General features: G+C 71.1%; 97 protein-coding genes and 1 tRNA gene (1 of these 98 cut by a window edge). 44 read left to right on the top strand and 54 right to left on the bottom strand.

All coding sequences use genetic code 11. The features are described 5' to 3' along the window. Positions 1–118: the 5' portion of a nucleoside triphosphate pyrophosphohydrolase gene (locus IM767_RS13320; protein WP_109210869.1), read on the bottom strand. 710 nt of this gene lie to the left of the window's left edge; 118 of the gene's 828 nt are visible here — the first part of the coding sequence; the start codon lies at positions 116–118; its stop codon lies off the left edge, out of view. Next, the gene (nhaA, locus tag IM767_RS13315) at positions 73–1,233 is read right to left on the bottom strand and encodes a Na+/H+ antiporter NhaA (protein WP_109210868.1); all 1,161 of its coding nucleotides are present in this window, start codon (positions 1,231–1,233) and stop codon (positions 73–75) included. Before nhaA ends, IM767_RS13320 begins: the two co-directional genes overlap by 46 nt. A gap of 174 nt (positions 1,234–1,407) precedes the next feature. Here nhaA and IM767_RS13310 point away from each other — a divergent pair, with 174 nt between their 5' ends. Together IM767_RS13310 and IM767_RS13305 are read left to right on the top strand one after the other, a co-directional pair. Continuing rightward, a complete protein-coding gene (locus IM767_RS13310) occupies positions 1,408–4,080 on the top strand; it encodes a phosphoenolpyruvate carboxylase (RefSeq protein WP_109210867.1) in 2,673 nt (890 codons plus the stop codon). An 83-nt stretch (positions 4,081–4,163) separates the two neighbouring features. Next, positions 4,164–4,334, top strand: coding sequence for a hypothetical protein (locus IM767_RS13305; RefSeq protein WP_162564305.1), 171 nt, complete (start codon positions 4,164–4,166; stop codon positions 4,332–4,334). A gap of 77 nt (positions 4,335–4,411) precedes the next feature. Here IM767_RS13305 and IM767_RS13300 read toward each other — a convergent pair whose 3' ends face one another. Next, positions 4,412–5,011: a gamma carbonic anhydrase family protein gene (locus tag IM767_RS13300; protein ID WP_109210866.1), complete on the bottom strand. Its 600-nt coding sequence runs from the start codon at positions 5,009–5,011 to the stop codon at positions 4,412–4,414. Positions 5,012–5,146: 135 nt separating this feature from the next. Here IM767_RS13300 and gdhA point away from each other — a divergent pair, with 135 nt between their 5' ends. Continuing rightward, positions 5,147–6,505: an NADP-specific glutamate dehydrogenase gene (gene gdhA, locus IM767_RS13295; RefSeq protein ID WP_109210865.1), complete on the top strand. Its 1,359-nt coding sequence runs from the start codon at positions 5,147–5,149 to the stop codon at positions 6,503–6,505. A gap of 112 nt (positions 6,506–6,617) precedes the next feature. Here the strand turns inward: gdhA and IM767_RS13290 are convergent, their stop codons facing one another. Both IM767_RS13290 and mfd read right to left on the bottom strand, forming a co-directional pair. Further along, positions 6,618–7,370 (bottom strand): class I SAM-dependent DNA methyltransferase, encoded by a 753-nt coding sequence (locus tag IM767_RS13290; RefSeq protein WP_109210864.1) that lies wholly within the window; start codon positions 7,368–7,370, stop codon positions 6,618–6,620. A gap of 212 nt (positions 7,371–7,582) precedes the next feature. Further along, entirely contained in the window at positions 7,583–11,212 is a 3,630-nt protein-coding gene (gene mfd / locus IM767_RS13285) for a transcription-repair coupling factor (protein ID WP_194398887.1), read from the bottom strand. A 156-nt stretch (positions 11,213–11,368) separates the two neighbouring features. Between mfd and IM767_RS13280 the strand changes: the two genes are divergently transcribed. Further along, a complete protein-coding gene (locus tag IM767_RS13280) occupies positions 11,369–11,971 on the top strand; it encodes a hypothetical protein (protein ID WP_109210863.1) in 603 nt (200 codons plus the stop codon). A gap of 21 nt (positions 11,972–11,992) precedes the next feature. Here the strand turns inward: IM767_RS13280 and pth are convergent, their stop codons facing one another. Further along, positions 11,993–12,577 (bottom strand): aminoacyl-tRNA hydrolase, encoded by a 585-nt coding sequence (gene pth / locus IM767_RS13275; protein ID WP_109210862.1) that lies wholly within the window; start codon positions 12,575–12,577, stop codon positions 11,993–11,995. 102 nt (positions 12,578–12,679) lie between these two features. Beyond that, entirely contained in the window at positions 12,680–13,321 is a 642-nt protein-coding gene (locus IM767_RS13270) for a 50S ribosomal protein L25/general stress protein Ctc (RefSeq protein ID WP_109210861.1), read from the bottom strand. Between the two features lie 270 nt (positions 13,322–13,591). Between IM767_RS13270 and IM767_RS21035 the strand changes: the two genes are divergently transcribed. The 3 genes from IM767_RS21035 (at position 13,592) to gndA (ending at position 16,104) form a co-directional block, all read left to right on the top strand. Then, positions 13,592–13,714, top strand: a complete 123-nt coding sequence (locus tag IM767_RS21035) for a hypothetical protein (RefSeq protein ID WP_275403153.1) — start codon at positions 13,592–13,594, stop codon at positions 13,712–13,714. A gap of 91 nt (positions 13,715–13,805) precedes the next feature. Next, the gene (locus tag IM767_RS13265; RefSeq protein ID WP_109210860.1) at positions 13,806–14,318 is read left to right on the top strand and encodes a gluconokinase; all 513 of its coding nucleotides are present in this window, start codon (positions 13,806–13,808) and stop codon (positions 14,316–14,318) included. A 358-nt stretch (positions 14,319–14,676) separates the two neighbouring features. After that, the gene (gene gndA / locus IM767_RS13260; RefSeq protein ID WP_422613779.1) at positions 14,677–16,104 is read left to right on the top strand and encodes an NADP-dependent phosphogluconate dehydrogenase; all 1,428 of its coding nucleotides are present in this window, start codon (positions 14,677–14,679) and stop codon (positions 16,102–16,104) included. Positions 16,105–16,252: 148 nt separating this feature from the next. On the opposite strand, the gene IM767_RS13255 is transcribed toward gndA, so the two are convergent. After that, positions 16,253–17,593: an FAD-binding oxidoreductase gene (locus tag IM767_RS13255; RefSeq protein WP_109210957.1), complete on the bottom strand. Its 1,341-nt coding sequence runs from the start codon at positions 17,591–17,593 to the stop codon at positions 16,253–16,255. A gap of 121 nt (positions 17,594–17,714) precedes the next feature. On the opposite strand from IM767_RS13255, the gene IM767_RS13250 reads away from it, so the two are divergent. Continuing rightward, positions 17,715–18,704 (top strand): SDR family oxidoreductase, encoded by a 990-nt coding sequence (locus IM767_RS13250; RefSeq protein WP_109210859.1) that lies wholly within the window; start codon positions 17,715–17,717, stop codon positions 18,702–18,704. A gap of 11 nt (positions 18,705–18,715) precedes the next feature. Here the strand turns inward: IM767_RS13250 and IM767_RS13245 are convergent, their stop codons facing one another. Both IM767_RS13245 and IM767_RS13240 read right to left on the bottom strand, forming a co-directional pair. Next, positions 18,716–19,441, bottom strand: coding sequence for an ABC transporter ATP-binding protein (locus IM767_RS13245; RefSeq protein ID WP_109210956.1), 726 nt, complete (start codon positions 19,439–19,441; stop codon positions 18,716–18,718). Positions 19,442–19,506: 65 nt separating this feature from the next. Next, a complete protein-coding gene (locus tag IM767_RS13240) occupies positions 19,507–20,991 on the bottom strand; it encodes an ABC transporter permease (protein WP_109210858.1) in 1,485 nt (494 codons plus the stop codon). Between the two features lie 272 nt (positions 20,992–21,263). Here IM767_RS13240 and IM767_RS13235 point away from each other — a divergent pair, with 272 nt between their 5' ends. Beyond that, the gene (locus IM767_RS13235; protein ID WP_109210857.1) at positions 21,264–21,992 is read left to right on the top strand and encodes a response regulator transcription factor; all 729 of its coding nucleotides are present in this window, start codon (positions 21,264–21,266) and stop codon (positions 21,990–21,992) included. Next, a complete protein-coding gene (locus IM767_RS13230; protein ID WP_239453351.1) occupies positions 21,989–23,581 on the top strand; it encodes a sensor histidine kinase in 1,593 nt (530 codons plus the stop codon). The genes IM767_RS13235 and IM767_RS13230 overlap by 4 nt, the downstream gene beginning before the upstream one ends. A 174-nt stretch (positions 23,582–23,755) precedes the next feature. Here IM767_RS13230 and IM767_RS13225 read toward each other — a convergent pair whose 3' ends face one another. The 8 genes from IM767_RS13225 to IM767_RS13190 all read right to left on the bottom strand — a co-directional run bounded on the left by IM767_RS13225 (position 23,756) and on the right by IM767_RS13190 (position 32,816). Then, positions 23,756–25,318, bottom strand: coding sequence for an FAD-dependent oxidoreductase (locus IM767_RS13225; protein ID WP_109210856.1), 1,563 nt, complete (start codon positions 25,316–25,318; stop codon positions 23,756–23,758). A 4-nt stretch (positions 25,319–25,322) separates the two neighbouring features. Further along, positions 25,323–25,877, bottom strand: a complete 555-nt coding sequence (locus IM767_RS13220) for an MOSC domain-containing protein (protein WP_109210855.1) — start codon at positions 25,875–25,877, stop codon at positions 25,323–25,325. Continuing rightward, entirely contained in the window at positions 25,874–26,845 is a 972-nt protein-coding gene (locus IM767_RS13215) for an FAD:protein FMN transferase (protein WP_109210854.1), read from the bottom strand. The genes IM767_RS13220 and IM767_RS13215 overlap by 4 nt, the downstream gene beginning before the upstream one ends. A 2-nt stretch (positions 26,846–26,847) precedes the next feature. Then, positions 26,848–27,324 (bottom strand): FMN-binding protein, encoded by a 477-nt coding sequence (locus IM767_RS13210; protein ID WP_109210853.1) that lies wholly within the window; start codon positions 27,322–27,324, stop codon positions 26,848–26,850. A gap of 81 nt (positions 27,325–27,405) precedes the next feature. Further along, positions 27,406–30,204 carry a cation-translocating P-type ATPase gene (locus IM767_RS13205; RefSeq protein ID WP_109210852.1) on the bottom strand — a complete coding sequence of 933 codons (2,799 nt, stop codon included), beginning with the start codon at positions 30,202–30,204 and terminating at the stop codon, positions 27,406–27,408. 57 nt (positions 30,205–30,261) lie between these two features. Continuing rightward, positions 30,262–31,296 (bottom strand): ribose-phosphate diphosphokinase, encoded by a 1,035-nt coding sequence (locus IM767_RS13200; RefSeq protein WP_109210851.1) that lies wholly within the window; start codon positions 31,294–31,296, stop codon positions 30,262–30,264. After that, the gene (gene glmU, locus IM767_RS13195; protein ID WP_109210850.1) at positions 31,271–32,743 is read right to left on the bottom strand and encodes a bifunctional UDP-N-acetylglucosamine diphosphorylase/glucosamine-1-phosphate N-acetyltransferase GlmU; all 1,473 of its coding nucleotides are present in this window, start codon (positions 32,741–32,743) and stop codon (positions 31,271–31,273) included. Before glmU ends, IM767_RS13200 begins: the two co-directional genes overlap by 26 nt. A 1-nt stretch (position 32,744) precedes the next feature. Then, positions 32,745–32,816 (bottom strand) — tRNA-Gln (locus IM767_RS13190). 99 nt (positions 32,817–32,915) lie between these two features. Between IM767_RS13190 and IM767_RS13185 the strand changes: the two genes are divergently transcribed. Next, positions 32,916–33,419, top strand: a complete 504-nt coding sequence (locus tag IM767_RS13185) for a MarR family winged helix-turn-helix transcriptional regulator (protein ID WP_109210849.1) — start codon at positions 32,916–32,918, stop codon at positions 33,417–33,419. 123 nt (positions 33,420–33,542) lie between these two features. Here the strand turns inward: IM767_RS13185 and IM767_RS13180 are convergent, their stop codons facing one another. From IM767_RS13180 to IM767_RS13165, 4 genes are all read right to left on the bottom strand, one after another. Beyond that, positions 33,543–35,357 carry an ABC-F family ATP-binding cassette domain-containing protein gene (locus IM767_RS13180; protein ID WP_109210848.1) on the bottom strand — a complete coding sequence of 605 codons (1,815 nt, stop codon included), beginning with the start codon at positions 35,355–35,357 and terminating at the stop codon, positions 33,543–33,545. Positions 35,358–35,431: 74 nt separating this feature from the next. Continuing rightward, positions 35,432–36,790, bottom strand: coding sequence for a GNAT family N-acetyltransferase (locus tag IM767_RS13175; RefSeq protein WP_109210847.1), 1,359 nt, complete (start codon positions 36,788–36,790; stop codon positions 35,432–35,434). Between the two features lie 57 nt (positions 36,791–36,847). Next, positions 36,848–37,774 (bottom strand): 4-(cytidine 5'-diphospho)-2-C-methyl-D-erythritol kinase, encoded by a 927-nt coding sequence (locus IM767_RS13170; protein ID WP_109210846.1) that lies wholly within the window; start codon positions 37,772–37,774, stop codon positions 36,848–36,850. Beyond that, positions 37,771–38,838 (bottom strand): aldo/keto reductase, encoded by a 1,068-nt coding sequence (locus IM767_RS13165; RefSeq protein ID WP_109210845.1) that lies wholly within the window; start codon positions 38,836–38,838, stop codon positions 37,771–37,773. The genes IM767_RS13170 and IM767_RS13165 overlap by 4 nt, the downstream gene beginning before the upstream one ends. Positions 38,839–39,016: 178 nt before the next feature. Here IM767_RS13165 and IM767_RS13160 point away from each other — a divergent pair, with 178 nt between their 5' ends. After that, on the top strand, positions 39,017–40,603 hold the full coding sequence (locus tag IM767_RS13160; protein WP_109210954.1) for a stealth conserved region 3 domain-containing protein: 1,587 nt from the start codon (positions 39,017–39,019) through the stop codon (positions 40,601–40,603). On the opposite strand, the gene IM767_RS13155 is transcribed toward IM767_RS13160, so the two are convergent. Together IM767_RS13155 and rsmA are read right to left on the bottom strand one after the other, a co-directional pair. Further along, complete coding sequence (locus IM767_RS13155) at positions 40,551–41,471, bottom strand: phosphodiesterase (protein ID WP_109210844.1); 921 nt, start codon at positions 41,469–41,471, stop codon at positions 40,551–40,553. The two genes, IM767_RS13160 and IM767_RS13155, sit on opposite strands and share 53 nt — an antisense overlap. A gap of 119 nt (positions 41,472–41,590) precedes the next feature. Then, positions 41,591–42,451, bottom strand: coding sequence for a 16S rRNA (adenine(1518)-N(6)/adenine(1519)-N(6))-dimethyltransferase RsmA (rsmA, locus tag IM767_RS13150; RefSeq protein ID WP_109210843.1), 861 nt, complete (start codon positions 42,449–42,451; stop codon positions 41,591–41,593). A gap of 87 nt (positions 42,452–42,538) precedes the next feature. Between rsmA and IM767_RS13145 the strand changes: the two genes are divergently transcribed. Then, complete coding sequence (locus tag IM767_RS13145; RefSeq protein WP_109210842.1) at positions 42,539–44,002, top strand: sugar porter family MFS transporter; 1,464 nt, start codon at positions 42,539–42,541, stop codon at positions 44,000–44,002. Positions 44,003–44,069: 67 nt separating this feature from the next. After that, entirely contained in the window at positions 44,070–45,374 is a 1,305-nt protein-coding gene (locus tag IM767_RS13140; protein ID WP_109210841.1) for an MFS transporter, read from the top strand. A gap of 32 nt (positions 45,375–45,406) precedes the next feature. Here IM767_RS13140 and IM767_RS13135 read toward each other — a convergent pair whose 3' ends face one another. Next, complete coding sequence (locus IM767_RS13135; protein ID WP_109210840.1) at positions 45,407–46,630, bottom strand: oxygenase MpaB family protein; 1,224 nt, start codon at positions 46,628–46,630, stop codon at positions 45,407–45,409. Between the two features lie 156 nt (positions 46,631–46,786). Between IM767_RS13135 and IM767_RS13130 the strand changes: the two genes are divergently transcribed. After that, positions 46,787–47,425: a TetR/AcrR family transcriptional regulator gene (locus IM767_RS13130; RefSeq protein ID WP_162564304.1), complete on the top strand. Its 639-nt coding sequence runs from the start codon at positions 46,787–46,789 to the stop codon at positions 47,423–47,425. Between the two features lie 10 nt (positions 47,426–47,435). On the opposite strand, the gene IM767_RS13125 is transcribed toward IM767_RS13130, so the two are convergent. The 4 genes from IM767_RS13125 to IM767_RS13110 all read right to left on the bottom strand — a co-directional run bounded on the left by IM767_RS13125 (position 47,436) and on the right by IM767_RS13110 (position 51,688). Next, positions 47,436–47,948, bottom strand: a complete 513-nt coding sequence (locus IM767_RS13125) for an NUDIX hydrolase (RefSeq protein WP_109210838.1) — start codon at positions 47,946–47,948, stop codon at positions 47,436–47,438. 18 nt (positions 47,949–47,966) lie between these two features. Further along, complete coding sequence (locus tag IM767_RS13120; RefSeq protein ID WP_109210837.1) at positions 47,967–48,878, bottom strand: TatD family hydrolase; 912 nt, start codon at positions 48,876–48,878, stop codon at positions 47,967–47,969. Between the two features lie 119 nt (positions 48,879–48,997). Beyond that, a complete protein-coding gene (gene metG, locus IM767_RS13115) occupies positions 48,998–50,578 on the bottom strand; it encodes a methionine--tRNA ligase (RefSeq protein ID WP_109210836.1) in 1,581 nt (526 codons plus the stop codon). Positions 50,579–50,671: 93 nt separating this feature from the next. Then, the gene (locus IM767_RS13110; RefSeq protein WP_109210835.1) at positions 50,672–51,688 is read right to left on the bottom strand and encodes a LacI family DNA-binding transcriptional regulator; all 1,017 of its coding nucleotides are present in this window, start codon (positions 51,686–51,688) and stop codon (positions 50,672–50,674) included. A 204-nt stretch (positions 51,689–51,892) separates the two neighbouring features. Between IM767_RS13110 and IM767_RS13105 the strand changes: the two genes are divergently transcribed. The 5 genes from IM767_RS13105 to IM767_RS21030 all read left to right on the top strand — a co-directional run bounded on the left by IM767_RS13105 (position 51,893) and on the right by IM767_RS21030 (position 60,637). Continuing rightward, a complete protein-coding gene (locus IM767_RS13105) occupies positions 51,893–53,911 on the top strand; it encodes a beta-galactosidase (protein WP_109210834.1) in 2,019 nt (672 codons plus the stop codon). Between the two features lie 39 nt (positions 53,912–53,950). Continuing rightward, positions 53,951–55,183 carry a sugar ABC transporter substrate-binding protein gene (locus IM767_RS13100; protein WP_109210833.1) on the top strand — a complete coding sequence of 411 codons (1,233 nt, stop codon included), beginning with the start codon at positions 53,951–53,953 and terminating at the stop codon, positions 55,181–55,183. Between the two features lie 149 nt (positions 55,184–55,332). Next, positions 55,333–56,955 carry an ABC transporter permease subunit gene (locus IM767_RS13095; RefSeq protein ID WP_109210832.1) on the top strand — a complete coding sequence of 541 codons (1,623 nt, stop codon included), beginning with the start codon at positions 55,333–55,335 and terminating at the stop codon, positions 56,953–56,955. Next, a complete protein-coding gene (locus IM767_RS13090; RefSeq protein ID WP_109210831.1) occupies positions 56,955–57,866 on the top strand; it encodes a sugar ABC transporter permease in 912 nt (303 codons plus the stop codon). The genes IM767_RS13095 and IM767_RS13090 overlap by 1 nt, the downstream gene beginning before the upstream one ends. A gap of 41 nt (positions 57,867–57,907) precedes the next feature. Beyond that, positions 57,908–60,637 carry a glycosyl hydrolase 53 family protein gene (locus IM767_RS21030; protein WP_109210830.1) on the top strand — a complete coding sequence of 910 codons (2,730 nt, stop codon included), beginning with the start codon at positions 57,908–57,910 and terminating at the stop codon, positions 60,635–60,637. A gap of 49 nt (positions 60,638–60,686) precedes the next feature. Here the strand turns inward: IM767_RS21030 and rsmI are convergent, their stop codons facing one another. After that, the gene (gene rsmI, locus IM767_RS13080; protein ID WP_109210829.1) at positions 60,687–61,505 is read right to left on the bottom strand and encodes a 16S rRNA (cytidine(1402)-2'-O)-methyltransferase; all 819 of its coding nucleotides are present in this window, start codon (positions 61,503–61,505) and stop codon (positions 60,687–60,689) included. Between the two features lie 24 nt (positions 61,506–61,529). On the opposite strand from rsmI, the gene IM767_RS13075 reads away from it, so the two are divergent. Then, complete coding sequence (locus IM767_RS13075; RefSeq protein WP_109210828.1) at positions 61,530–63,128, top strand: dolichyl-phosphate-mannose--protein mannosyltransferase; 1,599 nt, start codon at positions 61,530–61,532, stop codon at positions 63,126–63,128. A gap of 4 nt (positions 63,129–63,132) precedes the next feature. Here the strand turns inward: IM767_RS13075 and IM767_RS13070 are convergent, their stop codons facing one another. Genes IM767_RS13070 through IM767_RS13040 form a run of 7 tightly spaced genes read right to left on the bottom strand, consistent with a single transcriptional unit; the run spans position 63,133 to position 69,353 of the window. Beyond that, positions 63,133–64,983 (bottom strand): thioredoxin domain-containing protein, encoded by a 1,851-nt coding sequence (locus tag IM767_RS13070; RefSeq protein ID WP_109210827.1) that lies wholly within the window; start codon positions 64,981–64,983, stop codon positions 63,133–63,135. 28 nt (positions 64,984–65,011) lie between these two features. Next, positions 65,012–65,848, bottom strand: coding sequence for an aldo/keto reductase (locus tag IM767_RS13065; protein ID WP_109210826.1), 837 nt, complete (start codon positions 65,846–65,848; stop codon positions 65,012–65,014). Positions 65,849–65,886: 38 nt separating this feature from the next. Next, the gene (locus IM767_RS13060; RefSeq protein WP_109210825.1) at positions 65,887–66,690 is read right to left on the bottom strand and encodes an ABC transporter permease; all 804 of its coding nucleotides are present in this window, start codon (positions 66,688–66,690) and stop codon (positions 65,887–65,889) included. Then, complete coding sequence (locus tag IM767_RS13055; protein ID WP_109210824.1) at positions 66,687–67,598, bottom strand: ABC transporter ATP-binding protein; 912 nt, start codon at positions 67,596–67,598, stop codon at positions 66,687–66,689. Before IM767_RS13055 ends, IM767_RS13060 begins: the two co-directional genes overlap by 4 nt. Further along, entirely contained in the window at positions 67,595–67,891 is a 297-nt protein-coding gene (locus tag IM767_RS13050) for a transcriptional regulator (protein WP_109210823.1), read from the bottom strand. The genes IM767_RS13055 and IM767_RS13050 overlap by 4 nt, the downstream gene beginning before the upstream one ends. Beyond that, a complete protein-coding gene (locus IM767_RS13045) occupies positions 67,888–68,538 on the bottom strand; it encodes a hypothetical protein (protein WP_109210822.1) in 651 nt (216 codons plus the stop codon). Before IM767_RS13045 ends, IM767_RS13050 begins: the two co-directional genes overlap by 4 nt. Beyond that, the gene (locus IM767_RS13040; protein ID WP_109210821.1) at positions 68,535–69,353 is read right to left on the bottom strand and encodes a CPBP family intramembrane glutamic endopeptidase; all 819 of its coding nucleotides are present in this window, start codon (positions 69,351–69,353) and stop codon (positions 68,535–68,537) included. Before IM767_RS13040 ends, IM767_RS13045 begins: the two co-directional genes overlap by 4 nt. Positions 69,354–69,459: 106 nt before the next feature. Here IM767_RS13040 and hrpA point away from each other — a divergent pair, with 106 nt between their 5' ends. Next, the gene (gene hrpA / locus IM767_RS13035; RefSeq protein WP_109210820.1) at positions 69,460–73,494 is read left to right on the top strand and encodes an ATP-dependent RNA helicase HrpA; all 4,035 of its coding nucleotides are present in this window, start codon (positions 69,460–69,462) and stop codon (positions 73,492–73,494) included. Between the two features lie 54 nt (positions 73,495–73,548). Further along, a complete protein-coding gene (locus IM767_RS13030) occupies positions 73,549–74,490 on the top strand; it encodes a quinone oxidoreductase family protein (RefSeq protein WP_109210819.1) in 942 nt (313 codons plus the stop codon). Positions 74,491–74,496: 6 nt separating this feature from the next. On the opposite strand, the gene IM767_RS13025 is transcribed toward IM767_RS13030, so the two are convergent. Continuing rightward, positions 74,497–75,348, bottom strand: a complete 852-nt coding sequence (locus tag IM767_RS13025) for a sulfurtransferase (protein WP_194398886.1) — start codon at positions 75,346–75,348, stop codon at positions 74,497–74,499. 115 nt (positions 75,349–75,463) lie between these two features. Here IM767_RS13025 and IM767_RS13020 point away from each other — a divergent pair, with 115 nt between their 5' ends. Genes IM767_RS13020 through IM767_RS13010 form a run of 3 tightly spaced genes read left to right on the top strand, consistent with a single transcriptional unit; the run spans position 75,464 to position 78,749 of the window. Then, a complete protein-coding gene (locus IM767_RS13020) occupies positions 75,464–76,834 on the top strand; it encodes an O-acetylhomoserine aminocarboxypropyltransferase/cysteine synthase family protein (protein WP_239453349.1) in 1,371 nt (456 codons plus the stop codon). 42 nt (positions 76,835–76,876) lie between these two features. Beyond that, positions 76,877–77,869 (top strand): Gfo/Idh/MocA family protein, encoded by a 993-nt coding sequence (locus IM767_RS13015; RefSeq protein WP_109210817.1) that lies wholly within the window; start codon positions 76,877–76,879, stop codon positions 77,867–77,869. Position 77,870: 1 nt separating this feature from the next. Next, positions 77,871–78,749 (top strand): NYN domain-containing protein, encoded by an 879-nt coding sequence (locus IM767_RS13010; protein ID WP_109210816.1) that lies wholly within the window; start codon positions 77,871–77,873, stop codon positions 78,747–78,749. A 33-nt stretch (positions 78,750–78,782) separates the two neighbouring features. Here IM767_RS13010 and IM767_RS13005 read toward each other — a convergent pair whose 3' ends face one another. Both IM767_RS13005 and IM767_RS13000 read right to left on the bottom strand, forming a co-directional pair. Beyond that, positions 78,783–79,610, bottom strand: coding sequence for an alpha/beta fold hydrolase (locus IM767_RS13005; protein ID WP_109210815.1), 828 nt, complete (start codon positions 79,608–79,610; stop codon positions 78,783–78,785). A 1-nt stretch (position 79,611) separates the two neighbouring features. Next, complete coding sequence (locus tag IM767_RS13000) at positions 79,612–80,997, bottom strand: FAD-binding oxidoreductase (RefSeq protein WP_109210814.1); 1,386 nt, start codon at positions 80,995–80,997, stop codon at positions 79,612–79,614. A 99-nt stretch (positions 80,998–81,096) separates the two neighbouring features. Here IM767_RS13000 and IM767_RS12995 point away from each other — a divergent pair, with 99 nt between their 5' ends. The 7 genes from IM767_RS12995 to IM767_RS12965 all read left to right on the top strand — a co-directional run bounded on the left by IM767_RS12995 (position 81,097) and on the right by IM767_RS12965 (position 89,146). Then, on the top strand, positions 81,097–82,299 hold the full coding sequence (locus tag IM767_RS12995) for an ROK family transcriptional regulator (protein WP_194398885.1): 1,203 nt from the start codon (positions 81,097–81,099) through the stop codon (positions 82,297–82,299). A gap of 9 nt (positions 82,300–82,308) precedes the next feature. Further along, the gene (locus tag IM767_RS12990; RefSeq protein ID WP_109210813.1) at positions 82,309–83,406 is read left to right on the top strand and encodes a sugar ABC transporter substrate-binding protein; all 1,098 of its coding nucleotides are present in this window, start codon (positions 82,309–82,311) and stop codon (positions 83,404–83,406) included. A gap of 16 nt (positions 83,407–83,422) precedes the next feature. Further along, positions 83,423–84,355, top strand: a complete 933-nt coding sequence (locus IM767_RS12985) for an ATP-binding cassette domain-containing protein (protein WP_109210812.1) — start codon at positions 83,423–83,425, stop codon at positions 84,353–84,355. Then, positions 84,352–85,599, top strand: a complete 1,248-nt coding sequence (locus IM767_RS12980) for a sugar ABC transporter permease (RefSeq protein ID WP_109210811.1) — start codon at positions 84,352–84,354, stop codon at positions 85,597–85,599. The genes IM767_RS12985 and IM767_RS12980 overlap by 4 nt, the downstream gene beginning before the upstream one ends. Positions 85,600–85,895: 296 nt before the next feature. Beyond that, on the top strand, positions 85,896–86,972 hold the full coding sequence (locus tag IM767_RS12975; protein WP_109210810.1) for a substrate-binding domain-containing protein: 1,077 nt from the start codon (positions 85,896–85,898) through the stop codon (positions 86,970–86,972). Between the two features lie 78 nt (positions 86,973–87,050). Next, positions 87,051–87,878: an ATP-binding cassette domain-containing protein gene (locus tag IM767_RS12970; protein ID WP_109210809.1), complete on the top strand. Its 828-nt coding sequence runs from the start codon at positions 87,051–87,053 to the stop codon at positions 87,876–87,878. Beyond that, positions 87,875–89,146: a sugar ABC transporter permease gene (locus IM767_RS12965; RefSeq protein ID WP_109210808.1), complete on the top strand. Its 1,272-nt coding sequence runs from the start codon at positions 87,875–87,877 to the stop codon at positions 89,144–89,146. Before IM767_RS12970 ends, IM767_RS12965 begins: the two co-directional genes overlap by 4 nt. A gap of 57 nt (positions 89,147–89,203) precedes the next feature. On the opposite strand, the gene IM767_RS12960 is transcribed toward IM767_RS12965, so the two are convergent. Genes IM767_RS12960 through IM767_RS12950 form a run of 3 tightly spaced genes read right to left on the bottom strand, consistent with a single transcriptional unit; the run spans position 89,204 to position 92,099 of the window. Continuing rightward, entirely contained in the window at positions 89,204–89,911 is a 708-nt protein-coding gene (locus IM767_RS12960; protein WP_109210807.1) for an NAD-dependent deacylase, read from the bottom strand. Further along, positions 89,908–90,528 (bottom strand): alpha/beta fold hydrolase, encoded by a 621-nt coding sequence (locus IM767_RS12955; RefSeq protein WP_109210806.1) that lies wholly within the window; start codon positions 90,526–90,528, stop codon positions 89,908–89,910. The genes IM767_RS12960 and IM767_RS12955 overlap by 4 nt, the downstream gene beginning before the upstream one ends. 38 nt (positions 90,529–90,566) lie before the next feature. Then, the gene (locus IM767_RS12950; protein ID WP_109210805.1) at positions 90,567–92,099 is read right to left on the bottom strand and encodes a CitMHS family transporter; all 1,533 of its coding nucleotides are present in this window, start codon (positions 92,097–92,099) and stop codon (positions 90,567–90,569) included. 188 nt (positions 92,100–92,287) lie between these two features. Here IM767_RS12950 and IM767_RS12945 point away from each other — a divergent pair, with 188 nt between their 5' ends. Both IM767_RS12945 and IM767_RS12940 read left to right on the top strand, forming a co-directional pair. Then, positions 92,288–93,937 (top strand): sensor histidine kinase, encoded by a 1,650-nt coding sequence (locus tag IM767_RS12945; protein ID WP_194398884.1) that lies wholly within the window; start codon positions 92,288–92,290, stop codon positions 93,935–93,937. Continuing rightward, positions 93,934–94,587, top strand: coding sequence for a response regulator (locus IM767_RS12940; RefSeq protein ID WP_109210804.1), 654 nt, complete (start codon positions 93,934–93,936; stop codon positions 94,585–94,587). The genes IM767_RS12945 and IM767_RS12940 overlap by 4 nt, the downstream gene beginning before the upstream one ends. Positions 94,588–94,602: 15 nt before the next feature. Here the strand turns inward: IM767_RS12940 and IM767_RS12935 are convergent, their stop codons facing one another. From IM767_RS12935 to IM767_RS12915, 5 genes are read right to left on the bottom strand one after another with little or no spacing between them, the layout of a single operon-like run. Further along, complete coding sequence (locus IM767_RS12935) at positions 94,603–96,135, bottom strand: ATP-dependent DNA ligase (RefSeq protein WP_109210803.1); 1,533 nt, start codon at positions 96,133–96,135, stop codon at positions 94,603–94,605. A 57-nt stretch (positions 96,136–96,192) separates the two neighbouring features. Then, complete coding sequence (locus IM767_RS12930; protein WP_109210949.1) at positions 96,193–97,185, bottom strand: epimerase; 993 nt, start codon at positions 97,183–97,185, stop codon at positions 96,193–96,195. Next, the gene (locus IM767_RS20810; protein ID WP_109210950.1) at positions 97,182–97,580 is read right to left on the bottom strand and encodes a DoxX family protein; all 399 of its coding nucleotides are present in this window, start codon (positions 97,578–97,580) and stop codon (positions 97,182–97,184) included. The genes IM767_RS12930 and IM767_RS20810 overlap by 4 nt, the downstream gene beginning before the upstream one ends. Next, a complete protein-coding gene (locus IM767_RS12920) occupies positions 97,580–98,344 on the bottom strand; it encodes an LLM class flavin-dependent oxidoreductase (RefSeq protein WP_109210802.1) in 765 nt (254 codons plus the stop codon). Before IM767_RS12920 ends, IM767_RS20810 begins: the two co-directional genes overlap by 1 nt. Then, a complete protein-coding gene (locus IM767_RS12915; RefSeq protein ID WP_109210801.1) occupies positions 98,341–99,216 on the bottom strand; it encodes an LLM class flavin-dependent oxidoreductase in 876 nt (291 codons plus the stop codon). The genes IM767_RS12920 and IM767_RS12915 overlap by 4 nt, the downstream gene beginning before the upstream one ends. A 113-nt stretch (positions 99,217–99,329) precedes the next feature. On the opposite strand from IM767_RS12915, the gene IM767_RS12910 reads away from it, so the two are divergent. Next, the gene (locus IM767_RS12910) at positions 99,330–100,049 is read left to right on the top strand and encodes a DUF72 domain-containing protein (RefSeq protein ID WP_109210800.1); all 720 of its coding nucleotides are present in this window, start codon (positions 99,330–99,332) and stop codon (positions 100,047–100,049) included. 86 nt (positions 100,050–100,135) lie between these two features. Here the strand turns inward: IM767_RS12910 and IM767_RS12905 are convergent, their stop codons facing one another. After that, entirely contained in the window at positions 100,136–102,694 is a 2,559-nt protein-coding gene (locus tag IM767_RS12905) for an ATP-dependent Clp protease ATP-binding subunit (RefSeq protein WP_109210799.1), read from the bottom strand. 189 nt (positions 102,695–102,883) lie between these two features. Between IM767_RS12905 and IM767_RS12900 the strand changes: the two genes are divergently transcribed. Beyond that, positions 102,884–103,255 carry a VOC family protein gene (locus IM767_RS12900; protein WP_109210798.1) on the top strand — a complete coding sequence of 124 codons (372 nt, stop codon included), beginning with the start codon at positions 102,884–102,886 and terminating at the stop codon, positions 103,253–103,255. Between the two features lie 162 nt (positions 103,256–103,417). Here the strand turns inward: IM767_RS12900 and IM767_RS12895 are convergent, their stop codons facing one another. Both IM767_RS12895 and IM767_RS12890 read right to left on the bottom strand, forming a co-directional pair. Next, entirely contained in the window at positions 103,418–103,882 is a 465-nt protein-coding gene (locus tag IM767_RS12895) for a DUF3817 domain-containing protein (protein WP_109210797.1), read from the bottom strand. A 63-nt stretch (positions 103,883–103,945) separates the two neighbouring features. Then, a complete protein-coding gene (locus IM767_RS12890; protein WP_194398883.1) occupies positions 103,946–104,365 on the bottom strand; it encodes a MarR family winged helix-turn-helix transcriptional regulator in 420 nt (139 codons plus the stop codon). A 91-nt stretch (positions 104,366–104,456) separates the two neighbouring features. On the opposite strand from IM767_RS12890, the gene IM767_RS12885 reads away from it, so the two are divergent. Continuing rightward, complete coding sequence (locus IM767_RS12885) at positions 104,457–105,560, top strand: class I SAM-dependent methyltransferase (RefSeq protein ID WP_109210796.1); 1,104 nt, start codon at positions 104,457–104,459, stop codon at positions 105,558–105,560. Positions 105,561–105,562: 2 nt separating this feature from the next. Here the strand turns inward: IM767_RS12885 and IM767_RS12880 are convergent, their stop codons facing one another. Then, a complete protein-coding gene (locus tag IM767_RS12880) occupies positions 105,563–106,177 on the bottom strand; it encodes a hypothetical protein (RefSeq protein ID WP_239453370.1) in 615 nt (204 codons plus the stop codon). Positions 106,178–106,742: 565 nt separating this feature from the next. Then, a complete protein-coding gene (locus tag IM767_RS12875; protein WP_109210794.1) occupies positions 106,743–107,534 on the bottom strand; it encodes a ZIP family metal transporter in 792 nt (263 codons plus the stop codon). Positions 107,535–108,883: 1,349 nt separating this feature from the next. Between IM767_RS12875 and IM767_RS12870 the strand changes: the two genes are divergently transcribed. The 6 genes from IM767_RS12870 (at position 108,884) to IM767_RS12845 (ending at position 113,458) form a co-directional block, all read left to right on the top strand. Then, the gene (locus tag IM767_RS12870; RefSeq protein WP_162564303.1) at positions 108,884–109,375 is read left to right on the top strand and encodes a nitroreductase family deazaflavin-dependent oxidoreductase; all 492 of its coding nucleotides are present in this window, start codon (positions 108,884–108,886) and stop codon (positions 109,373–109,375) included. Positions 109,376–109,462: 87 nt separating this feature from the next. Then, positions 109,463–109,879: an SRPBCC family protein gene (locus tag IM767_RS12865; protein WP_109210791.1), complete on the top strand. Its 417-nt coding sequence runs from the start codon at positions 109,463–109,465 to the stop codon at positions 109,877–109,879. 185 nt (positions 109,880–110,064) lie between these two features. Next, on the top strand, positions 110,065–110,454 hold the full coding sequence (locus tag IM767_RS12860) for a DUF6264 family protein (RefSeq protein ID WP_109210790.1): 390 nt from the start codon (positions 110,065–110,067) through the stop codon (positions 110,452–110,454). Positions 110,455–110,685: 231 nt separating this feature from the next. After that, positions 110,686–111,624 carry a DUF1214 domain-containing protein gene (locus tag IM767_RS12855; protein ID WP_109210789.1) on the top strand — a complete coding sequence of 313 codons (939 nt, stop codon included), beginning with the start codon at positions 110,686–110,688 and terminating at the stop codon, positions 111,622–111,624. A 204-nt stretch (positions 111,625–111,828) separates the two neighbouring features. After that, a complete protein-coding gene (locus IM767_RS12850; RefSeq protein ID WP_194398882.1) occupies positions 111,829–112,548 on the top strand; it encodes a DUF5995 family protein in 720 nt (239 codons plus the stop codon). Between the two features lie 235 nt (positions 112,549–112,783). Then, positions 112,784–113,458, top strand: coding sequence for a hypothetical protein (locus tag IM767_RS12845; RefSeq protein ID WP_162564436.1), 675 nt, complete (start codon positions 112,784–112,786; stop codon positions 113,456–113,458). Between the two features lie 154 nt (positions 113,459–113,612). On the opposite strand, the gene IM767_RS12840 is transcribed toward IM767_RS12845, so the two are convergent. Then, entirely contained in the window at positions 113,613–114,206 is a 594-nt protein-coding gene (locus IM767_RS12840) for a hypothetical protein (RefSeq protein ID WP_162564435.1), read from the bottom strand. Between the last annotated feature and the right edge of the window lie 389 nt (positions 114,207–114,595).

The following is a 114,595-nucleotide window of genomic DNA, read 5'->3' as shown; positions in this document are numbered from 1 at the left end:
CGCAGCGATCGCGCACGGCGCGCATGACGTCGGCCGCCTCCCGCAGCGGATCGGGCGTGCCGCCGGTCGGGGTCAGCTCGCGGCGGCTGCGGTCGTCATCCGGCGTCGATAGTGCCATGCCCGCCACGATACGAGGCCTGCGGCCAGGAGGAGCGAAATCACCGAACCCGCGAGCACGCCCAGCGTCGCCTGGTCGCGCAGCGCGGCAGCGCCCGAGAAAGCCAGCTCCGAGAGCAGGAGCGACACCGTGAAGCCGATGCCGCCGAGGGCGCCTGCCGCGACGAGGTCGCTGAAGGCGAGCGGAGCCTGCCCGCCCCGATGGGAGAGCTTCAGCGAGAGCCAGCCGAACACGGCGATGCCCACGACCTTGCCGACCGGCAGGGCGATCAGCACGCCCCAGAAGGCCGGCGACAGCTGCGCCAGCGGCACGGCGGGGATCACCACGAGCGCCGCCGAGAAGGCGAACACGGGCAGAACGATGCCGTTGACCCACGGCTCCAGCTCGTGCCGCACCCGCAGCGCCGGCCGCTGCGCGATCGCCAGGCCCAGCACGACGCCGGCGATCGTGGCGTGCACGCCCGAGTTGTACACGAGCACCCACGTGGTGATCGCCAGGAGCACCAGCAGGATCGCGACCGGCACGCGGGCGCGCGTGTCGAGCAGGCGGCTGAGGATGCCGAAGGCGACCACGGCGACCGCGGCGCCGGCGAGCGCGCCGAAGTCCACGCCGGTCGTGAACAGCACCGCGATGAAGACGATGCCCACGATGTCGTCGAGGATCGCCAGTGCGAGGAGGAACACCCGCAGCGCGGCCGGCAGCCCCTTGCCGAAGACCGCGAGGACTCCGAGCGCGAAGGCGATGTCGGTCGCCGTCGGGATCGGCCACCCCGCCGCGGCGTCCGTGCCCCACGCCACGGCGAGGTAGATCGCGATGGGCACCAGCACACCCCCGGCGGCGGCGATCGCCGGCTGCATCGCCTTGCGTGCGGAGTTCAGCTGGCCGGTCGTGAGCTCGTACTGGAGCTCGACGGCGACCACGAAGAAGAAGATCGCGAGCAGGCCGTCCTTGATCCAGTGCGAGAGGCTCAGTTCGAACACGCCGGGGATGCCGATGTACGCGTGCATGGCGTCGTCGACCGCCGGCCACAGGGGCGAATTGGCGACGATCAGCCCGAGGGCGGCGGCGATCAGCAGGACGATCGCGGGGAATCGGGCGGAGCGGAGAAGCGACATCGGGCCTCCAGGAGGTGATCGCGGGGTCGTCAAGGGCGTGCCGACCAGACTTCCCGGCGCTCCACGGGCCAGTCTAGCGAGCGGGTTTCCGGCGACCCGGCAGCCGTGAGCACCTGCGCGTCACACAACGGCGCCCGTGTCATCGGAGAAACCGCGCGCCGTTAGCCTGGACAGATGCGTGAACTCACCCACACCGAAGCGATCGACCTCGTCGGACGGTTCGAGGCGGAGCAGGCCATTCCCGAGAAGATGCGCGGCGACGTGCGCATGCTGGGGACCCTGCTCGGCCAGGTGCTGCGGGAGAGCGGTTCGCCGGGTCTCTACGAGGATGTCGAGCGACTGCGCACGGCGACCATCCAGGCCTACACCGACGAGACTCCGGAGGCGTTCGCCCGCGCGGCAGCCATCGCCGACTCGTTCACGATCGCCCGCGCCGACGAGGTCGCCCGGGCCTTCACCGCCTACTTCCACCTCGTGAACCTCGCCGAGGAGCACCAGCGCGTGCGCATCCTCCGCGAGCGCGACGGCCGCCCCGACCGCGAGCAGGCGACGGACTCGGTCGCCGCGGCGTTCGTGCGCCTGGCGGCCGAGGTCGGAGACGACACCGCTCTCAAGCGCCTGCAGAGCATGCGCTTCCACCCGGTGTTCACGGCGCACCCCACCGAGGCCCGCCGCCGTGCGGTGTCGACGAGCATCCGCCGGCTGGCGACCCTCCTCGAGGAGCACGACGCGTCGCTCCGCGGCGGCGCCGACGAGCGACGAGCCGAGCGCCGCATGCTCGAGGAGATCGACACGCTGTGGCGCACCGCTCCGCTGCGGCCCGAGAAGCCCTCGCCCACCGACGAGGTGCGCGCCGTGATGGCGGTGTTCGACGACACCCTGTACACCGCCGTCCCGCACGTGTACCGCCGCGTGGACGACGCCCTCCAGGGGCCCGCCGCCGGGGGCCGGGCCCCCGTCGTGCGCCCGTTCGTGCGCATCGGGTCGTGGGTCGGCGGCGACCGCGACGGAAACCCGTTCGTGACGGCATCCGTCACCCGCAAGGCCTCCGCCATCGCGAGCGAGCACGTCCTCCTGGGCCTCGCCCGCACCACGAGCCGCATCGGCCGCACGCTCACCCTCGACGCCACGACCACCCCGCCGAGCGAGGCGCTCCTCGCGCTGTGGCGGCGCCTCAAGGCGGCTGACGAGGACGCCGCGAAGGACATCGCCAAGCGCTCCCCCGACGAGCCGCACCGCCGCATCATGCTGCTGATCTCGCGCAAGATCGAGGCGACCCGCGCCCGCGACGCCGACCTCGCCTACCGCGACCCCGAGCACCTGCTCGCCGACCTCCGCGTCGTGCAGGACTCGCTCGTCCAGGCCGGCGCACCCCGTCAGGCGTACGGGCACCTGCAGCAGCTGCTGTGGCAGGTCGAGACCTACGGCTTCCACCTCACCGAGCTCGAGGTGCGCCAGCACTCGGCCGTGCACGCCAAGGTGCTCGCCGAGCTCGAGTCGGACGCGCCGCGCAGCGAGCTCGCCGAAGAGGTGCTCGACGTCATCCGCACGGTCGGCTTCCTCCAGGAGCGGTACGGGCCCCGCGCGGCCGGCCGCTACATCGTCTCGTTCACACAGTCCGCCGACGACCTCGCCAACGTCCACCGCCTGGCCCGGTTCGCCGTAGGCCCCGACGGCACGCCGCCCGTGCTCGACGTCATCCCGCTGTTCGAGACCTTCGCCGACCTGCAGGCCGCGCCCCGGATCCTGGCCGAGATCGTCGAACACCCCGAGTTCGCCGCCCGCCTGGAGGCGACCGGCCGGCGCCTGGAGGTCATGCTCGGGTACTCCGACTCCTCCAAGGACGTCGGTCCTGTCGCCGCCAACCTCGCTCTGTACGAGGCACAGGCGAAGATCGCGGCCTGGGCCGACGAGAACGGCATCGAGCTGACGCTGTTCCACGGCCGCGGCGGCGCCCTCGGCCGCGGCGGCGGACCCGCCAACTCCGCCATCATGGCGCAGCCGCCGCACTCGGTGGACGGCCGGTTCAAGCTCACCGAGCAAGGCGAGGTCATCTTCGCCCGCTACGGCGACCCCGCCATCGCCATGCGGCACATCGACCAGGTCGCCGCCGCGATCCTGCTCGCCTCCTCCCCCTCGAACGAGGAGCGCAACCGCGCGGCTGCCGACACCTATTCCGGGATCGCGGCGACGCTCGACGGCGCCTCCCGCGAGCGGTTCTTCTCGCTGGTGAAGGCGCCCGGCTTCGCCCCGTGGTTCGCGCGCGTCACCCCCATGGAGGAGATCGGGCTGCTCGCGCTCGGGTCGCGGCCTGCCCGCCGCGGCCTGTCGGTGGAGTCGCTCGAAGACCTCCGCGCCATCCCGTGGGTGTTCGCGTGGACGCAGGCGCGCATCAACCTCGCCGGCTGGTTCGGCCTGGGCACCGCGCTCGACGCGGTCGGCGACGAGCCGCTGCTCCAGCGCGCCTATCAGGAGTGGCCGCTGTTCCGCACGCTCATCGACAACGTGGCGATGAGCCTGGCCAAGACCGACGACCGCATCGCGCGCCACTACCTCGAACTCGGCGACCGCGACGACCTCGCCGAGCTCGTGCGCGACGAGATGCGGCTCACGCGCGACTGGGTGATCCGCATCACCGGCGGCACGGAGCTCCTCGGCAACAAACCGGTCCTCCAGCGCGCTGTCAAGATGCGCAGCCCCTACGTCGACGCGCTCTCGCTGCTGCAGCTGCGGGCGCTCCGGGCGCTGCGCGAGGCGCCCGAGGGCGCACCCGTCGACCCCGAGCTGCAGCGCCTGCTGCTGCTGTCGGTCTCGGGTGTCGCGGCCGGCTTGCAGAACACCGGCTGACGCCCGCCGCGTGGATCCCGGTCGATCGCCGCCGTCCGCGCGTCGCACCCGCGATCGCGGAGGCCGCGGCGTACCGTGGCGCCATGGCACGGATCATCGTCGCCGAAGTCTGCCCCGAATGCGGGTCGCTCGATGTGCGGGCGACCGAGCCGCGGTGGTTCCGGATCGAGTGGGATCGTCGAGACGCCCTCGACGACGGCTGGGTCGACCGCCTCGAGCTCTGCTGCCGCGACTGCGGCCTCGTCTGGGACTGACTTCTCGAAACGAACGGACGCCGCGGGCCGCGGCATCCGTCTCCCTCACCGTCGTGGGGGACCGAGACCCGCGCGGTTCAGTCGAGGCGGCGGTCGTCGGCGTGGCGGGCGAGGCTGCGACCGTAGCGCTCGGTCAGCTGCACCATCAGGTCGGGGGTCTCGCGGTCCAGACCGAAGACGTACCCGGGGAAGTCGAGCTCTCGCTGGGCGGCCCAGATCTCCTCGTGCCGGTCGGGCGACAGGATCTGCACCGGATCGCCGACGGCGACCCACCCGATCGGCACCGTGGAGTCGGCCGGCAGCGTCGTGCGCAGGTGCACCACGCCGTTGATGCGCACCTCGCTGCGCGCCCCGAGGTGCGCGCCGTTGAAGACACGCGTCCCGGTGGCGAGGAAAACCTCCTCCTCCACCACCGCGCCCGAGATGCTCGCCATGGGTCCCACCAGCACGTGATCGGCGATGTGCACCGGGTTGGTGGCGATGGCGCGGATGAGCGCGTTCTCCATCACGATCACGTTCGCGCCGAGGGTGATCGCCCCGCCCTCCGCGGTGATGACGGCCCCGTGGAGGATCTGGCAGTCCGCGCCGATCTCGACGTCACCGCTGATCACGGCGGTGGCGGCGACGACCGCGTCGGGGTGGATGCGGGGCTGCGCCCCGAGGTGCTCGAACCTCATCGTTCCTGCCTCCCGCCTTCGTGGATGCGCCCAGCGTAGCCGCCGTCACACACACGATCCGCTCGGCGAACGCTAGGTAGGGTGAAGGAGCGCCGCCCCCCGCGCACCGCTCCACGTTCTGAAAGCTCCACGGTCATGCCCTCTGCGCTCCTCACATCCACCGACTCCATCCGGCTCGTCCTCGACACCGTCGAGGCCCGCAACCCGAACGAACCGGAGTTCCTGCAGGCCGTGCACGAGGTGCTCGAGTCGATCGCGCCCGTGCTGGAGGCGCACCCCGAGTTCGTCGACGGCGGCATCCTCGATCGCCTGGTCGAGCCGGAGCGCCAGATCCTCTTCCGCGTGCCGTGGGTCGACGACGCCGGACGGCTGCAGGTCAACCGCGGCTTCCGCGTGCAGTTCTCCTCGGTGCTTGGCCCTTACAAGGGCGGTCTGCGCTTCCACCCGTCGGTGAACCTGTCGATCATCAAGTTCCTCGGCTTCGAGCAGATCTTCAAGAACGCCCTCACCGGTCAGGGCATCGGCGGCGCGAAGGGCGGCAGCGACTTCGACCCGCACGGACGCTCGGACGCCGAGATCATGCGCTTCTGCCAGTCGTTCATGAGCGAGCTGTACCGCCATCTCGGCGAGCACACCGACGTGCCCGCCGGTGACATCGGCGTCGGAGCCCGTGAGATCGGCTACCTCTTCGGTCAGTACCGCAAGATCACGAACCGCCACGAGTCGGGCATGTTCACCGGCAAGGGCGTGCAGTGGGGCGGCGCCGAGGTGCGCACCGAGGCGACCGGCTACGGCGCCGTGTTCTTCGTCGACGAGATGCTCGCGGTCCACAACGAGAGCCTGCAGGGCAAGCGCGTGGGCGTCTCCGGCTCGGGCAACGTCGCCATCTACGCCATCGACAAGGCCCGCCAGCTCGGCGCGACGGCGGTCACGGCATCCGACTCCTCCGGCTACGTCGTCGACGACGCCGGCATCGACGTCGACCTGCTCCGCCAGATCAAGGAGGTCGAGCGCGCGCGCATCTCGGAGTACGCCGCGCGCCGCCCCGGGGCGCGCTACATCGAGGGCGCTCGTCCGTGGGAGGTGCCGGTCGATGTCGCGATCCCCTCGGCGACGCAGAACGAGCTCGATGCCGACGACGCGCGTGCCCTCATCGCGAACGGCGTGCGCGCCGTGGCGGAGGGCGCCAACATGCCCTCCACGCCCCAGGCGATCGAGCTGTTCCAGTCCGCGGGCGTGCTGTTCGGCCCGGGCAAGGCTGCCAACGCCGGCGGTGTCGCGACCTCGGCGCTCGAGATGAGCCAGAACGCCGCGCGCCAGCGGTGGAGCTTCGACGACAGCGAGGCCAAGCTGCGCGCGATCATGGCCGACGTGCACGACGCGGCGTTCCGCGCCGCGGAGAAGTACGACCGCGCCGGAGACTACGTCGTCGGCGCCAACTCTGCGGGCTTCGAGCGCGTGGCCCACGCGATGCTCGCGCAAGGCGTGATCTGATCTCGACCCGCAGGCCGGCGACCATCGGCTCCGCAACTGAGCGGCCTGCGTCCGCCGCCGCTCAGTCGGTCGACGGCCGGTCCCGCGGCCGGCGGGTGGGCGGCCGGGCCTCTCAGCCCGGCAGCCGGTAGACCGAGACGTGGCTGAGCGATTCCCCCGTGAACTCCTCCCGGCGCCAGTTCGCCCACCGGCTCTCGCGTGTGAACCCGGCGAGCTGAGCCATGAGGTCCAGCTCGCTCGGCCAGATGTAGCGGTGGGGCGAGCGCCCGACCCGCGCCTCGCGCCCGTCGGCGAGGTCCGGCCCGAACCGGAAGTGGTGCGACGTGAGTCGCTGGGTGAGAGTGTCGATCGTGTCGACGAGCACATAGCCGGGCTCGCTGACCTCGACGGTGCCCGCATGCCCCGGTGCGAGCGCGCGCAGCTGCGGCACCCAGAGCTCGATGACGAAGCGCCCGCCGGGCGCGAGGTGGCGTGCGGCGTTGCGGAAGCACTCGACCTGCTCCTCCTGCGTCAGGAGGTTGGAGATCGTGTTGAACACCAGGTACGCCAGCGCGAACCCCTCCCCCGCCGAGGCCGTCGCCATGTCGCCCTGGACGACGGGGATGTCGTCCTCTCCGACCTTCTCGCGCAGGCGGGCGATCATCGCGTGCGAGAGCTCGATACCCGACACCGGCACGCCGGCTTCGCGGAGCGGGATCGCCACCCGGCCCGTGCCGATCGCGAACTCGACGGCGGCGCCTCCACCGGCGAGCTCTGCCAGTGTCGCCACGGTGGGCCCGAGCACGTCATCGGCGAACATGCCCTCGCCCGGGGTGTCGTACGACTGAGCGACGTCTTCGTCCCATACCTGCTGCTGATCGATCACGCCCCCATCGTGGCGGCCGTCAGCGGCGCGGTCAAACGGCGCGGGGCATCCGGTCGGCGAACCGACGCGGCCGGTCAGGCGTCGCCGCGGGGGCTGCGGTTAGTGCGTGCGGTCGCTGGTCCGGCGGTCGTGGCGGGTTCCGGCGGTCGCCGCGGGTTCCGGCGGTCGCGACGGGTTCAGGCGGTCGTGGCGGGTCCCGGCTCGCGACGGCTTCAGGCGGTCGCTGCTGGGGCCGCGGCATCCGTTCCGGGCTTCTTCTCGGGCCAGAGCTGCTCGATCAGCTGCGCGACCCACGCGATGAGCTCCGCGTCGCCGAGCGGCTCGCCGCCGGCCGTGGGCAGCGGCACCACCATCGCCTCTCCTCCCGCGACGAGCTTCGCCTTGGGATGCAGGCGCTGCAGGCGCACGCGCATCGAGTCGGGCAGGTTCGCCGGCGCGATGCGCAGGTTCGGCCCCATCGCGACGACATCGGCGAGGCCGGCGGCACCTGCGCGCCGCCGCAGCCGGGCGACCGCGAGCAGACCTTCGACCTCCGACGGCGGCTCGCCGTAGCGGTCGGTGAGCTCTTCGATGACGAGGTCGATCGCGTCGTCCTTCGCGGTGACGGATGCTGCGGCCGAGAGCTTCTGGTACGCCTCCAGGCGCAGCCGCTCGCTGTCGATGTACGCCTCCGGGATGCGTGCCTGCACCGGAAGCTCCAGCCGCAGCTCGGTGGGTCCTTCGGTCTCCTCGCCGCGGAAGGTCGCGACCGCTTCGCCGATCATGCGCAGGTACAGATCGAAGCCCACGCCGGCGATGTGGCCGGCCTGCTCGGCGCCCAGGAGGTTCCCCGCCCCGCGAATCTCGAGGTCTTTGAGCGCGACCTGCATGCCCGAGCCCAGATCGTTGTTGACGGCGATCGTCTCGAGCCGGTCGGCGGCGGTCTCGCTGAGCGGCTTGAGGTCGTCGTACATGAAGTACGCGTACGCCCGCTCGCGCGCACGGCCGACCCGGCCGCGCAGCTGGTGCAGCTGGCTGAGGCCGTACTTGTCGGCGCGGTCGATGATGATCGTGTTCGCGTTCGAGATGTCGAGGCCGGTCTCGATGATCGTCGTCGAGACGAGCACGTCGGCCTTGCGTTCCCAGAAGTCGTCGACGACCTGCTCGAGCTGGTGCTCGCCCATCTGCCCGTGCGCCACGGCGATGCGCGCCTCGGGCACGAGCTCGGCGAGCTCGGAGGCCACGCGCTGGATCGACTGCACGCGGTTGTGCACGTAGAAGACCTGGCCCTCGCGCAGGAGCTCGCGACGGATGGCCGCCGCGATCTGCTTGTCGTTGCGGGCGCCGACGTAGGAGAGGATCGGATGCCGGTCCTCGGGCGGCGTCTGCAGGGTCGACATCTCGCGGATGCCGGTGACCGCCATTTCGAGCGTGCGCGGGATGGGCGTCGCGCTCATCGCCAGGATGTCGACGTTGGTCTTGAGCTTCTTCAGCTGGTCCTTGTGCTCGACGCCGAACCGCTGCTCCTCGTCGATGATCATGAGCCCGAGGTCTTTGAACAGGACCTTCTCGGTGAGGATCCGGTGCGTGCCGATGACCATGTCGACGGTGCCGTCGGCGAGCCCGGCGATCGTGTCGCGTGCCTGCTTGTCGGTCTGGAAGCGCGACAGCGGCCGCACCTTCACCGGGAAGCCGGCGAAGCGCTCGGTGAACGTCTCGAGGTGCTGCTTGACGAGGAGCGTCGTCGGAACCAACATCGCGACCTGCTTGCCGTCCTGGATCGCCTTGAAGGCGGCGCGCACGGCGACCTCGGTCTTGCCGAAGCCGACGTCGCCCGAGAGGAGCCGGTCCATCGGGATCGGCTTCTCCATGTCGGCCTTGATCTCCTCGATCGTCTGCAGCTGGTCGGGCGTCTCGGCGAACGGGAACGCCTCCTCCAGCTCGCGCTGCCACGGGGTGTCGGGGCCGAACGCGTGCCCCTTCGCCGCCATGCGCGCCGAGTAGAGCTTCACGAGCTCGACCGCGATGTCGCGCACCGCGCGACGCGCCTTGCTCTTGGCCTGCGACCAGTCGCTCCCGCCCATCTTCGACAGGCTCGGCGCCTCGCCGCCGACGTAGCGCGACAGCAGGTCGAGCTGGTCGGTGGGCACGAACAGCTTGTCGCCCGGGTAGCCGCGCTTGGACGGCGCGTACTCCAGCACGAGGTACTCCCGCACGCTCTTGACCGCGTTGCGACCCCCGCTGGACACCTCGCGCTGCGTGAGCTCGACGAACTTGCCGATGCCGTGCGTGGCGTGCACGACGTAGTCGCCCGCGTTCAGCTTGAGCGGGTCGACCACGGCCTTGCGCCGCGACGCGAGCTTCTTGACGACGCGGTTGTCGCCGCCGATCGTGCGGCCGTAGAACTCCGACTCGGTGATGACCGCGAGCTTGGCCGCGGGCACCTCGAAGCCACGCTCGAGCACGCTCAGCACGACGTGGGCGACGGCCGGCTCGGGTGCGTGCATCACCTCGTCGACCTTGCGTGCCGCGATTCCGCGCTCGGCGAGGACGTCGCGCGCCCGCTCGACCAGTCCGGCGCCGGATGCCGCGACGACGACCCGCCATCCGTCGGCGAGCAGCGCACCGATGTGCTCGGTCGCGCCGTCCACATTGCCCTGGAACGACGGCACCGCCGTGCCCGGAACCCGGATGGCGGCCGCGGCCTCGAGCGCGACGTCGATGTCGTCGTCGATGAGGCCTTCGGCGGCGGCATCCGCCTGTCCCGAGTCGAAGGCGCTGAGCGTCCACCACACGCCGTCGCGATCGCGGGCGGCCTCGCGGAGGTCGGGCAGGGTCAGGAAGTCGCCCGCGCCGAGGTCGATCGGCGTGGTCGCTCCGGCGGTGGCGGCGCTCCAGGCGGCCTCGAGGAACTCGCGGTTCGTCTCGCCGAGCGTGATGGCGCGGGTCACCGCGCGCTCGGGATCGACGAGTGCGACGGCCGACCCTTCGGGCAGATAGTCCACGAGCGTCACCAGCCGGTCGACGACGGCGGGCATGAGCGACTCCATGCCCTCGACCGGGATGCCCTCGGACATCTTCTCGAGCATGCCCGCGAGGCCGGGGAACTCGTCCTTGAGTTGCCGGGCGCGGCCGCGCACGGCGTCGGTGAGGAGCAGCTCACGGCTGGGCAGCAGCGTGACCTCGCGCACCTCGCCGGGCAGCGAGCGCTGGTCGGCGACCGAGAACGCCCGCATCTCGTCGACCTCGTCGCCGAAGAACTCCACGCGGTACGGATGGGGGGCTGTCGGCGGGAAGACGTCGAGGATGCCGCCGCGCACCGCGAACTCGCCGCGCCGCGAGACCATGTCGACGCGGTGGTACGCGAGTTCGACGAGTCGGGCCGACACGTCGCCCAGGTCGTGCCCGCGTCCGCCGACGACGAGTTCGATGGGCGGCACGTCCGTGAGCCCCGCGGCGAGCGGCTGGATCGCCCCTCGCACCGAGGCGGTGATGACCAGCGGCGTCGCGGCGTCCCACTTCGCGATGCGCGCGAGGACGTCCAGGCGCGCTCCGACGGTCTCGGCGCTGGGGCTCAGGCGCTCGTGGGGCAGCGTCTCCCACGCCGGGAAGTGCAGCACCTCGGCGCCCGGCAGCAGGGCCCCGAGGGCGGGGCCCAGCGACTCGGCGCGGCGCCCCGTGGGCGCGACGAGCAGCACCGCCGGCGGCTTGCCGGCAGCTCGGCGCCTTTCGAGCAGGGCCGCGAGCAGCGGTGCGTCGAGCCCTTCCACGAGCGAGAAGTCGGCATCGACGGATGCCGCCGCCACCGCGTCCCGAAACGGTTCAGCCTGTTCGAGGGCGCGCACGATCCCGGGAACTGTCACCGGACGAGTCTAGTTCCCGGCGACGACATCGGATTCGGGCGAGGATCGCCAAGGGGCGGAATGCCGCACGTCGCCCGGCCGGCCCGTCCGCGATCCGGGCTCCCGGGTGGGCCGCCACGGGGTCGGACCGCGGCGGCCGGCTCCTAGGATGAGCGTGTGAGCCAGCCCGACGCGCCCCCGCACCAGCCCGCCTCGCCGGGATGGTCCGCCCCACCCGCGGGCGCGTACGCGCCCCCGTCCGGCTACGCGCCGCCCGCCGGGTACGTCCCGCCCGCGGGCTACCCGGCACCGGGTGCCGGCGCACCGGTGCCCGGCTCCGGCGCGCAGGGCGCGGCATCCGTGTCCTCGTACGGCACTCCCGCGCCGGCTCGGCGTAGCGGCGCGCTCGGACTCGTCGCGCTGGGACTGGCGCTCTTCGCGACCATAGGCGCGAGCGTCGTCGGGGGCATCGCGGCCTTCCGCATCGGCGTCGGTGCCGGTCGCGAGATCACGACGCGCGCGTTCGACGCGGACTTCGACTGGTCGGTCCTGGCGCCTGTGCGCGACTGGGTGCTGACGGGCGAGGTCGCCTTCTGGGCCGGCACCGTGATCGGCCTGTGGGCCCTGGTGCAGGGAATGGTCGCGATGATCACCGGGCGCGGACGCGGCGCGGGTATCGCCGCCGTCGTCATCGCCGCCCTCGGCCCGATCGTCTTCGGCGTCGTGATGCAGGGCGTCCTCACCGCCGGACTCACCGCGGGCAGCGGCATCGGCGGCTGACTCGCGCCGCACCCGGGCCCGTCAGACGCGCGGGGCGTGGTGCTTCTGCTGAGCCGCGAGCAGCCCGTCGGCGACCAGCTGCTCGACCGCATCGGCGGCGTCTCCGACGAGGATCGGCAGATTCTTGCGCTCGGTCGCACCGAACGGGTCGAGCACCCAGTCCGCGGCGTCCTGGCGGCCCGCGGGGCGTCCGATCCCCACCCGCACGCGCGGGAAGTCCGCCGTGTCGAGCGCCTTGGCGACATCGCGCACGCCGTTGTGGCCACCGTGTCCGCCGCCGACCTTGAGCTTGATGGTGTCGAACGGGATGTCGAGCTCGTCGTGCACGACCACGACGTGGTCGGGCTCGATGCCGTAGAACTTCGCCAGGCCGGCCACGGGCCCGCCGGAGACGTTCATGAAGGTGTTGGGCTTGGCGAGCACGAGCTTCGCGCCGCCCGGACGCAGCCAGGTCTCGACCACGCGGGCGTTCGCCTTGTGAGCCTTGAAGGTCTCGGAGCGCCGGCCCGCCAGCTCGTCGACCACGAGCTGCCCCACATTGTGCCGGGTCAGCTCATAGCGGGGTCCGGGGTTGCCGAGGCCCACGACCAGCCAGGTCTCTGCCATGTGATCCATCCTGCCCGAACCCGCATCGCACAGCGCGGGCTCTCGTGAGACGAAGCGAGGGGGTGCGGCGACCGCACCCCCTCGCTCCGGAAATCGAGTCGATTACTCGGCGGCCTCCGCGGCCTCCTCGGACGCCTCCGACTGCTCGGCGGCGACCTCGGCGTCGGCCTCGGCGATCTCCTCCTCGGCCGCGATCGCCGCAGCCGGGATCGCGATGGCGACGACGAGCAGCTCGGGCTCGGCGACCAGCGTCGCGCCCTTCGGCAGCTTCAGGTGGGCTGCGGTGACGTGGGTGCCCTCTTCGAGACCCTCGACGTCGACCTCGATGTGCTCGGGGATGTGGGTGGCCTCGACCTCGAGCGCAACCGACGTGGCGTCGAGGTTGACGATCGTGCCGGCGGCGGGCTCGCCCAGGACGACGACGGGGACGTCGACCTGGATCTTCTCGCCCTTCTTCACGACGAGGAGGTCGATGTGCTCGATGATCTGGTGCACCGGGTCCTTCTGGACGTCCTTGACGAGCGTCAGCTGCTCCTTGCCGTCGAGGTCGAGCTCGAGCACCGCGTTGGCGCGGCGGACGAGCAGCGAGACCTGGTGGCCCGGAAGGGCGACGTGGACGGGGTCGGTGCCGTGGCCGTAGATGACGGCGGGGATCTTGCCGGCGGCGCGGAGGCGGCGGGCGAAGCCCTTGCCGAAGCTCTCGCGGAACTCGGCGCGGACCTTGGTGTCGGGTTCGGTCGACATGAGGTTCTCCTTGCGGGCTGTGGGCCCGTTGTAGATCGGCCTGCGAAGCGGCTGGCCGGGGGCATGGGGCGGCGGTGTGCCTGAATTCGACTCGAACGCACGCGCGTGAGGAAAGCCCGCTGGGCCGGCATCACCGCGTCGATCACGGATGCCGCAGCCCGCCGCGATCGACGGGCGCGAGGCATCCCTCGCCGAAGTTCGACACGAGTCTACCAGCGCCCCCGCTACGATGAGGAACGCACTGCTTCGCGCTTCTCACGGAGGACCCCCATGGACTACGGCTTCTGGAGCCACGCTCTTCTCTGGCTCATCGGCGCCATGGCCGCAGTAGGCGCCCTGGGCACGGTGCTCGCGTTCTGGAGCCTCGGCCGCCAGGGCTACCGTAAGGACTGAGCGTTCCGGCCCACCGCCGCCGTACCGCTCCCGACGCCGCGGTGTCGCGTCGGCACCGGCTCGGCCTGCCCTTCTGTCGCGGAGTTCGCACATGACCAGCAACGCACCGATCCTCGTCCTCATGGGGCCGTCGGGCACCGGCAAGTCGACGGTGGGAGCCATGCTGTCGGGCCGGCTCGGCTGGCGGTTCCAGGAGGGCGACGACCTCCACCCCGCCGCCAACGTCGAGAAGATGCGGCGTGGCCACGCGCTGACCGACGACGACCGCATCCCCTGGCTGGGACTGATCGCGGACTGGATCGACGAGCGACGCGACGCCGGAGAGCCGGGGATCGTGACCTGCTCTGCGCTCAAGCGCTCGTACCGCGACATCCTGCGGCGCGACAACGTCACATTCGTGAACTTCACCGGCGACCCGGCTGTCGTGTTCGAGCGGATGATGCGGCGCCAGGGTCACTTCATGCCGCCCGCACTGCTGGATTCGCAGTTCGCGACGCTGGAGGCGCCCGGGCCCGACGAGCGGGCGATCGACGTCGACCTCGCAATGGCCTCCGACCAGCAGGCCGACTTCATCGCGTCGGAGCTCGACCTCGAGCGTTCATGACATCGGGCCGGAGGCCCGTGTGCGGCCCGGGCTAGGCTCGTTGCATCAGCCGCGAGCCGGCACCCGAAGTCCTGAGCTCACATCCGGCCGCAGCGCGGCGTGAGCACCCGGCCATGCCGTGTAACACGGACGCGCCAGACTCTAGGCTGAAAGCGACGATTCAACCTCAGGAGCACGTGTGTCCTCGAACGACCCCACAGTGACCGACAGCCCGGCCCAGACCAACATCTCGACGGATCAGGACCAGGCGCCTGACGAGGCGACGACGGCGCACGAGGCCGCACCGGCGCCGGAGGACGTCGAGCGCCCGACCCCCGAGCCCGAGGGGCCGGAGTCGGCCGCCGCCGCGACGGCGAACATCGGCGTCGTGGGCCTCGCGGTGATGGGCTCGAACCTCGCCCGCAACCTGGCCTCGCGCGAAGGCAACACCGTCGCGGTGTTCAATCGCAGCCGGTCCAAGACCGACGAGCTCACCGAGGCGCACCCCGAGGCCGAGTTCGTGCCGGCGTTCTCGTACGAGGAGTTCGCGGCGTCGCTCAGCAAGCCCCGCACTGCCGTCATCATGGTGAAGGCCGGCCGCCCCACCGACGCCGTCATCGACTCGCTCATCGAGGTGTTCGAGCCGGGCGACATCATCGTCGACGGCGGCAATGCCCTCTTCACCGACACCATCCGCCGCGAGAAGGCGGTCCGCGAGACGGGCATCAACTTCGTCGGCGCCGGCATCTCCGGCGGCGAGGAAGGCGCCCTGAACGGCCCGTCGATCATGCCTGGTGGCTCGGACGAGTCGTGGGTGACCCTCGGCCCGATCCTCAAGTCGATCGCCGCCGTCGCCGAGGGCGAGCCGTGCGTCACGCACGTCGGCCACGACGGCGCCGGCCACTTCGTGAAGATGGTGCACAACGGCATCGAGTACGCCGACATGCAGCTCATCGCCGAGGCCTACGACCTGATCCGCCGTGGCACCGGCAAGTCTCCCGCCGAGATCGCCGAGGTGTTCGCCGAGTGGAACCGCGGCGAGCTGGAGTCCTACCTCATCGAGATCACCGCCGAGGTGCTGCGCCAGGTCGACGCCGAGACCGGCAAGCCACTGGTGGACGTCATCCTCGACCAGGCCGGCGCCAAGGGCACCGGGGCCTGGACCGTGCAGACCGCGCTGTCGCTCGGTGTGCCGGTGTCGGGCATCGCCGAGGCCACCTTCGCCCGCTCGCTGTCGTCCCACCCGGAGCAGCGCGAAGTCTCACGCGATCTCCCCGGCCCTTCGGAGGGGCTGCAGGTCGACGACGCCGAAGCGTTCATCGAGGACGTGCGCCTCGCGCTGTACGCGTCGAAGATCGTCGCGTACTCGCAGGGCTTCGACGAGATCCGCGCCGGCGCAGCCGAGTACGACTGGACCATCGACCTCGGCGCCGTGTCGAAGATCTGGCGCGCCGGCTGCATCATCCGCGCCCAGTTCCTCAACCGCATCGCCGACGCCTACGACGCCCAGCCCGAACTCCCCGTGCTGCTGACCGCGCCGTACTTCGTCGAGGCGCTCGGCCGCGCCCAGGGCGCGTGGCGACGCATCGTGTCGGCCGCTGCCGGCGCCGGCATCCCCGCCCCGGCGTTCTCGTCGTCGCTGTCGTACTACGACGGCCTGCGGGCCGAGCGCCTGCCCGCCGCCCTCATCCAGGGACAGCGGGACTTCTTCGGCGCCCACACCTACAAGCGCATCGACAGGGAAGGCACCTTCCACACGCTGTGGTCGGGCGACCGCACCGAGATCGAGGCCGAAGACACCCACTGACGCCTCGCGCGCACACGCCGAAGGCGGGTCCCCTCGTGGGGACCCGCCTTCGGCGTCTGCGATGGATCCGGCCGACGCGGTCGGCCGGCGGGGTCGGGCCGGCGGGCTCAGCCCCGCGCGGTCGGCCGCCGCGGGCAGGACTGTAGGGTCAGCCCGCCTGGCCGTTCGGAGCCGGCTTGACGTTGTGGTTGCGGCAGAACACGTTCCCCGGATCCCACTCGCGCTTGACCGCGGCAAGACGCTCCATCGTCGCCGGCGGGTACATCCGCTCGGCGAACTCCGCGTCGGCCGAGACGGAGAAGTTGCCGTAGACCCCGCAGCCCTTGGCCTCGATCGCCTCCCATGCCGCCAGCGCAGCTGCCCGCGCCGCGTCGTCGAGAAGGCCCGGCACGTCGAAGGCCCCGGCCATCGCGAACCAGGTCGCGGCGCGGCCGGGGAAGGCGGAATCGTCCTGCGCGACGTCGCCGTACGCCCCGCCGAGGGACCGCAGGAACGCGACCGACGCCGGGTTCTGCTCGCGGAACGTCACGATCCGTTCGATCGCGTCGTCGTCGAGCACGGTCAGCAGGGCATTGCCGCCGACGAAGCCCGGCATCGGCTGCTCGGGGTCGAACTCGGGCGCCTCGAGCAGCACGTCGGGATACTCCTGTACACCGAACTCGCGCTCTGCCACCCCTGGGGCGCCCGCCAGCGGGGCCAAGGCCCGACGTGCCGCGTCTTCGTCGGTGCCGATCCACACCGCGGTGATCGAGGCGCCGGCGGGGGCGCTGGGATCCATCGCCGGAACGTCCATGTAGGTGAGGGTGAGGTCGCGCGGGGCGCTCGCCATGAGGTCTCGCAACGCGCGGAGGATCGGGCGCGCGTCGCCCTCGATCCCGTACACCGCATGCACCACGCCGCCGAGGTGATGCGCCTCGAAGTCGAAGCGAGTGACCACCCCGAAGTTGCCGCCGCCGCCGCGCAGCGCCCACAGCAGCTCCGGGTGCGAGGCATCCGTCGCCTCCACGACCTCGCCGCGCACAGTGACGAGCTGGGCGCCGACGAGCTGGTCGGCGGCGAGCCCCCACGCGCGGACCATCCAGCCGATGCCGCCGCCGAGCGTGAGGCCGCCGACGCCCACCGACGCCGTGTCGCCGGAGCTGATGCCGAGGCCGCGTTCGGCGAGCGCGTGCGCGACGGCGCCCCACTGCGCTCCTCCGCCGATGCGCACCCTCGTGCCTTGGATCTGGATGTCGTCGAGGGCGGAGATGTCGAGTGTGAGGCCGCCCGGCACGCCGCCCCAGGCGCTGTGACCGCCCCCGCGGATCATGACGTCGAGGTGCTCGGCCGAGGCGTAGCGGAGGGCCCCGCGCACGTCGTCGACGGTGGCGGCGCGGATGACGGCGGCGGGCGTGCCGATGCCGGAGTGGAAGCGGCGGGCGGATTCCCACTCGGGGTCGCCCGGACGGATGACGGTGCCGACGGCACCGCTGCTGAGGTCGTTGCTCATGACCGACACGCTAGGGCGCTCCGCCGACATTGGCGAGAGGGCCCCGCCGCCATCGGCGGGAGGGGCCGCCACCGGCTCGGCGCGAGCCGTGACCGCCTGTGCGCGGCGTAGGCTCGCGAAGGTGACGAGCATCCTCTACATCGGCGGCACCGGAACCATCAGCGCGGCGTGCGTGCGCCGCTCCGTCTCACTGGGGCATCGGGTCGCGGTCCTCAACCGGGGCAGCGGGCGGCGGCCGCTGCCGCCGGAGGTCGAGCTCATCGAGGCCGACATCCGCGATGCGCGGGCGGTGCGGGCGGCTCTGGGCGACCGCCGCTTCGACGTCGTCGCCGAGTTCCTGGCGTTCACACCCGAGCACATCGCGACCGACCTCGACCTGTTCGAAGGCCGCACCGGCCAGTACGTCTTCATCAGCTCGGCATCCGCGTACGAGAAGCCGCCGCGCCGGCTCCCCGTCACCGAGTCGACGCCGCTGCGCAACCCGTTCTGGCAGTACTCCCGCGACAAGATCGCGTGCGAGGACGTCCTGGTCGGCGCCCACCGCGAGCGCGGACTGCCCGTGACGATCATCCGGCCGTCGCACACGTACGACGAGCGGATGCTGCCCACCCTGGGCCACTGGACCGACATCGCCCGCATGCGCGCGGGCAAGCCCGTGATCGTCCACGGCGACGGCACGAGCCTGTGGACGATCACGCACGCCGACGACTTCGCCGTCGCGTTCACCGGGCTGCTCGGCAATCCCGCCGCCATCGGAGAGGCCTTCACTATCACGGGCACCCACGCGCCCACCTGGAACCAGATCTACGGCTGGCTCGCGGATGCCGCCGGCGTCGCGTCGCCCGACCTCGTGCACGTCGCCTCCGACACCATCGCCGCGTTCGAGCCCGAGCTCGGGCCGACGCTCATCGGCGACAAGGCGCATTCGATGGTCTTCGACGTCTCGAAGGTGACACAGCTGGTGCCGGAGTTCCGCACGACCGTGACGTTCGACGAGGGCGCGCGGCGCATCCTCGCATATCACGACGCCGACCCCGCCGCGCAGGAGATCGACGAGGGCCGCGATGCGCTCTTCGATCGCATCGCGGCCCATGCCCGCTCGGCGGGCTGACGGCCGGACCGTCAGCGCGTGACGTCGCGCACGGTGCCCTTGTCCAGGCGCAGGCGACGCCGCGCGCGGCGCGCGACGGCCGAGTCGTGGGTCACGACGATGAGCGTGAGGCCGTCATCATTGAGCGTCTGCAGCACCGCGAGGATCTCGTCGCGCATGCTCTCGTCGAGGTTGCCCGTCGGCTCGTCGGCGAGGAGCACCCGTGGCCGTTTGACGATCGCCCGCGCGATCGCGACGCGCTGCTGCTGACCGCCCGACAGCTCGCCCGGCCGATGATCGGCGCGCTCGGCGAGACCCACGTGGGCGAGGGCCTCGGCGACCCGCGCGACCCGCTCGTCCTTCGACAGTCCGAGCGGCTCGAGCGCCATGTCGACGTTCTCGCGGGCGGTGAGGGTCGGGATGAGGTTGAAGCCCTGGAAGACGAAGCCGATCTCGTGCGCGCGGATGCGGCCGAGTTCGCGCCCCGTCGCGGTCGCGATGTCGATCTCGCCCAGGTGCACGGATCCGCTGCTGGGCCGATCGAGGGCGCCGAGGAGCTGCAGGAGCGTCGACTTGCCACCGCCGGTCGGCCCCTGGATCGTGACGAAGTCGCCGGCGTCGATGGTGAGGTCCACGCCTGCGAGCGCCTTCACGACCCGGCCCTTCTGGGTGTAGGTGCGAGTGACGCCTTCGAGTCGGTACTGCGCCCGGGGCGCGGCATCCGGATCCGTCGCCGGCTCGCTGTCGATCATGGTCATGCCGTGCTCTCCCGTCGGTGAGGTGGGTCGGGGTGCGGTGGGGATGAAGTCGGACACGGGATGCCTCAGCCGACCGATCGGAGGGCCTCGGCCGGGCTGAGCCGTGCCGCGCGCCAGCCGCCGAAGGCACCCGCGACGAGACCGCCGAGCACTGCGATGCCGACCGCCGCGAGGACGACCCACAGCGTGACCGGCGCGGTGAGGACGATGTCGCTGCCCGCGGACTGCATCATGGCGTCGCCGAAGGCGCCTCCACCGCCGCCCGTCGGGCCTCCCTGACCGCCGCCGGGTCCGAAACTCTCCGCCGACGGCGCCGTCGAGATCGTCGGCGAGATGAGGTTGATCAGGGCGATGCCGGCGAACCCGATGATGAGGCCTGCCGCTCCGCCGATCGCGCTCTGCGCGACGGACTCGCCGGCCACCTGGCCGACCACCCGCCCGTCGGACCAGCCGATGGCCTTCAGCGTGCCGAACTCGCGGGTGCGGCGGGAGACTCCCGAGATCGTGAACAGCACCGCGAGCACGAGTGCGACGGCGAGCACGATGAGCGAGAGCCAGGTGCCCAGGTTGGTGATCAGGGCCGAAGCGCTCGACAGCGATCCCGAGACCGTCGAGGCGAGGTCGGCCTGCGAGCTCACCGTGGCGTCCGGGAGCTCCTCCTGCAGCGCCGCCTGCACCGAGGCGATGGCGTCGGACGAGTCCGCCTGCACGTAGACGGTCGAGATGACCTCGCCGGCACCCGAGAGCTCCTGCGCGACGTCCAGCGGGACGTAGACGTTCGACGCGGTGTCGGCCTCGTCGGACGTCGAGGCGACGATGCCGACGACCTCGAACACCTGGCCGCCCACGTCGATCGTGTCGCCGACGCCGAGGTCGGCGCTCGTCGCGTAGGTCGCGTCGAGCGCCGCGACGTACTCGCCTTCGTCCGACGCCTGGAGCCCGCGTCCGTCCGAGACGGCGACCGCCGAGAGCGGACCGACGGCGTCCGCCGACGGGTCGATGCCCAGCACCGTGAACGAGTCGACGCCGAACGAGCCGCCGCCGAAGCCGCCGCCCCCGCCGACGTCGCCCTGCGCGGGCGGCTCGCCCGGCGTCGCCGTGCCGGACTCGCCGGTGTCGCCCTGCCGCTGCGGGAGTTCACCCGAGAAGGTCATGTTGGTGAGGCTGAGAGCGGCGGACGCCGCGCCCACGCCCTCGACGCCGGTCACGGTGTCGAGCGTGGCGGCGTCGAGGGTCGAGCGCATCGGCTCGGTCACGAGCCGCGACTGGCTGAGCTCGGTGGTGCCGTCGGCGGCGGTCGACCCGCCGTCCTCCCCGAAGTCGAAGCGCGCGGGGCCCCCTTCGCCCGGCTCGGCCTGTGCGCCGGTCACCGTGAGGTCGGTGCCGACACCGTACACCGACTCCAGCGCCTGCGCCTGGGCCGCGCTCACGCCCGCGGCGAGCGCGTTGACGATCATCACGAGCGCGATCGCGATCGCGAGGCCGGCGGCCACGATGATCGTCTGCTTCTTGCGGCCGGCCAGCTCCCGCCGCAGATAGGTCATGTACATGGGTCTCCTCCTGGCGGGCGCTGCGCCGGCCGTCGCTCAGACGCTAAGAAGCGCTCTCATGCGAAGCGCCGGAACGAGCTATGGAGACCGTATGAAACGGGATGCCGCGAGCCCCGGCATCCGTCCCCGTTCCTTCGAATCGCGCACACTGCCGTTCGTCAGCGGTCAGGACCGCGAAGTGAGCGATTCGGAATGGGCCGGAGCGCCGATTTCACAGCCCGCACATAGCGGGCTCCATAGGAAGCACATAGCAAGGCGTCCACAATGGACCCATGACGAACCCCGCACCCGCCCTGCTGCGTCCCGACGGCTCGAACCTCCGCGTTCTCGTGGTCGACGACGAGCAGATGCTCACCGACCTGCTGTCGATGGCGCTGCGCATGGAGGGCTGGGAGGTGCGCACCGCGGGGTCGGGCTTCGAGGCGCTGCAGTCGGCGCGCGAGTTCGAGCCCGACGCCATGGTGCTGGATGTGATGATGCCCGATCTCGACGGCATGGCGGTGCTGCAGCGGCTGCGCCAAGCCGGCGACGACGTGCCGGTGCTGTTCCTCACCGCGAAGGACGCCGTCAGCGACCGCGTCGCCGGGCTCACCGCGGGCGGCGACGACTACGTCACCAAGCCCTTCAGCCTCGAAGAGGTCGTCGCGCGGCTGCGCGGGCTCATGCGCCGGGCCGGCACCGCGCACGCCGCGGGCGCCGAGCCGATCCTCCGCGTCGGCGACCTCACCCTCAACGAGGACAGCCACGAGGTCGAGCGCTCCGGCACCGAGATCGACCTCACCGCGACGGAGTTCGAGCTGCTGCGCTACCTCATGCGCAACCAGCGCCGCGTCGTGTCGAAGGCGCAGATCCTCGACCGCGTGTGGAACTACGACTTCGGCGGCCGGTCGAGCGTCGTCGAGCTGTACATCTCGTACCTCCGCAAGAAGATCGACGCCGGCCACGAGCCCCTGATCCACACGGTGCGCGGCGTCGGCTACATGATCAAGGCTCCGCAATGACGGTAGAGAAGATGACGGATGCCGCGACCCGCGCGACCGCGCCGGGCGAGACGTCCGACGCCGCCGGGCCCGCGGACGCCACGAACGACGAGGAGCTCCCCCGGCGCGCGCCGTGGACGCTGCAGCGCAAGCTCATCGTCACCGTGGTCGGGATCACGTCGTTCATCATGGTGCTGGTCGCGGTCGCGACGAGCGCCATCCTCGGACAGGTCCTCGAAACCCAGCTCGACAACGAGGTGAAGGCCGCGCGCCAGAGCGTCGAGTTCTTGCGTGGTCCGATCGCCACAGGTCTCTCCGCCGAGCAGATCCTCCAGCAACAGCAGCCGGCGCGACCCGGGTACTTTCTCGCGGTCGAGTCCACCCCGGGCCGGCCGACGGCCGCGGTCGTCGACTCGGACGGCGACATCGTGGCTCTCACCGACGCGCAGATCAGCGGGATCGTCGCGAGCGTCGAAGAGCAGCGGGGTCAGCTCGTGGTGACGATCGACGACCTCGGCACCTACCGGATCGAACCGGTCGCACTCGGAAACGCGTACGCGATCGTCGGTCTGTCGCGAGCGGGGATCAGCGACACGCTCACCCGCATGCTGACGACCATCGGCCTGCTCACCGCGGGTGGTCTGATCCTGCTGGCCGTCGCGACCGCGTGGACGATCCGCCGCGGGCTCGCACCGCTGCGTGCCGTGGCCGACACCGCGGCCCGCGTGTCTGCCCAGCAGCTCGCCCAGGGCGAGGTCTCGATCGCCGAGCGCGTCCCGGTGCGCGAGTCGGACCCGCGCACCGAGGTCGGCCGTGTGGGCGCCGCGCTCAACACACTGCTGGACCACGTGGACGAGTCGCTCAGCGCCCGCCAGCGCAACGAGGAGCGCATGCGCGCCTTCGTCGCCGACGCCAGCCACGAGCTGCGCACCCCGCTCGCGTCGATCCGCGGGTACTCCGAGCTCTCGCTCAAGGCGCTCGGGCGCGCGCCCCGTGAGGCACGCGGACCGGAGGCCATGACACTGGAGACGACCGAGGCATCGCTCGAGCGCATCCAGGCGCAGTCGCTGCGCATGACCTCGCTCGTCGAGGATCTGCTGCTGCTCGCAAGGCTCGACGAGGGGCAGGAGCTCGTCTACGGCACCGTCGACCTGACGCGCCTGGCGATCGACGCGGTCGGCGACGTCACACCCACCGGCCCCGACCACGAGTGGGTGCTCGAGGTCGGCGACGAGCCGGTGCTCATCGCCGGCGATGCCGGGCGCCTGCACCAGGTGGCGGCGAACCTCCTCGCCAACGCGCGCACGCACACCCCGGCCGGCACGACGGTCACGGTCAGCGTCACCCGCAACGGCCGCGACGCGGTGCTGCGCGTGCACGACGACGGCCCCGGCATAGATCCGGCGATCACGGACGAGCTCTTCGAGCGCTTCTCGCGCGGCGACCGCTCGCGCGCGCGTCAGACCGGCGGCACCGGCCTCGGCCTCTCGATCGCCCGAGCCATCGTCGATGCCCACGGCGGCAGCATCCGTGTCACGAGCGCACCGGGAGACACCACCTTCGAGGTGCGCCTCCCCGCCCGTCCGGCCGACCCGGTCACCCCCGCCTGACCACCCGTCACCTTCTCCGCGAGAGTACTGCTGGTCGACGAGGGGGCGGGAACCAACCCGGATCTCGGCGACCAGCTGTACTCTCGCGGGCTTCATCGGGCTTCATCGGGCCACGGGCCGCGGGCCGTGGGCGGACGGAGCGCACGTGCCGCGGGCGCGGCGGAGCACACGGGCTCAGTAGCCGCTGAAGGCGTCGGTGGTGATCGAGCGGGCGCGCTCCAGCGCCGGCGCGAGCTCGGCGATGAGGCCGGCAGGCCCCGAGATGTACGCGTGGCGCGAGCCGATGTCGGGCACGACGCGCAGGAGGCCGTCCGCATCCAGGCGCACGCCCCGCGCCCACTGCCAGTGCTCCGGCAGATGGGCAGGGCGGTCGCGCGTGAAGACGACGACGTGGGCGCCGGACGCCTCGATCTCGTCGCGGAACGCCAGCTCCGAGGCATCCGACGCCACGTAGACCAGCACGATGTCGCGATCCAGCCCCGCCGCCCGGACGTGCCGCAGCTGCGACACGAACGGCGTCACGCCGATGCCGGCGGCAACCATCAGGATCGGAGCGGCGTCGCGCTTGGGCAGCAGGAAGTCGCCCCACACGCCCGTGATGGCCAGGTCGTCGCCGGGCGCGACCTGCGCCAGCGCCTTCTTGTACGAGCTCAGCGGCTTCGTGCTCTTGCCGTCCTTGAACGCCACCTTGAGCAGCGGCAGATCCTCGGGGGCGGAGGCGATGCTGAACTCGCGCCGCGTCCCGCGGGCGTCGGGGTGCCGGTGCGGCACCTCGAGCTCCAGGTACTGACCCGGCAGGAATGCGAGGCGGTCGTGCACGCGGAAGGTCAGCTCCTCGACCGTCGGCGTGGGTTCGGCGCGCGACACGAGCGTCAGCCGCACCGCCGTGCGCACGGCGAACGCGAAAGCGATGAGGTTGCCCACCAGTAGCGCGCGCTCCTGACCGAGGGTGATGTCGCCGATCGGCAGCGGCCAGCCCGCCAGCACGCCGACGACGGCCGCGACGGTGAGCTGCTGCCAGCGGCGCGGGGGCAGCGTGAGCGGCTCCGACAGCATGAAGGCGCCGAGGAACAGGAACGGCGAGGACCACAGGATGGGCCACAGCATGTCGAGGACCTCGACCTCGAGCCCGGCCGCCTGATACTGCGCCGCCGTGCGGAAGACGGCGACGCCGACGGCGATGACGAGGAACACCGCCACCACCCGCAGCTTCTCGGTGCGCACGAGCACCGCGAGGCCGAGCACGATGACCGGCGCGGCGAGCGCCGGCGTGCCCACCCACCACGCCGACGACCCGAGTCCCGGCCACACCAGGCTGAGCAGCGTGACGACCGTCGCACCGACGGCGGCGGGGTTGAAGATGTGGCGGCCGCGCCAGGCGAGCACGTACTTCGACAGCGATGCGACGGCCGCAGCGAGTGCGATCCCCGCGAGGCCGACGAGGTCGAGGGTCGGTCGCAGGACGAAGAGCAGGATGTGCGCGGTGATGAGCGAGGATTCCAGGCGCCAGGGCAGGTGCATCACCCGCTGGGCCGCGGCATCCACCCCCACGCAGACGGCGGCCAGCACCAGGAGGGTGACGACCAGCTCCAGCGGACCCGGGCCGACGAGGCCGAAGAACGACAGCAGCAGCGCGACGACGGCTAGCGCGGCGAGCGCCAGGTAGACGAGGCGGTACATCGACATGCGGCCGAGCACCGCGAAGACGCGGTTCCATACAGCGGTGAGGGTGCCCATCGGATCACACCGGCTGCAGGGGCTCGGGAGTGCCCGCAGGCAGAATGACGCGGATGCCGTCACCCGGGCGGACGACGCCGCCGCGCAGGACGACCGACATGACGCCCGCCAGGCGCACGGTGTCGCCCGCCTCGTCGACGTAGACCAGCTCCTTCATGAGTCCTTCCGAGATGCCGTTGATCTGCGCGCAGGGATTGCGCAGGCCCGTGATCTCGACCACGGCCTCGTCCCCGACCTCGAGTCGGGCTCCTCGCGGCAGGGCGAGCAGATCGATGCCGGAGGTCGTGATGTTCTCGCCGAGGGCGCCGGGGGCCACCTCGTGGCCGCGGGCGGCGACGTCGTCGAAGAGCTCGGCATGGATCAGGTGCACCTGGCGCAGGTTCGGCGTCGTGGGGTCGCGCCGGATGCGGGAGAGGTGCTGGACGGTGGCGCCGGCGTGCGCATCGCCCTCGACGCCGAGGCCGGCGATCAGGGTGATGCTCTCGCGCGTCGGCTTGCTGAAGCGATGCGCGTCGTCACGGGCGACCGCGACGACGTGTCCGGGGAGGGGCTCGGTCACCGTTCCAGGCTATTCGGTCGAGGACCCGCCACGGTCCGCGGGCCGCCGGTCGGTCGCGAAGCCGGTGCGGTGCGGGCGCCGGCATCGGTTCGCACGAACAGATCGGCGTGACATCCCGGCGACCACTCGACGCGGCCGTCCGTGGTCATGCGCACCCACTCGACTCCCCACTGGTGGGCGAGGCGCGGCCCGCCGTCGAAGAACAGCGCCGTGGCGATCGCGTCGGCCATCATCGCCTCCGGCGCGACGGCCCAGGTCGCCGCGATCGTGCGCACCGGCTGCCCGGTGCGGGCGTCGAGCACGTGATGCAGCGTCTCCCCCGTCGCCGACGGCCATGCGCGCCGGTTGACGGCGGAGGCGCAGAGCGCGGCATCCGTCACCTCCCACACCCCGATGGCGCGGCGGGCGTCGTACGGATGCTCCAGCCCGATGCGCTGCGGACGCCCTCGGACCGCGAGGTCGCCGCTCGCGTCGACCGTCACGTCGCCGTCCACGGAGCTGCCGACGATCTCGAGCACGAGGTCGACGAGCCGGCCCTTCCCGAGCGCACCGACGTCGACGGTGGCGAGCTCGCGCAGGGCGAGGCGACCGTCGCGCCAGCTCAGGCGCTCGATCCAGTCGCCGGGGGCCGGAACGGGCCGGCCGCTGCGCAACGAGTAGTCCACGCCGTAGCCGAGCGCGTCGAGCGAGTCGCCCACGAGCGGGTTGACCGCTCCCCCGGTCGCTGCCGAGAGTGCGGCGAGAGCGTCGAGCATGGCGACGGCGTCCACGGGCGCGGCGATCGAGCCGCCCCCGCGCGCGAGCGCGCTCACCGCGGAGTCGGTCCGGAACCGCGACCAGTCCCGGTCGAACGCATCGATCCGGGCCGTCACCGTGGCGCGGACCGGCGCGGGCAGGGGTCGCTCGGTGACGACCTCCCAGCCCGTGCCGATCGCGTCGAAGCGCCACGACGCCGCGGCGGCGGTCATATCTAGCCCGCGGCCTCGGTCTTGATCGACTCGATCGCCTCGTTGAAGCCGTTGCTGGTGAGCGACGAGCCGGCGACGCGGCTGACCTGGATGTCGTCGATGTCCTCACCGACGACGACGTCGGCGATGCCGCCGATGAACTGGCCCTGGTACTGCTCCGACTCGCGCTTCTGCGGGTCTCCGGTCACCTCGACATCGGTGATCACGTCGTCGGCGAGGGTCACCGTGACGGTGATCTTCTCGACCGACTCGGGCGTCGCGTACGACCCCTCGGCGGTGTAGGTGCCGTCGGCGTACGAGCCCGACCCGGAGCCCGCCGAGCCCGAGTCGGTGGACTCGGAGGTCTCCGCGTCGGTGGTCGTCGGCTCTTCGGCCTCGGATGCGGTGGGCGCACATCCGGCGAGGAGCGCGATGCCGGCGGCGGCGGAGAGCGCCGCGCCGGCGCGGACAGGGCGGGAAGCGAGTGCGGTGCGGATCATGACGGTCCTCCTGGCTCGGGTCTGGCTCGTGTGAATGGTGCGCGACGCGGTCTGCGTCGCTCACGATCCTGTCAACCGGTCCTATGAGCCGCCTTTGAGCGAGCCCGCCGCGAGCGATGAGGAGGACCGCGCCCGCAGCACCGCCTTCAGCGCCTCGACCGCCAGGAAGATGCCGATCGACGCGCCGATCGGGACGATCCAGTCTGCGGGGGCCAGCGGTCGTGAGTCGAAGAGCACGTTCATGAAGGGAACGTAGGTGTAGACGAGCTGCAGCACGACGAGCGCGAGCGCCGACAACCACACGGCCCGGTTGCCGCGCAGCACGTCGAGGGTGAGGCTCGAGCGGGTGAGGAAGCGGCAGTTGAGCAGATAAGCGAGCTGTCCGAGCGCGAGCATGAGGACGGCCTCGGTGCGGGCGACCTCGATGTCGACACCGGTCGCCACCACACCGTAGAAGACGCCCATGGTGGCGCCGCCGATGAGGAGCGATACGACGAGGATGAATCCGAGCTCGCCGCGGTTGATGATCGGGCCGCCCGTAGCCCGCGGCGGCCGTCGCATGATGCCCCGCTCCGCCGGCTCGTAGGCGAGTGCGAGCGAGAGGGTGACGGCCGTGATCATGTTGACCCACAGCACCTGCACGCTCGTCACCGGCAGCGCCAGTCCGAACACCACCGCGACCAGGATGACGAGCGACTGCGCGCCGTTCGTAGGCAGGAGGAAGACCACGGATTTGCGGAGGTTGTCGTAGATGCGCCGCCCTTCGGCGATCGCGCTGCGGATCGTCGCGAAATTGTCGTCCGCGAGGACGAACTCGGCGGCCTCCTTGGTGGCCTCGGTGCCCTTGATGCCCATCGCGATGCCGACGTCGGCGCGCGTCAGCGCGGGTGCGTCGTTCACCCCGTCCCCGGTCATCGCGACGACCTCGCCGTGGGACTGCAGCGCCCGCACGATGCGGATCTTGTGCTCGGGGCTGGTGCGCGCATATACGTCGACGTCGCGCACCACCTCGCGCAGCTGCTCCTGGCTGAGAGCCTCGAGCTCGGCGCCCGTCAGCACGTCCGCGTCGGCGCCCGCCAGGCCCATCTCGTTCGCGATCGCGAGCGCTGTACCGGCGTGATCGCCCGTGATCATCTTCACGCGGATGCCGGCGGCGTGGCAGTCGGCGATCGCCTCGACGGCCTCAGGCCGGGGCGGGTCGACGATGCCCCATAGGCCCAGGAACTCGAGGTCGACCAGGTCGTCGAGGGCGAACTCGTCGGTCGTGGCCCGCACGGGCTTGCGGGCCGCGGCCAGCACTCGCAGCCCTTGACCGCTGAGGCGCGCGATCGCCTGCTCCCAGCGCGCCAGATCGAGGGGCTCGGCGCCGTCCGCCCCGCGCTGGGTGAGCGAGCGCTCCAGCAGCCGGTCGGGAGCGCCCTTCACCAGGATGGCGCGTGAGACCTCCCCCGAAGCGCCGCCCGATCGCGCACCCTCGTTGAGGGTCGCCATCAGCTTGTTGGCCGAGTCGAAGGGGATCACCGCGACGCGGCGTCCGCCGGCACTCCCGACGCCGCCCTTCATCGCCACGACCTTCAGCGCGCCCTCGGTCGGCTCGCCCACGAGGGTCCACGCGCCGTCGTCGCCGCGCACGATGTGCGCGTCGTTGCACAAGGTGGCGATCGCGAGGATGGCTGCCAGGTCGCCACGGTCGGCCGACGGTGAGTCGGCCGCGGTGGTCTCCGCCGTCGCGGCTTCGCCGACGCGGACGATCTCGCCCTCGGGGACGTAGCCGAGGCCGGTGACGTCGTACTCCGCCAGCGGGGTGACGATGTGGCGCACCGTCATCTCGTTGCGGGTCAGCGTGCCGGTCTTGTCGGAGCACACCGTGGTGACCGAGCCCAGTGCCTCCACGGCGGGGAGCTTGCGGGTGATGGCGTTGTGACGTGCCATCTGCTGCACGCCGATCGCGAGCGTGATCGTCACGAGCGCGGGAAGGCCCTCCGGGATCGCCGCCACCGCGAACCCGACGGCCGCCGAGATGATCTCGTCGAACGGCATCCCGTGCAGGAAGCGCCCGATCATCAGCATGACCGCCGCCATGCCCAGGATGACCACGGTGAGCACACGTCCGAAGCTGTCGAGCTGCCTGGTGAGCGGCGTCGCCAGCGCGTCGGCTTCGTCGGCCAGGCTCTGGATGCGTCCGAGCTCGGTGTCGGTGGCGGTCGCGGTCACGACGCCGCGTCCCTGTCCGGCGCTCACGATCGTGCCCGAGAAGGCCATCGATCCGCGGTCGCCGACACCCGCCTCCGCTGCGACGGGATCGGTCGTCTTCGACGACGGCACGGACTCCCCCGTGAGCGCCGCCTCGTCGATGCGCAGCTGGAACGACTGCAGCAGCCGCAGGTCGGCGGGGACCTTGTCTCCGGGCATGAGCCGCACGACGTCGCCGGGCACCAGATCGGCTGCCGTGACGGTGACCCAGCCGCCGTCGCGGCGCACGCTGGCGTCCGCCGAGATCATCCCCCGGATTCCGGCCAGGGCCTTCTCGGCCCGCCCCTCCTGGATGTAGCCGATCACCGCGTTGATGATCGCGACGACCATGATGACCCAGAAGTCCAGCCAGTCGCCCATGAGCGCCTTGATCACGGCGGCGCCGAGCAGGATGTAGATCAGCGTGTCGTTGAAGTGCGAGAGGAAGCGCAGCACCGCGGGCTTGCGCGCGGGCTCCGGCAGCCGGTTCGGACCGGCGATCTCCAGTCGCGCCGCCGCGTCATCGGCGCGCAGTCCGCCCGCGTCGGCCTCGAGGTGAGCCAGCACGTCGTCGACCGGCAGTGCCCAGGGGCGGGCGACGGTCAGCCGCGCCTCCGTCAGCGGTGCGGGGCTCAGCGGCTGCGTCATGGATGTCTCGTCCTTCCGTCGCCGCCGCGGAGCCGGTGTCTCGACCCGGTGCCGGCGTCAGGCGGCGCCGTCGAACATGCTGGTGACGGAGCCGTCCTCGAACACTTCGTGGATCGCACGCGCGAGCAACGGTGCGATAGGCAGAATCGTAAGGGTCGAGAAGCGCTTCTCGGCAGGGATCGGCACCGTGTCGGTCACCACCACCTCGTCGATCGCCGGACTCTGCAGGCGGGTGGCGGCCGGGTCGCTGAAGATCGCGTGCGTGGCGGCGACGATGACCTTGACGGCGCCGTTGGCCTTGAGCGCCTCGGCCGCCTTGACGATCGTGCCGCCGGTGTCGATCATGTCGTCGACGAGGAGGCACACGCGTCCGTCGACGGCGCCGACGATTTCGTTGACGGTGACCTGGTTGGCGACGTTGGGGTCGCGGCGCTTGTGGATGATCGCCAGCGGCGCCCCGAGGCTGTCGGACCACTGGTCGGCGACGCGCACGCGGCCCGTGTCGGGCGAGACGACCGTCAGTCGCTCGCGGTCGGCGTCGCTGAGGGTGTTCTCGAAGTACTCCAGCAGCACCGGCTTCGCGAACAGGTGGTCGACGGGCCCGTCGAAGAAGCCCTGGATCTGCGCGGCGTGCAGGTCGACGCTCATGACGCGGTCGGCGCCCGCCGTCTTGAACAGATCAGCGACCAGGCGCGCGCTGATCGGCTCGCGGCCGCGTCCTTTCTTGTCCTGACGCGAGTACGGGAAGTACGGCGCGACCACCGTGATGCGCTTGGCCGACGCGCGCTTGGCGGCGTCGAGCATGATGAGGGTCTCCATCATCCACTCGTTGACCGGCGGCCCGAAGCTCTGGATGAGGAACAGGTCGCAGCCGCGGATCGAGACCTCGAAGCGCGTGAGGATCTCGCCCGACGCGAACGTGCGGTACTCGGTGGGGACGAGTTCCGTGCTCAGCTGCGCGGCGACCTCGGCCGCGAGCTCGGGGTGGGAGCTTCCCCGTGCGACCACGAGGCGCTTCTTCGTCTTCGCGACGAGTCCCGGGGCGATGTCGTTCGCCCGGTCGAGCTCAACGGTCTTCTTCTTGCGCGCCATCGTCCGCCTTCTGTGCGCTGCGGGCCTTGGCTGCGACATCCGCCGCCCCGGTTCCCGGCCTGTTCTTCTCGACCCAACCCTCGACGTTGCGCTGAGGGGCGACGCTGAGAGCGAGGGCACCGGCGGGCACATCCTTGCGGATGACCGCCCCTGCCCCGGTCTTCGCGCCGTCTCCGATCCTAACGGGCGCCACGAAGACGTTGTGCGAGCCGGAGTGCACCTCGTCGCCGATCTCGGTGCGGTGCTTGGCGATGTCGTCGTAGTTCGCGGTGATCGCGCCCGCTCCGAGATTGACATGCCTGCCGATCGTCGTGTCGCCGATGTACGACAGGTGCGGCACCTTGCTGCCCTCGCCGATGGTGGAGTTCTTCGTCTCGACGAAGGTGCCGATCTTGCCGTTGTCGCCGAGGTACGTGCCGGGGCGGATGTAGGCGAAGGGGCCGACGGTTGCGCGGGCGCCGATGACGGCGAGGGTCGCATCGGTGCGGGTGACGGTGGCGTCCTCCCCCACCTCGCAGTCCACGAGGCTGGTGTCGGGGCCGACGATCGCGCCCGAGGCGATCACGGTGGCGCGCAGGATGTGCGTGTTCGGCAGCACCGTCACGTCGGGGGCGAGCTTCGCGTCGACGTCGATCCACGTGGTGGCGGGGTCGAGGATCGTGGCGCCCTCCAGCTGCCAGCGCCGGACGGTCCGCGCGTTGAGCACGCGGGCGGCCTCCGCCAGCTGGACGCGGTCGTTGACGCCGAGGGCGGCCGCGGCATCCGGAGCCGACTGGGCGGCGACGGCGAACCCGTCGCCGCGCAGCAGCGCGACCACGTCGGTGAGGTACTTCTCGCCCTGCGCGTTGGCGGTGCCCACGAGTGCCAGCTCGGTGCGCAGCGCCGTCGCCTGGAACACGTAGACGCCGGCGTTGATCTCGGTGACGGATGCCTCGTCCGCCGTGGCATCCTTCTGCTCGACGATGCGCGACACGGTGCCGTCCGCGTCGCGGATCACGCGGCCGTACCCGGTGGCGTCGTCGACCGAGGCGCTCAGGAGCGTCGCCGCGACGGCGCCGTGGCGGTGGGTGGCCACGAGGGTGGCGAGCGTATCGGCCTCCAGGAGCGGCACGTCGGCGCTCAGCACCAGCACGTCCCCGGCGAAGTCCTCGAGCGCATCGAGGGCGACCTCGACGGCGCGTCCGGTGCCGGGGATGTCGTCCTGGTCGACGACGACCGCTGCGGGGACCGCGCTGCTCACCGCGTCGGCGACGAGGTCGCGCTCGTGCCGCACGACCACCACCAGGCGGTCCGGCTCGAGGGCGAGGGCGGTGTCGAGCACGTGCCCGACGAGGGGGCGGCCGCCGATGCGGTGCAGCACCTTGGGCAGCGTCGACTTCATGCGGGTGCCCTGGCCGGCAGCGAGGACGATGACGGCCAGTGCGTTGTCGCGGGGGGTGTCGGTCATGCTCCGCCGCCAGGACTCGAACCTAGACCTCACAGCTCCAAAGGCTGTCGTGCTGCCATTACACCACGGCGGACCGCGACGATTCCGGGTGCCGGGCGCCGCCCGACAAGTCTGCCAGACCGCGCACCTGTCGCTGAGCTCGTCGAAGCGGCTGGCTCGGGATAATGGGGGCATGACGGCGCAGAGCGACGAGGTGGACCGCATCGTCGAGGCGTGGACCACGCAGCGCCCCGACCTCGACTTCTCTCCCCTCGGCGTGCTGTCGCGGGTCGACCGCCTCTCGCGGCACCTCGACCGCGCGCGGCGCGACGCGTTCAAGCGCAGCGAGCTGGAGCCGTGGGAGTGGGACGTGCTGTCGGCGCTGCGGCGCGCGGGCGAGCCGTTCCAGCTGAGCCCCAAGCAGCTGCTGCTGCAGACGCTCGTCTCGAGCGGCACGATGACCAACCGCATCGACCGCCTGGTGGGGCGTCGCCTGGTGCGCCGCGAAGCGGATCCCGACGACGGCCGCAGCGTGCTGGTCACCCTCACCGATGAAGGACGGATCCGCGTGGATGCCGCCATCACGCGACTCGTCGACGCCGAAGCGCTCCTCCTCGACAGCCTCTCGCGCGCCGACCGCGAGCGACTGGCCGCCCTGCTGCGCAAGCTCAGTCTGGGGTTCGACTCGGCCGACTGAGCGCGGACCGGCGCGACCGCGAGGTGGCGGGCACGGCAGTGCGCACTCCGGAGGACCTGCCAGCACGCCGCTGACTCGTCGAGGATGCCGTGGACACCGCCGAAGCTCGAGGAGTTCGGGCTATCAGCCGATCTGCTCGGTGACCTCGAACCAGCGCTCCTCGACGCCGTCGCGCTCCTTCTCGAGCTCGCCGATGCGCGCCATCTCGGCGCCGAGGCCGACGTAGTCCGACTGGTCGTGGTCGGCCAGCGCGGTGCGCGCGGCGGCGATCTGCCCCTCGAGCTTCTCGAGGCGGCGCTCGAGCGCGGCGACCTCCTTCTGCGCGGCGCGCAGCTCCTGCCCCGACAGCGCCGACGCCGGGGACGGGACGGATGCCGCGGCCGCGGCATCCGTCGCCTTCGAGGTTGCGGCAGGCGCCGACTTCTCGCGCTCGCGCAGACGCAGGTACTCGTCGACGCCGCCCGGAAGATGACGCAGGTGGCCGCCGAGGATCGCGTACTGCTGGTCGGTGACGCGCTCGATGAAGTACCGGTCGTGCGAGACGACCAGGAGCGTGCCGGGCCACGAGTCCAGGAGATCCTCGATGGCGGCGAGCATGTCGGTGTCGAGGTCGTTGGTCGGCTCGTCGAGGATCAGCACGTTCGGCTGCTCGAGGAGGATCAGCAGGAGCTGCAGCCGGCGCTTCTGGCCGCCCGAGAGATCCTTGACCGGCGTGGAGAGCTGCGCGCTCTGGAACCCCATGCTCTCCAGCAGCTGGCCGGGGGTGAGCTCCTGCGCCTTGGATCCGCTGCCGAAGGTGTACGTCGTGCGCAGCCGCGAGATGACGACGCGCACGGGGTCGTCGAGGTGCTCCTCGAGCTCGTCGAGCCGCTGCGTGAGGGTGGCGACCTTCACGGTCTTGCCGCGCTTGACACGCCCCGCGGTCGGCTCGACATCACCGGCCACCAGACCGAGCAGGGTCGACTTGCCCGCGCCGTTGACGCCGAGGATCCCGGTGCGCTCGCCGGGGGCGATGCGCCACTCGACGGGATGCAGCACCTCGCGCCCGTCGTAGGAGACCGCGGCGTCGAGGAGGTCGACGACGTCCTTGCCCAGGCGCGACACCGCGAGCGAGCGCAGCTCGGTGGCGTCGCGGATCTCGGGCACGTCGGCGATGAGCACGTTGGCGGCGTCGATGCGGAACTTCGGCTTCGACGTGCGCGCGGGCGCGCCGCGACGCAGCCACGCGAGCTCTTTGCGAGCGAGGTTCTGGCGGCGCTGCTCGATGACGGCAGCCTGCCGGTCGCGCTCCACGCGCTGGAGGATGTAGGCCGCGTAGCCGCCCTCGAAGGGCTCGACGATGCGGTCGTGCACCTCCCACGTCGTGTTGCACACCTCGTCGAGGAACCACCGGTCGTGGGTCACGACGAGGAGGCCTCCCTGATTCGCCGGCCAGCGTCGCTTGATGTGCTCGGCGAGCCAGGCGATGGCCTCCACATCGAGGTGGTTGGTCGGCTCGTCGAGGAAGATCACGTCGTGATCGCCGACGAGGAGCGCCGCGAGCGACACCCGCCGGCGCTGGCCGCCCGAGAGTCCGGCGATGGGTCCGTCCCATGAGAGGTCGCCGAGCAGTCCCGCGATGACGTCGCGCGTGCGGGCATCGCCGGCCCATTCGTGGTCCGGGCGATCGCCGACGACGGCCTCGCGCACCGTGAGCGCGTCGTCGAGGGTGTCGGCCTGGTCGAGCACGCCGACGCGCACTCCCCCGCGCACGGTCACCCGGCCGCCGTCCGGTTCGAGCCGGCCGGCGAGCATCGCCAGCAGGCTCGACTTGCCGTCGCCGTTGCGTCCGACCACGCCGATGCGGTCGCCCTCGTCGATGCCCAGCGACACGCGGTCGAAGACCACTTTCGTCGGGAACTCCAGGTGCAGGGCCTCGGCCCCCAGAAGATGTGCCATGTCCCCTCAAGGCTAGGCGACGCCGGCGGCGCGCAAGGCGCCAGCGACGTCGGCTCGGCCGAGGAGGTCGACCGTCAGTACCAGATGCTCAGCCGCGGCGCCGTGTGCCAGCCGAGCACGGCGGTCGCCTTCGCCACGTCGCCAGGCTCCGTCGGCGTCACCGTCACGCGCCCGGCTGCGGTGAGGGTCGCGAGCGACACCCCGCCGAGGTAGACGGCCGACAGCTCGGTGATCCCGAGCGCGACGGCGATGCCCTCCGCCGTCTCACCCTCTGCGAGGCGCCGTACGGTGCCGGCCCCGTCGGCGTCGACCGTCAGCACGTACCGGCCGGCGGCGAGCCCCAGCGGGTCGGCGACGTCGAGCACGAGCGTGCCCTGCGCTGCGTAGCGGCGGGCCTCGAGGGCGGTGGCGACATCGAGGATGCGGACGTACTGGTGATCGCGCACGGTCGTCTTGGCCGCCCGTCGGTCGGCGATCATCCACAGCACCGGTTCGTCGACCGAGAGCTCCCCGGCGTGAACGGAAGCGACGAGGTCGAGCTCGAGGAGGAACCGCCACAGCGCCGCGTACGCGTGGTCGGTCTCGGCCAGGAGGTAGTGGACGTTCACCGTGGCCTTGGTGAAGTCGTCGTGGTTCTCGCGCACCGTGTACACCGCCGCGCCGCGGACCTCGCCGGCAGCGTCGGAGTACTGCACCGCGCGCTTCTCGGTCGCCTTCTCGGCACCCGGCCACACCCCGGCGATGTTGTCCCACTGGCTGCTCTGCACGTCGATCTCTCCCGGCGCGCGGTGGCGCACCCGTTCGTGCAGGACCGGCAGCACCTCGCGCACGCGCTCGCGGCCGACGAAGTCGACGCGCCCTTCGGGGCGCGGCCCGGTCCACACCGCGCGCCTGGTCTCGATCTCGAACGACGCCGCCGGGGCGGCCGAGGCGAACCCGTACCGGCCGTAGAGCTGGGACTCGCTCACCGTGAGCATCGCCATCGGGATGCCGGCGGCCCGCGCCGCGCGCAGCTCGCCCTCGAGCATGGCCCGGGCGACGCCCCGGCGGCGGTGCGTCGGGGCCACGGTGACCGCCGAGATCGCACACGACGGGATCGTCGCTGCTCCGGGCACGGTGAGCTCCCCCAGCCACGACGCGATCGTCGCGACCGGAGCGTCAACCGGCGCCGCCGGGTCGTACACGCCGGTGAGCCTGCGGTAGCCGCTGCGCTCGCGCGATGCGGCGATCTGCTCGTCGGTGCGCTCGCCGTCCTGGAACCCGCGGGCGACGGACTGCAGCCAGCCGACGTACTCGTCGCCGTCGACCGCGACGCGACGGTACTCCAGGCCGTTCTCGGCGAGTCGGGCGGCCGACTCCTGGTCGACCTCGCCTTCGCGGAAGGCCTCGCGTGCGGTCTCGTCCGCGGCGACTGCGGGAGCGATCGTGTTCATGCGACTTCCTCTCCGTGTCCGCGGGGGCGGACCTCGTGACGTTCTTCCGCGCCGGTGTCAGTTCACGACGCGTGCACCGGCCACCGGCCCGTGCACGTGGAGCGCCTGGTACCCGGCGGCGGACAGGGTGATCTGCAGCTCCAGGGCCGACTCGGGGTCGGCCGTCAGGAATGCCAGCGTAGGGCCGGACCCCGACACCAGCCCCGCCAGCGCCCCGGACTCCTCGCCCAGCTCCAGCACCTCGCGCAGCTCCGGGCGCAGCGACAGCGCCGCGATCTGCAGATCGTTGCGTGTGTGCTCGGCCAGCGCCACCGGGTCGCCCGCGCGCAGCGCCTGGAGCACGGTCGGCGCGACGGCCGGAACGCGGGCGCCGGTGGTGATGTCGGGGCGCGACCGGAGCTCGTCGAGGTGGCCGTACACCTCGGGGGTGGACAGCCCTGCATCCGACGGCACCACGACCCAGTCGAAGCGGCCCTTCGCGAGCGCGGGGCTCAGCTGGTCTCCCCGACCGGTCCCGACGGCGGTGCCTCCCATGAGCGCGAAGGGCACGTCGGCCCCGAGGCGGGCGGCCAGCTTGTGCAGCTCGGCGCTGCCGAGCTCGGCGCCCCACAGCGCGTCGCAGGCGACGAGGGCGGCCGCGGCATCCGCGGATCCTCCGCCCATGCCGCCTGCCACCGGGACGTGCTTGACGATGTCGAGGTGGACGCCGCCCGCGTGGCCGATGCGCTGAGCCACCAGCCGAGCCGCGCGCACCGCCAGGTTGCGGTCGTCGGCGGGGACGCCCGACACGTCGACCGTGCCCGAGACCGCAACCGTGAACTCGTCGGACGGCGAGGCCCACACGTCCTCGTACAGCGAGACCGCCTGGTACGCCGACGCGACGTCGTGGTAGCCGTCCGCGTGCACGCCGCCGACCTCGAAGAAGAGGTTGAGCTTGCCGGGCGCCCGCACCCGGACGCCGTCGGCGGCGAGAGCCTCGCTCACCGGTTCGCCGATTCCGCCCAGAGGTCCACGTCGATGCCGTCCGACAGCGCGTCGATGCGCTCCTGCTCCTCCGTCGTGAAGGCGGGCCCCTCGAGTGCCTTGAGGTTCTCGTCGAGCTGTGCCGGTCGCGAGGCCCCGATGAGGGCCGACGCGACCACCGGGTCGCGCAGCACCCACTGGATGGCCATCTGCGCGAGCGTCTGCCCGCGCTCCTTGGCGATGACGTCGAGCGAGCGCAGGGTCGACAGCCCCTTGTCGCTGAGAGGCCCCCTCGGCAGCGAGGCGCGCTGCTGGGCGCGGTCGGCGTCGCCGCCGCCCAGGTATTTGTCGGTGAGCAGGCCCTGCGCGAGCGGCGTGAACGCGATGGCGCCCATGCCCTCCTGCCGCAGCACGCCGGTCAGGCCGTCCTCGACCCACCGGTTGAGGATCGAGTAGGCCGGCTGGTGGATCACCAGCGGAGTGCCCAGCGAGCGGGCGACGGATGCCGCGACCGCCGTCCGCTCCGCGCTGTACGACGAGATCCCCACGTAGAGGGCCTTGCCTTGCCGCACCAGCGTGTCGAGGGCGCCGACCGTCTCTTCGACGGGCACATCAGGATCGACGCGGTGCGAGTAGAAGATGTCGACATAGTCGATGCCCATGCGCGTGAGCGACTGCTCGGCGCTGGAGATCAGGTACTTGCGGGAGCCGCCGTTGCCGTAGGGACCGTGCCACATGTCGTAGCCGGCCTTCGACGAGATGATGAGCTCGTCACGGTAGGGGGCGAAGTCCTCGCGCATCATGCGGCCGAAGTTGGTCTCGGCCGTGCCGTAGGGCGGGCCGTAGTTGTTCGCCAGGTCGAAGTGGGTGATGCCCCGGTCGAACGCGTGGCGCAGCAGCGCACGCTGGTTGTCGAAGGGGATGTTGTCGCCGAAGTTCCACCACAGGCCCAGCGACACGGGCGGAAGCGTCAGGCCCGACGTGCCGACGCGACGGTAGTCGGCGCCGGTGTAGCGGTCGGCGGCGGCGGTGTAGGGGCGGTGGAGATCTCCTCCACGGGACAGGTAGCGCGCGTCTTCGGTCACCGGTCCAGGCTAGCGACGTCGGGCCGCCCGCGCAGGTGCGCGCCGAGGGCACACGGGTGGATCCTGTGTCAAGGCCCTTCGCGCGAAACGCGGCCGTAACCGACGCTCGCTTATGGTGTCGAGACCGGCTCTGGACGCGTTCGGGCGCCGCCGGCCGCCGACCGAGAAGGAGGACCGCATGACCCTGCTGTCTGCGTTGCCGCATGCCGCCGATCCGTGGACCGTGCTCACCGAGCGGGCCGACGTGGTCGTGGACCGCGGCATCCTCCATCTCGTCCACGACGACGTCGCGCCTCACGACGCGCGGGAGGCCGATCTGCTGCTGACCGCGTCCGCGCTCGACGAGGCGGGCATCCAGACCCTGCTGATCCGGCACGACCGCACGATCCCCGCGCTCGTGGTGGACCTCCGCGACCGTGACGAGGCGATGAGCGCCCTGGCCGCCGTGTGCACGCGCGAGCCGCTGTACGTCAAGGCCAAGGGCCGCGGCCCGCTGCTGGCGTGCGACGCGCCGGCCGTCGCGGACGCGCCTTCCGTCCTGCGCCTGTACCGCCCGCGCATCACCAGCGCCGGCTCGCTGCGCTACGGTCCCGCAGTCGGCGTGCATCTGGAGTTCTGGCGCTTCGGGGACGACGTCGTCGAGGCACCGCGCGACAACGCGCTGACCCGCCGGCACACTCCTGCCGAGGACCTCGCCTACACCACCGTGGAACGGCACGGACGGATCTGGCGCACCATCGCCGGCATGTTCGACCCGCAGCCGCTCGAGATCACCGAAGACATCGACCTCGTCTTCTCGTGGGTCGACGGCTCATCCAGCGACTTCCGGCGGCAGCGGGCCGCCCAGCTGGCCGAGTACGTCGTCGGCGAGGGCGACGACGGCCCGGCCCGCTACCGCCACGTCGACGAGCTGCGCTACGCCCTGCGCAGCGTGCACATGTACGCCCCGTGGGTGCGACGCATCTTCATCGCTACCGACTCGCCGGCGCCCTCCTGGCTGCTGGACCACCCGAAGGTCACGATCGTCCGCAGTGAGGAGTTCTTCGCCGACCCCTCGGTGCTCCCGACCCACAACTCGCACGCGGTCGAGGCGCAGCTGCACCGCATCCCGGGCCTGGCCGAGCATTTCCTCTACTCGAACGACGACATGTTCTTCGGGCGCCCGGTCGAGCCGGAGATGTTCTTCACACCGGGCGGCGTCACGAAGTTCGTCGAATGCGAGGTGCGCATCGGCGCCGGAGAGCCCGCCCTCCAGCGCAGCGGTCACGACAACGGCCTGCGGGTCAACCGTGCGCTGCTGAAGGAACGGTTCGGGCGGACGATCGTCCGCGACCTCGAGCACTGTGCCGCACCGCTGCGCAAGAGCGTCATGGCCGAGCTCGAGGAGACCTTCCCCGAGGACTTCGCCCGGACCGCGGCATCCCGGTTCCGCTCCGCCACCGACATCTCGGTGACCAACAGCCTCTACCACTACTACGCGCTGCTGACCGGCCGCGCGATCGCCACGCGAGCACCCCGCGTGCGCTACGCGCAGACGACGCTGGCCAAGGGCCTGCGGCTCATGGAGCGTCTCGCCGAGCGCTGCGACGCGGACATGTTCTGCCTCAACGACGGCGGTGAGCTGGAGGTCCCCGAGGAGATCCGCGTGCGCTCGATCGGCAGCGTGCTGGAGCGCATGTTCCCGGTGCGCCCGCCGTGGGAGCGCGACGAGCTCAGCGCAGCACGGGAATCGGCTCGGTCGGCGCATCCCTCCGCGCGGCGGTGAGAGGCGCGACACCGGCGTCGAGCAGGCGCCGGCGAGCCTCGTCGGCATCGATGTGCTCGAGCGTGAGCGGCGCCGCGACGGGCACCACCGAGTGCACCACGGTGTCGTCGTACACGTGGACGAGATTGAAGGCCTGAGCGCCGTCCTGCGGGCGGGTTCCGCCGACGGGGACGGTGAGGTCCTGCGCGTAGCAGGTCGATGACGCGACCGACACCGGGATGCCGGCGAACGTCGCGAAGGTCGAGTAGTGCAGGTGACCGGCGATGATGGCGCGCACGTCGCTGCCACGCAGCACCGCGGCCAGCCGGCTCTGGTCGCGCAGCTCGACGCTGGCGGCCAGCGGCAGCACGCTCGGAACCGGCGGGTGGTGCATCGCGAGGACGGTGCCCAGCGGCGCGGGCGTCGCGAGCACCTCGGCGAGCCATGCCAGCTGCTCGTCGCGGACCTCGCCGTGGTGATGGCCCGGAACACTGGTGTCGAGCGTTATCACGCGGAGGCCGTCGAGCTCGTCCACCCGGTCGACCGGACGCGGATCGGATGCCTCGTCGAGCAGGTTCTCGCGGAAGGCACCGCGCTCGTCGTGGTTGCCCATCACCCACAGCACGCGGGCGCCGAGGCGATCGGCGACCGGCTCGACGATCGCGCGCAGGTCGGCGTAGGCGTCGGCTTCGCCGAGGTCGACGAGGTCGCCGGTGAAGACGACGGCGTCGGGCCGGATGCCGCTCGCCTCGATCGCGGCGAGCGCCTCGGTCAGGCGCGCGGCGCCGTCCAGGGCGTCGAAGAGGCGCGGCGTCGCGGCGGCGCGCAGGTGGGTGTCGCTGAGGTGCAGAAGGACGCGGTCGGGAGCCGGGTACTCGGCGGTGCGCATGGCAGGTTCACTCCGGTCCGCCGCGAGGCGATCTGCCTGTGTTACCGGACGACGAACGCTGAAATGTTACCGGCGTGTTTCGGGAGGTTCCCGACGACGCGGTGAAGATCCGCTGAATTTCAGCTTGCAGGTTGCGAAGAGGCGGCCTCGGCGATGCGCACGTAGTCGTCGATCGAGAGGTCCTCGCCGCGGGCGGTGGGTGCGACGCCCGCGCGCTCGAGGATGACGGATGCCGCACCCGCGCTGCCCCCGAGCACCTGCGAGAGCGCCTGCCGCAGCATCTTGCGCCGCTGCTGGAAGGCGGCGTCGATGATCGCGAACGTCCGGCGGCGCAGATCCTCGTCGCCGCGCGGCTCGGAGTCGCGATGGAACCCGACGAGCACGCTGTCGACGTTGGGCACCGGCCAGAACACCTGCCGCGACACGGTGCCCGCCAGTCGCCAGGGTCCGTACCACGCGGCCTTGACGCTCGGCGCCCCGTACACCTTCGACCCGGGCGGGGCCGCGAGGCGTTCCCCGACCTCTGCCTGCACCATGACGACGCCTCGATCGAGCCCGGGGAAGGTCTCGAGGAAGTGCAGCAGCACCGGCACGCTGACGTTGTAGGGCAGGTTCGCCACCAGCACCGTAGGCTCGCCCGGCAGCTCGGTGACGCGCAGCGCATCGGCGTCGACGACGGTCAGGGCGCCGTCCGGGACGCCGTGCGCGGCGGCGGTCGCAGGGAGCCGCTCGGCGAGGCGGTGGTCGATCTCGACGGCCGTGACGGATGCCCCGGCCTCGAGGATCGCCAGCGTGAGCGACCCCAGCCCCGGCCCCACCTCGACCACCCGATCGCCCGCGCGGACCTCGGCGACATGCACGATCTTGCGGACGGTGTTGGCGTCCACGACGAAGTTCTGCCCGAGCTTCTTGGTCGGGGTGACGTCGAGGTCGGCGGCGAGCGCGCGGATCTCGGCCGCACCGAGCAGTGTCACGGGCATGCGTTTCACTGTACGGCCTCATACCACGCGGGCGACGCGCCACGCATGCCCTCGCCCCGCGGTCGACCGCCCGATAGCGTGACGAGCATGCACTCGACCGGCTCGATCCCCGCAGACGCGTTCTCCCTCCGCAGTCCTTACGGGCGACGAGCGATCGGCCTGTCGGTCGCGGCGGCGGTGGGCGGCTTCCTCTTCGGCTTCGACTCCTCGGTCATCAACGGCGCGGTCGACTCGATCTCGCGGGACTTCGCGCTCAACGACGTCATCACCGGGTTCGTCGTGGCCATCGCCCTGCTCGGCTGTGCGGTCGGCGCGATCATCGCGGGCAATCTGTCGGACCGATGGGGCCGCCTGCGGGTGATGTTCCTCGGCGCCATCATGTTCTTCGTCTCGTCGATCGGCGCCGGCCTCGCGTTCTCGGCGTGGGATCTCGCGCTCTGGCGGGTGATCGGCGGGCTCGGCATCGGCATCGCATCGGTCGTCGCACCGGCGTACATCGCCGAGATCGCACCGCGTCAGATCCGCGGCGGGCTCGCCTCGCTGCAGCAGCTCGCGATCACGATCGGCATCTTCGCGGCGCTGCTGTCGGACGCGCTGCTTGCGAACTCCGCCGGCGGCGCCGACAACGTGCTGTGGTTCGGGCTCGAGGCGTGGCGCTGGATGTTCATCGTCGGCGCCGTGCCGGCCGCGGTCTACGGCATCCTCGCCTTCACCCTCCCCGAGTCGCCGCGCTACCTCATCGCGAAGGGACGCATCGACGAAGCCCGCCAGATCTTCGCCCGCCTGGTCCCGGCTGCCGACCTCGACCACACGATGCGCGACCTGCAGACGGCGATCGAGACCGATCGCAAGAACGCCGGCGTCTCCCTCCGCGGCCCCGTGCTCGGGCTGCAGCGCATCGTCTGGGTGGGAATCATCCTCTCTGTGTTCCAGCAGTTCGTCGGCATCAACGTGATCTTCTACTACTCGACCAGCCTCTGGCAGTCGGTCGGATTCGACGAGAGCGACTCCTTCACGATCAGCGTCGTGACCTCGATCACGAACGTCCTGGTCACCCTGATCGCGATCTTCCTCGTGGACCGCGTCGGCCGGAAGCCGATCCTGCTGACCGGCTCCGTGCTGATGACGCTGTCGCTCGGCCTCATGGCCATCTCGTTCTTGTTCTCCGAGACCGACAGCGCCGGCGAGGTCGTGCTCCCCGCGCCGTGGGGTCCGATCGCCCTCATCGCCGCGAACGTGTTCGTGATCGGCTTCGGCGCCTCGTGGGGCCCCCTGGTCTGGGTGCTCCTGGGCGAGATCTTCCCGAGCCGCATCCGCGGCAAGGCGCTGGGGGTCGCTGCCGGGGCGCAGTGGATCGCGAACTTCCTCATCACGATCTCGTTCCCCGTCATGTCGACGTGGTCGCTCCCCCTGACCTACGGGATGTACGCGCTGTTCGCGGCGCTGTCTTTCATCTACGTGGCCTGGCGCGTGCCCGAGACCAAGGGCATGGACATCGAGCAGACCGAGACGCTCTTCACCCACCGTGGCGGGGCGCCCGCCGGGAAGTGACGGGCGCTGCGGGCGCGGCATCCGTCGTCCGTCATGGCGGCCCCGCTGCCGCCTCTAGGATGGCGGGATGCCTTCGCTCGGCGACCTGATCGCACCACGCCGCCTGGGCACCGATTTCCGGTGGCTGCTCGCGTCGTCGTGGACGAGCAACCTCGGCGACGGCATCGCGCTGGCCGCCGCGCCGCTGCTGATCGCGTCGCTCACCTCCTCGCCGATCCTCGTCGCCGCCGGCGCCATGATGCAGTTCCTGCCGTGGCTGCTGTTCGGCCTGCTGGCGGGTGCGGTCGCCGACCACCACGACCGACGCCGGCTGGTGATGCTCGCCAACGGGCTGCGTGCGGTGATCGTGCTGATCCTCGTGGCGTTCCTGGTCACCGGGCAGGCGACCGTGTGGCTCGTGCTGGCGACGGCGTTCCTGTACGGCACGGCGGAGGTCTTCGCCGACTCGGCGGGCAGCACCCTGCTCCCGATGCTGGTCAAGCCCGCCGATCTCGGAATCGGCAACGCGCGCATGCAGGCCGGCTACCTCGTCGCGAACCAGCTGGCCGGGCCCCCGCTGGGCGCCTTCCTGTTCGCGGTCGGCTGGTTCTGGCCGTTCGTGCTGCAGGTGCTGTGCGTGTCGCTCGCGGTGCTGCTCATCTCGCGCATCGCGCGGACACCCGTTCCGCAGCATCCCGAGTCAGAGCGCGGCACGAAGGCGCACGCGATCCGCGAGGGCCTGCGATGGCTGCGCCACAACGCGCCCGTGCGCACCCTCGTCATCATCATCCTGGTCTTCAACGTGACGTGGGCCGCGCCGTGGGGCGTGCTCGTCCTCTACGCCACCGAGCATCTCGGCATGGGGCCCGTCGGCTACGGGGCGCTCACGACCGCGTCGGCGATCGGCGGCATCATCGCGGTCTTCAGCTTCGGCTGGCTCGAGCGGCACGTCTCGTTCTCGACGCTGATGCGCGTGTGCCTGTCGCTCGAGGTGCTCATGCACCTGTGCTTCGCCCTCACGACGTCGCCCGCGGTGGCTTTCGTCATCATGTTCGGCTTCGGCCTGTATGCGTTCGTGTGGGGCACGATCTCGACGACCGTGCGTCAGCGCCTCGTCCCGATGGAGCTCCAGGGCCGCATCGCGTCGGTCAACATGGTCGGCGTCTTCGGCGGGCTGGTGATCGGGCAGTTCATCGGCGGGCTGCTCGCGCAGCTGTTCGGGCTCACCGCCCCCTGGTGGTTCGCGTTCGCCGGCTCGGCGGTGACCCTCGCCCTGGTGTGGCGCTCGATCTCGCACATCGCCGCTGCCAAGCCCGTGCTCGACGCAGCGGACGCCGACGAGGTCTCCGGCGAGGAGGAGCCCGGCGCCGGCGGCCTTCCGCTGCGCGACTGAGCACGGGCTCGGCAGCACCGGCCCGACGTCGCTCAGTGCTCGTAATCGGGATTGTTCCCGGTGGGGATGTCGATGTTGATCTGCTGGAACGGGTTCAGATAGAACAGCGCGAACAGACGGATGAGCTCCTCGAACGCCGAGTAGATCGTGGGTGCCAGCGGGATCGGCAGGCCGGCCTCGCGGATCCTGACGAAGATCGGCCACGCCTCCTCGACCGTCTTCTCGAGGATCGGACGCCGGGTGAGCTCGAGCATGTCGGTGACCGTGTCGCCGAGCATGTAGCGCGTGACGGCTTCGAAGATCGGCTGGGTGACGAGCGTGAAGTCGATGTACTCGCCGAGGTTCACCAGCATGTCGGCGAGCTTCACGCCCTCATCGGTGCGGGCGAGAAGGGGGACGAGCACCTGCTGGCGCTGCTGCTCCGCCTGCTCCCAGCTGACGGGGATGTACTCGTCGTCGACGCCGAGCATCGACGCGGTCACCTGCCACAGGTGCAGATAGGCGTCGCGCTCGTCGGAGGGGATGCGCACTCCCCATTCGTCGAGCTTCTGCATCACCGACGACGCCAGGCTGTGCCACGTCACGAGGATGTCGTACTGGCTGATGGGGATCTGCTCGTCTGCCGACGCCCTCCAATGCGATGACTGCGGGAGCAGGTGGCGCACGGCCGAGTGGGTGAGGCGCGTCTTCACGCAGGTGACGATCATCTTCCCGTCGGGGCGGTACGCGTGGTACGCGCCGATGTCGTAGCCGAGCTTCGCCGTCTTGGCGATGCGATCGCGGATGTCGGCGCCGCCCTTCGACCAGTAGACGGCCCGTGCCTCACGCGGGATCGCGGCGCTCATCATGCCGCTGTTCATTCCGTACAGCACACCGAGATAAAGTCCGCGCTTGGTGGCGAACCGGTAGGCGATGTCGAGTTTGCGCAGGTCGGCCCACGACGGCAGCGTGCGCGCCATGTCGACGATGCCCTGGACGTCGGCGGGCAGGCCAGAGGGGACGCGCTGTCCGTTGTACACCCAGGGCTTGAGCGTGGCGTTGACGGCAGGGACGCCGCCCCGGTCGAGCAGCGAGGCGATGACCGGATCAACCTGGTCGTCCCAGACGAAACGGGGATCACGCACGGAATCCGTCGCGGCGATGGAGCCGAGTGAGTTCCATGTCCAGGCGTGGACGGGCGAGACGACGTTCAGGGCACCCATGGCCCCGATCGCACCGCCGGCGAGCAGGAGCTTCCGTCTGCTGATGTCTGCCATATCGAACTCCTTCGTCCGTGTTCCATGGGGGGTCGCGCTTGTGAATCGCGATTCACTTCGGATGGTAGAGGCTTATTGCCAGGGTGACAACAAGCAATCGCAACCATGCTGCGGGCACTCGCCGGAGCCGCGCACGGACTGAGGCAGGATGGCTCCATGGACTCCCCGCGTCGCCGTCTGCCGCCCGACGAACGGCGCGAGGCGATCGTCGCGGCCGCGAGCACCGTCTTCGCGACGCGGCCGTACGAGCACGTGACGGCGAGCGAGCTGGCCGCCGCGTGCGGAGTCAGCCGGGGGCTCCTCAGCCACTATTTCCCCACGCGACGACAGCTCCACGTCGCCGTCCTGGCGCGACTTCTCGGCGAGCCCCGCTTCGATGGGCCGTCCTTCCCCGAGACCGCGTCGCTCGAGGAGCGGATCGCGATCGGCGTCACGGGCTGGGTCGGCATGGCCGCACGGGGGCGGGAGACGTGGCTGACGGCATCCCGTTACCTCGGCTCGACGCTCGAGGACGACCTCGCGCGCATCGTCGACGAGTACATCGACGCGATGGCCGACCAGATCTGCGAGATCGTCGGGCTCCACGATGTGCGCGACCACCCCGTCGTCCGGTCCGCGCTCCACGGGTACTCCGCCTACGCCACGTCCCTGACCCGCAGGTGGCTGATCGTCGACGACATCACGCGGGCCCAGCTCGAGGCTCTGCTGCGCGGCACCCTCGTCACGCTCGTCCGTACCGCGATCCCCGACGCACTGGCGGTGCCGGAAGGACGCACCGGCACCGGGCGGGCGTGAGGCGTGCCGACTACCGGCTCACGAGCTCGGTCAGCAGGGCGCCGAGCGCCTCGAGCCGCGGGGTCCAGGGGCCGGCCATCTCGCCGTCCGCGCCGCGACGCAGAGCCTCGGCGAGAGGCACCCACGCGCTCTCGCACACCTCGGCGGGGTCGAGCGCCAGCACGGGATCCCCGGGGACGTGGACGACATAGACGTCGAACAGCGCCGTGCGCTCGGTGAGGCGCCCGACGAGCTTCAGCTGCGACGTCCCCACCTGCACGCCCGTCTCCTCGCGCAGCTCGCGCACCGCCGCCTGCGCGCTCGTCTCGCCGGTCAGGGCGCTCCCGGCCGGGAACTCCCAGGTGAGCCCCCAGTCCTTCGCCTCCGCGCGCCGCGTCATGAGTACCAGGCCGTCCTCGCGCACGACGCACACGGACGCCACGATGTGGAACAGGCCGGCGGGGAAGTCCGGGTCGCCCCGGCGATGGGTGCGCCCGAGGGAGGTGCCGGCGGCATCCGTCAGGTCCCACAGCTCGTCGTCCACCGCCGCCTCCGCGCCTGCTCAGTCCTCGAAGGAGCCGTATACCTCGAGCGTGTTCGCCGCGATCTGCGCCGACAGCTCGTCGACGTCGACGCCGAGCTCGGCGGCCATGAACCGCACCGTCACCGGGATCAGGTACGGCGCGTTCGGCCGGCCGCGGTGCGGCGTCGGTGTCAGGAACGGGGCATCCGTCTCGACCAGGATCCGCTCGCGCGGGATCACCGCGAGCGCATCGCGAAGGTTCTGCGCGTTCTTGAACGTGATGTTGCCGGCGAACGACAACCAGTAGCCGCGCTCGCCCGCGATGCGGGCCATGTCGGCGTCGCCCGAGAAGCAGTGGAACACGGTGCGATCCGGCGCGCCGACGCGCTCGAGCGTCTGGAGCACCGCCTCGTGCGCGTCGCGGTCGTGGATCTGCATCGCGACGCCGTGCTTCTTGGCCAGGGCGATGTGCGCCTCGAAGCTCTCGAACTGCGCCGGCCGCCCGCCGTCGTCGGTGCGGAAGAAGTCCAGGCCCGTCTCGCCGATCGCGCGCACCCGCGGCTGCGCGGCGAGCTCGTCGATCACGCCGATCGCCTCGTCGAGCCTGCCCGCCTCGGCGTACGCGGGCGCCTCGTTCGGGTGGATGGCGACCGCCGCGAGGATGCGGGGATGGGATGCCGCGGCCCACGCCGACCACCGGCTCGACTCGATGTCGCCACCTGCCTGCACGACGCCGACCACGCCGACCTCGCCCGCGCGCTCGAGCTGATCGTCGAGCGACAGGCCGACGCCGTCCTCGATCTCGAGGTGGGCATGGTTGTCGTACACCGGCACCGCCAGGGGCTCGGGCGCGTCGGGGTATGAGACGTCGCGCGAGCCCTTCTCGCGCGTGCGCACGTACTGCGACGGGTCGGCGGTCGCATCGGGGTACGGCACTCTCGGCTCACTCATGCGTGTCCCGCTTTCGCTCATGCGTGTCCCACTTTCGGCCCGAAAAGGGGTCGCGGAGCCGCGGAAACTGGGACATGGAGGCGGGAGAACGGGACACGGAAGCTCCGGTGACGCGCTGATCAGACCGACTGCTCGACGCGCGGGAACAGCGGCGCGAGGCCGTTCACCGAGGTGCCGGGCGTGAGCGCACCCCATGCGCCCGCCTCGCGGAGGGGCTGGTCGTGCAGCCGCCCGATCGACTCGGCCGCGCCGAGCGCGATCCACAGCTTCTCGGTCGAGACCGGCATCACCGGCGACAGCAGCACCGCGAGGGCGCGCAGTCCCTCGGCCGCCGTGTACAGCACGGTGCCCAGGCGCTCGCGCTGCGTCTCGTCCTTGGCCAGCGCCCACGGCTCGTTCTCGGTGATGTAGAGGTTCAGCGCATCGACGATGGTCCAGATCGACGAGATCGCCTCATCGATGCGGAACCGCTCGATCGCGGCGTCCGCGGCGGTCGCGGCATCCGCCACCGTCTTCTGGATGTGCAGGTCGGCCTCGGTGTAGGCGCCGGCGGGCGGCACGATCCCCTCGAAGTAGCGCTCGATCATCGCCGTCGTACGCGAGGCGAGATTGCCGAACCCATTGGCGAGCTCGGCCTGGTAGCGGGCCGAGAGGTCCTCCCACGAGAACGAGCCGTCCTGGCCGAACGCGATCGCCGACAGGAAGTAGAACCGGTACGCGTCCGAGCCGAAGACGTCGGTGATCTCGGTCGGCGCGATGCCGGTGAGCTTCGACTTCGACATCTTCTCGCCGCCCACGAGCAGCCAGCCGTGCGCGAAGACGCCGCGCGGCACCTCGAGGCCGGCGGCCATCAGCATCGCGGGCCAGATGACGGCATGGAAGCGCAGGATGTCCTTGCCGACGATGTGGTACGCCGGCCAGCGGCGGGCGAACCCCTCGGGGTCCTCGCCGTAGCCGATGGCGGTGGCGTAGTTCAGGAGCGCGTCGACCCACACGTAGATGACGTGAGACTCCTCCCACGGCAGCGGGATGCCCCAGTCGAACGCCGAGCGCGAGATCGACAGGTCTTTGAGGCCGTTCTTGACGAACGAGACGACCTCGTTGCGCGCCGACTCGGGGCGCACGAAGTCAGGCACGGTCGAGTAGAGCTCGAGCAGCTTGTCCTGGAACTCGCTGAGCTTGAAGAAGTAGTTCTTCTCCTGGAGGAGCTCCAGCGGCTTGGAGTGGATCGCGCAGACCTTGAGGCCCTCGAAGGCACCCGTGCCGTCGACGATCTCGGACTCGGGCTTGAACTCCTCGCAGCCCACGCAGTACAGCGCCTCGTACTCGCCGGCGTAGATGTAGCCGCGATCGAAGATGGCCTGCACGAACTGCTGCACGCGCTCCTCGTGGCGCTGCTGGGTCGTGCGGATGAAGTCGTCGTTGGCGACGTCCAACGTCTCCAGCAGCGGGAACCACGCCTCGGTGACGAGCTTGTCGACCCACTCCTGGGGCGTGACCCCGTTCGCCGAGGCCGCGCGCATCATCTTCTGGCCGTGCTCGTCGGTGCCCGTGAGCATCCAGGTGTCGTCGCCCGCCTGGCGGTGCCAGCGCGCGAGCGTGTCGACCGCCACGGTGGTGTAGCCGTGGCCGATGTGGGGCACGTCGCTCGGATAGTAGATCGGCGTCGTGATGTAGAAGGACGAGGGGCCGGAAGTCACCCGACGAGTCTAGTCAGCGCGGATGCCGCCACCGCCGCTGTGACCGGACGCCCCCGTCCGCACGCCTCGGAGGGGCTGGACGTAACACTCGGCTCACGCGCTGTCGCGCACGACGAGGGTCGTGGGGAGGGTGAGCGGCTCGGGCCGGCCACCGTCGATCACGTCGAGCAGCAGCGACACCATCCCGTCGCTGATCCGCTCCCACGGCTGCCGCATGGTCGTCAGCGCCGGCTCGTGCGTGGCCGCCAGGCCGGAGTCGTCGAAGCCGGCCACCGCGATGTCTTCGGGCACCCGCAGGCCCGCCTTGCGGAGGGTCGCCACGGCTCCGGCTGCCATCAGGTCGCTCGCGGCGAAGACGGCGTCGATGTCGCGCGTGCGCTCGAGCAGCCTGGCCATCGCGACGGCGCCCGACTCCTGGCTGTAGTCGCCCTCCTCGACGAGCGCGGGGTCGAACTCGTCGCCCATCTCCTCTTCGAAGCCGACGAGGCGGAACTTGCCGCCCGGCGTGTCGTGAGGGCCGGCGATCATGGCGATGCGCCGGTGGCCGCGTCCGCGCAGGTAGCGGGTCATCTCGCGGGCCGACCCGATCTCATCGACCGAGACCGTCGGCACCTGGGACTCATGACCGAGCGGGATGCCGCAGCACACGGTGGGGACCCCCGCCTCGAGCAGCTCGTCCACGAGCGGATCGGCCTCGTGCGATGAGATGAGCAGCACGCCGTCGACATGGCCCGCGCTGACGAAGTGGGCGACGTTCGCGCGCTCCGCTGGCGTGCCGGCGACCAGGAGCACCAGTGTCATCGACCGCTGCGCGAGCGCCTCGGCGGCCCCGCGCAGCAGGAGCGCGAAGGTCGGGTCCTGGAAGAGGAGGTGCTGCGGCTCGGTCAGCAGGAACGCGAGCGAGCCCGACCGCCCGGTGGCGAGGCTGCGCGCAGCGTGGTTCGCCGTGTACCCGGTGCGCCGGATCGCCTCCTCGACAGCCACCCGCGCGTCCGGCGACACCCAATGGCCCCCGTTGATGACGCGCGACACGGTGCCGCGCGAGACGCCGGCAGCCGCGGCCACGTCGCGGATCGTGGGCTTGCGCCGCACCGATGTCGTCTCCTCCACGACCAGCGACTCTACTCCCGCCGGACGCGGTGCGACGCGCCGACACGGCCAAGGCTGTGACCGGTCACAGTTGGGTAACGGTTCCGAGCGGACCCGTGCCCGACGACGTCCGCTCGGGTAGAACTGTGACCGGTCACAGTCATCACGACGCCGGCCACCGCCCCACCCGCAGGATCGCACCTGCCCCCGACCCGATGGAGTGTTATGAGCTCGCCCGACCGCTGGCCCGAGATCAGGGGGATCGCCTACGGCGGCGACTACACCCCCGAGCAGTGGCCGAGAGAGGTGTGGCGCGAAGACGTCGCCCTCATGCGCGAGGCCGGGGTCAACCTCGTCAGCGTCGGCATCTTCGCGTGGGCACTCATCGAGACCAGCGAGGGCGTCTTCGACTTCGCGTGGCTCGACGAGCTCCTCGACCTGCTGCACGAGAACGGCATCTCGGCCGATCTCGGCACGCCGACCGCCTCTCCCCCGGCCTGGTTCTTCGCGAACCACCCCGACGCCCGCGTGGTCTCGCGCGACGGCGTCACGATGGGCTTCGGCGCGCGCGGCATGGCCTCGCATGCGTCGCCCGCCTACCGCGAGGCGATCGTGCGCATCGCGTCGGCACTGGCGGAGCGCTACGGCTCGCATCCGGCCGTCGTCATGTGGCACGTCCACAACGAGTACGGTGTGCCCGTCGGCGAGGACTACTCCGAGCAGTCCGTGCGCGCCTTCCGCGACTGGCTGCGTGAGAAGTACGGCACGCTGGACGCCCTCAACGCCGCGTGGGGCACCACGTTCTGGGGCCAGCGCTACGGCGAATGGGAGCACGTCGGTGCGCCGGCGGCCGCACCGTCGGTCGTGAACCCGGCGCAGCGCCTCGACTTCGCGCGCTTCACCGATCACCAGCTGCGCGCGTGCTTCATCGCCGAGCGCGACGCGATCCGCGCCCACGCATCGCAGCCGATCACGACGAACTTCATGGCCAACCAGAGCTGGACGACCGATATGTGGGCGTGGGCCCGCGAAGTCGACATCGTCTCGGACGACCACTACCTGTGGGCAGCCGACCCCGAGGGCGAGATCGGCCTGGCGATCGCCGCCGACCTGTCGCGCTCGGTCGGCGGCGGCAAGCCCTGGATCCTCATGGAGCACTCGACCTCCGCGGTCAACTGGCAGCCGCGCAACGTCGCCAAGCGGCCCGGCGAGATGGCCCGCAACTCGCTCACGCACCTCGCGCGCGGCGCGGATGCGATCCTCTTCTTCCAGTGGCGCGCGTCACGCTCGGGCGCCGAGAAGTTCCACTCCGCGATGATCCCCCACGCCGGCACGACCTCGCGCGTGTGGCGCGAGGTCGTCGAGCTGGGCGACGCCCTCGGGCGCCTCGACGAGGTGCGCGGCTCACGGGTGGCGGCCGAGGTCGCGATCCTGTGGGACTTCGAGTCGTTCTGGGCGCAGGACCTCGAGTGGCGCCCGTCGGTGGACGTGTCACATGCCGGGCAGATCCGCTCCTTCTACGAGCGGCTGTGGCGCGACGGCATCACGGTGGACTTCGCCCTCCCGGGCCAGGACCTCTCCGCCTACAAGCTCGTGGTGGCCCCCGCGCAGTACCTGCTGAGCACCGCCGACGCGGCGAACCTCACCCGGTACGTCGACGCCGGCGGCACGCTCGTCGTGTCGTTCTTCTCCGCCGTCGTCGACGAGAACGACGCCGTGCACGAGGGCGGTTTCGTCGCTCCGCTGCGCGACGCGCTCGGTCTCGTGGTCGAGGAGTTTTTGCCCCTGCGCGAAGGCGCCCGGCACGCGGTTCGGTGGGAGGGGGAGGCATCCGTCACCCTCCTGGCCGACGCGTGGCAGGAGGACGTCGTCCTCGCGGGCGCCGAGGTCAAGGGCACCTACGTCGACGGACCCGGCGCCGGCAAGGCGGCCGTCACCCGTCACGCGCACGGCGCCGGGCACGGCTGGTACATCAGCACGCGATTGGATGCCGCGGCCCTGCGCACCGTCATGTCGGAGGTGTACGCCGACGCGGGCATCTCGCCCTCGGAGCGTCCGGAAGGGCTCGAGGTCGTGGTGCGCCGCGGCGGCGCGGCGGACTACTCCGTCGTGATCAACCATCGCGACGACGACGTGCCGCTGGTCGCCATCGGCACGGAGCTCCTCACCGGCAGACCCGTCGAGGGTGAGCTCGTCGTGCCGGCCGGAGGCGTGGCCGTCGTCCGGACGCCGCGCACCTCCTGACCCGAATCCCCCACACCACCCACCATCGAAAGGGAAACCATGCGAAAGCAGATCGCATTCGGAGCGCTGGCGCTCACGGCAGCGGTCGTCCTCGCCGGCTGCGCCGGCGGCGGCTCGTCCGACAACGGCGACAGCGATGCCGAGGGCAGCGACGCCACGCTCGTCATCTGGACCGACGAGGAGCGCGAGCAGGCCATCGCCGACGCGGCGGCCGCGTTCGAGGAGGAGACCGGCGCGACCGTCGAGCTCGTCCAGAAGAACTTCGAGGACCTCCGCAACGACTTCATCGCGCAGGTGCCGACCGGGGAGGGCCCCGACATCACCGTCGGCGCGCACGACTGGCTCGGTGCCCTCGTGGCCGCGGGCGTCGTGGACACGATCGACCTCGGCGACAAGGCGTCGGAGTTCGAGCCGGTCGCCCTCGAGGCGATGACCTACGACGGCCAGCTCTACGCCCTGCCCTATTCGCTCGAGACCATCGCGCTGGTGCAGAACGCCGATCTGGTCGGCGCCGAGGCCCCGGCCACGTGGGACGAGATGATCCAGAAGGGCCTGGCGTCCGGCGCCGAGCGCCCGTTCGTCATCAACACCGCCGGCGAGACCGGAGACGGCTACACGATGTACGGCTTCCAGACGTCGTTCGGCGCCCCGGTGTTCGTGCAGGACGCGTCGGGCTCGTACACGACCGAGGTCGGCATGGGCGGCGCTCCCGGAGAGGCGTTCGCGACGTGGCTGGGCGCCAACGGCACGAACGGCACCGGCTACATCTCCACCACCGTCGACTACGACATCAACAACGAGCTGTTCAACTCCGGCAAGGCGCCGTACACGATCCAGGGCCCGTGGGCGATCAGCGCCTACCCGGATGTCGCGAACATCGCGGTGAACCCCATCCCCAGCGCGGGCGGCGAGACGGCGGCGCCGTTCGTGGGCGTGCAGGGCTTCTACCTCAGCTCGCAGTCGAAGAACGCGCTGCTCGCGCAGGAGTTCCTGGTGAACTACGTCGGCACCGAGGAGGCGCAGCGCGCGCTCTACGAGGCCGACCCGCGCATCCCGGCGTGGTCGACCCTGGCCACCGAGGTCGCGTCCGACCCGATCATCGCGGGCTTCCTCGCGTCGGCGCAGAACGGCGTGCCGATGCCGAGCATCCCCGAGATGGGCTCGGTGTGGGACCTGTGGAACGCCGCGCAGTCGCAGATCATCAGCGGCGCCGACCCCGTGTCGACGTGGAACACGATGGTCCAGGACGTCCAGGCCGCGGTCGGCGGCTGACCCCGACAGCCGGCTGACGCCGGCCGCCGGCCGGCCCGACGGCCGGCGAAGACTCCGGGAGGCGGGTGAGTGCCTCTCCCCGCCTCCCGGACCCCATTTCCCTCGAACCCTCGGCTCCGCATCCGGAGTCCCGTGACAGGAGCAGTCGCATGACGGTGGACGCACCCACCACACCGCAGGCGCCGGCGCAGACGCCCCCGCGCGAGTCGCACGCGCGCCGCTGGCGGGGACCCGGCTGGGGGTTCCTCGCGAAGCTCGGGCTGATGGCGCTCGTCAACGCGTTCGGAGTCATGACGCTCCTGAGCGCCTTCCGAGCCGAGTCGTGGATCGTGTTCTCGGCGACGCTCGTCCTGCTGGTCGCCGCCGACATCGTCTACTTCACCAAGCGCGCACTGCCTCTGAAGTACCTGCTGCCCGGGCTGGTGTTCCTGCTCGTGTTCCAGGTCTTCATCTTCGGCTATACGGCCTACATCGCCTTCACGAACTACGGCACCGGCCACGCGGGGACCCAGGAGCAGGCGGTCGAGGCCGCCCTCATCCAGGGCGAGCGGCGGGTCGAGGACTCCCCGACGTATCCCCTCTCGGTGGTCGAGCGCGTGGGCGAGCTCGGCTTCGCGATCGTCGACGAGAACGGCGACGTGCTCGTCGGCTCTGCCGAGCAGCCGCTGGAAGAGGCCCGTGACGCCGAGGTCGGCAGCGGCGGCGCGCCGTCCGAGGTGCCGGGCTGGGAAGTCGTTCCGCGCACCACCGTGATCACCGACGCCGCGCTGCAGGAGCAGATCGCGAGCCTGCGGGTCCCGGTGTCCGAAGACCCCAACGACGGCTCGATCCGCACGCGCGACGGATCATCGGGCGCCGTCTACGAGTCGACGCTCGTGTGGGATGCCGACGCACAGACCATCACCGACACCACGATCGGCACGGTCTACACCGCGGACCACGACAGCGGCTCGTTCGTCGCCGAGGACGGTTCGACCCTCCCCGCCGGCTGGTACGTCACCGTCGGCTTCGACAACTTCCTGCGACTGTTCACCGACCCCGCCCTGGCCCAGGTGCTGCTGTCCGTCACGGTCTGGACCTTCGTCTTCGCGACGCTCTCGGTCGTCCTGCCGTTCGCGCTCGGTCTGCTGCTGGCGCTCATCTACAACGACGCGCGCCTGAAGGGGCGCCGGTTCCTGCGGACGCTGTACATCCTCCCCTACGCCTTCCCGGCGTTCATGTCGGCCCTGCTGTTCCGCGGCATGTTCAACGCCGAGTTCGGCGTGATCAACGACCTCTTCTTCTTCGGCGCGAACATCAACTGGCTCGGCGACCCGTGGCTCGCGCGCGCGGCCGTCGTGTGGGTGAACCTCTGGCTCACCTACCCCTACTACTTCCTGGTGTGCACCGGCGCCCTGCAGGCCCTTCCGCAGGACACCCTCGAGGCGGCATCGCTCGACGGCGCCGGACGATCCCGCCAGCTGCGCTCGATCATCCTGCCGCTCGTGCTGGTGGCGACGGCGCCCCTGCTGATCTCGTCGTTCGCGTTCAGCTTCAACAACTTCACCGTCATCTACATGTTCAACAACGGCGGCCCCGCCATCCCGGGCGCCCCGTACGCGCTCGGCGCCACCGACATCCTGATCTCCGCCATCTACGACATCTCCGGGGTCTCGGGGGGTGCGGCCGACTACGGCCTGGCCAGCGCCCTGTCGATCCTCGTGTTCGCCGTCGTCGGGGGCATCTCAGCGATCGCGTTCCGCCAGACCCGCAAGCTCGAGGAGTTCCAGTGATGTCCACCGCCACCGATGTCGCCGCACCCTCGACCACCCGCCGGGCCGACGACCGCCGCGCCGCCCGCCGCCGGCGCTGGCTGCTCGAGGTCGGCTGGAAGTATCTCCTCGCCGTCGTGGTCATCTTCTACGCACTGTTCCCGCTCATCTACGTGCTGTCGGCGTCGCTGAACCCCAACGGCACCCTGGCGGCCTCCAACGCCCTCTTCAGCGTGATCGACCTCTCCAACTACGCCGCACTCGCCGAGACGCGGTTCTGGACATGGGCGGGAAACACGCTCCTCGTCGGCGGCGTGAGCTCGGTGGGCGCCGTGCTCATGGGTGCGGCCGCGGCCTACGCGTTCTCGAGGTTCCGCTTCTCGGGGCGCCGCGCGGGCCTCACCGGCCTGCTCATCATCCAGATGTTCCCCCAGGCCCTCGCGTTCGTCGCGATCTTCCTCATGCTGCTGACGCTGGGCGAGGTGGTCCCCGCGCTCGGACTCAACTCCAAGATCGCGCTCATCTGCGTGTACCTCGGCGGCGCGCTCGGCGTGAACACCTTCTTGATGTACGGCTTCTTCAACACGGTGCCGATCGAGATCGACGAATCCGCCAAGATCGACGGCGCCTCCCACGCGCAGATCTTCTGGCGCCTCATCATGCCGCTGGTCACGCCGATCCTCGCGGTGGTCGCGCTTCTCGCCTTCATCGCCGCGTTCGGCGACTACATCATCGCCAAGATCGTCCTCGTCTCGGAGGAGAACTGGACCCTCGCCGTCGGCATGTACCAGTGGGTGTCGAACCAGCTCGCCTCCAACTGGGGCCTGTTCGCCGCGGGCGCCGTGATCGCGGCGATCCCCGTGCTCGTCCTGTTCCTGTCGCTGCAGCGCTACATCGTCGGCGGCCTCACCGCGGGGTCCGTCAAGGGCTGACGCCCGGCGGTCCCCCGATCAACGTCGATCGGAGAGACATCGTGTCCTACCACCCCCGACCCGCCCGCCTGGCGGCGGTCGCGGCATCCGTCGCCCTCGTCGCGACCGCGCTCGCAGCGGCGCCCGCCGCCGCCGAGGACGGGCCCGTCCCAGCCGGCATCGTCGTGCCGAAGGTCGAGAACCTCCCGGCGGACTTCATCAGCGGCGTCGACGTCTCGTCGGCGATCGCGCTCGAGGACTCCGGTGTGGTCTTCCGCGACGGCGCCGGGCAGCCCGCCGACCTCTTCGACGTCCTCGCCGACGCCGGCATCACCGACGTGCGGGTGCGCGTCTGGAACGACCCGTTCGACGCGGCCGGCAACGGCTACGGCGGCGGCGACAACGACGTGGCGCGCGCCGTCGAGATCGGCGAGCGGGCGACGGATGCCGGACTCGGCGTCCTGGTCGACTTCCACTACTCCGATTTCTGGGCCGACCCCGCGAAGCAGCAGTCACCCAAGGCGTGGGCCGATCTCGCGGTCGCCGACAGAGCCGCCGCGGTAGAGGACTTCACCGCCGGCGCGCTCGGACAGCTCGCGGCCGCGGGGGTCGACGTGCGCATGGTGCAGGTCGGCAACGAGACCAACAACGCGGTGGCAGGCGTGAGCGGCTGGGACGGCATGGCGCAGATCTTCTCGGCCGGCTCGGCCGCGGTGCGCGAGGTCTATCCCGACGCGCTCGTCGCCGTGCACTTCACGAACCCCGAGACCAGCGGCCGGTACGCCGGGTACGCCGCGAACCTGGCCTCGCGCGGCGTCGACTACGACGTCTTCGCGTCGAGCTACTACCCGTACTGGCACGGCACCCTCGAGAACCTCACTTCGGTGCTGAAGGGCGTGGCCGACACGTACGGCAAGAAGGTGATGGTCGCGGAGACCTCGTGGGCGTACACGCTGGAGGACGGCGACGGGCACGGCAACGTGATCGACCTGCCGTCCGAGGCGACGCAGTACCCCATCAGCGTGCAGGGCCAGGCGACCGCGGTGCGCGACGTCATCCAGGCCGTCGTCGACGTGGGTTCCGCGGGCATCGGCGTCTTCTACTGGGAGCCGGCATGGCTGCCGGTCGGCCCCCCGTCCGAACTGGAGGCCAACAAGGCGCTGTGGGAGGAGCACGGGTCGGGCTGGGCGTCGAGCTTCGCCGGCGAGTACGACCCCCACGACGCCGGGCAGTGGTTCGGCGGCTCGGCCTGGGACAACCAGGCGCTCTTCGCCCACGACGGCACGCCGCTGGAGTCGCTCAAAGTCTTCTCGTACGCGCGGACCGGGGCCGTCGCGCCCCGTGAGGTCACCGGCGTCGCGCCGGTCGAGCTGAACGTGGACGAGGGCGATGCGATCGAGCTCCCGGCGACCGTGGCGGTGTCGTACAACGACGGCTCGAGCGAGACCGAGCAGGTGACGTGGTCCGACGCGGTGAAGTGGATCGAGGGCCCGGGCACCTACGCGATCCCGGGCGTCACGGCCTCCGGGCTCGCTGCCGCCGCCACCATCGTCGTCGCGCCGAAGAATCTGCTGCGCAGTCCCGGGTTCGAAGGAGACAACAGCGCCTGGGCCAAGACGGGCGCGGCCCTCACCGTCGGCGCGTGGGACGATCCGCGCACCGGCACTCGGTCCGCGCACTTCTGGGCCGCGGACGCCTACGCCTTCACGCTCTCCCAGCGCGTGGACGGCGTCCCCGCCGGCACCTACGTCGCGCGCGCCGCGCTGCAGGGCGACGGTGAGGACGCGGCGAGCAGCGTGCGCCTGGGCATCGCGAGCGCGTCGGGCGAGGCGTCCGTCCCGTTCTCGATGGACGGGTGGCGCAACTGGTCCCAGCCGGCGACCGCACCTATCCAGGTGCCTGCCGGCGGCAGTGTGACGGTGACCATCACCGCGACGCTCGCGGCCGGCGCGTGGGGCACGATCGACGACGTGGAGCTGGTGCGCGCCGCGCCGGCGCCCGCCGACACCTCCGGTCTCGAGGAGGAGCTGACCACGGCGGAGGGCGTCGACCAGGCCGCCTACCTCCCCGAGACCGCGACCGCACTGCAGCAGGCGATCGAGCGGGCGCGCATCGTGCTGTCGGCGGATGCCCCGTCCGAGGCTGCGGTGGCGGGCGCGCGCACGGCGCTGGCGGATGCCGTCGACGGGCTGCTCGTACCGGATGCCGCCGCGCAGGCGCCGGCCCGCGGCATCCTGTCTCACGACAACGGGTGGGACACGGGGCTCAAGGACGGCGCCTACACCGTGAGCATGAACCTGTGGCACGGCGAGAACGCGACGAAGCTGCGCGTGTACGAGAACGGCGTGCGCATCGCCAGCGTTGCCCTGACGTACGACGGCGTGGCCGCGCAGTCGGCGACGATCCCCGTGTCGGGGCGCGCGAACGGCGTCTACGTGTACACCGGCGAGCTGGTGAACTCGAAGGGATCGACCGCCGTCGCACCGGTGACGGTGACCGTGACGGACGCATCGCCCGGCAAGCCGGTGCTGAGCCACGACAACCGCGACGGTGACGGCACCTACACGGTGAGCGCCGACCTTTGGTGGGGCACCAACGCGACGAGCTACCGCTTCTTCGAGGACGGCGCGCTGGTCGCGGAGGGCGCGCTCACGGCCGCGACGCCCGGAGCGCAGCACGCGACGCTGTCGGTGGCCGCAGCGACCCGCGGCACGCACACCTACCGCGTCGAGTTCATCAACGATGCCGGTGTCAGCCGCAGCAAGGAGCTCAGCGTCACGGTCCGCAGATGACCGCGGGAGCCGTCGGGCCCGGGCGCGGCCCGTGCCCCGGCGGCGGGCGTCATCCTCGCACCGAGAGCGCGGCCTGATACAGCTCGCGGCTGGAGTGTCCGGTGAGGCCGGACACCTCGGCCGCGGCCTCTTTCAGCCTCGTGCCGCCGCGCACCAGCTCGAGCACCTGCGTGACCGCGTCGGGGAAGGCGACGCCGCGCGCGGGCGCACCCTCGACGACGATCACCAGCTCCCCGCGCACACCCGCCGCAGCCCACGTCGCGAGGTCGCCGAGAGGCCCCCGCGCGACCTCCTCGTGGAGCTTGGTCAGCTCCCGGCACACCGCACCGCGCCGTTCCTCCCCGAACGCGGCGGCCATGTCGGCGAGCGTCGCCGCCACGCGCGAGGGCGCCTCGAAGAAGACCATCGTGCGCGGCTCGGAGGCGAGTGCGCGCAACGCCGCGGCGCGCTCCCCCGCCTTGCGGGGCACGAACCCCTCGAAGGTGAACCTGTCGGTCGGCAGTCCTGAGACGGCGAGCGCGGTGACCACGGCGCTCGGGCCCGGGATCGCGGTGACCTCCACACCCGCTGCGGCGGCTGCCGCGACCAGTCCGTAGCCCGGGTCGCTCACGGTGGGCATGCCGGCGTCGCTCAGCACCAGGACGTCCTGCTCGCGCGCGAGCTCGACGAGCTCCGGCGCGCGCTCCTTCTCGTTGTGGTCGTGCAGGGCGATCAGTCGCGGGCGGTTCGCGACGCCGAGCGCGGCGAGCAGCCGCTGGGTCGTCCGGGTGTCTTCGGCGGCGACGACGGTCGCCTCCTCGAGCGCCTCGACGAGGCGGCGGGAGGCGTCCCCGAGGTTTCCGATGGGCGTCGCCGCGAGGATGATCACGCCCCTCAGCCTAGACTTGGCGGCGTGACGGACGCCCCCCGGCCCGCTGTCGATCAGCACAGTGCCGACCCGCCCGCCGCGCCCCTCCTCCCCCCGGCACGACCGAGCCTCTACGACCGCTTCTCGCGTCGGGTGAGCGAAGACGCCCGGGCACGGCGGCTCTACGCGTGGCTGGGGCCCGCGGTCGTCCTGGTCGTCGCCGCCGTCCTGCGCCTGTGGAACCTCGCCGCCGCGCACGACCTGATGAACCAGTTCGACGAGACGTACTACGTCAAGGACGCCTGGACCCTGCTCAATCTCGGCTACGAGGCATCCTGGCCGCCCGACGGCAACGAGAGCCTCCTGTCGGGCGACCCGAACGTGTTCACCACGAACCCGGCGTTCGTGGTCCACCCGCCGCTGGGCAAGTGGATCATCGCGCTCGGCATGATGGTGCTCGGTCCCGGCTCGGGCTGGGGCTGGCGCATCACGACGGCCCTTCTCGGCATCGCCTGCGTGCTGGTGCTCATGCTCATCGCGAAGCGGCTCACCCGATCGACGACGTTCGCCGTCGTCGCCGGACTCCTCATGGCCGTCGATGGGCTCGCGATCTCGATGAGCCGCGTCGCGCTGCTGGACACGTCGCTGACCTTCTTCGTGCTGCTCGCCTTCCTCTTCGTGCTGCGCGATCGGGAGCGCACGATGATCCGGCTCGCCCAGTCGGTGGCCGCCCGCCACGACGGCGAGGCTCCGCCGTCGTGGGGACCGGTGCTGTGGAACCGTCCCTGGATCGTGGCGGCCGGCGCCGCGCTGGGCGCGGCGAGCGCCGTGAAGTGGTCGGGCGCCTGGGTGCTGGCAGGGCTCGGGATCTACTTCGTGGTCACCGACGCCCTCGCACGGCGCCGTGCGGGCGTGGTCTTCTGGCCGACAGATGCCGTGCGTCAGGGCCTCGCCACGTTCGTGCTGCTCGTACCGGTCGCGCTCGGCGTGTACCTCGCATCGTGGACCGGGTGGCTGGTGACCGACGGCGGATACGACCGCCACGCCGGGAGCAATCCGCTCGAGAGCCTGTGGCTGTACCACGTCGCGATGTACAACTCGACGGCGGGCATCACCTCGGGCCACGCGTACGCGAGTCCGGCGTGGCAGTGGCCGCTGCTCATCCGTCCCACGAGCGTCTACTACCACCACGACGCCTTCGGCGTGAACGGCTGCGCCTCGAGCAACGGATGCTCCGAGGTCATCGCGACGATGCCCAACCCGCTCGTCTGGTACGCCGGCGTGGCGGCGGTGCTCTACCTCGCGTACCGCTTCGTGATCACCCGCGACTGGCGCCACGCCCTCGTGCTCACCGGCATCGCGGTCACGTACGTGCCGTGGCTGTTCCTGCCCGAGCGCACCGTGTTCCAGTTCTACACGGTGCTGATGCTGCCGTTCATGCTGCTGGCGCTGACCTTCGCGCTGAAGGACATCGCGGGGCCGGCGTCGGCCGACACGTACCGCCGGCTCACGGGTGAGCGGCTGGTGCTGGTCTTCCTCGGCGTGGCGCTCGCGCTGTCGGCGTTCTGGTACCCGGTCGTCTCGGCGATGAACGTGCCGTACGACTTCTGGCACGCGCACATGTGGCTTCGCAGCTGGGTGTGAGGCCTCACGGCGCGAGGCCGGCAGGGTCGGTGACGGGCAGCCGGCAGGCGAAGTCGCGACAGTCGTAGGCGGTCGGCAGGCCGTCGCGCTGCGCCTTGTCGGCGAAGAGTGCGAACCCCGCCTCGGCGAAGGCCCTCGCCTGAGCCGGCGAGACGACGCTGACCACGTCGGCACGGATGCCGCGGGCCACGGTCGCGACCTCGGCGCCGGGGTCGTCGGTCACGACGATCACCTGCCGCGGCGCGACGGCGAGCGTCGCCGCGACGCGCAGCAGCGCCCCGTAGGCGAGCGGCTGCGCGACCGCGGCCGGACCGTGAGAGGCGACCAGGCGTTCGGCCAGCGCGCGGTAGTCCTCGCCGGCGCCCAGCAGCCACAGCGCGGTGGCCGCCTCGGCGAGCGAGGCGATGCCCGAGGGCTCGTCGCCGTCTGAGGCGGCATCCGGCGCCGCGATGCCCTGCTGCGACAGGACGGGGTCTCCCCCGCCGGGCACGACGACCTGACCGTCGGCGGCGAGGCACGCGTCGACCAGGGCGCGCGCTCGCTGTGCGTACGCGGGCTCGCCGCCGGCGGCCGCAAGAGCCACGAGGCCGGCCGCGAGCTGGCCGTGGTCGGCGAGCGTCGCGTGGGCGCGCGACGGGATCTCGTCCAGCGACGCCCGCAGCAGTCGGCCGTCAGCGGCGACGTTGGTCTGAAGCACTGCGTCGGCGGCCCACCGCGCCGCTTCGATCCATGCCTGCTCTCCCAGCGCCGTTCCCGCTCGCGAGAGGGCGCGGATAGCGAGACCGTTCCAGCCGCTGACCACCTTGCCGTCCACGGCGGGCGGTTCCAGCCCTTCGCGCGCTCGGGCGTCGCGCGCGTAGTAGCCGCCTTCGCTGCGCGCGCCGTCGATCCACGACTCCGAGTCCTGCGCGGCGCCGAATCCGCCCGCCGGCTGCTGGAGCACGTCGATCAGGAACCCGGCGATGCCGCGGGCGACGTCGTGACGAGCCGATGCCGCGTCCATCGCGACGTCGAGCAGCTGGGCGTTGTCGATCAGCATGCGCTCGTAGTGCGGCACGGTCCAGTCCGGAAGGGTCGCGTAACGGAAGAACCCGCCCTCGACCGGGTCGCGCAGCGGCGACTGCGACATCGCGGTGAGCGCGCGGTCTGCGACGGCGGAGGCTTCGGGCGCCGCCTCACGCACGACCCGTGTCTGCAGGAACCGCAGCGCCGTGGCCACCGGGAACTTCGGCGCGGCTGCGGCGGGGTCGCCGAAGCCGCCGTGGCGCGGGTCCTCGCGCGCGGCCAGCGCCTCGGCGGCCGACGCGAGATCATCGGCCGACGGGGCCGGCGACGCGCCCCCGGGCGCGGCCGCCCGCACGTCGGCGAGCGCGCCGGCGACGGCATCCGCTGTCTCATCGATCTGGTCGCGGCGATCGGTCCACGCCTCGCGGACCGCGGCGAGCACCTGACGGAACGAGGGCATGCCGCCGCGCGGCTGCGGCGGGAAGTAGGTGCCGGCGTAGAACGGCCGGCCCTCGGGCGTCGCGAACACCGTCAGCGGCCAGCCGAGACTCCGGCTGAACGCCGAGGCGGCGGCCATGTACGCCGCATCCACGTCGGGGTGCTCCTCGCGGTCGACCTTGATCGACACGAACCCGGCGTCGAGCTCGGCCGCGGTGGCAGGATCCTCGAAGGACTCCCGGGCCATCACGTGGCACCAGTGGCACGTCGAGTACCCGATCGACACCATCACCGGCACGTCGCGCCGGCGCGCCTCGGCGAACGCCTCCTCACCCCACGGGAACCACGCGACCGGATTGCCCGCGTGGGCTCTCAGGTACGGGCTCGTGGCTTCCGCGAGGCGGGAGTTCATGGCATCCGCTCCCCTCGGCGCCGGGGCGTCAGTTCACCTCGTCGGGGTGCGCGCTGACGCGGCCTGAGCCGTCGCCCGGGTCCATCGCGTCGATCGCGGCGATCTCGTCGGCGGTGAGCTCGAAGTCGAAGACGTCGAGGTTCTCCTCGAGGCGCTCGCGGCGCACCGACTTCGGGAAGACGATGAAGCCCTTCTGCAGGTGCCAGCGGAGCACCGCCTGCGCGGGGGTCTTGCCGTGCGCGGCGGCGGCCGAGGCGACAGGCTCTGCGTCGAACAGGTCGTACTTGCCCTGGCCGAGCGGACCCCACGACTCGATCTTCACGTCGTTCGCCGCAGCCCAGTCGGTGATCTCGCGCTGCTGGTAGGCCGGGTGCAGCTCGATCTGGTTGACGGCGGGCACCACGCCGGTGGCCTCGACGATGCGCTCGAGGTGGGGCACGAGGTGGTTCGAGACGCCGATGCTGCGCGTGAGGCCTGCCGCGCGGAGCTCGACCATCTTCTCCCACGCGTGCACGTAGTCGTCCTTGGCCGGAGTGGGCCAGTGCACGAGGTACAGGTCGACCTTCTCGAGGCCGAGCTTGTCGAGGCTCTCGCGGATCGCCGCCTGCGGCTCCTCGTCGTGGTGGCGGTCGTTCCAGAGCTTGGTCGTGATGAACAGGTCGTCGCGGGCGATGCCGCTGGCGGCGATCGCCGCACCCACGCCCTCCTCGTTGCCGTAGATCGCCGCCGTGTCGATGTGGCGGTAGCCGACCTCGAGGGCCTCGGCGACGGCTCGCTCGGTGTCGGCCGGCGGCACCTTGAAGACGCCGTAGCCGAGCTGAGGAATCGAGTTGCCGTCGTTGAGGGTCACGCTGGGGACTGTCATGCTCCCAGCCTAGGCGCGCGGCACGCGGCGCGGCCGGCTCAGCGGTAGCGTCTTCCCTCGTCGCGGCGGAACAGCAGCAGCGCGGCCACGAGCGACACCGCGGTCCACACCAGGATGCCGGTCCAGACCCACCACTCCAGTGACCCGCCCTGTACGGCCCAGATGACGAACTCGCGTGCTTGCCGCGACGGCGTGAACGTGGAGATCGCGTCGAGCCAGTCGGCGAACAGCACGGGCGGGAGGAACAGGCCGCCGATGAAGGCGAGCCCGAACATCACGATCTGGATGACGGCGATGGCCGCCTTGAACGGCATCGCGTAGCCGATCGCCGTGCCGATGAGCATGAACGGCACAGCCGAGACGGCGAGCGCGACGATCCCGGCGAGCACGCGCCAGGCCGGCGCTTCCGCAGCGGTGAACAGTCCGCCGACGATGACCACGGGCACGATCGCGGCGAGGCCGAGCAGCCCCGTGGACAGGATCTGGGCCAGCACCCGCGCGATCCCCGGCGCCGGCAGCGTGCGCAGGTACGGGTCCCACGGCTTCTCGCGGTTCTCGGCGGTGTTCAGACCGAACGAGAACAGCGCGTTCGACATGACCGCGAACACCGACAGCGAGATCACGGCCTGCGTGGCATACGCCGGGTCGTCGGCGACCACCCGCTGCGGCACGACGAAGAAGAGCAGCGCGAGGGCCGGGAAGACCAGCGTGCCGATCACCGCGATGGGCACACGGAAGGTCTCGATGAGCCCGAAGCGCGCGTGGAGGAGCGTCAGCCGGGCGACGGACGGTTCGGCCGTGCCGCGCGCACCGCGCGCGGGAGCCGTGGCTGCGGCGGTCATGATGCCTCCTTCAGAGCGAGTGCGGCGTCGGAGTGCCGGGGCGCGGTGAGAGCCAGGAAGGCCTCCTCGAGGGAGGCGCCGCGCACCGTGAGGTCGCGGAAGTCGAGATCGCTGCGGACGAGCTCGCGGATGAAAGCGTCGGCATCGGAGACGGTGAGGATCTCGCGGTCGTCGGCGCGCTCGTGATGCGCGATGCCGGGCAGCGCAGCGAGCGCGGCGGGATCGGTCGTGCGCAGCCGCACCTGGCTGACGCCGACCCTCGCGAGGATCCGCTCGACCGAGTCGTCGGCGATCACGTGCCCGCTGTCGACCACGACGACGCGCTCGGCGAGCGCCTCGATCTCCTCCAGGTAGTGGCTCGTGACGACCACGGTGGCACCGGCTCGATGCTGACGGCGGATCGCCTCCCACAGGGCGCGCCGCCCGTCGACGTCGAGACCGGTGGTCGGCTCGTCGAGAAGCACGAGCGCAGGCCGCCCCACGAAGGCCAGCGCGACGGCCAGACGCCGCTTCTGCCCGCCGGACAGCGACCCGCACTGGCGGCGCAGGAGGTCTTCGATGCCGAACTCGGTGGCGAGCTGCGCGGTCGGCACACGGGCGGCGAAGTGCCCGCCGACGTAGTCGATCACCTCGCGCACCCGCAGGGTATCGGGCAGCGCGGTCTCCTGAGGGGTGCCGCCGAGCCGCTGCCGGCTCACCGCGTCGCGGGGATCGCCCCCGAACAGCGTGACCACGCCGGACGTGGGGCGTCGCAGCCCCTGCAGCAGGGCGAGCAGCGTCGTCTTCCCGGCCCCGTTGGGGCCGAGGAGCCCGACCAGCACGCCGGGTTCCAGGTCGAGCGACACGTCGTCCACGGCCACGACGTCGCCGTACCGGCGGGTGACGTGGTCGAAGCGCGCGAGATTCATGGCAGTTCTCCCAACACGGAGCGCAGGGCCTCGGTGTAGTCCTCGAACGCGCGGCGGCCCTGCTTGGTCAGCGCGAGGTAGGTGACGGGCGTGCGCCCGCGATGGGTCTTCTCCACGCCGACGTAGCCCGCGTCCTCGAGCTTGCGGACGTGCGTCGACAGGTTGCCGGCGGTCATGTCGAGCAGCTCCTGCAGCCGCGGGAACGCGATGCTGTCGCCGGGATCCAGCGTCGCGAGCGTCGCCGTGATCCGCAGCCTCGCCGCGGCGTGGATGACGGGGTCGAGCTCCGTCATCGGCGCACCCACAGCCACCCGGCGACGCCCCCGGCGAGGAAGACGCCCCCGCCCGCGAGGGCGAACACGAGGTAGTTGGTCGGGTAGCCGAAGAAGGGCGCCACCAGCGCCACCACGATGAACCAGCCGCCGAGCCACAAGAGCGGCTTCGCTCGCCAGATACCGCCGCCGACGAAGTACAGAAGACCGACGATCAGCGAGGACGCCGTCGGGTAGTAGATGTTCGCGAGGTCCGGCGGCATGCCGTTGCGGATGAGCGCCGTGCCGAACACGAACAGCGCGATGAAAGAGATCGTCCACGACCAGCCGTACACGGCGCCGGTGAAGGCCGCTTCCGCGGATGAGCGGATGCCGCGACCGCTGCGGATGCCGAACAGGGCGGTCGCCACGAGCGCCCCGGCCATCAGCACGATGAACACCACGACGGCCACCGGGAGCGGGACGGCGAACGCGGGCTTCGCGCCGTCGATCATCCACAGCAGCCCGAACCCCACGAGCCAGGCGACACCCCACGCGGCGAGGATGAGCGGCACCTCGGCTGCGAGCTGCCGGGTCACGCGCTCCTGCTGCGCACGCACGAGGTCGAGCATCGCGGCAGCGTCGCGGGGTTCTTCGTCGTCCGGTGGCAGGTCGGCGGGAGTGTTCATGAGGATCCGTTCGCGAGCAGGAAGGGCACGACGAGCGCCGGCAAGGTGGTGAAGAGGTTGACCAGGCCATGCGCGACGATGAGCGGGAGCAGGCGGCGCTGGCGCCACGCGATGATGCCGGAGCCGATGCCCCACACGAAGAACGCGCAGGCGTAGACGACGACCGCGTCGGTGGTCGGGGCGTACCAGACGTGCTGCAGGCCGAAGAGCGCCGCCGACACGAGGATGGCGGCGGGAACGGGCATCCGGCTCGACAGATCGTCTTGCGCCGAGCCGCGATAGACGAGCTCCTCGGTCGGCGCGTTCAGCGGCGCGAACGTGAGCACCGCGACGGTCGCGAGCACCGCGGCGACACCCGGCGAGAGATCGGGCACCGCCTCAGGATCGAAGAAGACGGTCTGGAAGGCGGTGTACATCCCATCGCCGTGCAGGGCCCACATCACGAGCATGATCGTGACCGCGAACGGCACGTACAGCACGACGAGCCACAGCAGTCCCCACAGGATGTCGCGGCCCAGGTGCCCGCGCCGGTACCCGATGAGGTCGGCCCCACGACGCCCGGTCGCGCGGATGCGCCGCAGGACCACGATGAGGCACACGACGTTCACCGGCAGCATCGCCACCGCCGAGACGAGTGGCGGCGGCGGGAACGGGGACCATCCCGTGCCGGCGACCAGTGCGAGCCAGGCGACGCCGCATACGAGCGCCACCAGCAGCACGCGCCCCAGCGGGAGTCCCAGGCCCCACGCGAGCGCGCGACGATCCCGACGTCGTCCGCCGGCCGGCGGTGCGGGGTCCTGCACCTGAACGATCATGCTCACTTTGTACTGCAAACTACTCTGCGCGTCAATAGGGTTTGCGGTCCGTGAAATCGGTGGCGGCGGCTCGCCCGCCCCGCCGGGCGGGATACGATCGAAGGCTATGTCCGCGCCCGAACCCGTGATCGCGTATCCGCCGGAGCTCCCCGTCAGTGCCGCGCGCGACGAGATCGCGCGCGCCGTGCGCGATCACCAGGTGGTGATCGTCGCCGGCGCCACCGGGTCGGGCAAGACCACCCAGCTGCCGAAGATCGCGCTGGAGCTCGGGCGCACGCGCATCGCGCACACGCAGCCGCGCCGGATCGCCGCCCGCACGATCGCGGAGCGGATCGCCGAAGAGCTCCAGGTGCCGCTGGGCTCGACCGTCGGCTACAAGGTGCGCTTCACCGACAAGGTGTCGGACCAGACGCGGATCGCGCTCATGACCGACGGCATCCTGCTCAACGAGATCCACCGCGACCGGCTGCTCCGCCGCTACGACACGATCATCGTCGACGAGGCGCACGAACGCTCCCTCAACGTCGACTTCCTCCTCGGCTATCTGCATCGGATCCTCCCCAAGCGCCCCGACCTCAAGGTCGTCATCACCAGCGCGACGATCGATCCCGAGAGCTTCGCCAAGCACTTCGCGCAGGCCGACGGCACGCCCGCACCGATCATCGAGGTGTCGGGGCGTACGTATCCGGTCGAGATCCGCTACCGCCCGCCCGCGCGCCCCGCCAAAGGCGAGGACGAGTCCGATGACGTCGACGGCATCACCGCGGCTCTGCGAGAGCTCGACCGCGAGACCGCGGGCGACGTGCTGGTGTTCCTGCCCGGCGAGGCCGAGATCCGCGACGCCGCTGACGCGGTCCGCGGAATGTATGCGAAGGATGCCGCGCCCACGGAGGTGCTGCCCCTCTACGGCCGGCTGTCGGCGGCCGAGCAGCATCGCGTGTTCGAGCGGTCCCAGGTCGCCGGCATCCGTCGCCGCGTCATCCTCGCGACCAACGTGGCGGAGACGAGCCTCACCGTGCCCGGCATCCGGTACGTCGTCGACACCGGAACCGCGCGCATCTCGCGCTACAGCAACCGCAGCAAGGTGCAGCGGCTGCCGATCGAGCCGGTGTCACAGGCGTCGGCGCAGCAGCGCTCGGGCCGCGCCGGCCGCACGAGCGACGGCATCGCGATCCGGCTCTACGCCGAAGACGACTTCGACGCCCGCCCGGAGTTCACCGAACCCGAGATCCTGCGAACGAGCCTCGCCTCGGTGATCCTGCAGATGCTGTCCCTGGGCTTCGGCGACATCTCGTCGTTCCCGTTCCTCACCCCGCCGGATTCGCGCGGCGTCAAGGCCGCACTCGACCTGCTGATCGAGCTCGGCGCGGTGCGCCCGGCACGCGGGCGGTCGGGGCCGGAGACCGGCGGCGACCACCCGACGCTGACGGACCTCGGCCGCGAGATCTCGCGGCTGCCGATCGATCCACGCTTCGCGCGCATGCTCCTCGAGGCGCGCCGCGGCGGCGTGCTGCGCGACGTGCTCGCGATCGTCGCGGGCATGTCGATCCAGGATGTCCGGGAGCGCCCCGAGGACCGCCGCGACGAGGCGGACCGCCTGCACGCGCGGTTCACCGACCCGACGAGCGACTTCCTCAGCCTCCTCAACCTCTGGAACCACCTGCAGGAGAAGCAGGCGGAACTGGGCTCCAGCGCCTTCCGCCGCCTGTGTCGCGCCGAGCACCTCAACTATGTGCGTGTGCGCGAATGGGCCGACGTCCACCGGCAGCTGAGCGCGCTCGTGAACGCGCCGCGCGCCTCGACGCGCTCGGCGAACGGCCGAGGTTCGGGCAACGGCGGCGGGGGCTCGGGCGGCGCCGGACCGGGCACCGGCGGCGCGGGCGTCGCCGACCCCGACGAGATCCACAAGGCGATCCTCTCGGGCCTGCTCTCGCACTTGGGCATGCTCGACGAGCGCACCACGGGGGCCGCGACGCGTGGCCGCGGCGGCTCCGACCGCTCGGAGCGCACCGACCAGCGGCGCGGTGCCGAGTACCTCGGCTCGCGCGGCACGCGCTTCGCGATCTTCCCGGGGTCGGGGCTTCGCAAGAAGCGGCCGACCGCCGTGATGGCCGCCGAGATCGTCGAGACGAGCCGGCTCTTCGCGCGCACCGTCGCGGCCATCGATCCGGCGTGGGCCGAGCCGCTGGCGGGCGACCTCGCCAAGCGGTCGCTGAGCGAGCCGCACTGGTCGAAGGCGTCGGGCGCGGCATCCGCCTACGAGAAGGTCACCCTCTTCGGACTCGAGATCGTGCCGAAGCGACGGGTCCAGCTCGCCCGGTTCGACCGTCCGTTTGCGCGCGAGCTGTTCGTGCGGCACGCCCTCGTCGAGGGCGAGTGGGACTCATCCCACCTCGACAAGCGGCTGACGGCGTTCGAGCGGCGCAACCTCGAGCTCCGGCGGCGCCTCGAGAAGATCGAGGAGCGCGAACGCCGCCGCGACATCCTCGTCGGCGACGAGGCCGTGTACCGGTTCTACGACGCGCGCATCCCACGGGACGTGTTCGACGCTCGCTCCTTCGAGGCGTGGTGGAAGGATGCCTCGACCCGCACGCCGCGCCTGCTCGACATGACCGAGGCGGACCTCGTCGACGAGGCCTCCCGCGGCGACGAGCGCGACTTCCCCGCCCGCTGGACGCAGGGCGACCAGGTGCTCTCGCTCGCGTACCGCTTCGAGCCCGGCGCCGCCGACGACGGCGTGACGGCCGTCGTACCGCTGGCGCTCCTCGCCCAGCTGCGCCCCGACGGCTTCGACTGGCAGGTGCCGGGCATGCGCGACGAGCTCATCACCGCCCTGCTGCGGTCGCTGCCGAAGGCGATCCGCCGCCACGTCGTGCCGGCGGCCGACTGGGCCGCCACGTTCGCCGCCGAGCTGTCCGGCCAGGGACCGGAATCGCACGACGGCCTGCCGCTCACTCCGCTGCGCGACGCCCTCGCCGCACGCATCCAGCGGGTCGCGAGCCAGCCGGTGAGCCGCGCCGACTTCGAGATGGAGCGCGTGCCCGGGCACCTGCAGGTGTCGTTCCGCGCGGTCGACGAGCGCGGGCGCACGGTGGGCTCCGATCGGGATCTCGCCGCGCTGCAGGCGCGCCTCGCCGACCGGGCACGGGCCTCGGTCTCGCGCTCGCTGAGCGCTCCGGCCCCGGGCGCGGGCCGCGGGCCGCGGACTCCGGACGGCCCGGCGCCGCGCGTCCCGGCGACCGGCGCTGCGGCAGTGGGCGGTGAGTCGGCCTTCGCCGAGCGCACCGGGCTGACGGACTGGACGTTCGGCGACCTGCCCGACGTCGTCGACACGAAGGTCGCGGGCGGCGTCGTCCGGGGCTACCCCGCGATCGTCGACGAGGGCGCGTCCGTGGCGCTGCGGATCGAGACGACGCCCGAGGCGGCGGCCCGGGCCACCCGAGCCGGGGTGCGGCGTCTGGTGCTGCTCTCGGTCCCCTCCCCCGCGACCTATGTGCTCGAGCACCTGACGTCGGCAGAGAAGCTCGCGCTCGCGGCATCCCCGTATCCGTCCGCGAAGGCGCTCATCGAGGACTGCCGCGTGGCGGTGGCGGATGCCGTCATCGCATGCACCGCTCCCGACGGCGTGGTGCGCACGCGCGCCGGCTTCGAGGCGGTCCGCGACGCCCTGTCGGCGAGCGTGGTGGACGAACTGTTCCAGACCGTGTCGCTGGTCGCGCGCATCCTCACCGCGGCGCGGGAGGTCGAGCGGGCGATGCGCGACGCGAACTCGCTCACGCTGCTCGGAGCGCTGGGTGACGTCAAGGGACAGCTCGCCGGGCTGGTGTTCCCCGGTTTCGCCTCACGCACCGGCACCGCCCGCCTCGCGCACCTGCCGCGGTACCTGCGGGGTGCACTCGATCGCGTGCGAACGCTCTCCGACAACCCCGGCCGGGACCGCCAGCGTATGACCGAGTTCGAGCGCGCCGCGACGCTGTTCGCCGAGGCCGGCGGCATCATCCCGCCGCCCGAAGACGCGCCCGTGACGCTCATCCACGCCCGGTGGCTCCTCGAGGAGTACCGTGTGAGCCTGTTCGCGCAGTCGCTCGGCACGGCCGAGCCGGTATCGCTGCAGCGGATCCAGAAAGCCATACGCGACTAGGGCACGGGACACCCGCCCGCGCCGGACCGCCTCGAAGTCGGGAGCCACCACGCCATGACCACCGCGATCGCCTACACCGAGTTCGGCGGGCCCGACGTTCTGCACGAGATCCCGCTGCCGGAGCGCACGCCCAGCGCTGACGAGATCGCCATCCGGGTGGCCGCCGCCGGCGTCAACCCGATCGACGCGAAGCTGCGGTCGGGCAAGCGGCCCTCGGGAGAGATCACCGAGCCCCGACGCGTCGGGGCCGACGGCGCCGGAGTGGTCACGGCCGTCGGCGCCGACGTCGACGGATTCCGGGTCGGCGATTCGGTGGCCTTCACCGGGGTGTCCGGCGCCTACGCCACCGACATCGTCGTGCCGGCGCGCCACGTCTACGCGCGGCCGGCGCGGGTGAGCGCCGCCGAAGGCGCGGCGCTGGGCATCCCGGTCAGCACCGCCTACCAGGCGCTGCGCTCGCTCGGCGTCGGAGCCGGCGACACGCTGCTCCTGCACGGCGGGTCGGGCGCGGTCGGTCAGGCGGTCATCCAGTTCGCGGTCCTGTGGGGCGCCGACGTCGTCGCGACGACCTCCGACCGCCGCGCCGAGCGCGTCCGCGAGCTCGGCGCGATCCCGGTGGCATACGGCGAGGGCCTGGCCGACCACGTCCGTGAGGCCGCGCCGCAGGGCGTCACCGTCGCGATCGATGCCGCCGGCACCGACGAGGCGCTCGAGACCTCGCTCGAGCTCGTGCCCGACCGGCACCGCATCGCGACGCTGGTGCGCGGACGGGATGCCGCGGGCCTCGGCATCCGGGCCTTCTCCGGCGGCTCGCCCCAGCCGCTCACAGTTCAGCAGCTGACCTGGCGCGCCGAGGCGATGCCCGTGGCGATCGCCCTGATGATCGCCGGACGCTTCTCGGTCGAGCTCGGGCCGACCTTCGCCCTCGCCGATGCCGCCGAGGCGCACCGCGCCGTGGAGGCGGGCGTCGACGGCAAGATCACGCTCGTCCCCTGACGGCTCTCAGACGACGCCGGTGATCTCGGCCGGACTGCCGCCGGTGGCGACGGGCCGTCCGGGGGTGTTGGACCACTGGCTCCACGACCCCGGGTACAGACGCAGGGCGAGGCCCGCACGCTCGGCGGCGAACACCGCCTGGGAGGCCGTGACGCCGGAACCGCAGTAGGCCGCCGCGGGTACGCCCGGCACGATGCCGACCGAGGCGAACAGCGCACGGAGAACCTCGGCATCCCGGAACCGCTCGCCATCCATGTAGGCACCGGTGGGGAGGTTCGCCGCTCCCGGGATGTGCCCGGCGATCGGATCGATCGGCTCCGTCTCGCCGCGGTAGCGCTCCGCCGCGCGCACGTCCACGAGCACGCCGGTGCCCGGCAGTTCGGCCGCGTCGTCGATCGAGAGCACGGGCTCGCTGAGAGCCTGCAGCGTCACCGTGCCGGGCTGGGGCTGTACCGGACCGCTCTCGAGCGGCAGGCCGGCGGCGATCCAGGCGCCCAGGCCGCCGTCGAGGATCCGCACGTCCCCCACGCCGGAGCGGGTGAGCAGCCACCACGCGCGCGCGGCGCCGAGCGACCGGTCGTCGTCGTAGACGACCACGGTGTCGCCGTCGTTCAGCCCCCAACGGCTCGCCGCGGCCCGGAGTTTCTCAGTCGAGGGAAGCGGATGCCGCCCCTCATCGGGTCGCCCGTGGCGCGAGAGCTCGGTCTCGAGGTCGACGTACACCGCGCTAGGGATGTGACCCTCGTGGTGCTCGGCGCTGCCGTCGGGCCGGTCGAGCCGGTACCGCACGTCCAGCACGCGGACCGGGCCGTCATCGAGGATCCGGTGGAGTTCTTCGGGGGTGATGAGCTGCGCCACGGGTCCATTCTGGCCGCTCGCGCGACTACCGCCCCGCGGGCGCCGCGGGGCGGCCGATGCAACAGTTCGACACACGAGACGCGGGTGCCGGCGGTGCGGATCGACAATGGTCAGCATGCCTGAGAACACTCGTCCTGCCGCCCCTCGCTCGTTCGCGACGGCGCAGGTGCAGGCCGGGTTCGACTCCGGCATCGCCGAGAACACCGCGATCCCGTCGATCCACCAGTCGAACGGGTTCGAGTTCCGCTCCCTCACCGAGGCCCGCGAGCTGTTCGCCCTCCGCCGCGACGGCAACATCTACAGCCGTGCCGCCAACCCGACGGTGCTCGTGTTCGAGCGCCGCGTGGCCGAGCTCGAGGGCGGCATCGCCGCGGCCGGCGTCGCCTCCGGGCAGGCGGCCGTCGCGGTGGCCCTGCTGGCGCTGGCGAAGCAGGGCGAGCACATCGTCGCCGCCCGGCAGCTGTACGGCGGCACCGTCGACCTGCTTCAGGACACGTTCGCGGACTGGGGCATCGAGGTCACCTTCGTCGACCAGGACGACCTCGACGCGTGGCAGGCCGCCGTGCGCCCCACGACCAGAGCCCTCTTCGCCGAGTCGATCTCGAACCCGATCGCGCAGGTGCTCGACCTCGGCGCCGTCGCAGCGGTGGCGCAGCGCGCCGGCGTACCGCTCGTGATCGACAACACGGTCGCGACGCCCTACCTCCAGCGCGCGAAGGACTTCGGCGCCGACATCGTCGTGCACTCGGCGACCAAGTTCCTCGGCGGGCACGGCACCTCGCTCGGCGGCGTCGTCGTCGATTTGGGAACGTTCGACTTCACGGCCGAGCCGGAGCGCTGGCCGCAGCTCACGCAGACCTATCCGCGCGTGCCCGACGGTAGCCTGGTCGAGCGTTTCGGCCAGACCGGGTCGCCCTACATCGCCCTGGTCAAGACCAAGTACGTGCACGACCTCGGCCCGTCGCTGTCGGCGTTCAACGCCTTCCAGCTGCTGCAGGGACTCGAGACGCTCGACCTGCGCATGCAGCGCCACACGGCCAGCGCGCTCGCGGTCGCCCGGTTCCTCGACACCCACCCCGCCGTCGGCCGCGTGCACCACCCCGGCCTCGGCTCGAGCCCCTGGCACGGGCTCGCGCAGACCTACCTCCCCGAGGGAGCGAGCTCGGTCTTCTCGTTCGACCTCCCCACGACCGGCGACCCCGAGGCCGACTTCCGGCTCGTGGAGGACTTCATCGCCCGCCTGCAGGTGGTGCGGCTCGTCGCGAACATCGGCGACGCCCGCAGCCTCGTCGCGCACCCCGCCTCGATGACCCACAGCCACATGTCGCCCACCCAGCTCGCCGAGGCGCACATCGGACCGACGACGATCCGCCTGTCGATCGGCCTGGAGGACCCGCGCGACATCGTTGACGACCTCGCGCGGGCGCTGGATCAGATCCCTGTGGCCGAGACCCGCGCCGAGCTCGCGGAGAGCCTCGCCCGCTAGTCCTCCGGCGCAGGGCGCGCCGGCGCCGCTAGCCTCGACGTCATGACCTCCCCTTCGTCCCCCCGCTGGGGGATCCTCGGACCGGGCGGCATCGCCCGGGCGTTCACCAGTGACCTGCGCACCGCCGGGCTCGACGTCGCCGCCGTCGGTTCGCGGCGCCGCGAGACCGCGGAGGCGTTCGCGGCCGACTTCGGCATTCCGCGCGCGCACGGCTCGTACGAGGAGCTGGTCGCCGATCCCGAGGTCGACATCGTCTACATCGCGACGCCGCACCCGATGCACGCCGGCAACGCCCTGCTCGCTCTCGAGGCCGGCAAGCACGTGCTGGTCGAGAAGGCGTTCACCCTCAACGCCGCCGAGGCGGCCATGGTGCGCGACGCCGCCGCGGAGCGCGGACTGCTGGCGATGGAGGCGATGTGGACGCGGTACCTGCCCCACATGGTCCGCATCCGCGAGCTCGTCGCCTCGGGGGCGCTCGGCGAGATCCGCGCCGTCACCGCCGACCACACGCAGAGCCTCCCGTCCGATCCCGCGCACCGCATCAACGACCTGGACCTGGGCGGCGGCGCGCTGCTCGACCTCGGCATCTACCCGGTGTCGTTCGCCTGGGACATCCTCGGCGAACCCCTCTCGATCGCGGCCGCTGCGCGCATCGGCGATGCCGGCTCCGACACGGAGGTCGCGACGATCATGACGCACGCGTCCGGCGCGCTGTCGACCTCGCTGTCCGCGTCGCGGGGCGCGGGTCCCAACACTGCGACGATCATCGGCACCGATGCCCGCATCGACATCGACCGCGTCTGGTACTCGGCGACCTCGTTCCGCCTGGTCGGCCCGGACGGCGCCGTGCGGGAGGAGTACCGCTCAGAGATCGAGGGGCGCGGCATGCAGTACCAGGCGCTGGCCGCCGAACGGCTGCTGGCCGAGGGCCGCACCGACTCCGACGTCCTGCCGATCGACGAGACCGTCGCGATCATGGCTGCGCTCGACGAGATCCGATCCCTTGTGGGCGTCCGCTATCCCGGGGAGGAATGACATGCCCGACCTGCTGAGTCCCCGCGTCGCGGTGTACCTCGACTTCGACAACATCGTCATGTCGTGGTACGACCGCGTCCACGGCAAGAACTCGTACTCCCGCGACCGGCAGAAGATCGCCACGGATGCCTCCGACCCCGAGATCGCCGAGCGCCTGGCCGCCGCGACGATCGACGTGGGCGCGATCATCGACTACGCCACGTCGTTCGGCACGCTCGTGCTCACCCGCGCCTACGCCGACTGGTCCGCCCCGGTGAACGCGGAGTACCGCTCGCAGCTCGTGGCGCGCGCGGTCGACCTCGTCCAGCTCTTCCCGGCCGCCGCCTACGCGAAGAACGGTGCCGACATCCGTCTCGCCGTCGACGCCGTGGAAGACATGTTCCGGCTGCCCGACCTGACGCACGTCGTCATCGTCGCGGGCGACTCGGACTATGTTCCGCTCGCGCAGCGGTGCCGGCGCCTGGGCCGCTTCGTCGTAGGCGTGGGGGTCGCCGGCTCCACCGCGAAGTCACTCGCCGCCGCGTGCGACCAGTTCGACTCGTACGACGCGCTCCCCGGCGTCGCCGCTCCGCCGGCGGGACGGAAGGATGCCGCCGCCCCGCGGTCATCGGCGGGCGGGCGGCGCGCGAAGAAGGCCGCGGTGGATCCCGTGGAGTCGCTCCTGGAGAGAGCGCTGCGCCTGGAGAGCGACAAGGAGGGCGTGGAGTGGCAGCACGCGTCCGCCGTGAAGAGCCTCATCAAGCGGCTCGACCCGTCGTTCAGCGAGAAGGCGCTGGGCCACAAGAGCTTCTCGGAGTTCGTCAAGGCGCACCCCGGCGTGGCCGAGGTGGACGAGTCCGGCAACATCGTGCTGATCCGCCTCGCCGCCGACCGCCGCTGACGTCCGCCGCGGCCGACGGAGGAACCGAGAGATCTACTCTTTCGCGCGTCCGGCGGGAGCTGTGCGCGCGAGGAAGGCGAGCAGGCCCGCGTTGAAGGCCTGAGGCTGCTCGATGTTCGCCGCGTGGCCGTCGCGGGCGATCATGGCGGACTCTCCCCGCGGCGCCAGCGCTGCGGCGGCTGCTGCGTGGGAGCTCGGCCAGAACTCGCTCTCGGCGCCGGCGACGAAGAGCACCGGCACGTCGGTGCCGGCGATCGCCGCGCGCCAGTCCGCCCGCGCGTGGTCGTTGAGCAGCGACAGCTCGCCCGGGGTGAGCTTGCGCTCGGCGCCCTTCATCGCGCGCAGGAGCCGGATGAGCCGCCGGCCGCGGCGCAGCATCGGCGTGCCCCGCCCGGTGTCGGGGATGCCGTCGGCGAAGTAGGTGTCGGCGTTGTCGGGCGCGTACCCGTAGAAGCCGTGCGGCCAGTCCGGCGTGTTCATCATCTTCGGCGTCTGGTCCACCGACACGACGGCGGCCACCCGGTCCGAACCTTCCTGCGACAGGTACGACCAGATCGTGCTCGCGCCCATGGATCCGCCGACCAGCACGGCACCGCGGAGGTCGAGCGCGTCGAGGAAGTCGCGCACGTCCTGACCGCGACGAGCAAGGTCGACGCCCGACGCCGGTCGCTCGCTGCCACCGTGCCCGCGCAGGTCGACCGTGAGCACCCGGTATCCGGCGCGTTCGAGCGCGGGCACCTGATAGAGCCAGCTGGTGGCGGCGGCCTTGAAGCCCGCCAGCAGCACGACCGGCCTGCCGGCCGGGTCGCCGTGGTCGGTGTACTCCAGCCGGACGCCGTCATCGGCGCGGATCGAAGGCATGTCAGGCTCCGTTCGGGAAGGCTTTGCCGGGGTTGAGGATGCCGGCCGGGTCGAGAGCGTCCTTGATCACCTGGTGCAGGCGCAGCACCGTCGGGCTCAGCTCCGCGGCGGCGCCAGGGAGCTTGAGCAGTCCGACTCCGTGCTCGCCGGTGACGGTGCCGCCGAGCGCCCGGCAGTCGTCGACGATGCGGTCGAACGCCGACTTCGCGCGGGCCTTGGCATCGTCGTCGCCCTCGGGGGCGATGATGAGCGGATGCAGATTGCCGTCGCCGGCGTGGGCGATGTTGGCGATCACGACGCCCGCGTCGGCCGCGGCGGCCTCGATGCGCGAGAGCATCTCCGGCACGGCGCCGCGGGGCACGCAGACGTCCTCCGTCAGGACCGGGCCGAGCCGCTCCAGTGCGGGGTACGCCAGGCGCCGGGCCGCGAACAGCCGCTCCACCTCGTCGGGCTCCGCGGCCCGCTCCACGCGACTGCCGCCCGCCTCGCGGAAGATTCCCTCGATGGCCGCCGCGAGCTCGTCTCCGCGCGCGCCCGGTTCGTCGACCTTCGCCAGCAGCAGCGCGGTGGTCTCCTCGGGCAGATCCCAGCCCTGCCACTGCGCGACGGCGTGCAGGCAGGTGCGGTCGATGAGCTCCAGCGCCGAAGGGACGATGCCGGCCCGGCTGACGGCGGCGACGGCGCGGCCGGCATCCGTCAGCGTCCGGAAGTACCCCACGACCGCACGCTCCTCGCGGCCGGCGAGCGGCCGCAGCTTCACCGTGACGTCGACCACGATGCCGAGGGTGCCCTCGGAGCCGACGAACAGCCCGGTGAGGTCGTAGCCGGTGACGCCCTTGGCGGTCGTGCGCCCGAGCTCGGCGACGCTGCCGTCGGCCAGCACGACGGTCAGGCCGATCACGTAGTCGCGCGTCACGCCGTACTTGACGCAGCAGATCCCGCCGGCGTTCGTCGCCACGTTCCCGCCGAGCGTCGAGATCGCCTGGCTCGCGGGGTCGGGCGGGTACCACAGCCCGTGGCCCGCCACGTGGCGGCGCAGGTCGTCGTTGAGCACGCCCGCCTCGGCGACGGCGTACCGCTCGGCGGCGTCGACCTCGATGATCCTCGTCATGCGCTCCAGCGACAGGACGAGGCATCCGTTCGTCGCGTTCGCGCCCCCCGACAGCCCCGTGCCCGCTCCGCGCGGAACCACCGGCACGCCGTGAGCCGCCGCGATCCGGACGGCCGCCACGACGTCGTCGACCGACGATGCGAACACCACGGCGGCGGGCAGGCCGTAGTCCGCCCACTCGGCGTCGTCGTGGCTCAGTCGTTCCAGCGTGTCGAGGTCGGTGGCGACGGCGTTCGGGGGAAGGGCTGCGCGGAGGGCGTCGACGACGGTGTGCATGGCGTACCGATGCTATTGCGTCCGCCGCCCGGCCGAGCGCCGATCCGCCTCGATCCCGGAGCCGACCTGGGAAATCGGCCGTCGGGTACAGTGTGACCTGTGGCACGCCGCAACGCCCCGCCCGGCTCTCAGACCTCGCTGCGCGAGGCCAACCGCGCGCGTGTCATCGAGTCGCTGAAGCGGCACGGCCGTCTCACGCAGATCGAGCTGGCCGGCAGCACCGGACTGTCGCCGGCCACCGTCTCGAACATCGTCAAGGAGCTGACCGCTTCGGGGCTCCTGCACACCTCCTTCACGACCAGCAGCGGCCGCCGCGCGACCCTGGTCTCGCTCGCCCGGCGGCTGGGCCTCGTCGCGGGTGTGCACTACAGCTCGCGGCACCTGCACATCGCGATCGCCGACACCGCGCGCACGATCGTGACGCAGTCGTCGCTCCCCCTCCCCCTCGACCACCGCCACGATTCCGAGCTCGACCGGCTCGCACTGCTGCTGGGCGACATGATGGAGTCCCTCGGCGGATCGCTCTCGGACCTCCTGGGTGTGGGGCTCGCCCTGCCCGCTCCGATCGACCCGCGCACCGGAATGGTGTCCACGCCCGGCCTGCTGCGCGGCTGGGAGAACGTCGACGTCGCCGAGAGCCTGTCGCTGCGCATCGGGCGGCCGGTCCACGTCGACAGCGAGGCGAACCTCGGCGGCCTCGCCGAGGCCCGCGAGGGCAACGGCCGCGCCGCGGCCTCGTCGGTGTTCATCCGCGTCGGCCACACGATCAGCGCGGGGCTCGTCGTGGGCGGCGACCTGTTCCGCGGCGTCAACGGCAAGGCGGGCCAGATCGGGCACGTGACGCTCGACGAGAACGGACCGATCTGCCGCTGCAGCAACCGCGGGTGCCTCGAGACCTACGCCGGCGGCCCCGCGCTGCTGTCGCTGTTCCCGCCGAGCGAGGGCATGCACCGCCTCGGCGACCTGCTGCACGCCGCCGAGCTGGGCGACGGCGCGGCCCGCCGGGTGATCGCGGATGCCGGGCGGCACATCGGCATCGCCGCCGCGAGTCTCTGCAACCTCTTCGACCCCGAGATCATCGTCGTGGGCGGTGAGCTGGGTCAGGCCGGCGAGATCCTGATGGCGCCGATGCGGCATTCGCTCGAGCGCACCGCGCTCCCCTCCGCCGACGGCCTCCCCGAGATCGTCGGAGCGTCGTTCGGCGAGTGGGCCGAGACCCGGGGCGCGATCGCGATCGCCCTCGATCATGTCTCGGTAGACGCGCAGCTACCCGGTGCGCCGTCGCTTCCGATCACCGCTTAAGCTCTTCCGATGCCCCGTACGCGACACCACAGGCCGCGGCGGCACCCGAGCGGGCGCCGCATCGCGGCGGCTGCGGCATCCGTGCTCCTCGCCGCCGCTGTCCTGACAGGCTGCACCGGCGCACCCCAGCCGAGCGGCACCCCCGCCGACGACGCGATCGCGCTGCTGCTGCCCGACGCCAAGACCGCGCGCTACGAGACGTTCGACCGTCCACTCTTCGAGGCCCGGGTCGCCGAGCTCGGCGACTACCGCGTGCTCTACGCAAACGCCGACCAGGACGCCGCGAAGCAGCAGCAGCAGGCCGAGTCGGCGCTCACGGCCGGCGCGGGCGTGCTCGTGCTCGACCCGGTCGACGCGAACGCCGCGGTGAGCATCGTGACCTCCGCCAATGCGAAAGGCGTGCCGGTCATCTCCTACGACCGGCTCGTCGCGGGCGGCGATCTCGCGTACTACATCTCGTTCGACAACGAGAAGGTGGGCGTGCTCCAGGCGACGGCGTTCGTCGAGGGCATGCGCGGGAGCGACGAGGGCAGCGGCATCCTGATGGTCAACGGCTCGCCCACCGACAGCAACGCGGCGCTGTTCAAGGAGGGCGCGCACAGCGTGATCGACGAGAGCGGCCTGCGGGTGCTCGCCGAGTACGACACCCCGGGCTGGAACCCCGAGAAGGCGCAGGAGTGGGTGTCGGGCCAGATCGCGCAGCACGGCGATGCGATCGCCGGCGTCTACGCCGCCAACGATGCCACCGCCGGTGGTGCCATCGCCGCGCTGCGGGTCGCGAACGTCGACCCGCTCCCCATCGTGACCGGGCAGGACGCCGAGCTGTCGGCGATCCAGCGCCTGCTCACCGGCGACCAGTACATGACGGTCTATAAGGCGATCAAGCCGCAGGCCGAGCTCGCCGCCGAGGTCGCGGTGAAGCTGCTGCACGACGAGGAGGTGACGGCGCCGCTGGAGATCCAGGGCACGCCGGCCATGCTCCTCGACCCGGTGGCGGTCACGGTCGACGACATCATGGAGACCGTGGTGGCCGACGGCTTCTGGAGCGTCGAAGACATCTGCACGCCGGCCTACGCCGATGCGTGCGAGGCAGCGGGCATCGGGTAGGGTCCGGAGGATGTCGATGACGCACCCGCGGACGGGACGACCGCGCGACCGCGTGCTCACGATGCGCGGCATCGGCAAACACTTCGGTGCTGTCAAGGCGCTCACCGACGTCGACTTCTGGGTCAACGAGGGCGAGGTGGTGGCGCTCGTCGGCGACAACGGCGCGGGCAAGTCCACCCTCGTCAAGGTGCTCGCCGGCGTGCATCCCCCCGACGCCGGCACCATCGAGTTCGATGGCGAGCCGGTGGTCATCGACTCCCCTGCCGATGCGCAGGAGCTCGGGATCGAGACGATCTTCCAGGACCTCGCACTGTGCGACAACCTCGACGTCGTGGCGAACCTGTGGCTCGGCCGCGAGCTGCGCGACGGCGCGACGCTCGACGAGGTCGACATGGAGCAGCGCACCTGGACGCTGCTGCGCGAGCTCTCCGCCAAGATCCCCTCGGTGCGGGTGCCCGTCGCATCGCTGTCGGGCGGGCAGCGTCAGACGGTCGCCATCGCACGGTCTCTCATCGGCGAGCCGCGCGTGGTCATCCTCGACGAGCCCACCGCGGCCCTCGGCGTCGCGCAGACCGCCGAGGTGCTGAACCTCATCGAGCGGCTGCGCGAGCGGGGCCACGGCGTCATCCTCATCAGTCACAACATGGCCGACGTGATGGCGGTCGCCGACCGCGTCGTGGTGCTGCGCCTCGGCCGGAACAACGGCGTGTACAACGTCGCCGATGTCACCAGCGAGATCCTGATCGCCGCCATCACCGGAGCGGTCGACCACTCCGGCATGCGCCGGCCGGATCGAGCGGATGCCGCGCCGCACGCGCGCGACGGCGAGCCGGTTCTCGACGCCGCGGCCGCGGCCACGGACGAGGAGACGGCCGGCGGCACCGTCATCCGGATGCCCCGTGGCGGTGCCCGGCGCACGGCCCGCCCGCGCGGGGACGGCAGCCGATGAGCGCGCCGGGCGAAGAGCGGCTCGCGGAGCCGCTGACCGAGGAGCGGCTGCTGAGCTCCAGCGGCATGCGCCATGCGATGGAGGCGTTCGTCGCACGCGTACGCGGCGGCGACCTGGGCGCGGTCCCCGTCGTACTCGGCATCGCCGTCATCTGGACGGTGTTCCAGCTGCTCAATCCGGTGTTCCTCTCCAGCGAGAACCTCTCCAACCTCACGATGCAGTGCGCGGCGATCGGGACGATCGCACTCGGTGTCGTGCTGGTGCTGCTCGTGGGCGAGATCGACCTGTCGGTCGGCTCGGTGTCGGGGCTCGCGGCGGCCGTGCTCGCTGTCACCTTCGTGCAGCTGCAGTGGAACCTCGTGCTGTCCATCGCCGCGGCGATCGCGATCGGCTGCCTGGTGGGACTTCTGTACGGGTTCCTCTTCACACGCTTCGGGCTCCCGAGCTTCGTCATCACGCTGGCAGGCCTCCTGGGGTTCCTGGGGCTGCAGCTGTGGGTGCTCGGCGAGACCGGTTCGATCGCGATCCCGTTCGACTCGTGGCTGGTGCAGTTCGCGCAGCAGATGTTCCTCCCGGCGTGGGCGTCCTACGCGGTGGCCGTGGCCGCCGTCGCGGCGTTCGCCTGGTCGCTCGTGCGGCGGTCGCGCCGGCGCGCCGCCGCGAACCTCGTCAGTCAGAGCTACGGCGAGATCGCGCTGCGCAGCGGTGTGCTCCTGGCGTTCCTCCTGGTCGCGACGTGGTACCTCAACCTCGATCGCGGTGTCGGGGTGATGTTCCTGTTCTTCCTGGCGCTGGTCGTCGCGATGAACTTCGTCCTCACCCGCACGCGGTGGGGTCGCGCCGTGTACGCGGTCGGGGGTTCGGTCGAAGCCGCCCGGCGTGCCGGCATCCGGGTCGACCGCATCTATCTGTCGGTGTTCGCGATGTGCTCGACGCTCGCGGCCGTGGGCGGCATCCTCGCCGCCGCGCGGCTCGCCTCGGCGAACCAGAGCTCGGGCACCGGGGATGTGAACCTCAACGCGATCGCCGCCGCCGTCATCGGCGGCACGAGTCTGTTCGGCGGGCGGGGCTCGGCGTTCTCCGCCCTGATCGGCATCGTGGTGATCCAGTCGATCTCGTCGGGGCTGACACTCTTGAACCTCGACTCGTCGGTGCAGTTCATGGTCACCGGCGCCGTGCTGGTGCTGGCCGTCATCGTCGACTCGCTGTCGCGCCGCACCCGCGCGGCATCCGGTCGGGCCTGAGCGCCACCGGTCCGCACTGTCTTCACTTGACGAACACGCGGGGCCACCACCTCGGCATGCTTGGCCGTACGCCTGCGCGAAACGGCGAAATCATGCCGCATTCGCGAGCATTCTGCACGGTAAGCGCTCTCTGTCCGGCCGCTCGCTCGCGCGTCGAAGGGCTGGCGGTGCCACGTTGCCAAAGCGTTATGTTCAAGACTTGACGACAAGAATCAGCGTCGTCGATGATCGCTTCAGCGCGATGAACGCCAGGGACGATCCTGGGACTCGCTCGCTTCAACGACGAAAGGCGAAAGATGAAGAAGTCTTCACTCCTCGCCGTGGCGGCCCTCACGGGTGCCGCCGCGGTGCTGCTGGCCGGCTGTGCCGGCGGCAACGGTGACGGCGGAGACGGCGGCGACGCGGGCGGCGACGCCGCGGGCCGCGCGTGCGTGATCCTGCCCGACGCCGAGTCCTCGAACCGCTGGGAGGACTTCGACCGCAAGTACCTGCAGGAGGGTCTTGAGTCGGCCGGCTTCGAGACCGACATCCAGAACGCGCAGGGCGACGTCAACAAGTACTCGACGATCGCCGACCAGCAGCTCACCAAGGGCTGCGGCGTCATGCTGCTCGTCGACTACCAGGGCGCCGCCGAAGGCGTCGCCGAGAAGGCCAAGGCCGAGGGCATCCCCGTGATCGCCTACGACCGCCCCTTCACCGGCGCGGACTACTACGTGTCGTTCGACAACGTGGAGGTGGGCCGCCTCGAGGGCCAGACGGTGCTCGACGGCCTCGAGGCCGCCGGCAAGGACCCGGCCACCGCGAAGGTCGTCTACATGGGCGGCGACCCGACCGACGGCAACGCGGCGATGTTCAAGGAAGGCGCCGTGGAGGTCATGGAGGGCGCGGGCATCGTCGCCGCGGCCGAGCCTCCCGGGGTCTGGGACCAGGAGAAGTCGGCCACCAACTTCGAGCAGGCGCTGACCTCGCTCGGCGGCACGGTCGACGGCGTCTGGTCGGCGAACGACGCGAACGCGGCCGGCGTCATCTCGATCCTGCAGAAGAACAACCTCACGGGCGTGGCCCTCTCGGGTCAGGACGCGCAGGTCGGTGCGCTGCAGTACATCCTCCTCGGCTGGCAGACCGCCACGGTCTACAAGCCGGTGAAGCTCGAGGCCGAGGCGGCCGTCGAGGTCGCCGTCGCGCTCCTCCAGGGCGAGACCCCGAGCGCCGACCAGGAGCTCGAGGACGGCACCCCGTACATCGCCGTCACGCCGCAGCTGGTGGGCCCCGAAGAGGTCGGCGACGTCATCGCCGCCGGCGACGCGTCGTACGACGATGTCTGCACCGCCGACGTCGTCGCGAAGTGCGACGAGTACGGCATCACGAAGTAAGCGGTCCCGACCGCGAGGGTGCCGTGCCCACCGGGCGCGGCACCCTCCTTCGCACGATCGACCCGCAAGGAAGCGAGCATGTCAGACACCACCCTCACCACACCCGCCGCCGTCGGCGACGAGCCGATCATCCAGCTGGTCGGCGTCAAGAAGTCCTTCGGGCCGGTCAGCGTCCTGAAGGGCGTCGATCTGAAGGTCCACCCCGGCAAGGTGACCGCCCTCGTAGGCGACAACGGCGCCGGGAAGTCCACGCTCATCAAGGGTCTGGCCGGCGTGCAGCCGTACGACGAGGGCGAAGTCCTCATCGACGGCACCCACCGCGACCTGCACGCCCCGCGCGACGCGGCGCACCTCGGCATCGAGGTCGTCTACCAGGACCTCGCACTGTGCGACAACCTCGACATCGTGCAGAACATGTTCCTCGGGCGCGAAGAGCTGTCGTACGGCACGTTCAACGAGGGGCGAATGGAGAAGGAGGCGTCCGACACTCTCCGCTCGCTGTCGGTGCGCACGGTGAAGTCGGTCCGCCAGAAGGTCTCGAGCCTGTCGGGAGGCCAGCGGCAAACCGTCGCCATCGCACGCGCCGTGCTCAAGAAGGCCCGCGTGGTGATCCTCGACGAGCCGACCGCGGCGCTGGGCGTCGCGCAGACCGAGCAGGTGCTCAACCTCGTCAAGCGACTGTCGGAGCAGGGCGTCGCGGTGGTCCTCATCAGCCACAACCTCGCCGACGTGTTCGCCGTCGCCGACGACATCGCCGTGCTGTACCTCGGCCAGATGGTGGCGCAGATCCCCACCTCGCAGACCACCCGCGACGACATCGTCGGCTACATCACGGGAACCAAGACCCCGAGCGGCGTCGACCTCGTCGACACGTCCACTCTGCGCACCGAGGGAGGAGCGGAATGACCAGCAGCGTGACCCGGACGGAGGCCGGGCCCGACCCGATGGCCGGCGACATGATCGGCAGCGGCGTCGAAGGCGGCGTGGGCGACCAGGTGCGCGCCTGGTGGCAGCGCGTCCGCGGCGGCGACATGGGCGCGCTGCCCGCGATCGGCGGCCTCGTCGTCCTGACGATCCTCTTCGCGACGCTGAGCCCCTACTTCCTCACCGAGCGCAACTTCGCCAACCTGCTCAATCAGGCCGCACCGCTCGTGATGCTGGGCATGGCACTCGTGTTCGTGCTGCTCCTCGGCGAGATCGACCTGTCGGCGGGCGTCACGGGCGGCGTGGGCATGGCCGTGTTCGTCGTCCTCGCAACCCAGTTCCAGATCGCCTGGCCGCTCGCCCTGCTTCTGGGCTTCGGCGTCGGCTTCGCGACGGGCGCGCTCATCGGCTTCTTCGTGGCCAGGGTCGGCATCCCGTCGTTCGTCGTGACGCTGGGTCTGTTCCTGGGCTACCAGGGCCTCGCGCTGCTGATCATCGGCGACGGCGGCCTGTACCGCGTCCAGGTGCCCGAGCTCATCGCCCTGCAGAACGGCAACCTGCCGGTGTGGGGCGGCTGGGTCATGCTCGCCGTCATCCTCGCCGTCTCGGCGGCGACGTCGTTCTGGGACCGCATGCGCCGCACGCAGGCCGGTGTCCCCAACCGCCCGCTGTCGCTGGTCTGGATCAAGCTGGGCGTCATCGCGGTCATCGGCGGCGCATTCGTCTACATGCTGAACCAGAACCGCGGCAGCGCGCTGCACGAGGTCGCGGGCGTGCCCATCATCGTGCCCATCGTGCTCGTGATCCTGTGGATCGGAACCTTCGTGCTCGATCGCACCAAGTTCGGCCGCTACATCTACGCCATCGGCGGCAACGCCGAGGCCGCACGCCGGTCGGGCGTCAAGGTGCGCTGGGTCAAGTGGTGGGCGTTCGTGATCTGCTCGATGCTCGCGGTCGTGTCGGCGCTGTTCAGCGTGGCCCGCGTCGGCACGGTCGACGCGACCGTCGGGCGCGACATCGTGCTCTCGGGCGTCGCCGCGGCCGTCGTCGGCGGCGTGAGCCTCTTCGGCGGACGCGGTCGCCTGATGCACGCGGCGATCGGTGCCCTGGTGATCGCCGTCATCACCAACGGCCTGGGTCTGCTCAGCCTGCCGGCCGGCATCAACCTGCTCGTGACCGGTGGCGTCCTGATCCTCGCCGCGACCGTTGACGCGCTCTCGCGGCTGCGATCGGGCGGCGCCAGGATATAGCGGGCTGGAACACGGCGAAGGCGCCGGGCGGAGGCATCCGCTCGGCGCCTTCTCGCATCACGACCGCGGCGAACGCGCCGCGATGATCTCGTCGACCCACGCCGGGACGAGCTCGCCGGCCGGCCCCGTGCGCGCATCGTCGAACGGCACCGCTGCATCGGTCGGCTCGAGGTTGAGCTCGAGGGTGCGAGCCCCGAACGCGGCGGCCAGCGCGACGTAGCCCGCCGCCGGGTACACCGCCCCCGATGTGCCGATGGAGACGAACAGGTCGCACGCCACGACCGCCTGCTCGATCCGATCGAGCTCGTACGGCATCTCGCCGAACCAGACCACGTCGGGTCGCAGCATCCGCTCTCCGCACGCCGGGCAGGCAGGGCGATCGATCAGGTCGCCGTCCCACGTGGGCCGCGAACCGCAGTTCAGGCACAGGGCGCGGCGCAGCTCGCCGTGCATGTGCACGAGGTTGCCGCTTCCGGCGCGTTCATGCAGGTCGTCGACGTTCTGCGTGACCACGAGGAGGTCTTCGCCGATGGCGCCTTCGAGCCTCGCGAGCGCCCGGTGGGCGGGGTTGGGGACGACGGATGCCGCGGCCCGCCTCCGCGCGTCGTAGAAGGCGAGCACGGTGTCGGGGTCGCGCTCGTACGCCTCTGGCGTCGCGACGTCGTCGATCGCGTGCCCCTCCCACAGCCCGTCAGGACCGCGGAACGTGGGAACCCCGCTCTCGGCCGAGATGCCCGCTCCGGTGAGCACGACGATCCGCGTCATCGCACCGTTCCGGGCGCCACGTGCGAGAGCACGCGCTCCCAGACGTCGGCGAGGATCAGGCGGGACGTCGGGTCGCCGGTCCGTGGCACCATCTCGATCCGGGCCGACGGCATCCGCTCCTTGTACCATCGCGCAGCGGCCGCAGCCGCCTCCGGGTCGTTCTGCCCGTTCATGATGAGCGTCTTGGCGGCGATGCGTGCGAGCAGGTCGGCCACTTCGGAGCCGGCGAGCTCGGATGTGGGCTGGGGAACGGCCACCAGCGCGAGCCGGTCGACGCCCTCACCGAGGTGAGCGGCCACCATGATGGCCAGCTCGCCCGCTTCGCCGACCCCGACCAGCCCGACGGGTCGGTCGTGCCGCTCGGCTCCGGCGAACTGCGCGAGCGTCGCCGCCGTGGCCTCGGCCGACGTCGCCCCGCGGTAGGCAGCGGGATCGTCGATGTCGTCGACGGTGAGCCCCACCGCGACGATGCGCGCGTCACGGCGGACGGTGATCTCCGGCTGCGGGTCGGACAGCGTCGAGACGCCCGTGCGCATCAGGATGACGGTGCGCTCGGCGCCGGGGGCGCCGAAGCTGCGGTGCTCGAACGAGGCGCTCGGCGCCGGTCCCTTGGTCATGCCGAAATCCTACGATCCGCACTCCCCTGGGGCGGCCCTCAGGCCATGAGCGGGATCGCTCCGACCAGCACGCCGACCGCCAGCATCGCGAGCGACACGACGCAGGCCCGCCACAGCACCTTCTTGTGGTGGTCTCCGAGGTTCACGCTGGCCAGCGACACGAGCAGCAGGATCGCCGGCACGAGCGGGCTCTGCAGATGCACCGGCTGCCCGGTGATCGACGCGCGGGCCATCTCCACCGGCGCGATGCCGAAGTGCTCCGCACTCTGCGCGAGCACCGGGAGGATGCCGAAGTAGAACGCGTCGTTCGACATGAAGAACGTGAACGGGATCGACAGGATGCCGGTGATCACGGCGAGGAACGGTCCGAGTGACGCCGGGATCACGGTGGTGATCCAGGTCGCCATCGCATCGACCATGCCGGTGCCGTTCAGCACGCCCACGAGCACCCCGGCGGCCAGCACCATCGAGACGACCCCGACGATGCTCGGAGCGTGGGCGACGATCTCGTCGGCCTGGCCCTTGAGCTTGGGGAAGTTCACGACCAGGGCGATCGCGGCGCCGACCATGAAGACGTACGCGAGCGGGAAGATGTCGAGCACCAGCAGCACCATCACCGCGATCGTCAGCGCGAGGTTGAACCAGATGAGCTTAGGCCGCAGCGTCGCACGGTTCGGGTCGAGCATCGTGTCGGCCATCGCGGTGTCTTCGCGATCGACCACGGCGGTGGCGGCGGGGACGCCTCCGTGGCCGCCCGCCAGCGTCACGATGTTGCCGGTGCGCAGTGTCGCGCGGGCACCCGGCTTCGCATCCGAGCCGCGGAACAGCCGCGGGCCGGGGAGCCCCACGCCGCCGTCGAGACGGGCAGCATCGATGCGGCCGATGCGCTTGCGCTCGGCGAGCCCCAGGAACCAGGCGAACGTCAGCGCGATCACGATTCCGGCCGCGAGCGAGGGCAGCATCGGCACGAAGACGTCGGTGGGCTGCAGACCCAGGGCGGTCGCCGCCCGGACCGTCGGACCGCCCCACGGCACGATGTTGAGGGTGCCGTTCATGAGTCCCGCGACGCACGTGAGCACCACGGGGCTCATGCCCAGGCGCAGGTAGATCGGCAACATCGCGGACGTCGTGATGATGAACGTCGTCGAGCCGTCGCCGTCGAGCGACACCGCGCCGGCGAGGATCGCCGTGCCGAGGACCACCTTCGCGGGGTCGTCCCCGAGCAGCCGGGTGATCACGCGGATGAGCGGGTCGAACAGCCCGACGTCGATCATGATGCCGAAGTACATGATCGCGAACATCAGCAGCGCGGCCGTCGGCGCCATGCTCGCGATCGCGTCGATGATCATGTCGCCGAGGCCGAGCCCCGCGCCCGCGAACAGCCCGAAGACGGTGGGCACGATGATCAGCGCCACCATCGGGGTGAGCCGGCGCGTCATGATCAGGGCCATGAACACGAGGACCATCGTGAAGCCCAGCGCCACGAGCACCCACTCGGGCGGGACGAAGGCGGTGGCGTAGCCGGGGTCCGCCTCGGCGGCGTGAAGCAGGAGGGGGGCTGCCGCGTTCATGTCGACTCCTTCGTCGTGCGGTGCGTGATGTCTCGCACCGGTGCCGATGCGCTCCCGAGAGGCTAGGCGCGCGACCCCCGTCGTCGCGCGCTAAGTCGCATTGCCGCAGCTTGTGCGCGTAGCGTGTCTTCTGCGCATTCTGCTCAGAGGCGCACGGGGTGCGGTGGACCGCCGGCCCGGGAGGTGGCATGCGCTTCGCGACACGGCTGCTGCTCGTGCAGCTGGCGACGGTGACCGCCGTCGTGGCGGTGTGCGCACTGGTCTTCGGCTGGCTGGGCGTGCGACAGCTGCGCGCGGAGTCCGAGGCGGCCGCCCTCAACATCGCCCGGACAGTGGCGGAGGATCCCGACGTCAAGTCGCTGATCGCAGCCTTCTCGGCGGATCCGGGAACTCCGGATGCCGCGGACCTGCGCGGCGGACCGCTCCAGCAGATCGCCGCCGACGTCGCCGACCGCACCGACGCGCTGTTCGTCGTGATCACCGATGACCACGGCATCCGTCTCGCCCATCCCACGGAAGCCCTGCTCGGCGAGGTCGTGTCGACGCCGTTCGCCGAAGTGCTCGAGGGCAACGAAGTGGTCGACTGGGAGGTCGGCACCCTGGGTGAGTCCGCCCGCGCGAAGGTGCCGGTCTACGCCGACGATGTCGACCAGCCGGTCGGCGAGGTCAGCGTCGGCTTCGAGCGGGCGAGCGTGTTCGACGACCTGCCCGCCCTGATCGCGACCATCGCGATCGCCGCGATCGGCGGCGTCGCGCTCGCCACCCTCGCCACGCTCCTGCTACGGCGCCGGTTCGAACGCCTGACGCTGGGGCTCCAGCCCGAAGAGCTCGTCTCGCTCGTGCAGAATCAGGCGGCGGTGCTGGAGGGCGTGGGCGACGGCGTCCTGGCCATCGACCCCGATGACATGGTGCGGGTGTGCAACGAGGCGGCCGAGCGGATGCTGGGGCTCGAGGCGCCCGTGGGCAGCCGCTTCGATGACCTCCCGCTGCCGGACGCGGTGCGCTCCGCCGTGCGCGACGGCCGTTCCGGGGTGGAGGCGGTGGTGGGCGACCGCGTGCTGTATCTGGACACCCGCCCGGTACGACGCGAGTCCCGTGCGCTCGGCCAGGTCGTGGTCGTGCGCGATCGGACTGACGTCGAGGCGCTCGCCGGACGACTCGAGACGGTGCGCGCGATGACCGAGGCGCTGCGGGTGCAGCGGCACGAGTTCGCCAATCGGCTGCACGTGGCGACCGGACTCCTCGACGCGCAGCGCGTCGAGGAGGCACGTACATTCCTCGGCGACCTCACCGAACGTGGAGCCGTCGACTTCGCCGTCGCCGGCCTCGAGCGCGTCCCCGACCCATTCCTGCAGTCCCTTCTGGGCGCGACGGGCGCCGCGGCACGGGAACGGGGCGTGAGCGTGCGGGTCTCCGACGACACTCTGCTGCTCAGCGAGGTCGCGCTGCCGGAGGACGTCGCGGCGATCCTCGGCAACCTCGTCGGCAACGCGGTGACCGCGGCGGTCGCCGGCGATGAACCCCGCTGGGTCGAGGTCGCGATGCTCGGCGACGGCGACGAACTCGTCGTCACGGTCGCCGACTCGGGCGGCGGCATCCGTCCGATCGGGAGCGATCCGTTCGCGCGCACCGGCTCACGACCCAAGGACGCGGTCCGCGGCGACGCGGTGCACGGACACGGCTTCGGCCTGCCCCTCTCGCGCGACCTCGCCCGCCGACACGGCGGCGAGGTGTGGCTCATCGACGCCGGCGGCGACGGTTCGGGCGCCGTGTTCGGCGCGCGGCTTCCCGGCGCGCTGCGCCGCGACACAGCCGTCCCTCGAGAGGAGAACGCATGAGCCAGCCCATCCGTGTGCTCGTCGTCGACGACGACTTCCGCGTGGCGGGACTGCACCGCGACGTCGTGGCCGCCCGCGCCGGCTTCACTGCGCTGGACCCCGTGCATTCGCTCGGGGCTGCGCGGCAGGCCGCGCGCCTGCATGCCCCGGACCTGTTGCTCGTCGACGCGTTCCTGCCCGACGGCGATGGCGTCGAGTTCGTCGCGAGCGTCGACGTGGACGCCTTCGTGCTGTCGGCTGCGACGGATGCCGCGACCGTGCGTCGCGCGCTGCGCGCGGGCGCTCTCGCCTACCTGACGAAGCCGTTCGACGCCCGCGTGCTGGCGGAGCGCCTCGACCGCTACGCGCGGATGCGGAATCTCCTCGCCACCGACCGCCCGCTCGAGCAGGAGCAGATCGACCGCGCCCTGGCAATCGTCCACGGCAGTGCGGACGCGACCTCTGTGTCGCGCACCGCGACCGAGCAGGTGATCCTCGAGGGGCTCGGCGACGGCGAGGCATCGGCCGCGGAGGTCGCCGAGCGGGTCGGGATCTCGCGCGCGACTGCGCAGCGGCACCTCGCCGCGCTGGCCTCGCGAGGTCAGGTCGAGGTGCGCCTGCGCTACGGGTCGACCGGCCGCCCCGAGCACCGCTATGCGGTGCTGCGCTGAGGCACGCCCGCGATTTCATGCACGCAGCAGAGCTCGCAGCGTCTCGATCGTGTCGGCCTCGCCCGGGCGCTTGTCGGGGCGATACCCCTTCACCCGCGCGAAGCGCAGCGCGACCCCGCCCGGATACCGCGTCGAGCGCTGCACGCCGTCGATGGCGATCTCGACGACGGTCTCAGGCCGCACGTGAATCGCATACGCCGACCGGTGGGTTTCGATGGTCGGGAAGAACTCGGTCTGCCAGCGGAGCGTCGCATCGGTGAGCCCCTTGAACGTCTTGCCGACCATCACGAATCCTCCGGGCTCGCCGAACACGCCCTCCGGGTCGAGCGCCCCCAGGTGCAGATTCGAGAGCTGACCGGTACGGCGGCCGGAGCCCCACTCGACCGCGAGCACGACAAGGTCGTAGGTGAGCACCGGCTTCACCTTGAGCCAGCTCTTGCCGCGGCGCCCGGCGGCGTAGGGCGCGTCGAGCGCCTTCACCATCACACCCTCGTGGCCGGCCGCGAGCGCCTGCCGCGAGAACTCCTCGGCTGTCGCGGTGTCGTCGGTCACGACGCCGGGCATGCGCGCGTCGCCGACGGCGCGATCGAGGAGTTCGAGACGGGTGGCCAGTGGCTCGTCGATCAGGTCGCGACCGTCGAGATGCAGGATGTCGAAGAACCACGGCCGCAGCACCGCGGCCGCCGCGTCGTCGCCCATCGATCCGAAACGCGACATGGTGTCTTGGAACGGCCGCGGACCGCCGTCTTCGTCGAGTGACAGCGTCTCGCCGTCGAGGATCATCCGCTCGGCCGGAAGTGCGCGCACGGCCTCCACGAGCTCGGGCACCCGATGGGTGATGTCGGCGAGACTCCGTGTGAAGATCCGCACGTCGTCGCCGTCGCGGTGCACCTGGATGCGCGCCCCGTCGAGCTTGTATTCGACGGATGCCGCGCCCCCGAGTGTCGCGAGCGCCTCGGTCGCCGAGCCGGCCGTCGCCGCCAGCATCGGCAGGACGCCCCGGCCGACGCGCAGGCCGACCTCCGCGAGCTCATCGGCCGTGCCGATGAGCGCGAGTCGCGCCGTGGCGCCGAGGTCGCCCGACAGCATCGCGGCCCGGCGCACCGTCGCTGCATCGCGGTCCGAGGCCTTGGCGATCGCGTCGAGCAGCACGCCTTCGAGCGCGCCGGTGCGCAGCTCGCCGCGCATCACGCGGGCGAGGAAGTCCCACTCCTGTGCCGTCGCGGCGCCGGCGAGCGCCTCGAGTTCGGCGGTGCGCGCCGCCACCGAGCCCCGGCCGTCGGCGGTCGCGAGCCGGTCGAGAGCCGCATCGACGTCGCCCACCGTCAGCGTCGGCGCGGCGGCGTGATCGACCCGCAGTTGGCTGAGACTCCGCCAGCCGACGCCGAGCCTCCCCTGCCGCGGCGCAGCCACGAGGAAGCCGATCGCGGGCTCGATCTCGTCTGGGTCGAGACTCTGGAGCGCCTCACTGAGGGCGGCGACCTTGGCCAGTCGCGACGACGTCGAGGCCACGGCATCCGTCGCCGTCACGAGCTCGCGCAGCAGCATGCCCGCATTCTCGCATCCGGCCCCGACACCGCACACGCCGCTGCCCCGTGCTGGAGATCAGCCTCGTCGACGACTTAGCGACGACACGACGTCCCGCAGTGCGGGCTCGAGCTCGGGATATGCGAACGCGTATCCGGCGTCCGTCAGCGTCTCCGGTGCGACCCACCGGCTCTTGAGCACCAGCTCCGGCTCGGTGCGCAGCACCCACATCGCCGGCTCGAGCATGAACCGCCACGCCGGAAGACCGACCGGCGCCCCGACCAGGCGTCGAAGCGCCGCCATGAGCGCGGCATTGTCGGATGCCGCCGGTGCCGCGAGGTTCACCGGCCCCTCGAGCGCGGGGTGGTCGCGCACGAAGCGCACGGCGCCGACCACGTCGTCGATGTGGATCCAGCTGAACCGCTGGTGCCCTCGAGATCGGTGCCACGGCGGGCGCCCGTCGCCCGTCGGATGCGGGCCGATGCCGCGGTAGCGGCGATGCGGGAACCACCAGCCGTCATGCTGCGCTCCGCCGAGGCCGGTTCGCGCCAGACGGACGAGGATGCGGGTCGCCGGTCCGTCGCCGAGCACGATCGCCATCCGCAGGGCGACCCGACGAGTGCCGGGAAGCTCCCCGGCGAAGAACTCCTCCTCCCACGTGCGCGCGACATCCACCGAGAACCCCGCGCCCAGCTCGCCGTCGGTCTCGGTCTGCGGGCGGTCCAGCGCGTAGCGGTAGGCGGTCGCGGTGCTGGCGTTCAGCCACACCGGCGGCGGCGCCGCCGCGACGCCGATCGCGTCGCGGAGGGCGCGGGTGGTCTCGACCCGGGAGCGCAGGATCTCGTTCCGGTTGGCGTCGGTATAGCGGCAGTCGACCGACTTGCCGGCGAGGTTCACCACGATGTCGGCGCCGTCGACGAGGTCTCGCACGCCCGCCGGGTCTTGCCAGGTGGCGTCGGCGCCGGTCCGGCCGATCGTGCGCACGTCGTAGCCGTCCGCACGGAAGGCGTGGCCGAGCGCGCTTCCGACGAAGCCGGAAGCGCCGGCGACGACGGCCCTCGGCCGGCTCACCGGCGACCGCCCGGCCGGTCGGCGGTGCTCCACAGCGCCCACGCCACCAGCAAGGGCTGGAGCAGCAGACGGACGAAGCGCGCGCGGTCGGTCCGGAGCATCGGTGCCGGGCGTCCCGTGCGCCACTGGTGCACGTTGCCCGGGAACACCGCGACGAAGAAGGCGGCGACCGCCCAGCCGACCCGACGGCGCTCGCCCGGCAGGGCGACGAGCGCGCCGCCCAGCATGATCTCGACGACGCCCGACGCCACCACGATCGTGTCCTTGTCGGTGCGCAGCAGGCTCGTCGCCCAGTCCGGCACGACGATCCGGTATCCACGGCGACCCCACGTCAGGTGCGATGCGCCCGCCGCGAGCAGCAGCGCCGCGAGCACCCAGCGGGAGATGATCCGCATCATGCGAGCGACTCGGCGATCGCCTCGATCAGCCGGAGGTGGTCGTCGACGCTGCCGGAGGGCGTGATCGCTCGCAGCACCACCTCATCGGCGGCCGCGCGGTAGGCGGCGATCCGGTCGCGCACCTCGCCGGGACGGATCACGGTGTCGGCGGCGTCGATCCGCAGCCGTCCGAAGTTCGCAGCGTAGGCGGGATATCCGGCATAGCGCCGGACCTCGTCGCCCAGTGCGTCCTTCGCCGCGGGATCCGTCGCGGTGCGCACGTAGAGCGCGACGTGGGCCGCCTGGGCGATCTCGTGCGCCTTGCGAGCCTGCTCGGCGGCGATACCCGGCGTGAGCCAGCTCAGGAGCAGTCCGTCGGATGCCGTCGCCGCGAGCCGTCGCATCCTCGGGCCCAGCGCGCCGACGACGACCCGGGCGTCGCCGCGTTCGCGGAGGGCGGTCGCGGCATCCGTCACCCGTTCGAGCCCGCCGTGTTTCAGCTGACCGGATCCGATGCCGAGCATCAGCCGTTCGGAGGGAAGTCCGGAGGCGGCGGTGAGGATGTCATCGGGAGTGCGTCGGTCCACCGGGAGCACGCCGGTCGCGAGACCGAGGCGCTCAGTGGCTCCGGCCGCCGCGTGCAGGAGCTTCAGCGCGTCATGGCCCGGGGTGTCGTTCACCCACAGGGCATGGAGCCCCGCCGCCTCGGCCGCCGGCGCGATGCGCGCCGCGAGCTCGGAGCCCGCCGCGGCCGCGATCCCCAGCGACAGCAGGCCGGTCACGCGACCGACACCGGCACCAGGCGGGCCACCTCGGCGGCGGCGCGGTAGAACTCGGCGAGGTCGCCGCGCGAGGCGGGCAGGAGCACCACGTCGTCGACCCCGGCGTCGAAGAACCGCTGGGCGCCGGCGGCGACCTCCGCGGGGTCGCCCCAGAGGGCGCGAGCCGCCGGGTCGGGCTTGTCACCGACATCGGCGATCGCTCGGGCCTCAGCGTCGTCGCCGAAGGCGGTGGTCACGTATGCGACGACATCGTGGTGTCCGGAACGCCCGGCGGCGGCGCGGGCGTCGTGGATCGCCGCGGTGGCGACCGCGTACTCCTCCGCGGTGTGGCCGCTGTCGAGCACCGTGCCGTCGGCGACCTCACCGCTGAGGCGGAGCGTCTTCGGCCCTTCGGCGGCCGCGTACACGAGCGGAGGCGTGGCAGGCGGGTAGTCGAGGCGGACGCCCCGCAGCTTCACGTAGCGCCCCTCGGCGGTGACCTCATCGCCGGCGAGAAGGCTGCGCAGCGCCGGCACATACTCCCGCATCAGCGTCAACGGAGACGCGACGCGAGCGCCCACCTGGCCCATCCAATCGAGCACCCCGTGCCCGACGCCGGGCAGCAGCCGGCCGGGGAAGAGCCGCTCGATCGTCGCCAGCTCCATGGCGGTCGCCGCGGCGTTGCGCAGCGGCATGGGCGCGATGCCGATGCCGATGCGCAGCGACTCGGTCCACGCGAGTGCAGCGCCGACGGTCGCGAACGCCGACTGGCGGAAGCAGTCCTCCCAGATCCACAGCTCGGGCACGCCGGCGGACTCGGCGGCGAGCACCGCGTCGCGGAACTCGTCCGGAGAGTGCGTGTACGGGTTGAAGATCGCTCCGATGCGGCTCATGGGACCACTCTGTCAGCGCCCGCCGACACGCGCATCCCGACGCGGACTATCGCGGACGCGTCGCCGCTGCAACCCCGTCCCGGCATCGCCTCCCCATCCCTCACGCTGAAGGCATGGCACGCATCGGAACCTCGGGCTGGGTCTACCCGCACTGGCGAGGCGTGATCTACCACGGAGACCAGCGCGGCTGGCTGGACCAGTACGTGGCCGAGTTCGACGTGGTCGAGCTCAACGGCAGCTTCTACCGCTGGCCTGCCGACGCGCGGTTCGCATCCTGGCGGGAGCGACTCCCCGAGGGATTCGAGATGGCTGTGAAGGCGCCGCGCGGCCTCACGCACGCCCGTCGCCTCCTCGAGCCTGAGGTGTGGATCTCGCGGGTGACGCGCGGGCTGCACGAGCTGCGGGGCCGCCGCGGGCCGCTCATCGTCCAGCTGCACCCCGGCATGGAGCGCGACGATGCCCGCTTGGACTACTTCCTCGGGGCACTGCCGGCGTGGACGCGGCCGGCGGTGGAGTTCCGGCATCCGTCCTGGACCGACGAGGCGGTCTTCTCGATCCTCGAGCGGCATGGAGCGGCATATTGCGTGATGAGCGGGGCGCGGCTGCCGTGCATCCTGCGCGCCACGGCGCCGCTCGTCTATGTGCGGCTCCACGGCCCGGATCCCGAGCACCTCTACGGCGGTTCGTACTCCGACGACGATCTCGCATGGTGGGCCGAGCGCATCCGCGAGTGGGAAGGCGCCGGCCACGAGGTGCACGCCTACTTCAACAACGACGGCGGAGGCAACGCCGTGCGCAACGCGCGGACCCTGAAACGGATGCTGCACGCCTGAGCACACGGAAGCGGTGGGCGCCCTCGCCGGAACGCCGAGAGGCGCCGTGCCCGACGGGCACGGCGCCTCTCGGACGACCGTTCAGCTCACGCGGCGACCGCGAAGGGCGAACCTGCGACGACCGAGAGCGTCTCGTCCGCGGCATCCACCGTCACCGTTCCGCCGTCCACGAGCGAGCCCGTGACGAACAGGTCGGCGATGCGGTCGTCCACCTCGCGCTGGATGAGCCGGCGCAGCGGCCGCGCGCCGTACTCGGGCTCGTAGCCGTTGTCGGCGAGCCACGCCACCGCGCTGTCGGTGACCACGAGCTCCACCTCCCGCTTGGCCAGGCGTGCGTCGGACGCGCCGAGCAGCAGACGCACGATGCTCTGCAGCTGCGGCTTCTCGAGCTTGCGGAAGAGCACGATCTCGTCGATGCGGTTGAGGAACTCCGGTCGCATCGCCTCGCGCAGCTTGCCGAAGACACGGTCGCGGAGGTCCTTCTCGGAGCCGAAGCCGGTCGCGCCGCCGCCGTCGGCCAGGAAGCCGATGGCGCCGCCGCGCGAGGCGAGGAACTCCGAGCCGAGGTTCGAGGTCATCACGACGACCGTGTTGCGGAAGTCGACCGTGCGACCCTGGCCGTCGGTGAGGCGCCCGTCGTCGAGCACCTGCAGCAGCAGGTTGAAGACATCGGGGTGCGCCTTCTCGATCTCGTCGAACAGCACGATCGAGTACGGGTTGCGCCGCACGCGCTCGGTGAGCTGACCGGCCTCGTCGTAGCCGACGTATCCGGGAGGGGCGCCGACGAGCCGCGACACCGTGTGCCGCTCGCCGAACTCGCTCATGTCGAAGCGGATCACCGCACCCTCGTCGTCGAACAGGCTCGACGCCAGGGCCTTGGCGAGCTCGGTCTTGCCGACACCGGTGGGGCCGAGGAAGAGGAACGAGCCGACGGGCCGGCGCGCATCGCCCATGCCGGTGCGGTTGCGGCGCACGGCCTTGGCCACAGCCGTCACGGCGTCGTCCTGGCCGATGACGCGATCGTGCAGTTCGTCCTCGAGGGCCGCCAGACGCTCGCGCTCGGTCTCGGTCAGGCGATTGACCGGGATGCCGGTAGCCCGGCTGATTACGGCCGCGATCTCGGGCTCGTCGACGATGGCATCGGCGCGGGTCGCGGCGCCGGCCGCGGTGGCGCGCTCGAGGCGCTCCTGCACCTCGGCGATCTGATCGCGGATCTGCGACGCCTCCTCGTAGTGCTCGGCCGAGACGGCGGCGTTCTTGTCGGCTTCCAGCGTCGCGAGCCGCTCGATCAGGCCGCTCACGTCGGCCTTCGCGCCGAGCCGCAGCCGGAGCCGGGCGCCTGACTGGTCGATGAGGTCGATCGCCTTGTCGGGCAGCACGCGCTCGCTGAGGTAGCGGTCGCTGAGCTCGACGGCGGCACGCAGCGCCTCGTCGGTGTAGACGATGCCGTGGTGCTCCTCGTACGCGGGCTTGAGCCCGCGGAGGATGAGCACGGCGTCCTCGATCGAGGGCTCCCCCACGCGCACCGGCTGGAACCGGCGCTCGAGCGCGGGGTCCTTCTCGATGACGCGGTACTCCTTGAGGGTGGTCGCGCCCACGAGGTGCAGGTCGCCGCGCGCGAGGCGCGGCTTCAGGATGTTGCCGGCGTCCATGCCGCCGTCCCCCGCGCCGCCGGCGCCGACGACGGTGTGCACCTCGTCGATGAACACGATCAGCTCGCCCTTGTGCGCGGCGATCTCGTCCATCGTCTTGGTCAGGCGCTCCTCGAAGTCGCCGCGGTAGCGGGTGCCCGCGAGCATCGCGGGCAGGTCGAGCGCCACGACGCGCTTGGAGAGGAGCTGCTCGGGCACGTCGCCGGCGACGATGGCCTGCGCGAGACCCTCGACGATCGCCGTCTTGCCGACGCCGGCCTCGCCGACGAGAACCGGGTTGTTCTTGGTGCGGCGGCTCAGGATCTCGATCGTCTGCTCGATCTCGTCGGCACGCCCGATGACCGGGTCGAGCTCGCCGTCCAGTGCGCGGGCGGTCAGGTCGGTGCCGTACGTGTCGAGCATGGGGGTGTCGGATGCCGCGGCCTCGGTCTCGTGCCCCGACGGGGTCGAAGCGCCCGGCGTCACCGTCTCGCGTGCGCCCTGCGTCAGGGCCTCGGCGGTCACTCCGGCGCGGGCCAGCACCTGGCCGGCGGGGGTGTCCTGCGCGAGCACCAGCGCGAAGAAGAGGTGCTCGGGGTCGACGTAGGTCGATCCGGACGACCGCGCGACCTGGAACGCGTGGAACAGCGCGCGCTGCACCGACGAGGTCAGCACCGCGCCGTCGACGTCGGCCTGGGCCGATGCGGCCGGAAGCCGCTCCTCGGTGGCTCGCACGATCGCGTCGGCGTCCGCGCCGATGCGCTCGACAGCGTCGCGGGCGGGCGCCTCGGCGACGAGCACGCGGAGCACGTGCAGGGCGTCGAGCTCGCGCTGTCCGCGGTCGAGCGCGTACTTCCCGGCGCGCTGCAGCAGTTCCTGCGTGCGCGCGCCGAGGTAGCGGCTGAGGTCGATCGACCGCTCCGCACGCGCGCGCTCCCCCGCGAGATAGCGCGACAGGAACTCGTCGAACGAGCTCGCGTCGTCGCCGGGCTGGGGGGTGAAGTCTTCGGGCATTCCATCTCTCCTGAAACTTGAGTGGATGAGCATCAAGTTTTGAACTTGATACCTGCATTGTCAAGTTCAACCGCTCCGGTCCCGAGGTATTCCCAGCCGACGAAGAACGGCCAGGCGAAGCGCATGTCGCACGTCGGGCGTACCGTGGTGGCCGTTGGGGGACCCGCTTCAGAGAAGAGAGGGAGCGCCATGGACTGGAAGATCGAGCTCATCTTCGTCCCGGTGACCGATGTCGACCGCGCGAAGGAGTTCTACGAGCGGATCGGCTTCCACGCCGACCACGACCACACCCCGACCGAGGGACTGCGGTTCGTGCAGATGACGCCGCCCGGCTCCGCCTGCTCGATCGCGTTCGGCACCGGGCTCGGCAGCGATCTCGAGCCGGGGCGTCAGAACACCATCCAGGTGGTCGTGCCGGACGCCGACGAGGCACTGGCCCACCTGCGCGCGAACGGCGTGGACGGTCGCGGCGTCGACGAGCAGGACTGGGGCCGGTTCGTGCAGTTCGACGACCCCGACGGCAACACCTGGACCCTGCAGCAGATGCCGGCCTGGAGCTGATCAGCGCGGCCGATCAGCCCGCGTGCCGACACCGCCGTAGCGCAGGACTCGGCCGCCGACCACGATTCGGCCGCCGCGATGCACTCGGCCGCAACGTAAGACTCGGCCGCCCCATCCCGGTGGTGGAGCGGCCGAGCTGGGCTGTGCCGCCGGCGGAGGTCGTCAGTCCCGGCCGCCGGGCGGGCCGATGAGGAGCAGCGCGACGTAGAGCACCACGACGGCGAGCGCGATCAGGGCGCCGAGCACCCAGGGGCGGCGCAGGAACAACCGCATGAGCCGGTCGTACCAGGACGCGTCGCGCGGATCATCCGTCTGCTCGAGACGCCACGCGCCGGCGAGCCGCCCGCTGCGCTGGAGCCACAGCTCGGCCGGGATCGTCGCGTACGGGATCACCGCGCTCACGAGGGCGACGGCGGTGGGGCCGACGCGCCACCGGTTGTTGAGCGCGACCAGGATCGCCGTGGCTCCGTACGACAGGAACACGAAGCCGTGGATGCCGCCGCCGATGGTGACGCCGAGGGCCCAGCCGGTGCTCGCTCGCAGCACGAGACCGCCGATGAGCAGCGTCCACGAGATCACCTCGGCGATGGCGAGCGCGCGGAAAAGGGTGTGGGGATTCCGGAACACGCCTTCAGCCTAACTGAAGCTGCTTCAGCCTCCCTGAAGGATCGCTGTGCCCCCGACCCAGCTTCAGTCGTGCGCGAGCCCGAACGGCTTCTCGTGCAGCCCCTCCAGCGCCGTGGCGAGCCCCGGTGCTCCCGTCGCGAGCGCGCCGTCCAGCGCGGCAAGTCGCCGCTCGGCTGCCTGCAGCACATCTGCGCCCCGCTCTGTGACGCGCAGATCCGAGGCGGCTCCGGCGTGCTTGGTCGCGTCGGCGACGAGCCCGTCGGCGACGAGCGCCTGCACGGCGGTGTGCGCGGACTGGACGGTGATCTGCGATCGCCGGGCCAATTCGCTGAACGAGATGCCCGGGGTCGCGTCGATGTGCGCCAGCAGGCCGTACTTGCGCGTGGTCAGCCCGAGGTCGCGCAGCTCGGCACCCAGGTGCCCGTCCCACACGCTCGCCACGGTGAGCAGAGCGATGACGGGGCTGAATGGGCGCTCGGACACGCGCTAAATGCTAGCGCCGCCGCTGTGCGCATGCGCCCATTCGGCGGACGGCGAAGGCACCGCGCCGCCCGGCCGCAGGTAGCGTGGAGCGGTGACGTTCTCGCTCGACGCCCTGCGCCGCTGGCCCGACGTCGAGGCCCCCGACCTCGTGGCGGCGGATGCCGCGGACCGGCTGCTGCTCGACGAGTCGGCGCTCGTCCGCGCGGGCCTGAGCGACGGCGACCTCGTCGTGATCGGCGACGGCTACGGTGCTCTGGCCCTCGGCGCGGCCTCGGACGGCGGTCGTGGCATCCGCGTCCATCAGGATCCGCTCACCGGCGAGCGCGCGCTTGCGGCGAACGCCGAGCGCTTCGGACTCGCCGGGGCGTTCACATCAATGCCGCTCTCCCCCGAGCTGGTGCGCGATGCGCGCGCGGTGCTGTTGCGGCTGCCGCGCTCGCTCGACGCCCTCGACGACATCGCCGGGCTGATCGCGGCGCACGCGGCCCCAGATGTCGCCGTCTTCGCCGGCGGGCGGCTCAAGCACATGTCGGTCGCCATGAACGACGTGCTGCGACGACGGTTCGGTCGCGTGGACGTCACACACGCCCGACAGAAGTCGCGCGCGCTGATCGCCCGTGAGCCGCACGACGGCAGCGACCCTTCGCCGCGGCGGACGACGCACGACGGGATCGTCGTGTGCGCGTTCGGCGGCGCGTTCGCCGGTGCGTCCATCGACATCGGCACCCGGTTCCTGCTCGAGCACCTGCCCGCGCCGCGGGGTGGCGACGCGATCGACTTCGCGTGCGGAACCGGCGTGGTGGCGGCGACGCTCGCGCTGCGGCATCCGGATCTCCGTGTCATCGCCTCCGACCAGTCCGCCGTGGCCGTCGCGTCCGCGACCGAGACCGTGCGCGCCAACGGCGTCTCGGACCGCGTCGACGTCGTGCGCGACGACATGCTCGGCACTCAGCCGGATGCCAGCGCGGGGTTCATCGCGCTCAACCCGCCGTTCCACTCCGGCTCCGCCGTGCACGAGGGCATCGCGCCTCGCATGTTCGCCGACGCGGCGCGCGTGCTGCGGCCGGGGGGCGAACTGTGGACGGTGTGGAACTCGGGTCTGCGCTACCGCGCCGCTCTCGAGCGAACGGTGGGACCGACCCGGCAGATCGCCCGCAACGCCAAGTTCACCGTCACGGCATCGACCCGGGCGTGAGGCTACTCGTCGCCTGAGGCCTCCGGCGACGGCTCCGGCTGCGGACCGAACAGCGCCCACCCGCCGTCCCTGCACTCGTAGAACTGCACGGCCGCCGTGTCGATGTAGATGTCGCCGTCGGCAGTGCAGTCGTCGCTGTCGGGTTGGGCGGTTCCGAGCGACACCTGCGTTCCCGGCGCGCCCGGCGCGCCGGGCGCGCCGCTGGGGCCTTGCTGCCCCTCGGCCCCCTGCTCGCCCTGCTCTCCCTGCGGACCCTGCGGGCCTTCGGGTCCCTGCGCGCCTGTCAGGTTCTCGGCCGCCGCCTGGCGGATGTTGCCGACCCACGTCCAGTCGTCCTGGAACAGGTAGACGTCGGCCGTGAGGATGTCGATGTAGACGTCGCCCTCGTAGCCCTTGCCGGACTCCGGCGCGCCGGATCCGGCGCGCACCGCCGAGCCGGCAGGGAGGATCTCGGCCAGGACGTCCTCGTACTCCGGGCTGGTGGTGGGCTCCGCCGACGCCGTCGGCACCGGGTCGGCGGTGTCGACCGATCGTGCCAGCCACGATCCCAGGAACGCCGCGAAGAACGACAGCAGCACGAAGCCCAGCCCGAACCATACGAGGGTGCTGCGCGTCACCGGCGCGGCCGTCTGCGTTTCCGAGGGCGCGGGTGAAGCGACCCCAGTCGATCCCGCGTCTTGCTCCACGGCAAGTCCCCTTTCACCGCGCACACCGCTTCGCCCTCTGAACCCCCACAGCCCAGCCCGATGTGACCACTGTAGGAACGCGCGGGCTCCGTGTCACCTGGTTTGCGGGAATTCGCTTTCACGCGGGGCTTCAACGAGACGGAGCGCGGCCGCGACAACGGTCACGCGATGCGCAGTGGCAGTCGAGACGACGCGTGGAAGGGGCGGCAGGACGCGGCGTCCGCGGGAGCATGACCGGGGGGCCGACGCGAGAATGCCGGCGCCCCCGGTAGCCTCGAGCTCGGGACTCTCGGCCGGGGCGCCGGACCGGGGCTCCGGCGGTATCCCCCACTCAAGAGACACGGCCCGAGCGTCTCTATTACGCGACTTCGGCTGATTGCCCGCTCGCACGAAGAACCCCGAGACGATCGCCCTCGAAGGCGTCTTCCGGTGCCCGCCATGCTTGCGCACAGCACCGCGTCTGTGCCGGGACGATCGCTTGGGGCGCCTCACGAGGTCAGGCGAGTGAGAGGACGAAAGCCAGGACGAACCCCGCGGCAGTGCTCAGCGCGACAGCGGGGCCGCCGTGCTCGAACGCCTCGGGCATCAGCGTGTCGGCCAGTGAGGCGATGACGGCACCTGCGGCGAATGCCAGCGGGAGCGAGACCACCGAGGGATCCGTGCCGGTGAGCCAGGCCGCGCCGGCCAGCACCGCGAGGGTCAGGAGGACGGCGCACACCGTCCACAGTCCCAGGATCTGAGCCGCTGAGCGGCCCTGCTCGCGCATCGATGCGGCACCCACAAGCGCCTCGGGCAGGTTCGAGACGAAGATCGCCGCGAGCAACGCGACGCCTCCCGTGCCTTCGGTCAGAGAGATCCCCAAGGCGAGATTCTCCGGGACGCCGTCGAGAGTGACCGCCGCGAGGAGAGCGAGCCCCGCCGCTCCGCGCGTGGTCGCCGACGAGGCGGGAAGCTCCTGGGCGGCGGCATCCGTATCGAGCTTGGCACTGCCCTGGTACTCGTCGGCTGTCCTGGCGCGCCCGTGGGGCTGCGCCCAGCGGTCCAGGAGCGCGCTGAGACCGGTGAAGACGGCCGCGCCGATGAAGAGACCGATGGCCGCCAGCCAGATGCCGCCCCGCTCGTAGGAATCCTCGAAGAGTTCGAAGCTGAGCGCCGTGATCAGAGCGCCCGCGGCGAACGCCAGCAGCATGGCGAGCAGCCGTTTCGGGAGTTCGAACCTGACGCCGATGACTGCGCCGATGATGAGCGCACTCGACGCGATGGCACCGAAGAGCAGCGTGGCGCCCATGGGCTGTGCTCCTCTCGGACATTCGAGCGGGACGAATGAGGTGAGAGTCCCAGCTTCTCGTCGGTCACCCGAGGGGCTTGACGCGCCGCGACCGAGCGAAATCGAGGTGCGGACAGGTCGGACTGGTTCCCGGCGGCGCGTCACCGGGCGCACCGCGTCGATGCCTCCGACTGTCTGCGGAGGCACAAAGCAGCCGCGAACCTGCAGTTCCGAGGCTCCGGTCAGCCCGTCCGAGCTGGTTCATACACCAGGAGCTCGAAGTCGCGTGTCGTCGTCGGCCGAGCTGGCGGGCCCGGAATCTAGCGGTTTCTGCGGCAGTGCGATCTCTTCGTGCCATCTGCGTGCCACTCGTTGCGGGAGCCGCCGGCGGATGAGATTCCAGTCCGAGCGACACTGCAAATAGGGATAGTTGAGGAAGTGCGCTGCTCAGGAGTCGTAAGTCGCGCGCGAGTTCGGTACGTTGCCGACCGCGTGCGCAATCCGCACCCCGAACGCGCAAGTCCACGCGCGCGCTAAGCGGGCAGCCGTTGATCGCCGCGTGTGCAACGGTGCCATTGGTTCCGACGAACGAACCCAGACCGGCGTTCGATCGTTCGGTTTGCACCATCCTCACGCCGATGGCTAGCGCGTGAGACTTACACCGAAGACTTCGAGGACAGGGAAGAGGATGGCTACGAGAAAGAAGGTGCTGCCCCCCACCATCTTTCGCGACCCACCAAGGAAGTCAACACGCTCGGGCAGCGCCCACGCCAGCGCGCCGATCCCAGCGAGGATGAGAGCGACCATGCTCCGGCCGACGTTCTGGGGGAGAGTCCCAGCCGCACCGAGCGTCACGCCGGCCGCACCCACGGCTATCAGGGCACCTGCGGCGATGACTGCCCAACGCGTGTGGCCATGCGGCCGGGACGTCTGGCGTTCGCAGGCATGGCGACCATTATGTGGCTACCGCGCCGGGCGAACCGACCTTCATCATCACCCAGGAGAAGCCGAGGGTTACCGCCGATCGGCTCCCCTGGTCTGCTCGCGAGCCCACCGAGCGGCATCCACCAACAGCGGAGCCCGCCTTGACGTCTGCCGGCTGGCGGCTCAGCACAATCGGTATCGGGGAGATCGTCGTCTTCGTCCGGGAGGATGTACGCGTGGGCCGTCGCACACATGCTCCGGGGGTAGCCCTAGTAGCGTCCGACGCGCACGGAGATCGACCGGCTTGAGCGCGGCGATCGAGCGCCAAGCGACCCACTGGCGACAGACTTGACCTTGCTGCCGGGGACGTGGGCCATCAGCGTCGCGCGCGGAATGTCTCACCGGTTGTGTGGAATGTGTTCACGAGCGAGATTGCTTCAACAGGTGTGAACGATGACGTCAGCACGGCTCTGCACCGAAGTCAGCTCATCGACTTGACGACGACCGGTCGCCGTAGCGGGCTGCCGCGCCGCATCGAGATTTTCCTGCACGAAGAGGACGGCGTGCTGTTCATCACGGGGATGCCGCGTCGAGACCGCACAAGGGACTGGATACACAACATCACTGCAGACCCCAACGTCATCGTGCATTTGAAGAAGGGAATCGAGGCCGACGTTCCTGTCACGGCGCGGGTAGTCACCGATCCCCACGAAGCTCGGCCGCTCATCGAGGCCGCTGCACGCCGATGGCGCAGAGACGATGTCGACGAGATGATCGCGCACAGTCCGCTCATTGTGCTGACTCCGGCTACCGCCCGCCGCCTGACCGCATCCGAGGCACTGGCCACGGTTCCCGGCGCGCAGGAGCAGAGCCTCAATGGACCAGACGAACAACAGGGAAGCTGGCGTCTGCCCCAGTACCCGCCCCACGAACGCTGAGCGACCGTAAACCGACAGCAGCGGCCGGCATGAGCGGCCAAAGAGCTCGGCCGCTTCACTGTCGGGGATTGACGCTAGCGTCGATTCGTGATCGAGATTGCTCGAACCCAGCGCACGTCTAGCGCCTCGGCCTCGTCGTTCTTCGAGCGCTGGTGCGCTATCGAAACACACCCCGAGTGGGCGCCGAGCATGGAGTACTTCAGGCTGTCAGAGCCCTTCGGCGTGGGCGCCCGCGGAGTCCTGAAAGCGGTCGGCGGTCAAGAGTCGCCGTTCCGCATCACGACGGTGGGGCCGGGCTTTGACTATGCCGACACCACCGAACTCGATGGGGCGGAGTTGACCGTGCACCACGAGGCCGTCGAAGGGCTCGACGATACCGAGGTCACACTGTCTGCAAGGCTCGATGGGCCAGACGAAGCGGAGCTGGCACGGGGAATGTCTGCCGAGGTTCAGCACAGCCTGGAGCGCGACCTGGCCGCGCTCGCACTGCTGCTCGAGGGCTAGCATCCGTCGGCGAGCCAGGCGATGGCCCGCGCGGACGCGGAGACACGATCGAAAAAGCGCTGCTGTCTCCTGAGCGCTCAGGAGACCATCTCCCGTTGCCCGTTCGCGGACCCGTGTGCGAGCGCCTCGCCCGGCCCTCCATACAACTTCAAGGGTGATTCGATCCGGTTCGCTAGCGTGGGCTCATGTCGGAACCGTCACCGGATGGGGAGCCCCCTCGTACCGACCCGAGTCCCCGGAGAACGCGGCCGAAGTGGGACATCGCGGCGACGCTGATCTTACTTGCGGCGCTGTTTGGCTTCATGCTGCTCCTCCTCGTCGCAATTGGCTTCCTTCCCTATTGGGATTGGGTAAATTGCTCCATCGATCCCCAAGATTGCAACCTGCTTCTTTACGATGCCGCTAACAGACTCGTGTGGCCGGGTCTCAGCGTCCTTTATGTGGCAACCGCCGTCATCAGCATCGTCCTTCTCGTTCGACGGACGCGCGCGTATCTTGTCCCAGTCTTCGGGGCCGGCGCAATGATCGTGTGCGCCGTGATTGCGGCAATGCTGCTCGGGGCGGCCAAACTGTGACGGGCCAGTGCGAGCGTGGGCAGCGATGCGTCCGGCCGTCGCACTGGGGGGACCCCAACCGCACGCAGTATGGCCGACACGCCTCGCCCCTCAAGCGCGCACCGCCCTCGCGCCGACCCCTTACGCGCATCGCCCGTTTAGAAGGATCCGCCGGTGAATAGCTGGCTTCGAAGGCGCCGCGTGGCCCCGCTCGGTCAACGGGTGGTCGGTTCGAATGGGAGGATCAGACTCATGAGCACCCTCGTCAACGTGGATAACTTCGCCCTCGCTGAGACGCACCGGATGATGCACGATCTGCAGCAGGACGCGGGAGGGGTGAACCGGTTCCTTCACAATCGCGTACCCGCGGCGATCGACAAGCAGACGGTGATCCGCCTCAACCGCGACACGTTGTACAGCTTCGCCGTCGTGGACATCAGCGGGGGGGCCACGTTCACGATCCCCGAGCACGGCGACCGGTACCTATCCGCGATGGTCGTGAACGAGCACCACTACATCAACGACGTGTTCCACGACGCCGGAGAGCACGAGCTGAGCATCGAGCAGTTCTGCACACCCCACGTGGTGCTCGCCGTCCGCATCCTCGTCGACCCCACCGACTCCGCCGACGTCGCGGCCGTCGGGCTGCTGCAGGATCAGATCAAGCTCGACGCCCGTTCGGCGCAGTCGTTCGCGATGCCGGCGTACGACAGGACCACACTCGACGAGACGCGTGATGCGCTGCTAGCGCTGGCGCGCAACCTCACAGGCTTCGACCACACGTTCGGCAAGAAGCACGAGGTCGATCCAGTCCGTCATCTCATCGGCACCGCAGCGGGATGGGGTGGCCTCCCCTCCTACGAGGCGAGCTACATCGGCTTCGACCCCCGCCTGCCTGTCGGACGCTATGAGCTGACCGTCGGAGAGGTTCCCGTCGACGGGTTCTGGTCGATCTCGGTCTACAACTCTGCCGGCTTCTTCGAACGGAACGAGCGCGGCCGCTACACGATCAACAACATCACGGGCGCCCGCAACAGCGACGGCACGATCACCGTCCGCTTCGGCGACTACCCCGCCGACACCCCGAACACTCTGCCGATCACCGATGGCTGGAACTACCTGGTGCGGCTCTACCGGCCCCGCCACGAGATCCTCAGCGGCGAGTGGGCGTTCCCCACGCTGGACCGCTGATCCATCCACCGTTCAGCGAGCTCGACATCGAAGGATTCGACGCCCAAGTCCGGTCGACCACATCTCGGCAGCGCGCTCAAGAACCGGCCTGCGGGCGGTCGAGGAGCGACTCACCCCATGAGGGATCCACACCTGATGCTGGTCCATGATCCGTTGAGCTCCCGTATCCACCCGCTCGCGAGAACCCAGCAGTACTGTGGCGGCATGACGACGCCCACGAACGTCGACCGGTCCTCGCCTATCGGCAAAGTGGTTCTCGAACTTGACGGCGTGCGCGCTCCGCTGCCGCAAACGGACGGAATCCGCGACTTCGCGGACGTGTATCGCGATGCGACTGCTCTGGTCGGCCTGCGGGTGGTGGATGACACCTTCGCCGACCCTGACTTCATCGAGCATCTGGACGTCATCTTCGCCGACTTGTTCCTCGACGTGCCGCGAGATATTGCTGCGGGCCGCGACATCTCGAAGGCGTGGGCACCGCTCGTGGAGCGTCGCTCCAAGCGTCTCTTTCCCCTGCAGTTCGCACTCGCCGGGATGAACGCTCATATCAATCACGACCTCGCCGTCGCTGTCGTGCACACCTGTCGCAAGCTGAAGCGCTCGCCCGACTCAGGCAGCATCCACGCAGACTTCGTGAAGATCAACAAGGTGCTGGCTGAACGCGTACGACCCATCCGCCAGAAGTTTCTCGACGAGGATGTCGTGAAATACGGCGCTCCCCTCTCGCCGCTGGCTGATCTGATGACCAACTTCTCCATGGAGAAGGCAAGGGATGCCGCGTGGGCGTCAACGCTCGCACTGTGGGCCGTGCGCGACATCCCCATCGTCAACGAACTCACCCAGGATTCCCTCTCCCGCACAGTCGGCCTCGTCAGCCGCCAGCTATTGACGCAATTCGACCTGCTCGACCAAATCGAAGCGTAACGCGCACCCCCTCGGCTCCCGTCGAGGTTGGATCGATGGCGCGTGGAGGGCGACTTTCGTGCGGCAGGGTACCGACTGCGGGCGAATCCGGCGCGGTATCGTGCCGTCCACTCGAAGTCGGCGTGTCATCGAGGCGCCTGTTCACGCCCGCACTGAAGTCCGTACCGGGCCCCCTGTTGCACGATTCCACGAATCCCTAGAATGCAGCCACATTGTTCCTCGAAGATGGCGCCAAATGTCCGAATCGATTGATCCAAGTGAGGCCCCCGAGAACTCGCCGCGTAAGCCGCCACCAGAGGTGGAGAAGCGGTGGAGGGCGAAACTCGGGGACGAAGAGTACGAGCGAATGGTGCGCCAAATTCAGGGGGCAACGCCTCTGTTCGCTCAGAATGACACTGCCGCAACTCCCGACGAGAGTCCCAAGCCCGACACAGCCACCCAATCTCCACCGCCGAAGAATCCGTCGGCAGGCCGGGAGCCGGACGGAAACGGCGCCGACCGGTCCCCGCCGAGGGCCAAGAGGTCCACCGCGATCGCCGTATGGGTGGTTGCGATTGCTCTGGTCGCCCTGACCGTCGTGCTTCTCGCTGGTGCCGTCGCCGATCTGGTGGGAGATCATAGCCTCACGATCGCTGAGAGAGCCGCAGGAACCGTGGCCGTGCTGAGCACACTGCTCGGCGTCATCGCGATAGTCGTCTCCGTTGCACCGGTAGTTCAGGGCGCTATCGGGGATGCGGGCGCCGTCAGATCGGCCGCCCTGGTGCTGGGAACTGGTCTTCTCCTGCTCGGCGTGGCCGGCGGCGTGTCGATCGCATCGAGCATCGAAGACCCATGTGACGCGCAGTGCGCGGTCAGGAAAACCGTTCCAACCCCATCCGACGCGCCGATATCACCGACCCCCGAAACATAAGCAGCCTCAGGCTACAACGGCTCTTCGCTTCTACTCCGAACCGCCCCGAGCGCACGTCGAGGGACCGGCTCTCGGTGGCTGTCGTACTGCAGGCCGCCTCGAGCCCCCCCTCCCCGCGGTCCTCGGGATCAGATCGTCACCCCGCCGGCTGTCGTCAGTGATAGCGAATGGGAATGGCCTCGCGTTCGACCGGAATGCTGATGTGCGTCGCTGTCTGCTTCCGCCGTCTCGCGCGCCGGATTCTCCGCTCGCGCGTCCGGACCCATCTGCGGCCCACGGCGTCGGTGAACCACATCTCTGGTGGCGCCAGCTTCTTGATCAGCGGCTCCCCAAGACGCACGGTCGTCGTCGATGGGTCAGTCTCTTTATTCAGCTGCAAGGTAAGAGTTCTATAGCCCGTCGCACCCGGTGCAAGCTCCGCGTGGTTGACCCTTTCGTAGCGTTGATCCTCAGGGAGGGGCTCGAACCACTCTTCTGGCTTCCTCCAGCTGATCTCCAGATCGTAAACCGGGGCATCTGACCGATTCGCAACGACGATTCTGATTTCAACCCACCCGATGTAGTTACCTGAACCGGCAGGGTGCTCTGACCACGACTCCCCGGTGCTTGTCACCCAGCTCCCTACCAGTGCGGCCTGTCGCCTCTCCCTGTCGTAGTTGGCCCTCAGGAAGGTAGCGAGGGCGACCGCGACGGACACGCAAGTGAAGATGGTGCCGATCCACACCGGGACGGATCCCCAAGCATCCATGATGTTCCTCCAACAGACGAGAAGCCGCGCCTCACAAGCCGCCCTCGCCCGTCACATCACTGGCGAGCGCATCAGCCGTACGCCCTTGTGGCTTGAAACTAAGCGACCTACGCGGGTGGCGCCAGAGCTGCGGAGCGACAACCGATCATCGCGATGGACCCTAACTCCTATGTGTTTGAGTTCGGGCGCTTCCCACAACGTTGCTCACCCATCGACCGATCTCCGCACGAGGATCCGCCTTCAGGTGGAAGGCTTTGCTTCGAGGGATGGGACTGCTGCACGAGTAGGTGACATCTGATCTGGCTTGCCCGAGGGGTAGGCCTGGAAGGATGTTGCTGTGCCCAAGCCGTACCCGAGCGAGTTCCGTGACGACGTGGTCCGCGTCGCGA

The sequence above is a fragment of the Microbacterium ureisolvens genome (assembly GCF_015278315.1).
In the GTDB taxonomy this organism is placed as follows: Bacteria; Actinomycetota; Actinomycetes; order Actinomycetales; family Microbacteriaceae; genus Microbacterium; species Microbacterium ureisolvens.
This window is presented reverse-complemented; position numbering and strand designations above follow the sequence as displayed.

What these genes read in the sequence shown, in the direction of transcription:
- IM767_RS13235 (WP_109210857.1), top strand. Translation starts at nt 21,264, where the DNA reads ATGACGAACCCCGCACCCGCCCTGCTGCGTCCCGACGGCTCGAACCTC.
- IM767_RS13215 (WP_109210854.1), bottom strand. Translation starts at nt 26,845, where the DNA reads ATGACCGCCGCCGCGGCGTCGTGGCGCTTCGACGCGATCGGCACGGGC.
- IM767_RS12840 (WP_162564435.1), bottom strand. Translation starts at nt 114,206, where the DNA reads ATGGATGCTTGGGGATCCGTCCCGGTGTGGATCGGCACCATCTTCACT.
- IM767_RS13140 (WP_109210841.1), top strand. Translation starts at nt 44,070, where the DNA reads ATGCCTTCGCTCGGCGACCTGATCGCACCACGCCGCCTGGGCACCGAT.
- IM767_RS13105 (WP_109210834.1), top strand. Translation starts at nt 51,893, where the DNA reads ATGAGCTCGCCCGACCGCTGGCCCGAGATCAGGGGGATCGCCTACGGC.
- IM767_RS13090 (WP_109210831.1), top strand. Translation starts at nt 56,955, where the DNA reads ATGTCCACCGCCACCGATGTCGCCGCACCCTCGACCACCCGCCGGGCC.
- IM767_RS12860 (WP_109210790.1), top strand. Translation starts at nt 110,065, where the DNA reads ATGTCGGAACCGTCACCGGATGGGGAGCCCCCTCGTACCGACCCGAGT.
- IM767_RS13245 (WP_109210956.1), bottom strand. Translation starts at nt 19,441, where the DNA reads ATGACCATGATCGACAGCGAGCCGGCGACGGATCCGGATGCCGCGCCC.
- IM767_RS13030 (WP_109210819.1), top strand. Translation starts at nt 73,549, where the DNA reads ATGACCACCGCGATCGCCTACACCGAGTTCGGCGGGCCCGACGTTCTG.
- IM767_RS13060 (WP_109210825.1), bottom strand. Translation starts at nt 66,690, where the DNA reads ATGACCGCCGCAGCCACGGCTCCCGCGCGCGGTGCGCGCGGCACGGCC.
- IM767_RS12985 (WP_109210812.1), top strand. Translation starts at nt 83,423, where the DNA reads ATGACGCACCCGCGGACGGGACGACCGCGCGACCGCGTGCTCACGATG.
- IM767_RS13200 (WP_109210851.1), bottom strand. Translation starts at nt 31,296, where the DNA reads ATGGCGCGCAAGAAGAAGACCGTTGAGCTCGACCGGGCGAACGACATC.
- IM767_RS13020 (WP_239453349.1), top strand. Translation starts at nt 75,464, where the DNA reads ATGCCTGAGAACACTCGTCCTGCCGCCCCTCGCTCGTTCGCGACGGCG.
- IM767_RS13205 (WP_109210852.1), bottom strand. Translation starts at nt 30,204, where the DNA reads ATGACGCAGCCGCTGAGCCCCGCACCGCTGACGGAGGCGCGGCTGACC.
- IM767_RS13225 (WP_109210856.1), bottom strand. Translation starts at nt 25,318, where the DNA reads ATGGGCACCCTCACCGCTGTATGGAACCGCGTCTTCGCGGTGCTCGGC.
- glmU (WP_109210850.1), bottom strand. Translation starts at nt 32,743, where the DNA reads ATGACCGACACCCCCCGCGACAACGCACTGGCCGTCATCGTCCTCGCT.
- IM767_RS13155 (WP_109210844.1), bottom strand. Translation starts at nt 41,471, where the DNA reads ATGCGCACCGCCGAGTACCCGGCTCCCGACCGCGTCCTTCTGCACCTC.
- IM767_RS13045 (WP_109210822.1), bottom strand. Translation starts at nt 68,538, where the DNA reads ATGAACACTCCCGCCGACCTGCCACCGGACGACGAAGAACCCCGCGAC.
- gdhA (WP_109210865.1), top strand. Translation starts at nt 5,147, where the DNA reads ATGCCCTCTGCGCTCCTCACATCCACCGACTCCATCCGGCTCGTCCTC.
- IM767_RS13145 (WP_109210842.1), top strand. Translation starts at nt 42,539, where the DNA reads ATGCACTCGACCGGCTCGATCCCCGCAGACGCGTTCTCCCTCCGCAGT.
- IM767_RS13210 (WP_109210853.1), bottom strand. Translation starts at nt 27,324, where the DNA reads ATGATCCGCACCGCACTCGCTTCCCGCCCTGTCCGCGCCGGCGCGGCG.
- IM767_RS12850 (WP_194398882.1), top strand. Translation starts at nt 111,829, where the DNA reads ATGACGACGCCCACGAACGTCGACCGGTCCTCGCCTATCGGCAAAGTG.
- IM767_RS13180 (WP_109210848.1), bottom strand. Translation starts at nt 35,357, where the DNA reads ATGGCACATCTTCTGGGGGCCGAGGCCCTGCACCTGGAGTTCCCGACG.
- IM767_RS12940 (WP_109210804.1), top strand. Translation starts at nt 93,934, where the DNA reads ATGAGCCAGCCCATCCGTGTGCTCGTCGTCGACGACGACTTCCGCGTG.
- IM767_RS12975 (WP_109210810.1), top strand. Translation starts at nt 85,896, where the DNA reads ATGAAGAAGTCTTCACTCCTCGCCGTGGCGGCCCTCACGGGTGCCGCC.
- IM767_RS12955 (WP_109210806.1), bottom strand. Translation starts at nt 90,528, where the DNA reads ATGACCAAGGGACCGGCGCCGAGCGCCTCGTTCGAGCACCGCAGCTTC.
- IM767_RS13070 (WP_109210827.1), bottom strand. Translation starts at nt 64,983, where the DNA reads ATGAACTCCCGCCTCGCGGAAGCCACGAGCCCGTACCTGAGAGCCCAC.
- IM767_RS13300 (WP_109210866.1), bottom strand. Translation starts at nt 5,011, where the DNA reads ATGAGGTTCGAGCACCTCGGGGCGCAGCCCCGCATCCACCCCGACGCG.
- IM767_RS12910 (WP_109210800.1), top strand. Translation starts at nt 99,330, where the DNA reads ATGGCACGCATCGGAACCTCGGGCTGGGTCTACCCGCACTGGCGAGGC.
- IM767_RS12845 (WP_162564436.1), top strand. Translation starts at nt 112,784, where the DNA reads ATGTCCGAATCGATTGATCCAAGTGAGGCCCCCGAGAACTCGCCGCGT.
- IM767_RS13175 (WP_109210847.1), bottom strand. Translation starts at nt 36,790, where the DNA reads ATGAACACGATCGCTCCCGCAGTCGCCGCGGACGAGACCGCACGCGAG.
- IM767_RS13230 (WP_239453351.1), top strand. Translation starts at nt 21,989, where the DNA reads ATGACGGTAGAGAAGATGACGGATGCCGCGACCCGCGCGACCGCGCCG.
- hrpA (WP_109210820.1), top strand. Translation starts at nt 69,460, where the DNA reads ATGTCCGCGCCCGAACCCGTGATCGCGTATCCGCCGGAGCTCCCCGTC.
- IM767_RS12950 (WP_109210805.1), bottom strand. Translation starts at nt 92,099, where the DNA reads ATGAACGCGGCAGCCCCCCTCCTGCTTCACGCCGCCGAGGCGGACCCC.
- IM767_RS12855 (WP_109210789.1), top strand. Translation starts at nt 110,686, where the DNA reads ATGAGCACCCTCGTCAACGTGGATAACTTCGCCCTCGCTGAGACGCAC.
- IM767_RS13015 (WP_109210817.1), top strand. Translation starts at nt 76,877, where the DNA reads ATGACCTCCCCTTCGTCCCCCCGCTGGGGGATCCTCGGACCGGGCGGC.
- IM767_RS13305 (WP_162564305.1), top strand. Translation starts at nt 4,164, where the DNA reads ATGGCACGGATCATCGTCGCCGAAGTCTGCCCCGAATGCGGGTCGCTC.
- IM767_RS13010 (WP_109210816.1), top strand. Translation starts at nt 77,871, where the DNA reads ATGCCCGACCTGCTGAGTCCCCGCGTCGCGGTGTACCTCGACTTCGAC.
- IM767_RS12905 (WP_109210799.1), bottom strand. Translation starts at nt 102,694, where the DNA reads ATGCCCGAAGACTTCACCCCCCAGCCCGGCGACGACGCGAGCTCGTTC.
- IM767_RS13120 (WP_109210837.1), bottom strand. Translation starts at nt 48,878, where the DNA reads ATGAGTGAGCCGAGAGTGCCGTACCCCGATGCGACCGCCGACCCGTCG.
- IM767_RS13310 (WP_109210867.1), top strand. Translation starts at nt 1,408, where the DNA reads ATGCGTGAACTCACCCACACCGAAGCGATCGACCTCGTCGGACGGTTC.
- IM767_RS13135 (WP_109210840.1), bottom strand. Translation starts at nt 46,630, where the DNA reads ATGGCAGACATCAGCAGACGGAAGCTCCTGCTCGCCGGCGGTGCGATC.
- IM767_RS12980 (WP_109210811.1), top strand. Translation starts at nt 84,352, where the DNA reads ATGAGCGCGCCGGGCGAAGAGCGGCTCGCGGAGCCGCTGACCGAGGAG.
- nhaA (WP_109210868.1), bottom strand. Translation starts at nt 1,233, where the DNA reads ATGTCGCTTCTCCGCTCCGCCCGATTCCCCGCGATCGTCCTGCTGATC.
- IM767_RS12915 (WP_109210801.1), bottom strand. Translation starts at nt 99,216, where the DNA reads ATGAGCCGCATCGGAGCGATCTTCAACCCGTACACGCACTCTCCGGAC.
- IM767_RS12965 (WP_109210808.1), top strand. Translation starts at nt 87,875, where the DNA reads ATGACCAGCAGCGTGACCCGGACGGAGGCCGGGCCCGACCCGATGGCC.
- IM767_RS13270 (WP_109210861.1), bottom strand. Translation starts at nt 13,321, where the DNA reads ATGTCGACCGAACCCGACACCAAGGTCCGCGCCGAGTTCCGCGAGAGC.
- IM767_RS12970 (WP_109210809.1), top strand. Translation starts at nt 87,051, where the DNA reads ATGTCAGACACCACCCTCACCACACCCGCCGCCGTCGGCGACGAGCCG.
- IM767_RS13050 (WP_109210823.1), bottom strand. Translation starts at nt 67,891, where the DNA reads ATGACGGAGCTCGACCCCGTCATCCACGCCGCGGCGAGGCTGCGGATC.
- IM767_RS12945 (WP_194398884.1), top strand. Translation starts at nt 92,288, where the DNA reads ATGCGCTTCGCGACACGGCTGCTGCTCGTGCAGCTGGCGACGGTGACC.
- IM767_RS20810 (WP_109210950.1), bottom strand. Translation starts at nt 97,580, where the DNA reads ATGCGGATCATCTCCCGCTGGGTGCTCGCGGCGCTGCTGCTCGCGGCG.
- IM767_RS12935 (WP_109210803.1), bottom strand. Translation starts at nt 96,135, where the DNA reads ATGCTGCTGCGCGAGCTCGTGACGGCGACGGATGCCGTGGCCTCGACG.
- IM767_RS12960 (WP_109210807.1), bottom strand. Translation starts at nt 89,911, where the DNA reads ATGACGCGGATCGTCGTGCTCACCGGAGCGGGCATCTCGGCCGAGAGC.
- IM767_RS13240 (WP_109210858.1), bottom strand. Translation starts at nt 20,991, where the DNA reads ATGTACATGACCTATCTGCGGCGGGAGCTGGCCGGCCGCAAGAAGCAG.
- IM767_RS13130 (WP_162564304.1), top strand. Translation starts at nt 46,787, where the DNA reads ATGGACTCCCCGCGTCGCCGTCTGCCGCCCGACGAACGGCGCGAGGCG.
- IM767_RS13100 (WP_109210833.1), top strand. Translation starts at nt 53,951, where the DNA reads ATGCGAAAGCAGATCGCATTCGGAGCGCTGGCGCTCACGGCAGCGGTC.
- IM767_RS13185 (WP_109210849.1), top strand. Translation starts at nt 32,916, where the DNA reads ATGACGGCGCAGAGCGACGAGGTGGACCGCATCGTCGAGGCGTGGACC.
- IM767_RS12875 (WP_109210794.1), bottom strand. Translation starts at nt 107,534, where the DNA reads ATGGGCGCCACGCTGCTCTTCGGTGCCATCGCGTCGAGTGCGCTCATC.
- IM767_RS12990 (WP_109210813.1), top strand. Translation starts at nt 82,309, where the DNA reads ATGCCCCGTACGCGACACCACAGGCCGCGGCGGCACCCGAGCGGGCGC.
- IM767_RS13255 (WP_109210957.1), bottom strand. Translation starts at nt 17,593, where the DNA reads ATGAGCAACGACCTCAGCAGCGGTGCCGTCGGCACCGTCATCCGTCCG.
- IM767_RS13000 (WP_109210814.1), bottom strand. Translation starts at nt 80,997, where the DNA reads ATGCACACCGTCGTCGACGCCCTCCGCGCAGCCCTTCCCCCGAACGCC.
- IM767_RS13160 (WP_109210954.1), top strand. Translation starts at nt 39,017, where the DNA reads ATGACCCTGCTGTCTGCGTTGCCGCATGCCGCCGATCCGTGGACCGTG.
- IM767_RS21035 (WP_275403153.1), top strand. Translation starts at nt 13,592, where the DNA reads ATGGACTACGGCTTCTGGAGCCACGCTCTTCTCTGGCTCATCGGCGCC.
- IM767_RS13095 (WP_109210832.1), top strand. Translation starts at nt 55,333, where the DNA reads ATGACGGTGGACGCACCCACCACACCGCAGGCGCCGGCGCAGACGCCC.
- IM767_RS13065 (WP_109210826.1), bottom strand. Translation starts at nt 65,848, where the DNA reads ATGACAGTCCCCAGCGTGACCCTCAACGACGGCAACTCGATTCCTCAG.
- IM767_RS13040 (WP_109210821.1), bottom strand. Translation starts at nt 69,353, where the DNA reads ATGATCGTTCAGGTGCAGGACCCCGCACCGCCGGCCGGCGGACGACGT.
- IM767_RS12900 (WP_109210798.1), top strand. Translation starts at nt 102,884, where the DNA reads ATGGACTGGAAGATCGAGCTCATCTTCGTCCCGGTGACCGATGTCGAC.
- rsmA (WP_109210843.1), bottom strand. Translation starts at nt 42,451, where the DNA reads ATGCCCGTGACACTGCTCGGTGCGGCCGAGATCCGCGCGCTCGCCGCC.
- IM767_RS13005 (WP_109210815.1), bottom strand. Translation starts at nt 79,610, where the DNA reads ATGCCTTCGATCCGCGCCGATGACGGCGTCCGGCTGGAGTACACCGAC.
- pth (WP_109210862.1), bottom strand. Translation starts at nt 12,577, where the DNA reads ATGGCAGAGACCTGGCTGGTCGTGGGCCTCGGCAACCCCGGACCCCGC.
- IM767_RS13055 (WP_109210824.1), bottom strand. Translation starts at nt 67,598, where the DNA reads ATGAATCTCGCGCGCTTCGACCACGTCACCCGCCGGTACGGCGACGTC.
- IM767_RS13265 (WP_109210860.1), top strand. Translation starts at nt 13,806, where the DNA reads ATGACCAGCAACGCACCGATCCTCGTCCTCATGGGGCCGTCGGGCACC.